Raw genomic sequence first — 115,343 nt, 5'->3', positions numbered from 1 at the left:
GGTCCCCGGTGTTCAAGCTCGGCACCGCCTGGGGCGGATACTCCTGGTACCTGCGGCTGCCGGGGGCCGGCGGCGCGCCGTGGGCCGGCATCGTGCGGGTGGAGTGCTCGGCGGAGCTGAGCGAGTCCGAGGCGATCGCACTGGCCGACCTGTCGCTGGTCACCCTCCCCCGGTTCGCGTCCACCCCGTACAAGGACCCGCGTGCCCCGCAGAACCTGATCCCGATCGCCGGCCTGGAGCGTCGCCTGCGGGCGCTGCTCGGCGACGCCCGCCTGCTGCAACGGGCGCTGACCGCCGCAGCCAGGGGCCGCAGGTGACGCGGCCCGCCGCCGGGGCCCGCCGCGCCGACGCGTCGACGCCCACGGGTGGTCACTGATGGGCCGCCGCCGGGGCACCGACCGGATCGTCGCGCGGGTGGACACCGGCGAGGCCGAGCTGGTCCCGGACGCAGACCGGCCGCGCTCATTCACGCTGCTGCTCGACGGCGCGCCGCAGTCACACGTGGACCTCGCCGACCCCACCCACCTGGAGTTCGAGTACGTCCGGCGGCTGGCCGCCGCCCTCGACCTGCTCGCCCCGGCCGGCGCGCCGCTTCGGGTGCTGCACCTGGGCGGTGGCGCGCTGACCCTGCCCCGGTACGTGCAGGCCACCCGACCCGGCTCCACCCAGCGGGTGGCCGAGGTGGACGCCGCCCTGGTCGACCTGGTCCGCCGGGAGCTGCCCTGGCCGGCCGACCCCCGGCTGAAGGTACGGGTCGGCGACGCCCGGGCCACCCTGAAGTCCACCCGGGACAGCAGCTACGACGTGGTGGTCGCGGATGTCTTCGCCGGCGCACGCACCCCGGCGCACCTGACCAGCGTGGAATACGCGGCCGAGGTGGCCCGGGTGCTGCACCCCGGCGGCTGGTACCTGGCCAACGTGGCCGACGGCCCGCCGCTGCGGCACGCCCGCGCCCAGGTCGCCACGGTCCGCACGGTGCTACCCCGGGTCTGCCTGGTCGGCGACACGGGGGTGCTGCGCGGTCGCCGCTACGGCAACCTGGTGCTGATGGCGGGCCGGGCCGAGCCACCGGTGCCGGAGCTGACCCGCCGGGCGGCCGGGGACTGGTTCCCGGGCCGGGTGCTGGCCGGCGACGAGCTGGACCGGTTCGCCGGTGGCGCCACGGTGGTACGGGACGCCGACGCCACCGACTCCACCCCACCGCCGCCCGGCATCTTCTCCGTCCGCCGCTGATCCGGTGGCCCGGTCAGCCCCGTACCACCGTGGGGGGTCCTCGGATGCCACGCAGGTCGTAGCCGTAGCGGCGGCCGGGTGGCCCGGCGACGCGGTGCCGGCGGGTGGGGCGGCTGACCGTCCGTGGCCGGGGTCCCACGCGTCGGCGGTGCCATCCGTTCCGGCGGGGCGCCGTGGCAGAGTGTCGGAGGTGACCGCACCGGCCGCCCACCGAACGCTGCGCCCAGCGGCCGGCTACCGGCTGGCAGCCTCGGTGCGTTCGCTCATTTTCAGCGCCTACGACCCGTGCGCCCGGATCGCCGCCGGCGCGTTCTGGTGGGCCGCCCGCACCCCCGTCGGCCCGGCCACCCTCGCGCTGCGCCCGGCCGGGGGCGGAGAGTTGCTCGCCGAGGGGTACGGCCCCGGCGCCGAATGGGTCTGCGAGCGGGCCGACGCGGTCGCCGGGCTCCGCGACGACCACCGCGGATTCGCCGAGTTGGCCGCCGCGCACCCGCTGGTGGCCCAACTGGCCGCCCGGCACTCCGGGCTACGGATGCCGGCCACCGGTCAGCTCTTCCCACGCGTGCTGCGGGCGATCCTGGAACAGAAGGTCACCGGCACGGAGGCCTACCGGGCGTACGCGGCGACCGTGCGACACTTCGGCGAGCCGGCGCCCGGGCCCCTGCAGCCGCTGCTGCTCCCGCCCGAGCCGGCGGCGGTGGCCGCCGCGCCCTACTGGGTGTTCCACCCGTTCGGCGTGGAGCAGAAGCGGGCCGACACGCTGCGCCGGGCCGCCGCCGAGGCCGATCGGTTGGAACGCTGTACGGACTCCGCCGAGGCCACCCGCCGGCTCACCGGAATCCGGGGGATCGGCCCGTGGACCGCCGCCGAGGTGGTGCGGATCGCGTACGGGGATCCCGACGCGGTCAGCATCGGCGACTACCACGTACCGAACACGGTGGCCTGGGCCCTGGCCGGCGAACCGCGCGGCGACGACGCCCGGATGCTCGCGCTGCTGGAGCCGTTCCGGGGCCACCGCGGCCGGGTCTGCCTGCTGCTGACCGCCGAGGGCGTACACGCCCCGCGATACGGGCCGCGGATGCCGATCCGCTCCTTCGCCCGGTACTGACCCGACCCGCCGACACCCGGCTGGCCCACGTCGGGCTGACTCACGCCCGGGGGCGGCGTGCGGGTCAGGGCCGGGCGCAGAGCCGACGCAGGGTGCGGCCGAGCCACCAGGCGTACCCGCGCTGGAAGGCCCGACCGGCCGGCCCGGCCACCCGCATGAACCAACGGTCCGGCCGGCTGAACGCCCGTACCTCGAACCAGACCGCGCCCGTGTCGTCACGGCTCACCACGAATGCCTCCTCACCCCGCGCCGGGTGGCCAGGGAGGGTGCCGTACCCGAATCCGGCCCGGCGGGCGTCGTCAGCGGCCCAGACCACCCGGCACGGCGCGGCCAGCCGCAGCGGGCCGATGCCCAGCCGAGAGACGACGGTGACCCCGGGCGCGGCCCGGGACACGTCGGCGTCGATCCGGATGCCAGCGGCCCGGTGCAGCCGCCAGCCGAGCACCGCCGCGCCGGCCGTGGGGAAAGAACCGTCGGGCAGCCGCACCCGGTGCTGGACATGCCGCCACCGGCTGGGCAGCTCGCCGGAGTCGGTGGCGCCGACGTGCGGGTAGGTCAGCTCGGGCACGATCGCCGCCCTTCCTGGTCCGCCCCCGAATGCGATCGGGAACACCGCCAGGGTACGACGCGGCCCACCCACCGCCGGGCGACGGCGATGTGGTGGGCTGATGGTCGTGACCACGCCACCACTGATCGCCCCGGCCACCCCGGCCGATGCCGGCGAGATCCTCACCGTGCAGCGGGCCGCCTACGTGACCGAGGCCCAGCACTACAGTGCCCCCTTCCTGCCGCCGCTGACCGAGACGCTCGACGAGATTCTGGCGGTCCTGGCCGGCCCGACCACGGTCCTGGTCGCCCGCGCCGGGCACCGGCTGGTCGGCTCGGCCCGGGCCCTGATCTCCGAGGGCACCGCCCACGTGGGCCGGCTGGCCGTGGCCCCCGACCAGCAGGGCCGGGGAATCGGCACCCTGCTGCTGACCGCGGTGGAGCAAGCCTGCGCCGACCGGGCGTCCCGCTTCGCCTTGTACACCGGGGCGGCCAGCCAGGGGAACCTGCGGCTGTACCGGCGACACGGGTACGAGATCGTCGGCAACCGGCCGGACGACAACGGCATCTCCCTCGCAATGCTGGAGAAACGGCTGGTCAGTCCCCCTCGCACCGACGCCTGAGGCCCTCGGCCTCCAACCGGAGGTACCGGCGGGTCAGGCCGCCGTAGAGCCAGCCCACGGGGGCGGCCAGCGGGCCCCGCTGCTCCAGCGTCAGCTCGACCCGGACGCGGCCGTCGGGCAGCGGGACGATCAGGTGGTCGCCACGGCTGCGTACGCCCGGGGCGTGGGACACCCAGGCGAATCGGTACGGGGCTTCGACCTCGACCACCCGCCATACGGCCGGAGGCAGCCGGGGCTGTTCCAGCAGCGCGGTCGAGCCGACCGTCAGCGGCCCGGGTTCCCGCCGCCGGGCCCGGCGCACCGAGACGGTCCACTCCGGCCAACGGTCGATGTCGGTCTGCACCTGCCACACCCGCTCGGCGTCGGCGGCGATCTCCATGACTGCTTCGAACCGCATGATCCCTCTCTCCTGTCGTCGCTCCTCCGTGACCGCACGCCACGCCCGACCGGCGCTCGGAAGTGAACCCTGGACACTTCCCGCTCCGCTCGAACGAGAAGTGTCCAGGCTCCGGGGTGGGATCGGGGCGAAGCCCGGGTGGGCCGGGGGCGTGGCCGGGGCCGGGGCCGGGGTGGGGCCGGGGCCGGGGCCGGGGTGGGGCCGGGGCCGGGGCCGGGGTGGGGCCGGGGTGGGGCCGGGGTGGGGCCGGGGTGGGGCCGGGGCCGGGGTGGGGCCGGGGCCGGGGTGGGGCCGGGGCCGGGGTGGGGCCGGGGCCGGGGTGGGGCCGGGGCCGGATGGGGTGGGAGCGGGCGGGGTGGGCGCCTCAGGCGGCGTCGGCCTCGTGGAGGTCGGCGAGGGTGAGGGGGGTGCGACGGCGCAGCAGGTCCGCCAGTTCGGCGACCGTGCCGACCTCGCCGAGCACGTCCTTGCCGCCGCCATGGCGGGCCGGGTAGCGGTGCGCGAGGCGGTACCGGTACCGGCCGCGGATCAGCTCGACGCTGACCCGCCAGCGCCCGCAGCATTCGCAGACCAACTCCCGCATTCGGCGAAGCTAGCTCTGAGCTGCGGAAACACCATCCGGTCGCGGGGGGACCAGCGGGACACACCGGGACAGGAAGCCCCGTTACCACCGGTGATCTGCCTCACGACTGTCGGTGGCGTCTGGTTGACTGTCGCCGTGGACCTGCCGATCAACCCACCGGTCGAGCCGATGCTGGCCAAGGCCGTGTCACGACTGCCCACCGATCCCGGCACGACCTACGAGCCGAAGTGGGACGGCTTCCGCTGCATCGTGTTCCGCGACGGCGACGAGGTGGAGCTGGCCAGCCGGGGCGGCAAGACGATGACCCGCTACTTCCCCGAGGTGGTCGAGCAGGCGCTGCGGCAGCTCCCCGAGCGCTGTGCCGTCGACGGCGAGCTGATCGTGATCCGCCGCGACGGCCCGGACGGCCAGCCCCGGCTCGACTTCGAGCTGCTCGCCCAGCGCATCCATCCCGCCGCGTCCAGGGTGCGGCTGCTGGCCGAGACCACCCCGGCCGACTTCGTCGCCTTCGACCTGCTCGCCCTCGACGACGAGCTGCTGACCGACCGCCCCTATCCGGAGCGCCGGGCCCGGCTGGAGCGGGCGCTGGCCGGGGTCCGCCCGCCGGTGCACGTCACCCAGGTCACCACCGACCCGGCCACGGCCCGCCGTTGGTTCGACGTGTTCGAGGGTGCCGGGCTCGACGGGCTCATCGTCAAGCCGGCCGACCTGCCGTACGAGCCGGGCAAGCGGCTGATGTTCAAGGTCAAGCACGCCCGTACGGCCGACGTGGTGGTGGCCGGCTTCCGCTGGCACAAGTCCGGGCCGGTGGTCGGCTCGCTGCTGCTCGGCCTCTACGACGACGCCGGAGTCCTGCACCACATCGGGGTCAGCTCCTCGTTCACGGCGGCCCGGCGCAGGGAGCTGCTGGACGAGCTGGAGCCGTATCGGGACGTCGGCGGTGAGCACCCCTGGGCGCACGGCGACCACGAGCGGGGTCAGCGCATCCCCGGCGGGGTGAGCCGGTGGACGGGGACGAAGAACCTGGAGTGGGAGCCGCTGCGCCCGGAGCTGGTGGCCGAGGTGGGCTACGACGCGATGGAGGGCGACCGGCTCCGGCACACCGCCCGGTTCGTCCGCTGGCGACCCGACCGCGACCCTCGTTCCTGCGGCTACGACCAGCTCGACCGCCCCATCCGGTACGACGTCGACCAGGTCCTGCGCGGCGATCCGGCGGCGATCGCCGAGGCCGCGCCGGGCCGGGCGTAGCCTGAGGCCTCGACACGATCATGAGAGGCGCATCGGTGACCCTCTTTTCCGACCGGATTCGCCGGGTCCGGCTGACCCTCGCCGGGCTCCTCTCGGCGGCGGTGGTCGCCGCCGGCTGCACGATGCCGGCGTTCGCGCCGCGCACCGACGCCGAGGGCAAGGCCGCGCCGCCGGGCACAGCGCCGACCTGGCGGGCCTGCCCGGAGGTGGCCGACGAGCTGGTGGGCCGGGGCGCGCCGGACATGCGGTACGAGTGCACGCGGATCGCCGTGCCCCGCAACTGGGGTTCCGGCACCGGTGCCACGGCCGGCCCGGGCGCCGGGGAGACCTTCGAGATCGCCCTGCTGCGAGCCCGCTCGACCAAGCAGCGGGATCGGATCGGCTCGCTGGTGATCAACCCGGGCGGCCCGGGCGGCTCCGGGGTGGACACCGCCGTCTACCTCTCCTTCGGTCCGGCGTTCGGGGGGCTGCCCTCGGCAGTCACCGAGCGGTTCGACATCCTCGGGTTCGACCCGCGCGGGGTGGCCCGATCCAGCCCGGTGAGGTGCATCCCCGACGCCGACCTGGACGCCAGCTTCGGCTACGACCCCGACCCGCAGTCCCAGGCGTCCTTCGACGGCTTCGTCGCCCTGAATCAGCGGATCGGGCGCGGCTGCGGCGACAAGTACGGCGACCAGCTCCCCCTCTACGGCACCGAGCAGGCCGCCCGCGACATGGACGCGATTCGCGCGGCGGTCGGCGACGAGAAGCTGACCTACCTCGGCTACTCCTACGGCACCCTGCTCGGCGCCACCTACGCCCAGCTCTACCCGTCTCGGGTCCGGGCCCTGGTGCTCGACGGCGCGGTGGACCCGACGCAGGACCTGGTGGCCGGTTCGGAGAGCCAGGCGAAGGGCTTCGAGCGGGCGTTCGACAGCTTCACCCGGTGGTGCGCGGCCAACGCCGGGCGCTGCCCGCTGGCCCCGGACGCTCGGGCTGCGGTGATCTCGGCGATCGACAAGGCCAAGGTCTCCCCCGTGAAGGCGGCGGACGGCCGGGAGGCCACCTCGGGCTGGATCTTCTACGCGGTCATCTCCTCGCTCTACACGGAGTCGGGCTGGCAGGAGCTGGCCAAGGCGATCGACCGGCTGGACGGAGGCCACCCGGGTGAGGTGTTCGAGCTGGCCGACGCGTACGCGGGCCGGGAGGACAACGGGCGATACTCGAACCTCTTCGACGCCAACCTCGCGATCAACTGCACCGACGAGACGGAGAAGCCGACCGTGCAACGGGTCCGTCAGCTCCAGTCGCAGTGGCGGTCGACGTACCCGCTGTTCGGCCCGGCGCTGGCAGTGGGCATGCTCGGCTGCGTCGAGTGGCCGGGCGGGCGGGACCCGTACCCGACGGGCAAGGCCGTCGGCGCGCCGCCGATCGTGGTCGTGGGCACCACCGGCGACCCGGCGACGCCCTACGAGCAGACCGCGAAGCTGGCCTCGATGCTGGGCGTTGGCCGGGTGCTGACCTGGGAGGGCGAGGGGCACACCGCGTACCCGCAGACAACCTGTGTGACAGACGCGGTCGACGCGTACCTGATCTCGCTGACCGTGCCGCGGGAGGGGCTGCGCTGCCCGGCCCGGTGACGGTTCACCTGCCTCGGCGGCGTCGGCGCTTCCCGGACGGCGGCGAGGCAGGTGGGGACGGCTCGACCGGCAGGACGATCCCCTGGCGGGTCGCCAACTCCTCCAGCAGTGCCCGCATCCGCCGCACGTCGGCCTTCAGCGCCTCCTGTTCCTCGTGCTCGAACGCGTCGTCGTCCACGATCAACTGGCTGGCGAAGTGCGCGGTGATCAGCGGGATGACCAGCAGCACCATGGTCGAGATGAGCAGCGCCGCGAGGGTGCGCCCGGCCGCCGTGGTCGGGGAGATGTCGCCGTAGCCGACGGTGGAGGCGGTCACCACCGCCCACCACACCGAGTCGGCGGCGCTCTTTCGCTCCACCTGGCTGTAGATGACCCCGGCCACCACGATCATCAACAGGTACGACGTGATCAGCGTCCGAGGGGAGTTGGCGAACCAGACCAGACCCCGGTAGATCCAGCGGAACGGCAGCAGCAGGACGTCCATGGCATCATGCTGCCCGGTGCCGGCAAGCCGCCGCCGGAACGTCGCCCTCGACGTCGCTGTGCCAGGCTGACCCCATGCGTACCGTGATCTTCCGGGAGGCGGTCCGGGCGGACCTGCCGGCCGTCATCGCCCTGCTGGCCGACGACGTGCTGGGCCGGGCCCGCGACTGCACCGAGGTCGACGAGGCGTACGAGAAGGCCTTCGCGGAGATCTCCGCCGACCCCCGCAACCACCTCGTGGTGGCCGACGAGGACGGGGTTGTCGTGGGCTGCATGCAGATCACCTACGTCCCGGGGCTCGGCCGGCACGGCGCCGAACGCTCGCTCATCGAGTCGGTGCGGGTGCGCTCGGACCGCCGCGGGCAGGGGCTCGGGCGGACGATGATGCGCTGGGCGATCGACGAGGCCGCGCGGCACGGCTGCGCCCTGGTGCAGCTCACCACGGACAAGACCCGCACGGACGCGCACCGCTTCTACCGCGACCTCGGCTTCACCGCGAGCCACGAGGCCATAAAACTAACCCTCTAACCCCACCCCACCCCACGCCCCCCACGCCCCGCGCCCCACGCCCCACGCCCCACGATCTTGCAGTAACGGCCCCGGCAAAAGTCGTGAAACGCCCATTCGAGGGGCCCCAAGTGCAAGATCGCGGGGGTGGGGCGGGGTGGGGCGGGGTGGGGTGGGGTGGGGTGGGGCGGGGGCGGGGTGGGGCGGGGGCGGGGTGGGGCGGGGTGGGGTGGGGCGGGAGCGGGCGGGCGGGGTGGGGCGGGGCGGGGCGGTGGTTAGGGGGAGGTGGGGGTAGGGGTGGGGGTGGGGGTGGGGGTTAGGTGGCCGTCGCGGAGGGTCAGGGTGCGGTCGGCCAGCTCGATCAGGGCCGGATCGTGAGTGGCGACCAGCGCGGTCATCCCGCGGGCGTGCACCACCGCCCGCAGCAAGTCCATGATCGACCGGCCGGTCTCCGAGTCGAGCTGGCCGGTGGGCTCGTCGGCGATGAGCAGGTCCGGCTCGTTGGCCAGGGCCCGGGCCAGGGCCACCCGCTGCTGCTGCCCGCCGGAGAGTTCGTACGGCCGCTGCGCGGCGTGCCCACCCAGCCCGACCAGCTCCAGCAGCATCGTCACCCGCTCCTCCCGCTCGGCGGCGGGCACCTTCGCCAGCCGCAGTGGCACCCCGACGTTCTCGGCGGCGGAGAGGATCGGGATCAGCCCGAAGGTCTGGAAGACGAACCCGACGGTCCCCCGGCGCAGCCGCAGCAGCTCCCGCTCGCCCGCCGCGACAAGGTCGTGCCCGGCCACCCGCACCTGCCCGGAGTCCGGCCGGTCCAGGCCGCCGACCAGGTTCAGCAGGGTGGTCTTGCCCGCGCCCGACCTCCCCCGTACGGTGACCAGCTCGCCCCGGCCGGCGGTGAACGAGACGTTCCGGACGGCGTGTACGGCGCGGTCGCCTCGGCCGAAGGTACGGCTCACCCCGTCCACCCGCACCACCTCGTCGAAGGCGGCGACAGCGGTGGCGGCGACAGCCGTGGCGGCGACAGCCGTCGGACGTGCGGGCTGCTGCTCGGTCATGCCTCACTCCGTTCGGCGTCGGGCCGGTCGCCCGACCGCACCTCGACGTGGTCGGGTTCCAGGTTGAGTCGGACCCGGTCGCGCAGGGCCAGCGCGTCCACGAAGGACGTCGGCAGCTGCATTCGGCCGGCGCGGTCGAGCACGGCGTACTCCTCGCTGACCAGTTCGGTGTTGCCGTCCGCGCCGATCCGGGCGGTGCGGTGTACCTCGGAGGCGGTCCGGCCGTCGCGGATCGCGACGGTCCGGCGGACCTGGGTGGCCACGGCCTGGTCGTGGGTGACCACCACGACGGTCACCCCCAGCTCCGCGTTGATCTGCCGCAGCGCGGCGAAGACCTCGGCACCGGTGGCCTCGTCCAGTTCGCCGGTCGGCTCGTCGGCGAAGAGCACCTCCGGGTCGTTGGCCACCGCCACCGCGATCGCGCAGCGCTGCTGCTCCCCGCCGCTGAGCTGCCCCGGCCGCCGATCGGCGAGATGGCCCACGCCGATCAGGCCGAGCAGTTCCCCGGCCCGGCTCCGGCGGGCCCGCCGCCCGCGCCGCCCGGCCAGCCGCATCGGCAGCTCGACGTTCTCCAGGGCGGTCAGGTACGGCAGCAGGTTGCGCCCGGTCTGCTGCCAGACGAAGCCGGCCATCTCCCGCCGGTAGCTGAGCCGGCGGCGGGCGGAGAGGGCGAGCAGGTCGTACTCGGCGACCCGGGCGATGCCGGCGGTGGGGGTGTCCAGGCCGGAGAGGATGTTCAGCAGGGTCGACTTGCCCGACCCGGACGCCCCGACGATCGCGACCATCTCGCCCCGGTCGATGACCAGGTCGAGGCCCTGCAACGCGACCACCTCGACCCCGTCGGTCTTGAAGATCCGCACCAGGCCGTCGCAGACGATGTGCCCACGCAGCCGGTCCTGCCCGCCGGCCCGCTCGGCCGCGCGCTGCGCGGCCCGCCGCTGAAGGGCGGCCAGGTCCGGTACGGCGGACGCCTCCACGGTGGCTGTCATCTCAGCTCTCCTCTCCAAGCCGGAGCACCTCACCGAGGCGCAGCCGGCGGTTGTTCAGCGTCTCCACGGTCACCGCGAGGGCCAGCGCCACCGCGCCCACCGCGATCACGGCCCCGACCAGCCCGGGCGAGAACGCGACCTGCACCGGCGTACCGCCGGTGAACGCGGCCAGCCCGAGCGCAGGGTTGAGCAGCAGGGGCAGCAGCGCGCCCGTCACCGCGCCGGTGAGCAGCGCGACGGCGACCAGGGGCGCCAGCTCGACCAGCAGCAGCCCGCGCCACTGGCGGCGGGACAGCCCGAGGGTGCGCAGCCGGGACAACACCTGCCCCCGGGCCCGCGCACCGGCGAGCACCGCGAAGGCGATCGCCAGCAAGCCGAGGGCGGCCCCGCCGGCCGCACCGGCAACGAAGCCGAAGACCAGCAGGCCGTTCGCGCCCCCGCCGCCAAGGGAGTCGCGGGCCCCCCGCCAGGTGGTCACCTCGGCCCCGCGTGAGCGTTCCCCCGCGACGATGCTGCCGCCGGTCTGATAGCGATGCTGACCCTCGATGCCCGCCTGCCGCAGCTCAGCCACGTCGAACCCGTCGCCGGAGACCAGGAAGGCCGTCGGGACCGGGCCGGTCGGTCCGGCGTCGGGCAGGGCCTGCCAGGGCAGCACCACGAACCGGTCGGTGGTCGGCGGGACGAGCGGGAAGCCGTCAGCCGTGCCGGCCACCCGGAACGCGTAGCCACGCCCCTGCACGGTCACCAGGGCAGACTCGTCGAGGCCCTTGCGTGCCAGGTCGGCGGCGAGCGCCGGGGAGACGAGCGCCGGCACCGGCCCGGGCACGGGGCCGCCCCGCAGCTGCGACGGCACGGAGACCGCCAGACCGGCGTCCTTGGCCGTCTCGGCGAGCCCCGGCCCGTCGACCAGCAGCACGGACACGGAGGAAATCCCGGCGTCGGCGCCGCGTGGGTGGGCGATCCGCAGCGCGGTGTCCCGCAGGATCGGGGTCGCCCGCCGGACGCCGGGCAGCCCCCGGAGGGCGGCGCCGGTCTCCGGGGCGAGCCGCTCGCCGTCGACCAGCGCGGACCCCGGCACGGCCGTGCTGGCCGTGCGGTCCCGACCGGTCTCGATGCCGGCGGCCACGACGGCGCAGAACGCCGCCGTCGCGATCGCCACCACCACCACGACGACCGGTCCGGTCGCCGCTGCCCGGCTCGCCCGGGCGGCGCCGAGGAACGTGACGCTGCCCCGCATCCGGGCTGCGACCCGGCCCAGCAGCCGCAGCGGCCACGGGTAGAGCCGCAGCGCGAGCACCGCCGCAGCGACGGCCAGTAGCACCGGGACCGACACCAGCAGCGGATCGACCGACCCCGGGCTCAGCCCTCGGCGGCGCAGCAGGACTGTGGCCAGCACCGCCAGCGCCACCACGAGAAGTTCGAGGGTCAGCCGACGGCCACCGGCGCGGACCCGCAGCAGGTCCCGCCGGCCGACCGGGACAGCGGAGACGGCCAGCGCGGCCGACGGCAGGGCCAGGGTCGCCAGCACCGCCGTGGCCAGGGCGAGCCAGTCCGTTCCGCCGCCGACGCCGGGCAGCAGCCGGCCGAGCAACCAGCCCAGCGCCGCCGCCGGCGGGACGACCAGCACCGACTCGGCGAGGCTGCGTTGCGCGGCGCTGGTCGCTGCGCCGCCACGGGCGACCAGCAGGCTGAACTCGCTCTCCCGGCGGCGGGCCGCGAGTCGGGCGGCGAGCCCCATCAGCCCGGCCAGAGTGGCGAACACCCCGGCGGCGATCACGGCAAGCAACGTCCGGGCGGCCGAGACCGCGTCGAGGAACTGCTGCAACGGGATGTCCACGGCCTGGGTCACGCTCAGGTTCCCCTGATGTTCGCGGACCAACAGCCGCAGGCCGTCGATGACCTGGCGCAGATCGGCGACCGCCATACCGTCGCCGGTCAGCCGGTACCGCCAGGAGAACCGGGCCAGCACGCCGGCTCCGACCGCCGCGTCCAGGCCGCCGTCGCTGGTCACCGCCACCATCTCGTACGGCTCGGCGTCGCCGACCGGCTCGGTCACCCGCAGGACCGGCGGCAGCGTGTCCCAGATCCCGTCCGTGGCCCGTGCCGGTTGGAAGACGCCGACCACGAGCACCGGCAGCCGTGTGGTCCCCCCACCGTCGGCCCAGTTCAGGCGGCTGCCGGCGCGCAGGTTCAGCTTCCGCGCCGAGTCGGCGGCCAACACGACCTCGATCGGCTGCCCCTTGGCGGTGGGCTTCACCGGCCAACGGCCCTCGATGAGGGTGGCCGCCTCCTTGATGCCGGACATCGCGCGCAGCCGGGAGACGACGAGGAGGTTCTTCGCGGCCAGGTCCGCCCCGGTCAGCCTGCCGAGCGCGGTGTCCGCAACGTACCACCGGCTCTCCACGGCGTCGCGGACCTTGGCGGGCATCCTCGCCTGGAGCACGTCGAGGTCGCGGGCCCGCGTCGTGGTGGCCGGGCCGCGGCTCTGGTCGACCAGCCCCTCGACGGTGTCGAAGGTCAGGTCCCGCTCGACGGCCGGCCGGCCGCCGACGTACTCCCGCAGCCCCTGCTGGGTGAGCCGGTCGGCGACGCGCGGGACCCCGGTCACCAGCAGCACGGCGACCAGGGCGAGCGCCCCGAGCAGCAGGAACTGCCCGCCGAAGGCCCGCACCCGACGGGCGGCCCCGGTCATCGCCCGCCCGCCCCGGGACGCACGGTCACTGCACCCACTGCTCTCCCCCGATCTGCGGCCGCGCCGCCGCTCGCTGTTCTCCACCGGCCCGCGCCCGCGCCCGCGCCGCCGCTCACTGGTCCCCGCCCATCCGCAGTTGGGCCGCCGCCGCCCGCTGCCGGATGCCGGTGGCGATCGCGGTGCTGAATGCGAGCGCCGCCAGTAACAGGCCGAGGGCGGTGCCGGCGACCGGCAACCAGGGCAGAGCGAAGGCCGCCTCCGGCACCGGCCGGTCCGCCGCGCGGGTGAGTACCACGAGTGGGGCCATGGTCGCGGCCACCACGGCACCGACCAGCAGCCCGACGCCGACGCCGATCCCGGCCAGGAAGGTCTGCTCGGCGAGCAGGGCACGGGCCAGCAGCCGTGGCGTGGCGCCGAGGGTGTGCAGCACGGCCAGCTCGCCGATCCGCCGGCGCGCGGTGGCCCAGACGTCCACGCCCAGCCCGACCAGGGCGAGCAGGACGGAGCCCACCGCCGCCGCGAGCAGGCCGGTGCGGGTGCCCAGCCAGTACGGGTCACGGTCAGCCTCCACCGCCGCCGCCCGCCGGTCCAGCACCGTCACCCCGGGCAGCTCCGCGACCGCCCGTGCCGCCGCGGTCGACCCGTCGGGGTCGGTACGCACCAACCACTGCGGGACCGGCCGGATCACCCCCTTGGCACGGACCAGCCAGTCGACCGCGGCTGGCAGGTCCAGCAGCATGCCGGCGGCCGACCCGGTGGCCGGCACCGCCTCAACCTCGCCCACCACCCGGACCGGCAGTGTCACTCCGGCGAGGCTGACGTCCAGCGTGTCGCCCGGGCCGACGCTCAGCGCCCGGGCCACCTGCGGGGTGATCAACGCCGGCACCGGCGGGTTGGCACCGGCCGGCACGACGGCGAAGCGGCTGGAGGGCTGCGACGCGAAGCTGCCACCCAGGACGATCCTGACCATTCGGCCCGCGCGGAGCCCGCCGTCGTCGTCGACTCGGGCCGGCTCCGCCTGCTCCGGGACCTCCGTCAGGGTCGCCCAGTCTCCGGTGAGCCGTACCGGGCTCGTCGTGCCGGCGGCGTCGACCGCGCGCAGTCCGGTCACCTCCAGCCGGTAGTCGAGGCCCGCGGCCCGGCCGCCGGTGGCCTCGAAGCCGGCCAGCCGGTAGGCCCGGTTACCGGTGTCGGGCAGGTCCACCGCAGCGGGGACCGCCCGACCGTCGCTGCCCCCGGTCGCCAACGGCAGCCTCCAGGCCCCGCCGTCGGCGGTGGTGAGCAGCACGAAGACCGTGATCGGATGCGGGCGCACCGGCTCGGTCACCGGGGTGCGGACGGTGCCGGTGAGCCGTCGGGTGCCGGCGGGCAGTTCGACGCCGGCGGGCGCGGCCCGACCGCGTACCTGGCGGTCGAAGAGGGCCCGGGCCGGCTCGTCGAGAAGACGGTCGTGGAGCCGGACCACGTCCGGCGCCGCCGCCGCGTCGATGCTCAGCACGTTCACCGGCAGGTCATCACGACCCACCCGGATGTCGTCGTGCCAGGCGGGCAGCGCCCGCTCGATCCCGGGCGTGGCGGCCAACCGGCCCGACCGGTCGGCCGGTGCCGCCCCGGAGCGCTCGACCAGCCGTAGGTCCGCGCCGACGAGGTGGTCGGCCTGGTCGACGTGTGACCGTTCCCCCGTGGTCACCAGCGACCAGGCCAGGGTGCTGCCGCCCACGGCGAGCGCGAGCAGCAGCACGGGGCCGGCGTGCGGGCGGCGGCCGGCCTGCCACATGCCCAACATGATGGCGTTCCAGGGCCTACGGTCGACGAACCGCTCGGCGAACCGGGTGGCCGGCGGGAGCAGGCGCAGCGCGACCACCGCGCCGGCGAGCACGCCCAGCGTCGGCGCCGCCACCAGCAGCGGGTCGATGCCCAACCGGCCGGCCGCGCCGACCAGCGGGGAGGAGTACTGCCTCAGCTGGGTCCAGGCGAGCACGGCCAGACCGACCAGGGCCAGGTCGGCGCCGGCCCGCTGGGCGGTGGCGGCCCGGCTCGGTCGGGACCGGGCGGCCAGGTCGGCCACGTACATGCCGGCCCGCCGCATCGCAGGCAGCACCATGGCCACCACACAGCCGGCCGCCGTGGCGGCGGCGACCGCCCAGGTGAGCGCGCCGCCGCCGGTCGACTGCTCGGCCCACCCCTGGCCGCGGCCGAGCTGACGCAGGGCCTCGGCGGCGAGCGGCGGCCCGAGCAGCGCCGCCGGGAGAGCCACCAGGGTCGCCTCCCGCGCCGCCAGGCCGGCGATCTGCCGCCGGGCCGCGCCTCGGGCGCGCAGCAGCGCCGTCTGCGCCCGGCGGTCCTCGTTGAGCAGCGCGGCCACCAGCACCAGCGCGTACCCGCCGAGGACCAGGATGAGCAGCAGCGGGGTGAACAGCGAGGAGCGCCCCACCAGGTCGGCGCGGCCGAGCCGGTCGACCAGCCGGTCCATCGTGGTGACGCTCTGCGCGGACGAGCCGAGCCCGGTGGCCTCGGGCAGCTCGGCGACCTCGGTGGCGAGCGCCCGCTTCACCGCGTCCAGCCGGCTCGGCTCGACGGCAGCCAGGTCCGGTTCGATCAGCCAGGAGGCCGACGTGGACCCGGGGAAGGTCCGGTCGAAGTCGGCGGGGTCGAGCAGGAACGGCCCGTACGACGTGGCGGAGTCGGCGGCGGTGGCACCCGGCGCGAGCCGCCAGTACGACCCGGCGGGGTCCCGGGGCCGGAAGAGCCCGACCACCTGCACCTGGCTGGTCCGTTCGCCGGCCCGGTCCCGCAGCGGCACCCGCTCGCCGACGGTCAGGCCGAGCAGGCCGGCGACCCGTTCCGGCAGGAGCACCTGCGCAGGTTCGGCGCCACGCTCGGGCTGCCGCCCGGTCACCAGGTCGGCGTGGCCGGGCAGGTCCTCCAGGGTGGCCAGCTCGGCGAAGACCGGCTCGTCGTCGGCCCGGGCGGGGCCGATGTCGCCGGTCAGCTCGCGCCCGGTGCCGTAGCGGGCCCCGCGCACCTGCACGGGTGCCCCGCCGAGCCCGTCGGCGAAGCGGTCCCGCACGGCCCGGTCCCGGTCGGCGAAGGCGGCCCGGTCGGCGCCACCGGAGCCGCTGACCAGCAGGCTGCGCTCCTGCGCGGGGGACGCGGCGAGCACCGCCGACTGCCCCGCGTCGACGGCCCGCCGGTTGTAGTCGGCCAGCCCGGTGACGAGGGCGATCGCCACCAGGGCCGCCACCACCGCGGCGAGCAGCAGCCCCCGGGCCTCCCGGGCCCGCCTCCACACCATCACCATTGCGCCGCCTCCCCCGGGCCCCACGGGCCGATGACGACAAGAGCGACTGCGGGTACGGAAAGGTTCGCGCCCGTTACCCGACCGTTATGCAATCCGGCCCGATCGGTGGCCGGCCGTCGCCGGCGGCGGGACTCCCCGGGCGGGCACCGACCTGCTTGGATGGCGGTCATGGAAATCGTCGTCACCGTATTGATGATCGCCGTGGTGCTACTGCTGGCCGCCCAGTCCTCGACCGGCCGGACGGGCCGGGGCACGGCGCACCGGCTGGCCGAGATCGAGCGTCGCCTTCAGCTCGTGATGAACCACCTCGGGGTGGTGGACGAGCGGCCGGCTGCGCCCGGGGTCCGCGAGCACCTGGCCCGGGGCGACAAGATCAAGGCGATCAAGGCGTACCGGCAGGCGACGGGCGTGGATCTGCGTACCGCCAAGGAGGCCGTGGAGGCGATGATGGGGCCCGGCCGCTGAACCGGGAACCGATCCTCGACACTGCCGACCGGAGCGACGACGAGGGCGACCGGGCGGCGTAACGACGAGGCGACCGGGCGGCGTGGCCGGCGGCCTGTCAGGGCGTCCACGCGGTCGCACGGTATGGACTCGGCGGGGGTCAGCGCGGGCGGTCTCGGTCCTTGGACGGCTGGACGCGCTTCGGCTCGCCCGGCATCTTGGGGTGGTCCGGCGGGTACGGCAGGTCGCCCGCGCCCGCGGCGGCGTCCCGGTCGGCCCACTCCAGCAGCGGGGTGATGTCCCACGGGGCGTCGTCGATGCCGGCGTGCGGATCACCCCGCTCGGCGAGCCGGGCCGGGACGCTGCCAAGGTGGAACTCGTCCGGGTCCACGTCGGGCAGCTCGTCCCAGGTGACCGGGGTGGAGACGGTGGCCCGCGCGTTGGCCCGCAGCGAGTACGCGCAGGCGATCGTGCGGTCCCGGGCCATCTGGTTGTAGTCGACGAAGACTCGCTCGCCCCGCTGCTCCTTCCACCAGGCGGTGGTCAGCAGGTCCGGGCGGCGGCGCTCCAGCTCCCGGGCCAGCGCGATGGTGGCCCGGCGCACCTCGGTGAACGTCCACCGGGGCGCGATGCGCAGATAGACGTGCACTCCCCGGCCACCGGAGGTCTTCGGCCAGCCGGTCGCGCCCAGCTCGTCGAGCAGGGCCCGCACCTCGGCGGCGGCGGCCGCCGCGTCGACGAAGTCGGTGCCCGGCTGCGGGTCGAGGTCGATCCGCAGCTCGTCGGGGTGGTCGAGGTGGTCGGCGCGGACCGGCCACGGGTGGAACACGACGGTGCCCATCTGGGCGGCCCAGGCGACGTGGGCGAGGTCGGCCGGGCAGAGCTCGTCGGCCGTCCGGCCGCTGGGGAAGCTGATCCGGGCGGTGCGCACCCACGGCGGCACGCCCCGGGAGGGCACCCGCTTCTGGAAGAACATCTCCCCCTCGATGCCGTCGGGGAAGCGTTGCAGGGTGGTGGGGCGGTCCCGCAGGGCGCGCAGGACGGCATCGCCCACGGCGAGGTAGTAGCCGAAAACGTGCGCCTTGGTGAAGCCCCGCTCCGGAAAGACCACCCGGTCCGGGCTGGTCAGTCGAACCGGGTGCCCGGCCACCTCGATCTCGGCGGCCGCTGCTTTCGTGGTGCCTGCCATCTCGAGACCATATGCCAGGGCACCGACACCCGACGTACGGTTGCGGGGTGAGTCTTGACGAGAATGAGCTGCCCCGAACCGAGGAAGAGTGGCGGGTCCGACTGAGCCCGGAGGAGTTCCGGGTGCTGCGGGAGGCCGGCACCGAGCGCCCGTGGACCGGCGAGTACGTGGACACGAAGACCCCCGGCGTCTACCACTGCCGCGCCTGCGGGGCGCAGCTCTATCCCAGCGGTACGAAGTTCGACTCGCACTGCGGCTGGCCGAGCTTCGACGACGCCATCCCGGGCGCGGTGAAGGAGATCGAGGACGACACCCTCGGCATGCGACGCACAGAGATCCGCTGCGCGCGCTGCGACAGCCACCTCGGTCACGTCTTCCGGGGCGAGCGATACACCCCGAAGGACACCCGACACTGCGTCAACTCGGTCTCCATCCGGCTGGAGCCGGAGCAAGGCTGACGACCCCGCACGCCGCCGGCGCCTCTCGGGGCAGGCAGAAGGTGACCCGGGGCTGGTTGCCGAAGAGCTTGCTGCGCTTGATCACGTCTCCTCCGGGTGGTGGGGTCTCCACCAGGCACAACGCCCGACACACCGGCCACGACACGCCGACGGTGGGGGGCGGATTCCGCCGTTCGGGGCGTCCGGGCCGGATCGCTGGCGCACGCTGGGCGGGACACCTGTCCTTTTTTATCGGGGGTTCGACCATGGCGGCGTGCGAGGTCTGCGGCAACGACTACTGGATGGCGTTCGAGGTGCGCACGGTCAGCGGTGACGTGCACACCTTCGACTGCTTCGAATGCGCGGCGCACAAGCTGGCGCCGATCTGCGAGCACTGCCAGGTCAAGATCATCGGTCACGGGGTCGAGGTCTCCGGGCGCTTCTTCTGCTGCGCCCACTGCGCCCGCGCGACGGAGGGCAACCGGGGCGCGGAAATCCGCGACGCCGTCGGTGCCCGCCCGCGTTGACGGGGCTCCTCCCCACCTCCGCGCCGGGCGACCTACCATCGGCGAATGCCGCAGCAGACCGTCGAGGCCCGGATCGCCTCGTTCGCCGAACTGGACGCTCGCACTTTCCACGACCTGCTGAGACTCCGGATCGACGTGTTCGTGGTGGAGCAGACGTGTCCGTACCCGGAACTGGACGGCCGGGACGTCGAGCCGGGCACCCGGCACCTCTGGCTGGCCCACGACGGCGCCGTCCTGGCGTACCTGCGGATCCTGGCCGACCCCGACGGCGTGGCCCGGATCGGCCGGGTTGTGGTGGCCCCGGCGGCCCGGGGCGGCGGGCACGCGGGCCGGCTGATTACCGAGGCCCTGGCCACGGTGGGCGACCGGCCGTGCGTGCTGGAGGCGCAGTCCCACCTGACCGGCTTCTACGCCCGGCACGGCTTCGCCGTCAGCGGCCCGGAGTACGTCGAGGACGGTATCCCGCACACCCCGATGCGCCGGGAAAGCGCTATCCATTGACGTAGGCGGATGGTTGTGGAAATCTCCGCAGTGGAGCCACCACGGGATCAGCACGAGCCGGCATGGGAGAGGCAACTCCCGCCGTCCGGGTGTCGTCGCAGTCCGACCTCGCCCCCGAGGAGGCTCCATGTCCACCCACGCCCGCAGACGATCCACCCCGCGCCCGGCAGCCTGGCTGCTCGCCGTCGGCGCGATCATCACGCTGCTGCTCACCACCGCCCTGGCGAACTCCGCGTCCGCCCACGGCTCCGTCGTCGACCCCGCGTCCCGCAACTACGGCTGCTGGCAGCGCTGGGGCTCCGACTTCCAGAACCCGAACATGGCCACCCAGGACCCGATGTGCTGGCAGGCCTGGCAGGCCGACCCGAACGCCATGTGGAACTGGAACGGCCTGTTCCGCGAGGGCGTCGCCGGCAACCACCAGGCCGCCATCCCGGACGGTCAACTGTGCAGCGCCGGCCACAGCTCCAGCGGCCGGTACAACGCGCTCGACACCGTCGGCGCGTGGAAGACCGCGCCGGCCACGAACAACTTCCGCATCAAGTTCTACGACCAGGCCAGCCACGGCGCCGACTACATCCGGGTGTACGTGACGAAGCAGGGCTTCAACGCGCTCACCAAGCCACTGGCCTGGAGCGACCTGGAACTGGCCGGCCAGATCGGCAACACCCCGGCATCGCAGTGGACGCCGGAGGCGCAGGGCGTGTCGATCCAGGTGCCGGCGAACGCGCCGGGCCGCAGCGGCCGGCACATCGTCTACACCATCTGGCAGGCCAGCCACCTGGACCAGTCGTACTACCTGTGCAGCGACGTGGACTTCGGCGGGAGCGGCCCGACCACCCCGCCGCCGACCACCCCGCCCCCCACCACGCCTCCCCCCACCACGCCTCCGCCAGCGACGGGTGGCTGCACGGCGACCTACCGGGTCACCTCCTCGTGGACCGGCGGGTTCCAGGGCGAGGTCGAGGTGACCGCCGGTTCCTCGACCATCAAGGGCTGGACGGTGACCTGGACCTACGCCAACGGCCAGCAGGTCAGCTCGTCGTGGAACGCCACCGTTACCAGCAGCGGGTCCACAGTGACCGCCCGCAACGTGGCCTACAACGGGGCGCTGGCCGCCGGGGGAAAGACGATGTTCGGCTTCCTCGGCTCCTCGAGCGGCACGAACACCGCGCCCACGCCGACCTGCACGGCGACGGCCTGACCACAGACGGCCCACACTGACCACCCGACCGACCGCATCACCCGACCGACAGAACCGCGCCGGCGCGATCGCACTCAAACACGGAAAGAGTGGCCTTCCCCGCTCAGAAGGCCACTCTTTCCGTGAATTAGCGCGGCCTTGGCGGGCTTGGCGGCCCGGCGGCTCCGGGCGGTCCTATGGCTGCGGGGTCCCGCGGGGCTGCGCGGGCCCGTGCAGCGCTACGGCACCGCGGCGCCGGGCCGTGCGGCGTTGCCCTGTGATTACGGTGCCCTGGGCGGGCCGCGTTGCCGCAGGTGCTCGCCTCGCCACCTTGGGGGCGGGAGCGCGCGCCACGGATGGGGCGGCGGCGGCTCCTACCGTCACACCAGGCAGGTCACGATGTCGGCGATCGGGCGGCGGCGACCGGTGTAGAACGGGATCTCCTCGCGGACGTGCCGGCGGGCCCCCGACGCCCGCAGGTCGCGCATCAGGTCCACGATGCGGTGCAGCTCGTCGGCCTCGAAGGCGAGCATCCACTCGTAGTCGCCCAGGGCGAACGAGGCGACCGTGTTGGCCCGCACGTCCGGGTACCCTCGGGCCATCTTGCCGTGCTCGGTCAGCAACTCGCGCCGCTCGGCGTCCGGCAGCAGGTACCACTCGTACGAGCGGACGAACGGGTAGACGCACAGGTACGCCCGGGCCTCCTCGCCGGTTAGGAACGCCGGGACGTGGCTCTTGTTGAACTCCGCGGGCCGGTGCAGCGCCAGCTGCGACCAGACCGGGGTCATCGCCCGCCCCAGCGTGGTCCGGCGGAACCGCAGGTACGCGTCCTGCAGCGCGTCACTGGACGACGAGTGCCACCAGATCATCAGGTCGGCGTCGGCGCGCAGGCCGGCCACGTCGTACGTGCCACGCACCGTCACGTCCTTGCCGGCCAGCTCCTCGAAGAGGGCCTCGACCTCACCGGTGACGTTCTCACGCAGCGACGGCAGCGGGCTGGTGGCCCGGTACACCGACCACATGGTGTAGCGAATGCTGTCGTTCAGCTCCCGCAGCCGCGCCGCGTTGGTCTGCTCGGTCATGCTGCCGATCCTCCCAGTGCTGTGATGATCTCTTCGGCGGCCGTCTCCCCGGAGCGGATGCAGACCGGGATGCCGACGCCGTCGTAGCCGGCACCGGCCAGAGCCAGAGCCGGGTGCGCGGTGCGCAGCGCCGCCCGGGCGTCGGCCACCCGGTCGAGGTGCCCCGGGGTGTACTGCGGCAGCGCGCCGCCCCACCGCTGCACGTGACTGGCCACCGGCGTCGGCAGCGGCGTGCGCAACACCGTCGACAGGTCCCGGCGCACGCTCTCCACCAGGTCGTCGTCGGTGACCTGAAGCGTGGCCTCCTCGCCGTACCGGCCGACCGAGGCGCGGACCAGGGCCAGGCCGTCCGGCCGGGCCAGGTGCCCCCACTTCGTGGTGAAGAACGTCGATGCCTTGATCACCAGCCCCTCGGTGGCCGGCACCAGGAACCCGGAGAGCGCCGGCAGCTCCGGGCGGGGCAGGGCCAGGGTGACCAGCGCGACGCTGGCGTAGTCCAGCCCGCCGACGGTGGCGGCGACCCCGGGGGCGAGGTCGGTGCGGCCGGCGACCCCGGCGAGCAGCCGGGCGGCCGGCCGGGCCGGCACGGCGAGGATCACGGCGTCCGCGTCGACCAGCTCCGGGGCGCGGGTCGGGCCGACGGTCAGCCGCCAGCCGGCCGTCGTCGGGGTCAGCTCCCGCACGGCGGCGTCCCGCCGGATCGTCGCCCCGCTGGCCGTGGCGGCGGCCTCGACCAGCCGGCTCAGCCCACCGGCCAGGGTGCCGAAGACGGGGGCGCCGGGGGCGCGCGGCGCGGCGGCCTGCGCCGCCCGGACCGCGCCGACCAGGGTGTGCTCCACGCGGGCCGCGCGGGCCAGCGCCGGCATGGTGGTGACCAGGGACAGGTCGTCGGCCCGACCGGCGTAGACCCCGCCGAGCATCGGGTCGACCAGCCGGTCGACCACCTGGTCGCCGAGCCGGGAGCGGACCAGCGCCCCGACGGAGACGTCCGTGCCGGGGGCCAGCAGCGGCCGGCCGCCGTCGCGGTCGGCGTCCGCGGTCGGCTCCGCCACCGCCGCCACCTTCGCCAGATCCCCGGGTACGCCCACCAGCGTCCCGCCCGGCACCGGGCGCAGCTCCCCGTCGACGGCGAGCGCGGCCTGCCCGACGGTCGGGTGCACGATCTCGTCGGCCAGCCCGAGCCGGCGGACCAGGGTCACCGCGGCCGACTCCCCGCCGGCCGGGTCCCGCATCAGGAACGACTCGGCGCCGAACTCCACCGGCCCACCGGCCAACTCACCGGTACGCAGCTTGCCGCCGAGCCTGCCGGACTGCTCGTACACGGTGATCTCGGTGCCGGCGGGCGCGCGGTCGGCCAGCCGGACGGCGGCGGCCAGCCCGGTGATCCCGCCCCCGACGATCGCCACCCGCCACGGCTGCCGCACGGTCACTCCCTCATTCCGCCGGACGCGCGGAAACCTCGCGCACCAGCGCGACCACCCGGGTCAGCACGTCCGGGTCGGTCTCCGGCAGGACGCCGTGGCCGAGGTTGAACACGTGACCGGGGGTGGCCCGGCCCTCGGCGAGGATCCGCCGCACCTCGGCCTCCACCACCGGCCACGGGGCCAGCAGCACGGCCGGATCGAGGTTGCCCTGCACCGCCTTGTCGGCGCCGATCCGGCGGGTCGCCACGTCCAGCGGGGTACGCCAGTCCACCCCGACCACCTCGGCCCCGGCCTCGCCCATCGCGCCGAGCAGTTCGGCGGTGCCCACCCCGAAGTGGATCCGGGGGATACCCGCGTCGGCCAGCCCGGCCAGCACCTTCGTCGAGTGCGGCAGCACGTACCTTCGGTAGTCGGACTCGGAGAGCGCGCCGGCCCACGAGTCGAACAGCTGCACCGCGGACGCCCCGGCCTCGGCCTGCACCCGCAGGAACGACACCGTCACCTCGACCAGCCGGGCGCAGAGCGCGTGCCACAGCTCCGGCTCGCCGTACATCAGGGCCTTGGTCTTCGCGTGGGTGCGCGACGGCCCCCCCTCGACCAGGTAGCTGGCCAGGGTGAACGGCGCACCGGCGAAGCCGATCAGCGGGGTGTCGCCGAGCTCGGCGACAAGCAGCCGGACCGCGGAGTCCACGTAGGAGACGTCCTCGCGGGTGATCGGCCGGATCCGCTCGACGTCGGCGGCGGTGCGCACCGGCTCGGCCACCACCGGCCCGGTGCCCGCGACGATGTCCAGGTCCACCCCGGCGGCGGCCACCGGGACCACGATGTCGCTGAACAGGATCGCCGCGTCCACCCCGTGCCGGCGCACCGGCTGGAGGGTGATCTCGGCAACCAGTTCGGGGCGGCGGCAGGACTCCAGCATCCCCACGTTCTTGCGGATCTCGCGGTACTCCGGCAGGGATCGGCCGGCCTGGCGCATGAACCAGACCGGGGTGTGCGGGCCGTCCTCGCGCCGGCAGGCCCGGACGAACGGTGAGTCGGCCGGCCCGCCGCGGCGGGGTTCTCCGTCTCGGGCGGCAGCGCCCGTGGTGTCGGTGGTCATCGCGGCAATCGTGCCACGCCCCGCCGTCCCTCCCCCACCCCCGCCGGTTTTTGTGACCCACCCCCATCTCGATCGTGCGGAAGGGCTTACCTGACGCCCGCGGTGCAGCGGGGTTCCCACCGACACCCGCGTGCACGGCGCCCGCAGGCCGTCGCGGGTCGCCGCGGGCCATTGCGGGTCGCCGCGGGTCGCCGCGGGCCATTGCGGGTCGCCGCGGGTCGCCGCGGGCCGTTGCAGGCCGCCGCGGGCCGTTGCGGGCAGTTGCAGGCCGCCGCGGGCCGTTGCGGGCAGTTGCAGGCCGCCGCGGGCCGTTGCGGGCAGTTGCAGGCCGCCGCGGGCCGTTGCGGCGGCAGAGCGAGCCGTCCGCGTAACCGCCCCAGCGGCAGGCGACCGTCGGCGTGCCGTTCCGGCGGCAGGGCGGCACCCGACATAGGCTGCCCGCATGGCCCCCCCGATCGCGCTCCCGGAGACCTTCGCCCGCGCGGTCGCCGGGCTGCGGTCGGCCGCGCCCCGGGCGGAGATCGTCCTGGAGGAGGTCGGCGCGCCGCAGCGCCTCGCGCCGTACACCTTCGCGCTCTCCGCGACGGTGCTGCGCGACGGCGACGAGGTCGCCGACGGGCGGTTGATCCTGCTGCACGACCCGGCCGGGCACGAGGCGTGGCAGGGCACCCTGCGGCTGGTCACCTACGTCACGGCGGAGCTGGAGATCGATCTGGCCGCCGACCCGCTGCTGCCCGGCGTGGGCTGGACGTGGCTGACCGACGCGTTGGATGTCCAGGAGGCTCGGCACCGGGCGATCGGTGGCACCGTCACGCAGACGATGTCGACCCGCTTCGGCGACCTGGCCGGGCAGCCGACCGCCGCCGACATCGAGATCCGGGCGTCCTGGACGCCGCTCGGCGAGGACCTGACCCCGCACCTGCTCGCCTGGTGCACACTGCTCGCCTCGACTGCGGGCCTACCGCCGCCCGGCGTGACCGCCCTGCCGGAACGCCGCCCCGCCGGCGCCGTCTAACCCCCTCCCCCTCCCCCGCCCGCCGGCGGGCCGGCGGGCGGGCGGGGAGATCTTGGAAGGAAGTGGCCCCTGGAGGGGCCGAAATCTTCCAAGATCCGAATCGCTGGGCAGCCCCGGGCGACGGCTGGCCGCACACTGCCTGATTCGGTGCCGTGCGCCCGGCGCCGGAGACGACTCGGGCCGCGCCGCCGGACGGGTGTCCGGTGCGCGGCCCGATGCGTGCGGCGTATCCGTCAGAGGTAGTTCTCGGCCTCGTCGCAGACCTTGTTCATTCCCTGGGTGGCCTTGTCGTACGCGGCCTTGTTGTTGGCCGCCGCCGCCGCCAGCGCGGTGGTCAACTTGTCCAGGCAGTTGGCGATGACCTTCTTCTGCCGGGCCTGCTCGTCGCGGTCGTTGCGGGTGCCGGTGAGGTCCTGCTCGGTGTTCGAGAGCTTGTCCCGAACGCCCTGCAGGTCCTTCTTGAGCTTCTCGATCTCGGCGCTGTTCGCCGTGATCGTCCCGTCCCGCTCGCTGACCTGGGCCGTCAGCCGACTTTTCGTCCGGTCCAGCTCGCTGCTCTTGGTCACGTAGAGGCCGGTCATCACGCCGCCCAACACGAAGAGCAGCCCGGCCACCAGGGCCAGGATCAGCACCTTCCGCCCGCCCTTACCAGCGGCGGGCGCCGGGGGGCCGTAGGGCGGGGCGACGGGCGGGCCGGACATCGACTGGCCGAAGGCCGGCCCGGAGACCGGGGGCACCGACATCGGCTGCGGGTAGCCGGGCCCGGAGACCGGCGGGGTGGAAACCGGCTGCCCGTACGGCGGGGCGGACTGGGACTGGGACTGCCCGTACGGCGGGGCGGACTGGGACTGCGACTGCCCGTACGGCGGGGCGGACTGGGGCTGCGACTGCGGCTGACCGAAGGCCGGCGCGGGCGGGGCGGACTGCGGGATGGCCGACTGGCCCGGCTGCGGCGAGCCGTACTGCCCGGGGTTGAACTGCCGAGTCGGCTCGGCCGGCTGACCGGTCGGGCCGTACTGGTGGGGGACGGGCTGGCCGGTGCCGGCGGGCGGCTGCGGCGAGCCGTACTGCTGGGTCGGCTCGGCGGGCGGCTGCGGCGAGCCGTACTGCTGGGTCGGCTCGGCGGGCGGCTGCGGCGAGCCGTACTGCCGGGTCGGCTCTCCCGGCGGCTGCGGTGAGCTGTACTGGCCGTACTGCTGCGTCGGCTCGGCCGGCGGCTGCGGCGAGCCGTACTGCCGGGTCGACTCTCCCGGCGGCTGCGGCGAGCTGTACTGGCCGAACTGCTGCGTCGGCTCGGCCGGCGGCTGACCGGTCGGGCCGTACTGGTGGGGGACGGGCTGGCCGGTGCCGGGCGGCGGGTAGGGCGGGTGGCCCCCCGACTCGGTCGGTGGCTGGGTCATTCTTCTCTTCCTCCAGGTGACTGGCCCACGGCCGGACGACGGCGACGGACCGGACGGGACGAGGGGAACGGCGGCCGGTTCAGCAGATCCGGAAGCCGTCGCAGGCGACGTTGATGGGCACGGCGAGGCCGATGCCCTCCGCGTCGCGGGCCTTGGCGGTGGCGATTCCGACCACCTGCTTCTGGCCGTTGATCACCGGGCCGCCGGAGTTGCCGGGGTTGATCGGGGCGTCGAACTGGATGACGGGGCCCGAGCCCTGCCGGGCTTCGCGGAAGGCGCTGACCACGCCGGTGGTGACGCTGTCCTGCAGGCCGAGCGGGGCGCCCACCACGACGATCTGCTGGCCGGACTTGACCGCAGCGGGCGCCGTCACCAGGCCGATGAACTTGCTGGTGGTACGCAGGTGGGCGATGTCGTTCTCCTCGTCGACCTTGACGATGGTGGCCGGGTAGCGCTGGTCGGTGCGCTCCAGGAAGACCTCCCGGCCGCCGCCCTCCCAGACAGACTCCACGACGTGGTAGTTGGTGAACAGGTTCGTCCCGCCGCCGGAGGCCGCCTTGCCGACCGCGAACGCGGTGCCGGTGAACTGCCCGGCCCTGACCCGGAACACGCTGGGCAGCACGGCGGCGGCCACCGCCTCGGGGTTGAACTGGGCCCCGGCCTGCTTCTCCAGAACCTGGGCACGCTGATCCAGGTCTTCGAGCCGGCTGCCGTCGCCGTCCTGCCCGGCGGCCAGCCGTCGGTCGGTGTCGGCGAGCTGGTCGGAGAGCCGGTGGATCTGGTACGCCTGCACGCCGGCCACCAGGGCCAGGACCACGGCCAGCCCGAGCGCGACCAGGGTGAGCGCGCGCCCCCGGGCGGGGGCGGGCGGTGCCGGTGCGGACCAGGCCGGTCCTCCGGCAGAGGCCGGCACCCCGGCGGAGGCCGGCACCCCGGCGGAGGCCGGCACGCCCTGCGGGTACGCCGGCCCGTAGCCCTGCGACGGCACGGCCGGGACGCCGGGCGGTGCCGGCTGCTGCCCGTAGGCCGGCGGGTACTGCCCGGCGGCGGGCGTCGACCCGCCCCACTGACCGGTGTTCGGCGGCGGGGCCCAGCCGCCCCGCTGCGTGGCCGGGTATCCGTCCGACGGTGCGGCCGGGGCAGCCCCGCCGCCGGCCACCGCCGCACTGCCCTGGCCGGGAACGGAGGCGTGACCGGGAACGGGTGCGTGACCGGGCACAGACGCCTGACCGGGAACGGATGGCGGCGGGTAGGGGGCGGCGGAGCCCCGGGGCGGAATGATTCGCGGCGGCAACGGCCCGGGCCGTGCGTCGGCATCCCCCGTCTCGCCGGCACCGGCCGGGGCGGGCCAGCCGCCGGGCGCACCGTCGCCGGGACCCTGCCCCGCGCCTGTCGGACCGTACCCAGCCGTCGTCATTGCCGTGTCCTCCCCGTGCCCGCCCCGGTGCCCGCGCCGACACGGGTCGGTATCCGCCCGGCGGCCCGGAGGACCGTACCTACACCAGCGCGCTTTGTCTCCCCTGATGTCCGACCCTGCCATGGCGCGTCAAGTCCCCGACGCCGACACTCGCCGCACCCGGCTGCGCGCGCCGGATCGCCGCGCGCACTAGGGTTGTCAGGTGACCGACGAACCACCCCTGCGCCGTCGGGCCGCCGAAAACCGCACCGGAGACGAGCCGCACCACCCGCCGTCGGCCGAGCCGGAGCCGGTGGTCGCGGGGCCCGAACCGACCGACGGCGGACCCGTGCCGCTGACCGCCCCCCGCGACGGCACCCCCCTGCCGGTGGCCTCCGAGGCCGAACTGGCCGAGGTCGTGGCACGTTTCGCCGCCGGCACCGGCCCGGTCGCCCTGGACGCCGAACGCGCGTCGGGTTACCGGTACAGCCAACGCGCGTACCTCGTCCAGTTGCGTCGTTCCGGCTCCGGCACGGCGCTGATCGACCCGCTACCGCTGCCCGACCTGGGCACCCTCGACGCAGCCATCGCCGACGCCGAGTGGGTGCTGCACGCCGCCAGCCAGGACCTTGCCTGCCTCGCCGAGGTGGGGCTGCGCCCGCGCCGGCTGTTCGACACGGAACTGGCCGCCCGACTGGCCGGATTCGAGCGGGTCGGCCTGGCTGCGCTGACCGAACAGCTACTCGGCTTCAGCCTGGAGAAGCACCACTCGGCGGCCGACTGGTCGAGCCGGCCGCTGCCGGAGTCGTGGCTCACCTACGCCGCGCTGGACGTGGAGATGCTGACCGACCTGCGCGACGCACTCGACGCCGAGCTGGCCCGGCAGGGCAAGTCCGCCTGGGCGGCGGAGGAGTTCGCCGCGCTGGTGCAGAGCGGGGCCCGCCCGCCCCGGGTCCGCGCGGAGCCCTGGCGGCGCACCTCCGGCATCCATCGGGTACGCGGTGCCCGAGCCCAGGCTCGGGTCCGCTCCCTCTGGTACGCCAGGGACCAGATCGCCGTCCGCCGGGACGCCGCTCCGGGGCGGGTGCTGCCGGACTCGGCGATCGTGGCCGCCGCCGAGCTGGACCCGCGTGACGAGAAGACCCTGCTCACCCTGCCCGGGTTCGGCGGCCGGTCGGTACGCCGGCTGGCCCGCACCTGGCTGGCGGCTTTGGACGACGCCCGGCAGTTGCCGGAGGACTCCCTGCCGGTCACCCCGGCGGTGGAGGGTCCTCCCCCGCCGCACCGCTGGGCGGAGCGGGACCCGGTGGCCGCCGGCCGGCTGGCCCGGTGCCGGGAGGCGGTGGTCCGGATCGCCGGGGCGCACACCCTGCCGCCGGAGAACCTGATCGCCCCGGACTCGATCCGCCGTCTCGCCTGGACCCCGCCGGAGGAGATCACCGGGGACACGGTCGCCGAGACGCTGCGCGGTTTCGGTGCCCGAGAGTGGCAGATCGGCCTCCTGACCAGCGACCTAACCCGCGCCCTAACACCTCCCACCCCCTAACCCCCCACCCCGGCTCCGGCTCCGGCTCTCGCGTCGATCATGGGGTTGGCAGCAGTGTTGATCTCCTCGACTGCCGATCAACCCCACGATCGACGTGGGGTTGATCGGCGTGGGGTAGCGGGGGCGGGGTGTGGGGTGGGACACAGTGGGGTGGGTGCCGGCCGTGGTTACTGGCGAGTAGCATCCGAGAGACCACGCCCGTGCCGGCGACCTTCATTCGTTCGTAGCGCCGCTCGTCGGCGCGGAGGCCGAATCATGGTCGAAAAGGAGGCTCAAGTGCCCCGTGAAGTCCGGGATGTCGTCTTTGTCGACGGCGTCCGCACCCCGTTCGGCAAGGCGGGTGGCATGTACGCCAACACCCGCGCCGATGACCTGGTGATCCGCTGCATCCGCGAGCTGCTGCGCCGCAACCCGCAGTTGCCGCCGGAGCGGGTCGAGGAGGTGGCCATCGCCGCCACCACCCAGATCGGCGACCAGGGCCTCACCATCGGCCGTACCGCAGCTCTGCTGGCCGGCCTGCCGAAAACGGTCCCCGGCTTCGCCATCGACCGGATGTGCGCCGGTGCGATGACCGCCGTCACCACCGTGGCCGGCGGCATCGCCATGGGGGCGTACGACATCGCGATCGCCGGCGGCGTCGAGCACATGGGCCACCACCCGATGGGCGAGGGTGTCGACCCCAACCCGCGGATCGTCGCGGAGAAGCTGGTCGACCCGTCCGCGCTGGTCATGGGTGCCACCGCGGAGAACCTGCACGACCGGGTCCCGCAGATCACCAAGGCGCGCACCGACGCGTTCGCGCTCGCCTCGCAGCAGAAGACCGCGAAGGCGTACGCCAACGGCAAGCTCCAGGGCGACCTGGTCCCGATGGCGATCCGCGACGACGAGGGCGGCTGGGGACTGGCAGCAGTCGACGAGGCGCCCCGCGACACCTCGTTGGAGAAGCTCGCCACCCTGAAGACCCCGTTCCGCCCGCACGGCAAGGTCACCGCGGGCAACGCGGCCGGCCTGAACGACGGTGCCACCGCAAGCCTGATTGCCGCCGAGTCCACCGCCCGTGAGCTGGGCCTGCCGGTGGCCATGCGGCTGGTGTCGTACGGCTTCGTCGGCGTCGAGCCCGAGGTGATGGGCGTCGGCCCGATCCCGTCGACCGAGAAGGCGCTGCGCATCGCCGGCCTGAGCATCGACGACATCGGCCTGTTCGAACTGAACGAGGCGTTCGCCGTGCAGGTACTCGCCTTTCTCGACCACTTCGGCATCGCCGACGACGACCCCCGGGTCAACCAGTGGGGTGGCGCGATCGCCATCGGCCACCCGCTCGCATCCTCGGGTGTGCGGCTGATGACCCAACTCGCCCGGCAGTTCGCCGAGCACCCCGAGGTCCGCTACGGCGTCACCGCCATGTGTATCGGCATCGGCATGGGCGGCACGGTCATCTGGGAGAACCCACAATGGACCGGTTCCGCCGTCCAGGCTGGACAGGAGGGCAACAAGTGAGCGCGCTCGCCGCACCGAACGAGGTGGTCACCCGGGCGCTGCTGCGCCAGGTGAACGTGCCGGGGCTGGACCGGCCGGCCGCCCTGATCACCCTGGACAACGGCTTCGACCACACCAAGCCGAACAGCTTCGGCCCCGGCGGCCTGACCAGCCTGGACGAGGCGATCACCGCCGCCCTGGCGGCGGACCCGGCGTTCGTCGCGGTCACCGGCAAGCCGTACATCTTCTGCGTGGGCGCGGACCTGACCAGCCTGCCGCAGCTCGCCGACCGCGAGCAGGCCCTGGAGATCGGCCGGCTCGGCCACCGGGTTTTCGCCCGGCTGAAGGAGAGCGCGGTCCCGACCTTCGCGTTCGTCAACGGCGCGGCGATGGGCGGCGGCCTGGAACTGGCCCTGCACTGCCACTACCGGACGCTCTCCGGTGGGGCATCCGCGCTCGCGCTGCCCGAGGTCTCCCTCGGGCTGGTTCCCGGCTGGGGTGGCACACAGCTGCTGCCGAACCTGATCGGCATCCCGGCCGCCACCCAGGTCATCCTGCAGAACCCGCTGATGCAGAACAAGATGCTCAGGCCGAAGCAGGCCGCCGAGCTGGGCATCGCCGACGTGCTGCTGGAGCCGGCGGACTTCCTGGAGCGGTCCCTGGAGTGGGCCGCCGGCGTGGTCCGCGGCGAGGTCACCGTGAACCGGCCCGAGGTCGACAAGGACATGTGGGCGGGCGTGCTCTACTTCGCCCGGCAGACCCTCGACCAGCGGCTGCACGGCGCGGTTCCGGCCGCGTACCGGGCGTTGGACCTGCTGGAGACGGCGAAGGACGCGGACTTCGCCACCGGCACCGCCGCCGAGGACGAGGCCCTGGCCGACCTGGTCTTCAGCGAGGAGCTGCGTAGCGGCCTGTACGCCTTCGACCTGGTGCAGCGGCGGGCCAAGCGGCCGGCCGGGGCACCGGACAGGGGCCTGGCCCGGCCGGTCACCAAGGTCGGCATCGTGGGAGCCGGCCTGATGGCCAGCCAGCTCGCCCTGCTGTTCGCCCGTCGCCTCCAGGTCCCGGTCGTCATGACCGACCTGGACCAGGCACGGGTCGACAAGGGCGTGGGCTACGTGCACACCCAGGTCGAGAAGGCCGTCAGCAAGGGCCGGATGGACAAGGGCACCGCCGCCAAGCTGTACGGCCTGGTCAGCGGCTCGGTCGACAAGGGTGCCCTGGGCGACGCCGATTTCGTCATCGAGGCGGTCTTCGAGGACCTGACCGTCAAGAAGCAGGTCTGGGCCGAGCTGGAGAAGATCGTCTCCCCGGAGGCGGTGCTGGCGACGAACACCTCCTCGCTGTCGATCACCGCGATGGCCGAGGAGCTGGAGCACCCGGAGCGGGTGGTCGGCTTCCACTTCTTCAACCCGGTCGCGGTGCTGCCGCTGCTGGAGATCGTCCGGGGCGAGCGGACCGACGACGCCTCCCTGGCCACCGCGTTCGCGGTCGGCAAGCAGCTCAAGAAGTCCTCGGTGCTGGTGAAAGACGCCCCGGCGTTCGTGGTGAACCGGCTGCTCACCCGCTTCCTGGGCACCGTCTTCGCCGCCGTCGACGCGGGCACCCCGCTGGAGGTGGCGAACGCGGCGCTGGACCCGCTGGGCCTGCCGATGCGCCCGCTCGCCCTGCTCCAGCTCGTCGGCCCGGCCGTGGCGCACCACGTGGGCGGCACCCTGCACGCCACGTTCCCGGACCGGTTCTCGGTCAGCGAGAACCTGAAGCGGATCGCCGACTCCGGTCAGCCGATCGTCGTCGACGACCGGATCAACGAGGACGTGGCGAAGCTGCTGGTGGTCGGCGACGCGCCGCTGACCGCCGAGCAGCTGCGGCAGAACGCGCTCGACGCGCTGGCGCAGGAGACCCGGCTGATGCTCGACGAGGGCGTCGTCGCCGAGGCGCAGGACATCGACCTGTGCATGCTCCTGGGCGCCGGCTGGCCGTTCCACCTGGGCGGCGTCACGCCGTACCTGGACCGGACCGGCACCAGCGAGCGGGTCACCGGCCGGCGGTTCCTGCCGCGCGGCGCGGCCAGCCTGCCCGCCTGATCCTCCCCGCTCCACCGCGATCGCGGTGGTCAGGCCGTCCCACATGGACGGTTCGGCCACCGCGATCGCCTTTGCCAGGAAGCCTTTGCGGTGGCGGGGCGGGGCAGCGGGTGCCGCACGAGCTGGCTACGATCACCGCTTCTGATCATCTAACGGGAGCTGATTCACATGTCCCAGCCGTCGGACAACCCCTATCCGCACCAGCCGCAGCAGCCGTACGGCGAGCAGCCCGTTTCCCAGCAGCCGGGCGGCGAACAGCCCCCCACGGCCGGCCAGTCGTGGGGCGATCCGGCCGCCGCGCCGGCGCCGCCCGCCCCGAAGAAGTCCAGGGCCGGCCGGATCGTGCTGATCGTCCTGGCCGTGGTGCTGGTGCTCTGCCTCGGCGGCGCGGTGATCACCTGGTTCGCCGTCAAGGACGAGGTCGGCGAGGTCGTCGACGCCACCAACACCCGGGTGGTCACCCCCACCACGCTCGCCGGCCGGCCGCAGGTCAACGACCCGGAGCTGAAGAAGCTGTCTGACGAGACGATCGCCGAGATGCGGTCGACGGTGCAGAACGAGACCGGCACCGTCGGGGCGTTCTACGGCGACCCGGCCAAGAAGGACCTGGTGATGGTCGTCGCGGCGTCCGGCGTAATGGCCGACCCGAAGAAGGAGCTGGACGACGCGCTCGCCGGCATCAAGACCCAGCTGGCCGTGACCGAGGTGACCACGGTCGAGCCGGGCCCGCTCGGTGGCGAGGCGCGCTGCGGCGGCGGCAACGTCGCCGGGACGGCGGTGGGCGCCTGCCTCTGGGCCGACCGGGGCAGCGTCGGCATGATCGTCATGTATTTCAAGACCGCCGCGCAGGCGCAGGCCGAGTTCGTCACCATGCGCGGCCAGATCGAGCAGCGCTCCTGAGCCACCCGTGACCGGGCCCCCTCCACCACCGGCGGAGGGGGCCCGTCGCGTTGACCGGGGTCAGGCCGTCGCGGCCCGCCCGGTCGGACCGGTTACGCCGTCGCGGCCCGCTCGGCGGCGCTGCGCAGCACGCAGAACTCGTTGCCCTCCGGGTCGGCGAGCACCACCCAGCCGGTGCCGTCCGGCTGCCGCCGGTCGTCGACCTGGGTGGCGCCGAGGTCGACCAGCCGCTCGACCTCGGCGTCCCGGGGCCGGTCGGCCGGCTCCAGGCAGAGGTGGACCCGGTTCTTCACCGTCTTGCCCTCCGGCACCTGGAGGAAGAGCACGGTCTCCCCGTCGGCGGTGAGCACCATGGCCTCCGGGTCGCCGGGCAGGTCGTCGGGCTGCCGCTCGGTGCCGAACACCTCCGCCCAGAAGCCGGCCAGGGCATAGGTGTCGTGGCAGTCGAAGCTGATGTTCCTGATCCGTGCGGACACGGTGTCCTCCATGGTGGAGTGGAGCGCCCCGCGTGATCGGACAGCGGTCAGCGGCGGGGGGGACGGGGCGCGGGACTGGTCGTGGACATCAACCGCACCTCCCTCCGGCCGTCGGGCTGACGGCGACGATGTTGCCAGCCGCCGGCAGCCCTGGCAACGCCTTTTTTGGCGTACGAGAAACGACCCGGCCCGGCCCGGCCCCGCGCGGACGCGGGACCGGGCCGGGATGCCCCGTGGTGCGGCGGGGTCTACGGGCCGACGAAGACGGCCTTGGCGCGCCAGTCCACCCCGTCGACGGCGGGGCCGCTGACGGTGGTGAACGCGCCGGTGGGCACGCCGCCGGCCCACGCGGTCGAGGCGAGCGCGCCGGTCGAGCGGCTGACCCGGTACAGGGTGCCGTCGGCGAGGAGGAGCGCTCCGGTGTCGGCGAAACCGGTCACCCCCGCGACGGTGAACTTGTCGGCGCCGACCGCGCCGCTGTCCGGGGTGAACCAGCGCCAGTACAACCCGTTCTGGCCGGACAGGGTGTAGTAGAGCCGGCCGGCGGCGTACAGCATGCCGGTGACGTTACCGATCTCCGGGTAGAAGTTGCTGGTCACGCCGGTGTACGTCTGGCCGGCCGGCCCGGAGTCGGTCTCCACGGTGTCCCAGTACGCGTGGTGGTACGGGTCGACCAGGCTCGGCGTGCCGAAGGTGGTCCCGTCGAAGGTGCGCCGCTGGAGCGCGCCGTTCATCCCGTAGAACAGGGTGCCGCCGACCCAGAACGCGCCCTTCGCCGTGGACCACGCGGTGCTGTCCGGGTTGGCCACCGGGGTGGCCGCGCCGACCGTGGTCGCGCCGTCGTACGTGCGGGCCTGCACCTCGTCGCCGGTGCCGGTGGGCGGTGGGCCGGTCTTGACGATCTCGATCGCGTCGACGAGCGGGTTCTCCACCACATGCCCGAAGTCGATGTCCACGGTGCCGTCGCTGACGACGGTGAACGATCGCATGGTGCCGACGTCGTGTCCGGGCGTGACGGACAGGTCCAGGTCGTCGAGGACCAGGGTGCCGTCCAGGCTCACGTCGAAGACCCGCTGGCCGGGGGCGGACGTGCCGGCGTACCGGTTGGCCAGGTAGAGCCGGACCTCGACCTCGGTGCCGACGGGCACCGGGAAGTCCCACTCCATCTCCGGTGCGCCGCCGGAGTCGTACCGCTCGTCGCTGTAGAGGGCGGCCGGGGTGCCGGCCGGGACGGTGCCGTCCAGGCTGCCCACGGGGGCGAAGCCCGCGGTGCTGCTGCCGGTGTTTTGGTACGGGCTGGGGTTGCCGGAGTCGTCGGCGCTCCAGTCCGGTCCACCCGCGACGGCCGCGACGGCAGGGCCACCGGCGTTGACCCGGTACAGGACGTTGGTCGGTGCCGGCACCCCGGCCTGGTACACGGTGCCGGGCAGGCCTGCGGTGGTGGTCGGGTGCGGGGCGGTGCCGCCGGTCAGCGGGAAGAACGCGATCCGCTCCCGACGGTAGGTGAAGTTGCCGATCCAGGACTGGTCCGAGCCGAGCCAGATGCCCTGCGGGGTGACCAGCAGCTCGGCCACGCCGTAGCCGCGCGGGTGCCGGCCCGGGTTCCAGGACAGCGGCAGGCCGTTACGCGGATCGAGGGCGGCGATGCTGGCCCGCCCGATCGCCCCGGCCTGCGCGTTGTCGCCGCCGAAGCTGTTGTTGAGCCAGCGCAGGTGCCCGCCGACGTAGACCGCCTGCTCGCTGATGCCGACCGAGAGGAAGGTGTCGCCGCCGGAGTAGTTCACCCAGGTGGGCTGCTGGGCGTCGCCGGTGGCGGCGGCCTCCCAGCGGGCGGCCGTGTCGCAGAGCGTCCCGCCGTACGCCCCGCCGGTGGTGACCACCACGAAGTAGCCGCCGTCCGGGGCGAAGGCCACATCCCGCATGTACGAGTCGAACGCGTTCCAGGTGCAGCGCGGGGTGTACCGGCTGGTGTTCCAGTCGGCGACGGTCGCCGCCGTGGCGCCGAGGTCCAGCTTCACGATCTGGTCGTGCAGCACCCCGTCGGCCTGCTTGAAGTTGCCGATCACCACGAGCTGGGTGCCGTCCGGGGAGAGCGCGAGCTTCTCCGCGCCGACACCGGCCCTGGCCCCGCTCACCCCGTCGTAGTTGTGGTTCTCCGTCAGCGTGGTGGTGAGGTAGCCGTCGAGCGCCCCGGTGGTGGCGTTCAGCGAGGCGAGCCCGCCGCGCGGGTTGGCGTTGCCTGCGGTGGTGAAGATTCCCCCGACCAACAGCCGGTTTCCGGCCACGGCGACGTCGTCGACCAGCCCGTTGAACGCCGGGCCGGCGAAGCTGGTGACGGTGGCGCCGGTGGCCACGTTGACCAGGGCCACCTTGCGCCGGGTCACCCCGTTGACCGTGTTGAACTTGCCCGCCAGGTAGACGGTGCCGGCGGTCGGGCCGTCCGCCACCGCGGACACCTCGTTGTCGACGGTCGGCGCGAACGCGGTGTCCACCGTCCCGGTGGCCTTGTCGAAGGCGAGCACGTAGTTGCGGGCGATGTCCACGTTTGAGTTGCGGTTCTGCACTCGGGTGAACGAGCCCGCCGCGATGATCTTCGTACCGGCGTCGTGGATGGCGACGACGGTGCCGTCCATGATGTCCGGGGACGCGGCGGACGGCACGGCGGAGACCACGGTGGTGTGCAGGGGCGCAGCACCCGCCACGCCGCCGACGGCGAGGCCGGCAACGGTCAGGGCGACAGCGGCGAGCGCCGCCAGGGTTCGGCGAACCAGGGCCGAGGGGTGGGTCACGGGCAACTCCCGGGGCACGTGCGGACGGGGAGGCGGCCGCGGGCACCGGCCGGCCATCAGGCGCGGCCGGTCCGAGGCGCGCACCGCGCGGAGCATGGTGCCACCACACCTTTGCTCACCAGAGGCCGCCCGTCCAGCAGGGCTGACGCTTTCTACCCGACCGCCCGACGGCTCCACCCAACCGCCGCCACCTCCCGCCCAACCGGCCGCCCACCCCACCCACCCCGAGCCAACCGGCCCGGACCCGGACCCGGGTCCGGGCCGGTGATCATGAGGTTAACGCCGGTCCGCCCCAGCGTGTCGTGCCGCTACCTCCATGATCACCCGGGCCGAGGGAGTGGGGTGGGTCGGTCAGCGGTGGCGGGGTGCCGGCGGTGGGCAGGGTCACCGTGACCTCCAGGCCGCCGCCGGGCTGGGCGACGACCCGCACGGTCCCGCCGTGGGCGTCACAGACCGCCCGGACGATGGACAGCCCCAGCCCGGAACCCCGGGCGCCGGTGCGTTCCTGCCCGCCCCGGCGAAACGGCTCGAACAGCCCCGGCACGTCGGCCTGGCTGACCTCGAAGCCCGTGTTCGCGACGACCAGCCAGGACGAATGGCCGTCCGTGCCGGTGCGGATCAGGATCCGACCGTGTAGGTGGTTGTAGCGGACCGCGTTCTCGATCAGGTTGCCGGCCAGCCGGTCCAGCAGCCCAGGGTCGCCGACGACCGGGGCGGGCTCCAGGGACGTCTGCACCCGCAACCCGATCCGCTCCACCTCCCGACGCACGGCCGAGAGCGCGTTGGCGGTGCCTGCGGCCAGGTCGCACCGGGTGCGCCGACCCAGCCGCCGGCCCGCCTGGGCCTCGCTGCGCGCGAGCACCAGCAGCGCGTCGACCAGCCCGTTGGCCCGCTCGGAGGCGTCCCGGACCACGGTGGCCATCCGGCGGTACTCGGCGGCGTCGGCCTCGTCGTCGCTGAGCGTCACGTCGATTTCGGTACGCATCACCGCCAGCGGCGTGCGCAGCTCGTGCGAGGCGTTGGCGACGAAACGCTTCTGCGCCTCGAACGCGGCGGCGATCCGGTCCAGCATCGCGTCGAACGTCTTGGCCAACTCGGCCACCTCGTCGTCCGCACCGGACCAGCCGATCCGCTGGTCGAGGGTGGCCTCGCCGAGCCGTTGAGCGGTCGCGGTGACCTGGTACAGCGGGCGCAGCGCCCGGCCGGCCACCAGGTACGCGCCGGCAACCCCGACCACGCTGATCGCCAGCAGCGCCCCCAGGCCTTTGACCAGCAGTTCTCGGGAGGCGGCGTCGACGAGTTGCTGCTGCCACTGCCCGGCGTCGAGGAGGCGGCCGTCGGCCAGCAGCACGGTGGTGCCGGGCACCAGTTCGTCGGTGGGACGCAGCGCGTCGCGGACCAGCAGCCAGGCGAGCAGCACCAGGATCGCCCCGGCGCCCACCAGCAGCACCCCGTTGAGCAGGGTGAGCCGCAGCCGCAGGGTGGGCCGGAGCCGGAAGGTCGGGCGACGCAGCGCCGGACGGGGCAGGGTACGGCGGCGGGTCGCCGGCCGGGGCGTGGCGGTCACGCCGACCCCTCGGCGGTGCGGTAGCCGGCCCCGACGACCGTCTCGATCAGCGGGGGGTCGCCCAGCTTCTTGCGCAGGGTCATCACGGTGACGCGGACGATGGTGGTGAACGGGTCGGTGTTGGCGTCCCAGACCCGTTCCAGCAGTTCCTCGCTGGAGACCACCGCCCCGCGCGCCTTCAGCAGCTCGGCCAGCACCCCGAACTCCTTGTTGGTCAGGTCGACCGGTATCCCGCCCCGGGTCACCACCCGGCGGGCCGGATCGAGCACCAGGTCGGCGACGGCGAGCACCGGCGGGGCGGCCGGGGTGGCCCGCCGGCCGAGCGCCTGCACCCGGGCCACCAGCTCGTCGAAGGCGAACGGCTTGGGCAGGTAGTCGTCCGCACCGAGCTGTAGCCCCTCGACCCGGTCGGCGACCGTACCGCTGGCGGTGAGCATGAGCACCCGGGTCAGGGTGCCGGAGGCGGCCAGCTCGGCGCAGATCTGGTCGCCGTGCATGCCGGGCAGATCTCGGTCCAGCACCACCACGTCGTACCGCGTGACAAAGGCCATCTCGTGCCCCGAGTCCCCGTCGTAGGCGACGTCGACCGCCATGCCGCGCTTACGCAACCCACGCACGATCGCGTCGGCAAGGTTGCGCTCGTCCTCGACCACCAGTACCCGCATGCCCGACCTCCTCGCCGGCTGACCTCCCGACAACCTAGTGCCGGCCACCAAACCAGCGTCGCACCGCCCGCGGCCAGGGCCCCACGCCCCGACGGCTTTGCAAAGAACCTTCAGGTACGGGATGCTTCCCGGCGCTGATGTGCGGCGGAGGGAGCAGTGATGACCGGATCGACTTCGGCCCTACGGCGGGACGTGGCCTTCCGCCGGTTCCGTCTCCCCGCCGATCTACCCACCGGCACCTGTGACGCGGTAAACCCCGACTCCGCCGACGCCTGCGACGCGGTGGGCCCCAGGGCCACCGGCGCCAGTGGCGGGGTGGGTCCCGGCGCCGACGGCGCGGTGCTCGCCGCCCCGACCGGCCGGCTCGGCCACCCCGACGACCCGACCCGCCGGTACGACGTGGCGAGCTGGACATCCCCGCCGGTCTCCACCGGGTTCGCCGTTGCCGAGGTCGTTCCCTCCTGGACCGCCGACACCCCCGACGGCTGCGGCCTCTGGATCGAGGCGCGCGGCTGGCACGCCGACGCCCCCGCCACCGGCTGGTACACCCTGGCCCGCTGGGCCACCGACGACGAGCCCTTCGGCCACACCTCGGTGCCCGGCCAGCAGGACGCCGACGCCCGGGTCGACGCGGACACCCTGGTCGTCACCGGCGCGACGGTCACCGGCTGGCAGGTCCGGGTGACTCTGCTTCGGCCGGCAGGCAGCGCCGCCACCCCGGTACTGCGCCAGATCGGCGCGGTCGCCTCCGGCCCGCAGCCGGACGGCCCGGTCGGCGCGCAGCCGGACGCCCCGGTCGGCACCCAACCGGGCACATCGGTCGGTGCGTACCGGGCCGCCGAGGGCGACCGGGCCGGCTGGGGCCGGGTGCTGGACGTGCCCCGGTACTCGCAGCGGCTGCACGGCGGGGACGAGCGACGCTGGGGCGGCGGCGGGGACTCCTGGTGCAGTCCGACCAGCGTCTCCATGGTGCTGGACTACTGGGGTGCCGGCCCGACCGCCGACCGGTACGCGTGGGTCGTGCCGGCCGGATCCCGGCCGGCGGTGGTGCACGCCGCCCGGCACTGCTACGACCCGGCCTACGGCGGGGCGGGAAACTGGGCGTTCAACACCGCGTACGCGGGCCGGCACGGGGTGGACGCGTTCGTCACCCGGCTGCGGTCGCTGGCCGAGGCCGGGGCGTTCGTGGCCGCCGGGGTGCCGCTGGTGCTCTCCGCCACGTTCCGCCGGGGCGAGGTGCCGGGGCTGGACTACGACACCCAGGGGCACCTGATGGTCCTGGTCGGGTTCACCGTCGACGGCGATCCGGTCCTCAACGACCCGTACGCCCCGGACGACGTGGGCGTGCGCCGGACCGTGGACCGGCACCGGTTCGAGGCCGCCTGGCAGGGCGGCAGCGGCGGGATCGTCTACGTCATCCACCCGCCCGACGTTGCGCTGCCCCCGCCGCCCGCCCAGCCCAACTGGTGACCCGGGCGCGCCGCTGGACCCGTCAGCCGGGCAGCCGCCACCAGCCCCACGTGCCGGACGCCCGGCGGCAGACCAGGTCACGGCCGGCGGAGCGGCAATCCACCGGGGCGTCCGGCAGCACCTCGAGCGACCGGGCCTCCGCCGCCACCGGGTCCAGTTCGGCGACGAGCAACGCGCCCTCCCGGGTGCGTCGGGTGGTGAACAACGGCCCGTCCGGGTCCCGGTTGTGCACCAGCTCCCGGCGCCCCAGCTCGGCGACCGTCCGCCCGGTGGTGGCGTCCAGCACGGCGAACTCCACGGCCCCCACCAGATCCTGGGCGGCCACCAGAAGTCGGTCGCCCCGGACGGCGGCAACCCACTGCGAGCGCGGGTTCGTCCACCTCGCCCGGCCCGTCGCCGGGTCGAGCAGCGAAACCCCGACATTGCGAGCGGCGACGCAGGGCACTTCCCCACACTGCGCCAGGTACCCGCCCGGCGGTAGGTCGAGTTGCCAGCGCCGGTCCAGCGCGTCCAGCCCGTACGCGGTGACCCGGCTGTCGCCCGCGACGTCGCCGGTGGTGCTGGTCACCAGCAGCAGGTCCCCGGCGACGTTCACGTCCTGAGGCCCCGGCGGCCCGCCGGGGGGCGGGTCGAGGGCGGCCAGGACCGCCCCGGACCGGGCGTCGCGCACCTCGATCCGCCCGGAACCGGGGATCAGCACGACCCGGTCGACCTCCGCACCCCGGTAGCGGTAGGTCAGCCGGCCCCGGGTCGCCGGCACCGACCACCGGACCCGCCCCGAGGGCAGGTCCACCGCCTGCAGGGTGTCCGTGGCCTGCTCGCCGGCACCGTCACCGAAACCGCCACCGAGGAGGAGTAGCCCGTCGCCGACGGTGGGGTCCGGGAAGCCGGGAAGGCGCCACCGCTGCCGCCCGGTCGCCGCGTCCACCACGAACGTCTCGAGCGCCCGCCCGTCCCGGCCACCGGTGAGGAGCACGAAGCCGTTGTGCTCCCGCACCCAGAACTGGCCGAATCCGCCGGGCGCGGGGGTGCGCCACAGCGGCCGCGGGGAGCCGCCCGCGGCGGCCGGCATCGTGTAGGCGACCACCTCCCGGCCACCGTCCGTGCCCAGGGACGGCGGCTCCGCCACGTACAGCCGGCCGCCGGCGAGGAGGACCTCGGCGCCGGTTCGGACGGCGAGGACCGCCGACGCCGGGCGCACGGACGGGGCGGACGCGGCCAGGGCGAACAGTGCGACGGCCCCGGCCAGCGCCGCCCGCAGCGGCCGGGCCGCCGCCCGGGGCGGGCGGGACGGCGGGTCCGGCTTCACGTCGCCGCGCAGCTCGCCGAGGTCGATGACGGTCACCGGTACTCCTCTCCGACCGGTCGACGGCCGGCGCTCCTCCTTGGCCGGTCGACGGCTCGACCGAGCGGGCGACGGCGGCAGCGCCCGGCCCGACCGGGGCCACCCGGCGCGCCTGTACGATGGCCCGTCGTGGCTGTGCCGGTGGTAGACCCCTCGCTGAACTCCGACTCCGCAACCGTCGCGGCGCAGGCCGCGCCGGCCGGACCCGATGGGGCGGGTGCAGGCACACCGCGGCGGCCCCGACGGCGACCGAACCACGCCGACGTCCTGGCCATCGGAGCCTATGTGCTCCTCGGCGTTCTCGTGTGCCTGAACTACTGGGGGGACGTCGAGCACCGGGTGTCGTCGCACCTGCCGACCGACCACAGCTGGTTCGAGTGGCTCTTCTCGCACGGCGCGTACTCGCTGCGCCACCTGGAGAACCCGCTGTTCTCGATGCGCCAGAACGCCCCGGACGGGGTGAACATGATGGCGAACACGTCGCTGCTCGGCGCCACCCTGCCGCTGGCACCGGTGACCTGGTTGCTCGGCCCGCAGGTGACGTACGCCCTCTACCTCGGCGGGGCGCTCGCGGCGACGGCCGCCACCTCGTACTGGATGCTGTCGCGGCACCTGGTCCGCTCGCGCGCGGCGGCGTTCGTGGGCGGGGCGTTCCTCGGCTTCGCGCCCGGCGTCGTGCACCACGCCAACGGGCAGCCGAACTTCGTCTCCAACTACCTGCTGCCGGTGATCGTGGCCCGGGTGCTGCGGCTCGGTGAGGCGGGGCGGAGTTGGCGGCGCGACGGGGTGGTGCTCGGCCTGCTGGTGGCGTACCAGATCTTCATCAACGAGGAGATGCTGCTGCTCACGGCGCTGGGCTGCCTGGTGGTCGTGGCCGCCTACGCGGTGCAACGGCCACGCGCGGCGCGGGCCCGGGCCGGCGGCTTCCTGGCCGCACTCGGCCTCGGCGGCGGGCTGACGCTGCTGCTCGCGGCGTACCCGATCTGGTTCCAGTTCAACGGCCCGCAGTCGTACCGGGGCCTGCAGGGCGGGGTGTTCCACAACTGGGGCGAGGACCTGATGGCCTTCGTGACGTTCGCCCGGGACACCGTCGCCGGTGACGAGGCGGTGGAGAAGACCATCGGGCTGACCGAGCAGAACAGCTGGTTCGGCTGGCCGTTGGTGCTGGTGGCATTGGTTGCCCTGGTGCTGCTGGTCCGTCGGTCGCTGGCCGCCCGGATCGTCGCCGTGCTGGTGGTGGTCTTCACCGTCGCCTCGATCGGCCCGGTGGTGCGCTTCGACGGCGCCGAGACCACGGTCGACGGGCCGTGGGCGTACATCTCGGACGACCTGCCGCTGGTGGAGATGATGATGCCCACCCGGCTGGCGCTGGTGGTGGCCGCCGCCGTCGGCGTGCTGCTCGCCCTGGCCTGGGACGCGCTGGCCCGCACCGCACCGACCGCCGGGGCGCGCGTGCCGGCCCCGCGCGTCGCCGCCGAGGCGTCCGGCCCGGAGGCGGCCCCGGCGGAGGCGGCCGGTCCCGCGCCGGCCCGGTCCCGTCGCTGGCTCCGCCCGGTCGGGTACGCCGCCGTCGCGCTCGCCGTGCTGCCGCTGGTCCCCCGGCCGCTGCCGGCCCAGCAGATCGACCCGCCGCCGCACTTCATCACGGCCGGCGGCTGGGAGCCGTTCGTCCCGGCAGGCCGGACCCTGGTGCCGGTGCCGATCCCCAGCAACGTGCACGGCCTGCCCACCCTGCGCTGGAGCGCGCTGACCGGGCACGCGTTCCCGATCCCCGGCGGCTACTTCATCGGGCCCAACCCCGATGGCGAGGGCGTCTTCGGCGCCCCGAACCGGCCGACCAGCACCCTCATCTACTCCACGATGGACTCCGGCACGCTGCCGCCGCTGACGCCGGAGAACCGCCGCCAGGCCGTAGCGGACCTGCGCTACTGGAAGGCGTCGGTGGTGGTCCTGGGCGCGCACCCCCGCGAGGCGGTGCTGCGCGACCTGATGACCGCCCTGCTCGGCGAGCCGCGCCGGGTCGACGACGTCTGGCTCTGGGACGTCCGCCCCCTGGTCGGCTGAGCGGAACCCGACCGCCCCGGCTGAGCGGAACAGAACGGCCCCGGCCGGGTCGTCAGCCCACCAGGGGGCGCACGACCCACACCCAGGCGCCGTCGATCTCGCGGCCGGGGCCGACGAGTTGGTCGACGGTGCGGCGGACCGGGTCGCTCCGGCGCAGGCCACCCTGGACCAGCACGGCGGCCCGCCAGTGGCGCAGGTCCACCGCCGCCTGCCGGCGGTCCCCGTCGGTCACCACCGGCACCTGGCCGGTCTCGGCCACCCGGCGTAGCAGCAGCGCGGTCGGGCGGTCGGGGGCGCCCCAGCGGGCGGTCGGGTCGTCGGCGGCGCGGGGTCCGATGAAGTAGCCGCCGGGCGCGGTGAACACCAGCCCGGCCCGGGCCGACCAGAACGTCGCCGGGCTGGCCCCGGCACCGGTCACCGGCGGCACGGGCACCAGCGTCCGGCCGGTCGGCACGTACTCCCGCCAGCCGCCGTCGGTCACGAAGGCCGGCACCGGCCACGCCGGCACGGTGCGGATCGGGGTGGGCGCGAGCGGGAGCAGCGCGGCGGCCACCGCGCCGCCCCAGAGCAGCCGCACCGGCGCCGGCCCGGCGTGGCCGGCCGTGGACCACGCGCGGCCCAGGGAGAGGGCGACCAGCACCCCCAACACCGGCACGCAGATCAGCGCGAACCGGGCCGGCACCACCAGGTCGAGCAACGGCACCCCGGCGACGAGCCGGTACGGCCCGGGCAGCCCGGTCGACGCCCCGTCCACCCGGACGACCGGGCCGAGGGAGAAGAGAGCGGCCACGGTCCCGACCACCGCCATCGCCCGGACCAGCGGGCTACGCCACAACCAGACCACGATCACCACGGCGAGCACCAGCAGGCCCGGTCCGAAGAACGAGTTCTCCTCGGTCGGGTTCGGGGCCAGCAGGCCGGGCAGGTGGTCGTCACCGAGCACCGTCTGCCGGGCCGAGGCGGTGAACGAGGCGGCGTCGAGCCGGAACCCTGGCGCGTCGAAGGGCATCCCCCGATAGTGGCCCGGCCCGCGGAACTGGAACCACAACGGGTACGCCAGCAGCGCCCCCGCCACCAGCGCCCCCACGCCGATCCGGCCGAGGAACGCGGGCGCCAGCCGGCGGGCCATCGCCCGGTCTGCCAGGGCGTACCCGACGGTCAGCACGCCGGCAGCGAGCGCCACGAAGACCAGCACCTCCTCGCCGAGGAAAACCTGGTACGCCACCAGCAACCCGAGTGCCGCCCCGCGTCGGCGGACCCGGTCGGTGTCCGGCCGGAACACCAGCGCCAGAATCGGCGGCACCAGGAACTGCGCGGCGATGTGCAGGTGCGCCCCGGCCTGGGCGACCATGCCGGGGGCGAAGCCGCAGACCAGGCCGCCGACGGCGGCGGCGACGCGGCAGCCGACGAGCCGGCGGAGCAGCAGGACGTACCAGGCGGTGGCGGTGCCGGCGAGGCAGGCGACCACCGCCACCAGGAAGGCCGGCTGGGTGCCGAACAGCAGCGTCACCGGGGTCAGCGGCACACCCAGTCCGAGCACCGAGGTGTTGGCCATCAGGTTGACCCCGTCCGGCGCGTTCAGGGCCGTGCTGTACAGCGGGTTCTCCGCTCCGGTGACCGCGCGGGCCGCCCGGGCCAGCATCCACTCGAAGAGCATCTGGTCGTTGTCCTGGTGGAACAGCCGCTCGGGTCGCACCCACTGCCCGCTGGTGAGCAGCACCGCCAGGCCCACGTAGCCGGCGATCACGGCGACGTCGAGGCCCCGCACCCGGCGGAGGCTGCGGGCAGCCGACGCGCCGGCGGGGACCGGCTCCCCGACCGGTGCGGGATCACCGGCCGGCTCCGCGCCCCGGGCCGGCTCCGGTTCGCGGGCGGCGGGCTCGACCGGGGCGGCCATCAGGCCGTCGGGGCGGTCAGCGTCCGGACGTCCCAGACCCACACGTCCAGCTCACGGCGCCCGGGGCCGACCAGCTCCTCGACGGTACGCCGCAGCGGCTCCGCGTTGTGCTGGCCCACCGGGAGCACCAGAACGGCGGCCCGCCAGTGCCGCAGCTCGTCCAGGGACCGGCGGCGCTGCCGGTCGTCCAGCTTCGGCGTCCGGCCGGTGGTGGCCACCTCCTCCAGCAGCCTGCCGATTCCGCTGGGCCGGCCGCCGAACCGCCCCGGGTCGCCGGTGTTGCCGTTGCGCGGGGCGAGGAAGTAGCCGCCGGGGATCTTGAAGTCGAGGTTGGTGGACGCGGCCCACCGCATCCCGTGCGTGCTGCCCATGCTGGGCACCGGGATCGGCACCAGGGTCTGGTCCGCACCGACGTACTCGCGCCACCGGTCGGCGGTGATGAACTTCGGCACCGGCGGGCGCGAGGTGACCTTCAGCGGCAGCGGCGCGATCGGCAACAGCGCCAGCGCCAGCGCCCCGACGCCGAGGCGACGCGCGGTGCGGGGCTGCGCCGGCCGCAGCGACCAGAGCCGCTCGACGGCGAGCGCCAGCAGCACACCGATCACCACCGTGGTGATCATTCCGAACCGGGTCGGCACCACCGCGTCGAGCAGCGGCACCCGTACCAGCAGCTCCCACGGGCCGGTGAACAACTCCCGGTCCCACCAGGAGATCCGCTCGCCGAGGGAGAGCACCGCGAAGAACCCCCCGGTCGCGGCGAGCGCCCGGACCACCGGCTCGCGGCGCAGCCAGAGCACGATGCCGACGGCCATCAGCGCGAGACTCCAGCCGAAGAAGGCGTTCTCCTCGGAGTAGTTCGGGGCCAGGTTGACGTTGGCCCGCTCGTTGCCCCCGAGGGTGGGCGAGCCCGGGGCGAAGAAGGCGGCGATGTCGTTGCCGTAGTCGCGGACCGCGTCGCTGAGGCCGTGGTACGCCATCGGCCCGGCGAACTGGACATAGAGCGGGTACGCCAGCAGCGCCCCGGCGAGCACGGCGCAGACCGCCACCGCGACGCCCAGCGGCCGCCACGCCGCCGACCACAGCCCGGGCCGCTGCACCAGCATGGCGATCAGGAAGACGCCGCAGGCCAGGGCCGTGAAGAGCAGGATCTCCTCGTTGATGAACGCCTGCACGGTCACCAGCAGGGCGAGCAGCGCGCCGTCGACGACCGGCCGCCGCGACCGGGTGATCACCAGCACCCGCCAGACGATGAACGGCAGCAGGAACTGGCTGATGATGTTCGGATGCCAACTGGCGTGCGAGAGCATCGCCGGGGAGAACCCGCAGAACCAGCCGCCCACGGCGGCGGCGGTCCGGTTGCGCACCACGTGCCGGGAGAGCACCCGGTACCAGGCGGCGGCGGTGCCGGCGAGCCCGAGGGTGACCAGCACCACGAAGGAGACGGCCGGCCCGAAGAGCAGGGTCACCGGCACCATCGGGATGCCGAGCGCCAGGATGGCCGTGTTGGCCATCAGGTTGACCCCGTCGGGGTAGTTGAACTGGTCGGTGTAGAACGGGAACTCGCCATGCAGCACCACCCGCACGCTGTGGGCGAGGAAGAACTGCACCTGCGCCGGGTCGCTGCTGTAGAACGACGCGACCCGGCCAGCCGGGTCGACCCAGATCCGGCCGGTCACCCAGAGCGCGGCGAGCAGGAAGAGGCCGTACGCGGCGAGGTCCCGCCGCCGGTTCGTCCATCGCCACCGCCACCGGTCGCGGGCCCCCACCCCGTCAGCGGGCGGGGCCACGGCGGGCGGGGCCTCCACGGCGGGCGGCGCCTCGGCCTGCGGTGGCTCGGCGGTCGCCACCGACCCGGCCCGGGGCGTGGGGTCGGCGGAGCTCCGGGGAGCGTCGGGAACCGGCGGGGAATCCCCTCGGGGCTCGGCAGGAGTCACAGTCGGCGGAGTCTACCGGAGCCGGGGCGCGGCCCGACAATCACCGGGGGTCCTATGTGGCCGGTCGCGCCGCAGCTCGTGGGCCGGGAAGAGGTGCCGCTCCGCGCTGCCCGGGCCATCTCGTACCATGTGGGACGCGAACACGACCGGGCGACGCGATCGGGGGCGTACAGGTGGCTTCAGTCCGCCGGCGCGGCATGACGGCCACCGCACTGCTCACCCTGCTGCTGAGCGGCACGGCCTGTGGGCCGGTCGCCGACCGGAAGCCGGATGTCCTCCCCACCGGCTACGACAGCCTGGACGGGACGCTGCGGGTGTGGCCCGCGCGGGGCCGGCTGGCCGGCGACGCGAACGCGACGGCGGCGGTCACCGAGGCGGTCCGGTCCTGGCGGTCGCCGGCCGACGATCGCGCGCACCTGCCCTCGTCGGGGCTCCTCTGGTCCGGTGAGGCGGACGGCGTCCCGCTGGCCCTGGTGGCCGCCGACGTCCCCGGGGAGAGCGCCTCCTGGCTGCTCCAGCTGACCCGCGACGGCGACCGGTACGTGGTCGACCGGGCCAGCGAGTACACCGATCCCGGCTACCTCGCCTACTCCGACGTGCTGCCCGTGCAGACCACCTCCGGGCGCCGTTACCTGCTCTCCGGCCGGGTGGAGCGGCTGCTCGGCCCCAAGGGCCGGGCGCTGCCCAGCCGGGACGGGCTGACCGACCCGGTGGACGTGCCGGCCTGCCGCGCGGTGCCGCTGACCGCGACGCTGAGGGTCACCCGGTCGCTGCCCCGCGGTCGGGCCGCCGACCGCCTGCTCGACCTCGGCACGGCCACCACGGACCCGCGCTACCCGCTGGTCCGGGACGAGACCGGCTCGGGCCGGCGAGCACTGGACGACCTGGACACCTGCGTGCTCGCCGGCGAGCAGGGCCCGTTCGGCAGTGTCCCCAGCCGGATCGGGGACCGGGACGCGTCCCGGTCGGTGCCGGAGTCCTGGCCGATGGCGAAGCTGAGCGTGCGTGCCCTGGGCGAGGTGGCGCTGGGCGGCGGCGACCCCGCCGATCTGGAGCAGCTGAGCTGGGAGACCGAGGCGGGCACCATGACCGCGGTGGTCTACCGGCCGGCCGACGGCGGCAAGGCGTTGGTCTCCCCGGCCGACCGGGCCAACACCCTGCAGGCGTACGTGCTACCGGTGCCGGGCCAGCCGCTGGTGGTGCTGAGCTGGCGGTCAACCCGGTACACCTCGCTGTCGGTGCCGCCGGGCACCCCCCGGCTGGTCGACCGTCCCGGGCTGGTGGTGGTGCCGCAGCCGACGAGCAAGGCCACGTTCAGCCTGGCCGGCGCGGAGAAGACCTACTACCGCTCCGTCGGCGGCCGCTGACGTCGGCCCGTTTTGCGCCGGCCGTCGGCCTGATCGACTCGGTGTGCGGCCCATCGGGGCTCCCGGCACCGGGAACGCAACATGCCGCACACCGAGTCGATCAACCGAACCGGCTCAGTTCTGCGCGCTCCCGCCGGCCGGCAGGCTCACCGGCTCGACCGGCTCCGCGTCCAGGCGGGAGATCCACCCGGTGACGTCCCGGGCCACGTCCTGGGCGGTGAGGCCCAGGTCGGCCAGGATCTGCGCGCGGGTGCCGTGCGGGTGCCAGTCGGCCGGCACGCCCAGGTCCCGCAGCGGCACCCGGACATCGGCGTCCCGCATCGCCTGGGCGAGCGCGTCGCCGACCCCGCCGACGCGCACGCCGTCCTCGACGGTGACGACGAGGCGGTGACCGGCGGCCAGCTCGAGCAGCTCGGCCGGGACGGGCCGGACCCAGCGCGGGTCGACCACGGTCACCCCGTAGCCCTGCTCGGCGACCCGGGCGGCGACCTCCATGCCGAGGTGGCCGAAGGAGCCGACCGCGACCAGCAGGACGTCGGTGCGGGGCGACTCGGCCAGCACGTCGACCGGGCCGACCCGGCGCAGGGCCGGCAGGTCCGCGGCGACGGTGCCGGTCGGGAACCGGACGATGGTCGGACCGTCGTCCACGGCCACGGCCTCGCGCAGCTCCTCGCGTAGCGTCGCGGCGTCCCGGGGGGCGGCGATGCGCAGCCCCGGCACCACCCCGAAGACGGCCATGTCCCAGATGCCGTAGTGGCTCGGCCCGTCCGGGCCGGTGATGCCGGCCCGGTCCAGCACGAACGTCACCGGCAGCTTGTGCATCGCCACGTCCAGCAGGACCTGGTCGAACGCCCGGTTGAGGAAGGTCGCGTAGACCGCCACCACCGGGTGCAGCCCGCCGAGGGCCAGCCCGGCGGCCGAGGTGGCGGCGTGCTGCTCGGCGATGCCGACGTCGTACACCCGCCCGGGGTGCTTGCGGGCCAGCTTGGCGATGCCGGTGGGCTCGGCCATCGCGGCGGTGATGCCCACCACGTCGGGCCGCTCATCGGCGATCGCGACGAGCTCGTCGGCGAAGACGTGGGTCCACTTCACCGAGGGGGCGGCGACCAGCTTGCCGGTCTCCACGTCGAACGCGCCACCGGGGCCGTGCAGGCAGTCCGCCTCGTCCTCCTCGGCGGGGCGGTAGCCGTAGCCCTTGCGGGTCACCGCGTGCACGATCACCGGGCCGCCGAAGTTCTTCGCCGCCCGCAGCGCCGACTCGACCGCCTCGAGGTCATGGCCGTCGACCGGGCCGACGTACTTGATGCCGAGGTCCTCGAACATCGCCTGTGGGGCGACCGCGTCCTTGATGCCCTTCTTGACCGCGTGCAGCACCTCGTACATCGGCCGGCCGACCAACGGGGTCGAGCCGAGGGCGTCCTTGACGGTGTCGAGGACCTTCTCGTAGCCGGGGTTGAGCCGCAGCGAGGAGAGGTGGTCGGCGAGGCCGCCGATGGTCGGCGAGTAGGAGCGGCCGTTGTCGTTGACCACGATCACCAGCGAGTTGCCGGCGGTGGCGATGTTGTTCAGCGCCTCCCAGCACATGCCGCCGGTCAACGCGCCGTCGCCGACGACGGCGACCACGCTGCGCTGCTCGCCGCGCAGCGCGTACGCCTTGGCCAGCCCGTCGGCGTAGGAGAGGGCGGTGGAGGCGTGCGAGTTCTCCACCAGGTCGTGCTCGCTCTCGGCCTGGCTCGGGTAGCCGGAGAGGCCGCCGCGCTGGCGCAGCCGGTCGAAGCCGTCCTGCCGGCCGGTGAGGATCTTGTGCACGTACGCCTGGTGGCCGGTGTCGAACAGGAGCCGATCGCGGGGGGAGTCGAAGACCCGGTGCATCGCCAGGGTCAGCTCCACCACACCCAGGTTGGGGCCGACGTGCCCGCCGGTGCGGGAGACCTTGGCGATCAGAAAGTCACGGATCTCGGCGGCGAGGATGTCCAGCTGCTCGGCGGACATCCGCTTCACGTCCTGCGGACCGCGCACCGTGCCCAGCAGTCGGCCGTGGTTGGCCGTGTCCTCATCAACACTCATGACCGGAGAGTCTATCGGCCGTCCGGTAGTCCGCAGTCCGACCGTGTGACCACCCGCTGACCGAGAGGACAGTCAAACCGTGATCACCAGCCGCCGGGGCGGGGCGGCCGGGGCCGCGCACCGGGCCGGCCCGGACGGCGTCCAGGAGCCCAGCACGGTGGCCTCGCGTGCCCCGGTCACCGAGGGCATCGCCCCTGGCAGGCCATTCCAGGAGAGCCAGCCGAGCAGGGCGAACGCGTACGCCTCCTTGGCCTGCGCCGGCACCCCCAGCTCGTCGCTGGTCCGCAGCCGCCACCGCCGGCCCCCCAGCGCGGCCAGCCGGCCCCGGAGTGTGGGATTGCGCACCCCGCCCCCGGCGGCGATGACCTCGGTCACCCGGTGCCGGTCACACTCGGCGGCGACCGTCCGGGCGGTCAGCTCGGTCAGGGTGGCCAGCACGTCGTCGGCGTCGATCGGCTCGCCGATCGCGACGAGCCGATCGTCGAGGTACCCGGCGTGGAAGAGCTCCTTACCGGTGGACTTGGGCGGCGGCGCGGCATAGTACGGCTCGGCGAGCAGCAGCTCCAGCAGTCCGGGGTGCACCCGGCCGGCTGCCGCGCCGGCCCCGTCGACGTCGCAGGGGCGGCCGAGGAGGCGCCGGGCCGCCGCGTCGAGCAGCGCGTTGGCCGGGCCCACGTCGTACCCGAGGACCGGGGTGCCCGGGGCGACCACGGTGAGGTTGGCGATCCCGCCCAGGTTCAGCGCCGCCCGTGGCGGCCCGGCCCCGCCGCCGAGCAGCAGCGCGTCGAACGCCGGCACCAGGGGCGCGCCCTGCCCGCCGGCCGCGACGTCCGCCGACCGCAGGTCCGACAGCACCGGTACGCCCACCCGCGCCGCCACCCGGGCCGGCGCGCCGAGCTGGAGGGTGCCCCGCACCCGGCCACCGTCGACCCAGTGGAACACCGTCTGCCCGGGCGAGACGACCGCGTCGACCCGCCCGCCGGCCAGCTCCACCCCGAGCGCCGCCGCCTCGGCGAAGACCTCCCCAAGGCAGTTGTCCAGCCGGCAGACCGCCTCGATCGTGGTCGGGTTCGGCGGCAGCATCGCCCCGATCTCCGCCCGCAGCCCGTCGTCGTGGTCCAGAGCGGCGAAGCCGAGCGGGCGCAGCCGCAGGGTCTCCCCGTCGAGCGTGAACTCCGCCGCGGCCACGTCCACCCCGTCGTACGACGTCCCCGACATCAACCCCACGATTCGCATGAAAGGACGGGCCCCCTGTTAACGCATTCGGTATAGGAAGGGGCCCCTGCAATCACCCGGGCCCGGTGGTCGGCTCAGCGCGGCCCGTCCGGCGGCAGCAGCAGCCCGACCAGCTCGACGTGCTGGGTCATCGGGAACAGGTCGAAGCCGCGCAGCTGGTCCAGCCGCCACCCGGCCTCGGCGAACGTCCGCACGTCCCGGGCGAAGGCCGCCGGGTCGCAGGCCACGTACGCCACCGCGCGCGGGCCGGCGGCAATCACGTCCAGCACCACCTTCGCGCCGGCTCCGGTGCGGGGCGGGTCCAGGACCACCAGGTCCACCGGGCCGGTGATCCGGCGGCGGGCCAGCGCGTTCTCCACCCGGGCGGCCACCACCTCGACGCCGGACAGGTCACTCAGGTTGTTCCGGGCGGCTGCGACACCCGCGTCGGCGGACTCCACGACGGTGACCCGGGCGGTCGGGCCGACCCGGGTGGCCAGCGCGGCCGCGAAGAGGCCCGCACCGCCGTAGAGGTCCCAGGCCGACTCCCCCGGCCTCGGGTCGAGCAGGTCGAGCACGACGGCGACCAGGGTGTCCGCCGCCGCCGGGTGTACCTGCCAGAAGCCGGATGCGGGCAGCGTCCACTCCCGGCCGGCGGCCACCTCGCGGACCACCGCTCGGGCCGGACGCCGACCGCTGTCTCGCCCCGACGGGCCGGCGGCCGGGGCGTCGACCGGCGCGGTGTCGTCGACCGGCACGGGCGCCCCGTCGACCAGGGCGGTGACGGTGACGTCCCCGCCGGTCGAGGCGACGGTCTCCACCGCGTCCGCCGCCGGCCAGAGCTCACCGAGCACCGGCAGCTCCTGGATCGCCGGGTGGGCGATCAGGCAACGATCGATCGGCACCACCTCGTGCGAGCGGTGCTTGAGCAGCCCCGCCCGGCCGGCGGCGTCGACCGCGTACCGGACCCGGGAGCGCCAACCGAGCGGCCCGCCGGGCAGCGCCGCGACCCGCACGCCGAGCCGGTCGATCTCGGCGTCGGTGAGGCCGCCGAGGCGGTCGAGCTGCCCGCGCACCACGGCCGACTTCCAGTCGAGCTGGGCCGCGGGCGCGACGTGCTGAAGATCGCAGCCGCCACAGCGGCCCGGTTTCGCGTACGGGCAGGGCGGCTCGACCCGCTCCGGGGCGGCGACCAGCACGGTCACCGCGTCGGCCCGGACGAACCCCTTGTGCACCTCGGTGACCTCGGCGATCACCCGCTCGCCGGGCAGCGCGTGCCGGACGAAGACCACCTGGCCGTCGACCCGGGCCACGCAGTGCCCACCGGGGGCGACCGCGTCGACGGTCAACTCGACCCGCTCGGCCTCCTCCAACCCGCGCCGCTGCACGCCCTCCAACCCGGGGCTCGTCGGCCCGGGGCGGTCGCCATCGTCGGTGTCCATGTCTGCCTCGATCATCGTCGGTCTCCCCCGGTCTGGTCGGTCTCGCCGGGCGGTACGGAAGCGGCCGGCGTCACCGGCGGCGGCAGGGTGCTGCGCGGCGCGACCCGGGGGCCGCGGGCGGGGCTTCGGCTCAGCGTCGCGTCCAGCCGGTCGAGGTCCTTGCCTGCGGTCGAGGCGAGCTGCCACGGCACGCTGGTCACCATCACGCCCGGCTCGAACAGCAGCCGCCCCTTCAGGCGCAGCGCGCTCTGGTTGTGCAGCAGGTGCTCCCACCAGCGCCCCACGACGTACTCGGGGATGAAGACCGTGACCACGTCGCGCGGCGACTCCCGGCGGGTGCCGGCGACGAAGTCGAGAATCGGCCGGGTGATCTCCCGGTACGGCGAGTCGATCACCGTGAGCGGCACCGGGACCTCCCGTCGCTCCCAGTCGGCCTGCAGGTCCCGGGTGTCCTTCTCGTCGACGTTCACCGTCACCGCGGTCAGCGTGTCCGGCCGGGTGGCCCGGGCGTACGCGACGGCCCGCAGGGTCGGCTGGTGCAGCTTGCTGACCAGCACGATGGCGTGGTTGCGGGCGGGCAGCACGCCCCGGGCCTCGGTCGGCTCCAGTTCGGCGGCGACCCGGTCGTAGTGCCGGCGGATGGCCAGCATCAGCAGGTAGATCAGCGCCATGGCGACGATGGCGATCCACGCGCCGAGCAGGAACTTGGTGATCAGCACGATGACCAGCACCGTGCCGGTCAGCACCATGCCGAAGGTGTTGATCGCCCGGGACCGCATCATCCGACGGCGGGCCTGGACGTCCCGCTCGGTGCGCAGGTGCCGGTTCCAGTGCCGGATCATGCCGGCCTGGGAGAGCGTGAACGAGACGAAGACGCCGACGATGTAGAGCTGGATCAGCCTCGTCACCTCGGCCTGGAAGCCGACGATCAGCACCACCGCGAAGACGGCCAGGAAGACGATGCCGTTGGAGAACGCCAGCCGGTCGCCCCGGGTGTGCAGCTGCCGGGGCAGGTAGCGGTCCTGGGCGAGGATCGAGCCGAGCACCGGGAAGCCGTTGAACGCGGTGTTCGCGGCCAGGAAGAGGATCAGCGCGGTCATCCCGGCGACCACGTACAGCAGGATCGACCCGGAGCCGAACACCGTCTCGCCGAGCTGGGTGGTGACGGTCTTCTGCACGTACCCGTCGGGGCCGGAGAGGATCTGCCGGCCCGGGTCCTCGACGAACTGCAGGCCGGTCATCCGGGCCAGCCAGATGATGCCGACCAGCATGCTCACCGAGATGGTGCCGAGCAGCAGCAGGGTCGTGGCGGCGTTGCGGCTCTTCGGCGCCTTGAACGCCGGCACCCCGTTGGAGATCGCCTCCACGCCGGTGAGCGCGGCGCAGCCGGAGGAGAAGGTGCGCAGCAGCAGGAAGATCAGCGCGAGCCCGGTCACGCTGTGCTCGGCCTGGATCTCCAGTCCGGCGCTCGGGGCGCGCAGGTCGTGGCCGAGGACGAAGACCCGGATCAGGCCGGTGAGGATCATCCCGCCGATCACGATCACGAAGCCGTACGTCGGGATGGCGAACGCGGTGCCGGACTCGCGCAGGCCGCGCAGGTTCATCGCGGTGAGCACCGCCACCGCGGTGACCGCGATGAGCACCTTGTGGCTGGCCACGAACGGCACCACCGAGCCCAGGTTGGCCACCCCGGAGGAGACCGACACGGCGACGGTGAGCACGTAGTCGACCAGCAGGGCGCTGGCCACCGCGACGCCGGCCCGGGGCCCGAGGTTGACCGTGGCCACCTCGTAGTCGCCGCCGCCGGAGGGGTAGGCGTGCACGTTCTGCCGGTAGCTGGCCACCACCGTCAGCATCACCACGACCACCGCGAGGGCGATCCACGGCGAGAAGATGAACGCCGACGCGCCCGCGATGGAGAGCGTCAGCAGGATCTCGTCCGGGGCGTACGCGACGCTGGAGAGCGCGTCGGAGGCGAAGACGGGCAGCGCGATGCGCTTCGACAGGAGGGTGTGTTGAAGCCGGTCGGACCGGAACGGTCGACCGACGAGCAGCCGCTTCAGCAGCGAGGTGGGACTGGCCACAAGGGCTAAGGGTACGACCACCGTTGTCCGGCCACTCGGGGGTGGCTGATCGCGGGTGCGCTACCGGGCGCGGTACCGTCGTCCCCCGCCGACATCCGGGACGTGGCAGGCTCGCAGACGACAGGTCACCGGCGAGGCCGGCGGGTGCGCGCACCTTGGGAGGGACACCGTGCATGTCGTGATCATGGGCTGCGGCCGGGTCGGGTCGACCCTGGCCCAGAGCCTGGAGTCCCGGGGGCACTCGGTGGCGGTGATCGATCAGGACGCCGACGCGTTCCGCCGGCTCAACCCGGACTTCGCCGGCGTCACCGTCACCGGCGTCGGCTTCGACGGCGAGGTGCTCCGGGAGGCCGGCATCGAGCGGGCGGACGCCTTCGCGGCGGTCTCCAGCGGCGACAACTCCAACATCATCTCCGCCCGGCTGGCCCGCGAGACCTTCGGCGTCTCCCGGGTGGCCGCCCGGATCTACGACCAGCGCCGGGCCCAGGTCTACGAGCGTCTGGGCATCCCCACCGTGGCCACCGTCCGTTGGACGGCCGAACGGATGCTGCGACACCTGGTCCCCGAGGGCAACGTCGAGATCTTCCGGGACCCGACCAGCACCGTCTCGATCGTCGAGGTACCGGTGCACAAGGACTGGATCGGCCGGCCGCTGCGGGCCCTGGAGGAGGCGGCCGGCACGCGGGTCGCGTACCTGAGCCGCTTCGGTATCGGCACGCTCCCCACCGGGTCCACCGCCGTGCAGGAGGGCGACCAGGTCTTCATGCTGGTCACCGACGACATCGTGGCCTCGGCCACGTCGGTGGCGGGCAGCCCGCCGGAAGGAGCGCACTGAAGATGCGGATCGCCATCGCCGGCGCCGGCAACGTGGGCCGCTCGATCGCCCAGGAGTTGATCGACAACGGCCACCAGGTGATGCTGATCGAGCGTCAGCCCCGGATGCTGCGGCCGAACCGGGTGCCCGCCGCCGACTGGGTGCTCGCCGACGCGTGCGAGCTGGCCAGCCTGGAGGAGGCCAACATCGCCGGCTGCGACGTGGTGGTCGCGGCGACCGGGGACGACAAGGTCAACCTGGTGGTCTCGCTGCTGGCGAAGACCGAGTTCGCCGTGCCCCGGGTGGTGGCCCGGGTCAACCGGGCCGAGAACGAGTGGCTCTTCACCGAGCAGTGGGGCGTCGACGTCTCGGTGAGCAAGCCGCGGGTGATGGCAGCCCTGGTCGAGGAGGCCGTCACCGTCGGCGACCTGGTGCGGCTGATGACGTTCCGCCAGGGCGAGGCGAACCTGGTGGAGATCACCCTGCCGCCGACCGCCCCATATCTGGGGCAGCCGATCCACGCGGTGCCGGTCCCCCGGGATGCCGCCCTGGTGGCGATCCTGCGCGGCAAGCGGGTGCTGGTGCCCAGCCCGGACGATTCGATCGAGGCCGGTGACGAGCTGATCTTCGTCTGCACCGCCGAGGTGGAGGACGCGGTCCGCGCGGTGATCCTGGGCCCGGACAGCGTCGAGCGGACCCGGGGCGCGAGCTGAGCGGGGCGGGCCCGGCCGGTGTCGAGCGGGGCCCGGGGGCGGGCTGAGCGGGGCGCCGGCCCGGGTGACTCAGGCCCCGGGCAGCGGCTCCGGGCCCGTCGTCTCGCGGGTCACCCGGCGCACCGTCCAGACCGTGATCAGCAGCAGCAACGCGTACGGCGGGTAGCCCAGGGTCAGCCGGGCGACGCCGAGCGCGGTGTCCTGGTGGGCGAGGTAGAGCCCGGCCTGCACGCCGACCTTGGCCAGCCACACCACGCCCCAGAGCACGGTGAGCTGGGTGAAGGTGCGCACCAGGCGCGGGTCGTCCCGCCACTCGGCGCGCCCCTTGGCCACCAGCACCGACCAGATCCAGCCCACCAGGGGCTGTCGGATCGCCGCCGAGACCAGCAGTGCCAGCCCGTACCCGATGCCGTAGAGGATGCCCGGCAGGTAGAAGTCGCGCTCGTCGCCGGTACGCCAGGCGATGGCCGCGCCGATGCCGACGCCGAAGAGACCGTTCAGCGCGTGCCGCACCGGCCGGCGCTGGACCAGCCGCAGGCCGGCGATGAGCAGGGCAATGGTCACGGAGGCGATGACCGCCGGGCGCAGTTCCCCGACGATGTTGGCGATCACGAAGACGACCACCGGGATGCTGGACTCGACCAGCCCGCGCCAACCGCCGAGCTGGTCGGCCATCTGCTCGGCGAGGCTCGGCAGCGGCTCGGAGTCCTCCGGGCCGCTCCCCGGCTCCGTCGTCCGGTGCTGTCCCGTGGTCATCGTGTCTCTCCCGTCCACGTCGTCACTTCGGCGACTCCAGCTCGTAGTACGGGTTGTAGATGACCTTGCGCTCGTCCCGCACCGCCACCCGCCCCCGGGCGGTGAGGTGCCGCCCCGGCTCGATGCCGGCGATGTGCCGACGACCGAGCCAGACCAGCGTCACCACGTCGCTGCCGTCGTAGAGGTCGGCCTCCAGGGTGGGGAGGTTGATCCGAGGAGTGTAGACCACGGTGCGCAGCCGGCCGGTCACCGAGACCAGCTGACCGCGCATGCACTGCCCGGCCGGCGTGCCGCCGGACTCCGCGCTCTCCCGGCGCAGCTCCTGCGCCTCGATCTCGGCCTCGCTCGCGGTGAACCGGTGCAGAAGCCGCCGCAGCGAGACCCTACTGCCCTCGTCGGTCGTCATGACCTCCGCGTCACCCTCTCCCGGGGCCTGGCCGCCCGGGCCGGCACGGCGCCGCCCGGCGCGCGTGTCCGGCCCGTCCCGCCAGCGTACGCCGGGCGGCGACAGGACAGGACCGCCCGCCGTCCCGGCCGGCGACCCGCCGGCGGGGACGGGCAGAACGCTCAGGCCTCGACCGGGCGGTCGCCCTCGCCAGCCTGGTCGGTGACCTCGCGGGGCAGCCGCAGCGGCAGCGGCTCCCGCACCGGCTTCGCCTCCTGCCCGCGGTCGACGACCAGTCCGTCCAGGCACTCGCGCAGCACGCCGACGGCGGCCGGGGCGGTGGCGGCGACGCCCTGATAGACGCCGCGGACCATCCAGCGCGGGCCGTCGATCCCGACGAACCGCAGGTCGGTCAGGCCGTCCGGGGTGCGTACCTGGGCATGCAGCTCGGGGCCGTACTCCCCCTGCGCCTCCTCGACGGTCGCACCGTCGTTGACCAGGGAGTGGCGGATCTCCTCGCGCACCTCGTCCCAGATGCCCTCGGAGCGGGGCGCGGCGAAGACGCCGAGCTGCAGGGCACTCTCCCCGTGCACCAGGACGACCTGCTGGATCACGCCCTGCGGATCGGCCTGTACGCGCACCTCGACGTCGGCCACCGCCGGGATGTGCAGACTGCCGAGGTCGAGCCGCTCCACCCCGTCGGGGGCCTCGGAGACGTCGTACGGACCACGCTCCGGCACCGCCTCCTCGGCGTCCCGCCCATCCAAGACCTCGGTGGCCCGCTTGTCACGGCCGCGCCGACCGTCACCGGCCTGCTTTCGGGAGAAGATCACTGCGCCCACCCTCCGCTGTTCGCGCTCACCCTGTCACCTCTTCCGACTGTCCGCCGGCCCGGTCCGCCGGCGGCGGGACGAGCCCGACGTGACCGCCGGTCGAGCCGTGCCCACCGGCGCCCCGCCGGGACGGCGGCAGCTCGGTCACCGACCGGAAATCGACCCGTGCCACCCGCTGGACAACGAGCTGCGCGATCCGATCGCCACGGGAGATCTTCGCCGATGCCTCCCGATCATGATTGATCAGGTTGACGAGGATCTCACCCCGGTAGCCGGCGTCGACCGTACCGGGCGCGTTGAGCACCGTCACGCCGAGCCTGGCCGCCAGGCCGGACCGCGGGTGCACCAGACCGACGTACCCCTGTGGGAGGGCGATCGCCACGCCGGTGGGGACCAGCGCGCGCCCGCCGGGGGGCAGTTCCACGTCCGTGGCGGCCAGCAGGTCGGCCCCGGCGTCGCCGGGATGGGCGTACGCCGGCAGCGGCAACTCCGGGTCGAGCCGCCGCACGGGCACGGGCACGTCTTCGGTCACGGTCTTCCTCTTCCGTCCGGTTCGCGGGGTGACCCTGCCATCCTGCCCGGTCGGCCACCCGTCGTGCGCCGTACCCTTCGAGGAGTGAGCCGATCGCCCTCCACACCGCCCGCCACCGCCCCGACCACCGCCTACGCGGAGCGGCTCGGCCTGCCGTGGTGGCTCTGGCTGGCCGGCCTGACCCTCGGCGGGTTCCTCGCCCTGGAGCTCTGGATGGGGGCGGAGGGCGCCCGCGCCTGGCTGCCGTTCGTGGTGCTGCTGCCGGCTACGGTGGCGGCCCTGTGGTGGCTGGGGCGGATCCGCGTCGCAGTGGCCGACGGGGAGCTGCGGGTCGATGACGCCCGGCTGCCGTTGCGGTTCGTGGCCGACGCGATCCCGCTCGACGCGGCGGGCCGCCGGGAGGTGTTGGGCGTCGGGGCCGACCCGCTCGCCTTCGTGATCCAGCGCCCGTGGATCGCCGGTGCGGTGCAGGTGGTGCTCGACGACCCCGCCGACCCCACCCCGTTCTGGGTGGTCAGCACCCGCGACCCGGTACGCCTCGCCGCAACGCTCCTAACCACCCGCCCCCCAACCTGACCCCATCCCCATCCCCATCCCGCGCAGATTCACGGAAAGCGTGGCCTCCGGACGCCGAATGGGCCACGCTTTCCGTGAATCTGCGACTGCGGGAGATCGTGTGTGGGGTGGGGGTTATGGGGCGGTGGGGGGTGGGGCGGGTAGTTCGCGGTGCTGCCGGCGCAGGTCGGCGCGGAGTTGGTCGGCGAGGGCTCGGGTGGCCCGCCGGTTGAGATAGCTGGCCACCGCCGCCCCGGTCAGGAACGGGCCGAGCGTGGTCAGGTTGCGACCGAACCGCTTGAGCAGGGTGTCCCGCAGTTCCTTGCGGGCCGCCGTGCCGAGCACCGCGCCGACGCCCACCCCGGGCACCATCGGGTTGACCCCCCGCTGGCCGGCCCAGGACTGCACCACGGCGACCGTTCGCTGGGTGCCGCCGGTGGGCAGCGGGGCGCCGTACACCTCGTGCAGCTCGCCGATCAGCTTCAGCTCGGTAGCCACCACAGCGACCGTCTCGGCGGCCAGCAGCACCGGCGCGGAGAGCAGGGTCGGGGCGACCACCCACTCGACGGCCGCGACTCCGCCGCCGGCCGCGCCGATCCCGGCGGTCGTCCGGGCGGCGTTGCGAACCAGCCGGTCCGCCAGCGCCTCGTCGTCCAGACCGGGGAAGTGCCGGCGGAGGGTGGCCAGGTCGCGGACCGGCACGTGTGGGGCTACCTCGGCGACGGCGTCGGTCATCCATCGGACGGCGGCCCGCGGCTTGAACAGGTCGGCGAGCCCTCGGACACGGACCTGGCCGACCATCCGGGTCAGCAGCTGCCGCCGGCGGGCCGGCTCGATGTCGTCGGCGGTCAGCGCGGCCACAGTGGCACCGAGCTCGTCCCGGCCGTCCTCCGGCCCGTCACGATCAGTCCCGTCACGATCGGTCCCGGCACGATCGGTCCCGGCACGATCGGTCCCGTCACGATCGGTCCCGTGACAGTCGGTCCCGTCTTGCTGGTCGGTGCCGGGCACCGTCCCGCCGGACCGTCCCGCGCCATGCCCGGCCGCGCCATGCCCGGTCCCGCCTCGCTCACCGGCTTCGGACATCGTGGGGCCGCCGGTTACCGGGTGCCCGTCCGTGCCGTCGTCGCTGTGTTCACCCATGCGTCGACCTCCCCGGTTCGTCGGCGTGGAATCTGCTGTGACGAGTCAAACAGTTCCGGGCCAACGGCGCACGACGGCGCCGCTGGTCGCGAGGGAACGCCGGCGCCGGCGGACGGGTGTGAAGTGCCGGTTCCCGAAGCGGCGGCCTCGTCTAGGAGGCCGCCGCCGGTGTCCGGTGTCAGGGTCAGACGCACTCGCGGCAGATCAACTCACCGTTGCGCTCGACCGCCAGTTGGCTGCGGTGGTGTACCAGGAAGCAGCGAGCACATCGGAACTCGTCCTGCTGCATCGGTAGCACCTTGACCGTGAGCTCCTCGTCGGCCAGGTCGGCCCCGGGTAGCTCGAAAGTCTCGGCGACCTCGGCCTCGTCGACGTCCACGGCGCCCGACTGTGAGTCGACGCGCCGGGCCTTGAGCTCTTCCAGGCTGTCCTCGCCGAGGTCGACCTCGTCGCGACGCGGGGCGTCGTAGTCGGTGGCCATCGGTTTCACTCTCCAATATCGATATGGTCGCTTCCGGTTGTAACGCCGGACGACGCTGTCTCGGTTCCGCTGGCCGGCCACCAATTTGTGTCGGTCACCCGACCCGACGGCCGGGCCGGGTCGAAGCCGCCAGAGAAGCACCCCAGCGAGCGCGGTACCTTACCCCCCTCTGGCGAGGCATGTATACCGCCCTCGTGGCTCAGATGTACGCCTCAGCCGTCGAAGTTGGTCCCAATGTGACTCAGGCGACACGAAGATAGGGGTAGTACTACCCGCTTCCCAGTTGGCGCGCCGGCATGTCGGGCTGTTTCCACGCGACCGCCGGACAACCGTTAACCTCAGCGGCGTACTCGACGGCCGGCGGGGCGGCCTGACCGCCGACCGCCGCCGCCACCCACCCATTGTCCGGGGAGCGCCCAGATGAGTTTTGCGCGAGTGCGAGCACTCGTTGTCGTCGGTCTGCTGGCGGTCGTTGCCCTGGTGTTCGTCGTCGTCGCGCTGGTCCGCGACACCCAGGGCGAGGCAGGCCTCGCCGGAGGCTGTCCCGAGGGCTGGCCGCTGGCCGACGTGACCCTGCGCGAGCGCAAGGACGTGAAGATCAACGTGCTCAACGCCACGGACCGGGCCGGCCTCGCCGGGGACGTCGCCGACGAGTTCAGCAACCGACAGTTCCAGGTCAAGAAAACCGCCACCGAGAAGAAACAGATCGAGGGCATCGCGGTGCTGCGGTACGGCCCGAAGGGGGTGGGTTCCGCCCATCTGCTCAGCGCCTACTTCCTCAGAAGCGCCCAGCTCGCGTACGACCCCAAGCGCAAGGACGACGCCGTCGACGTGGTGCTGGGCAACGACTTCCAGCAGTTGGCCACCACCACCGAGGTCAACCAGGCCCTCGGCGACCTGGGTGCCCCCCAGCCGCCGGCCGGCACCTGCCCGATGCCGGTCAAGAAGTAGCCGGGCGATCGGATTCCCCCTTCCGCCGTCGACCGGGCGGTGTCCCCGGCCACGGGCCCTGCCCGTGGCCGTCTGCGCCGGACGCGCCGCTTGGTCACCGGGGTCGCCCACGACCGCAGCGAGGCGAGGAGCCCTCGCCCTTCGTCGTCGGCGCCAAACGCACCGGCACGGCCCGCTCCAGCCGCCGGAGCGGGCCGCGGAGTGTCGCCGGTGTGCGGAACCGGTCGGCGGCACGACCGAGCCCGCCAGCGCCGGTTGCGGTCGAGGAATGGCCGCACAGGGGCCCGGCCGGTAAGGGGCGGACCGCAGCGGCCCGGTCGGTCAGGGGCCGCCGGCGGCGTCCAGGTCGGCGAGTCGGTCGTGCAGTGGCGCGAAGAGCGCCTCCGGCGCGGCGATCACCAGATCCGGGCCGGCTGGCAGCCCGCCCAGCCCTGCCACCCGCAGCCCCGCCTCGCTCGCGATGAGGCCACCGGCAGCCTGGTCCCAGGCGGCCAGCCCCTTCTCGAAGTAGGCGTCCACCCGCCCCTCGGCGGCCAGGCACAGGTCCAGCGCGGCGGCGCCGAGCCGGCGGATGTCCCGCACCTGCGGGATCAACTCGGCGACCACCCGGGCCTGGTGCGATCGGCGCGCCGGGTCGTAGCCGAAGCCGGTGGCGATCAAAGCCTGCCCGAGGTCGGTTTCGGTCGAGCAGCGCAGCCGCTTGCCCGCGCGCCAGGCACCGCCGTCGACGGTGGCCGTCCATTCCTCGCCGGTGAACAGGTTCCGCACCACCCCGGCGACCACCTCGCCGTCGACCTCAGCGGCCAGCGAGACCGCGCAGTGCGGCAGCCCGTACAGGTAGTTGACCGTGCCGTCGATCGGGTCGACGATCCACCGCACCCCGCTGCCCGACGCGCCGGCCGCGCTCCCGCCGTACTCCTCGCCGAGCACCGAGTCGTCGGGGCGGAGCGTGGCCAGCGCGTCGAGGACCTGCCGCTCGACCGCCCGGTCGGCGGCGGTGACCACGTCGGTGACGGTGCTCTTGGTCGCGGCGACGGAGACCCCCTCGGCGCGCATCCGGTACGCGGTGTCCGCCGCGTCCCGAGCCACCTCGATCGCGATCTTGAGAAGCTCCTGCGGCATCGGTGCCGAGCTGGTCATGTTTCGCTCCCTTACCGCACGCCGGGTCCGGGTGGGTGGATGAAGTCCGGGCAGGCCCTCGAGGATCAATGGTCGTCAACGCGATGCGACGCCCTGGCGGAAGCTGCCCGCCGCCTCATCATTGCCTACCCGCGTCGTGTGTCGAAACGCCGGTCGGGCGGGCGGTCGCAGAACAGCGCCGCCCCTGCGCGGGCTCGGCCGGCCCGGCCCCACCACCGGGGAGGCGAGCTTGGGCATTGACACATTCTCATGCAACTGTGGTCTTGATCATCCCTGGTGGTCGGCGCGGGCATCATCGGGAAACGGGTGCGGTGACGGACGCCACCACACCCTCTGCACCTTAAGGACAGAATTCGACCGGCAAGTCCGGTTGCAGTTGGTAATATCTGCTAAGTGCCTATTTCTCCGTCCGCGGCGTCGACGCTCGCCTCCGCCACCGCGCTCCGCGGAGCCGCTGCCGCCGAGCGGCCCCGGGCCCGCTCCCTCGCACCGGCAAATTCGGCGCCTCGCCCACCTGATCGACGTGCCCGGCGGGCCGGCCACGCGATCCACGCCGCACCCCTCGCATACCCGGCTCCACTCGCACCGCCGACGTACCGGATCGGGCCGGTGGCGCCCGGGGGCCCTCGCCGCCCGCCTCGCCGCCCCGGCACCCGCCGCTCAACCGGCATTTCGGGGGCCCGCTCGCCACCGACCTCGGCAGGTGGAATCCCCGCATCGCCCGCCGGTACCATCATTCGTAAGTCCACATCTGCGCCGAAACTGCGGTCCCGGCCGCCGGTACGCCGTGCGGCGCAGGATGATCGTGGCGGACGGCGTTACAATTCACCCCTGCCCACGTGCCACGGGCCGCCAACGACAGGCGGGCCCGGGACATGGGGGTCCCTCAACCACATCGTCTGGCACCGTGCCCCACGCTGTGCCGGGCAACCCGGCCGTGCTCGCTCTTCGCCTCCGGAAGGTCATTCGTGACAGAACCCCGCCAGACCGGCGCCGACGTTCGCTCGCTCACCGACACCCTGATCGCCCACGCGCAGAGCGCGGGCGGGCAGCTCACGTCGGCCCAGCTCGCGCGCACCGTCGAGTCCGCCGAGGTGACTCCGGCCCAGGCCAAGAAGATCCTGCGCGCGCTCGCGGAAGCAGGAGTGACCGTGGTCGTGGACGGCTCGGTCGGCACCCGCCGCCGGGTCGCCGCCGCCCGGTCCGCCACCCCGGCGTCGCGGGCCACCACCGCCAAGACCACCAAGAAGGCCGCCGCGCCGGCCCCGAAGCAGGCAGCAGGGGCCGACGACGCCTCCGCACCGGCGCCCCGCAAGGCCGCCGCGCGCAAGGCCACGACGGATACGGTGGCCAAGGCTGCCGTGCCGGCGAAGGTCGCGAAAGCCACCCGGGCCACCAAGGCAACCGTCGCCGGGGCCAACGGCAAGCCCGCCAAGGCCGAGGGTGACATCGATCCGGAGGCGCTCGCCGCCGAGGTCGAGGACGTGGTGGTCGAGGAGCCGGCCGAGTTGGCCCGGGCCGCCGCAGCCGACGCCGCGAGCTCGGCCACCGACAACGACTTCGAGTGGGACGACGAGGAGTCCGAGGCGCTCAAGCAGGCTCGTCGCGATGCCGAGCTGACCGCCTCCGCCGACTCCGTCCGGGCCTACCTGAAGCAGATCGGCAAGGTGCCCCTGCTCAACGCCGAGCAGGAGGTGGAGCTCGCCAAGCGGATCGAGGCCGGCCTCTACGCCGCCGAGCAGCTGCGCGCCGCCGACGAGGTCGGGGAGAAGCTCACCCGCGAGATGTTCCGCGACCTGGGCTGGATCTCCCGCGACGGCGAGCGGGCGAAGAACCACCTGTTGGAGGCCAACCTCCGCCTGGTGGTGTCGCTGGCCAAGCGCTACACGGGCCGCGGGATGGCATTCCTGGACCTGATCCAGGAGGGCAACCTCGGCCTGATCCGGGCCGTCGAGAAGTTCGACTACACCAAGGGCTACAAGTTCTCCACGTACGCCACCTGGTGGATCCGGCAGGCGATCACCCGGGCCATGGCCGACCAGGCCCGCACCATCCGCATCCCGGTGCACATGGTCGAGGTCATCAACAAGCTCGGCCGCATCCAGCGTGAGTTGCTCCAGGACCTGGGCCGCGAGCCCACCCCGGAGGAACTGGCCAAAGAGATGGACATCACACCCGAAAAGGTGCTGGAGATCCAGCAGTACGCTCGGGAGCCCATCTCGCTCGATCAGACCATCGGCGACGAGGGCGACAGCCAGCTCGGCGACTTCATCGAGGACTCGGAGGCAGTCGTCGCGGTCGACGCCGTCTCCTTCTCGCTGCTGCAGGACCAGCTCCAGCAGGTGCTGCAGACGCTCTCCGAGCGCGAGGCGGGCGTCGTCCGGCTCCGCTTCGGTCTGACCGACGGCCAGCCGCGCACGCTGGACGAGATCGGCCAGGTCTACGGGGTGACCCGGGAGCGAATCCGGCAGATCGAGTCGAAGACGATGTCCAAGCTGCGTCACCCGTCCCGTTCACAGGTTCTCCGTGACTACCTGGACTGAGGGATTTCGTCAACAAGTAGTGTCGGTTTGATCACCAGACGTACAACACCCGATGGTGATCGACCGGTTGCACGATTGTGATCGTTGACGTGGCACCCTTGGTGCACGGCACACTGTTGCTTCCATGTGTGACCCTGGTCCCCCGCGGGCACTCAGGGAAGGCAAGACCCGAGCTGGGTGTTGCACGATAGGTGAGCAACGACCGAAGAGAGTGTTCATCGGTGACGACCAGAGGAGGAAGGCGATGACCCCGACCCTCACGCCGCCGCCCGAGACGGTGGCTCCCCCAGCCGCCGATGAACGGTGCGACCGCTGCAACGCTGCCGGCAAGCTCCGTATCACTCTGGCGGGCGGGAGTGAGCTGGTGTTCTGTGGGCACCACGCGAACAAGTACGCGGAGGATCTAGTAAAGATCACCGTCCGGTTCGCGACGGACCCCGAGTTCAGCTGGCGTGGTGCCGAACTGATGGCGAACTGAACCCGCAGGACCCAGATCGACATAGCCGGCCGGACAGCCCCCATGGGGCCGTCCGGCCGGCTTTTCGGTACTTCCGGCCACGATTCCGGACGCCACGCCTACGGGCCACCACGGCACGCAGGTACAAAGTGCGGGCGGCGGGGTGCGGGGCTGGCCGGACGAGCCGGACCCGCCTGAGCGCGCCCGGCGGAGGCGATGACCAGGACCCGGCCAGCGCGCCTTCCGATCCGGCCGCCGCCGCCCTGATCGCCCTGGGCCGGATAGCCGCCGGCGGAGTGGTCGGGGGCGGCGTGGTCATACCGACGACGCGCCCACCGGTACGGGTCAGAGGGTCTGGACCGTGGCGATGCGTTCCTCGAGCTGCTCGATGGTGGCCTGGGCGCTCGGGGGACCGCCGCAAAGACGGCGCAGCTCGGCGTGGATCTTGCCGTGCGGCAGCCCGGTGCGGTGGTGCCGGGCTGCCACGAGGGCGTTCAGCTGCCGCCGGAGCGCCACCCGCCGCTGCGCGGTGCTCATCGGTGGCGGAGGCGCTGCCGGGACCGTAGCGGCCGGCTCAGCGACCCGCTCGGCGACGCGACGGCGCTGGGCCGCCAACTGCTCGGCCTGCCGCTTGGTGAGCAGCAGGGAGACCTGGTCGGCAGTGAGCAGGCCCGGCAGGCCCAGGTACTCCTCCTCCTCCGGCGTGCCGGCCTGCGCGGCGGTGCCGAAGGACGCGCCCTCGAAGATCACCTGGTCCAGCTCGGCCGTGGCGGAGAGGGCCAAGAACCGCTTCTCCAACTCCCCGCTGGCCTGGTCGTCGCGCTGGGCGCGCTCCAGCAGCTCGTCGTCGAAGCCCTCGCGGTCCTTCGGCTTGCCGAGCACGTGGTCCCGCTCGGCCTCCATCTCACTGGCCAGCCCGAGCAGGTGCGGCACGCTGGGCAGAAAGACCGACGCGGTCTCCCCGGTGCGGCGGGCCCGGACGAACCGGCCGATGGCCTGGGCGAAGTAGAGCGGCGTGCTGGCGCTGGTGGCGTAGACGCCGACCGCGAGCCGGGGGATGTCGACGCCCTCGGAGACCATCCGGACGGCGACCAGCCACCGCTGCTCGGACGCCCCGAACGTCGCAATCCGGGCGGAGGCGCCCTGGTCGTCGGAGAGCACCACCGTCGCCCGCTCGCCGGTCAGCTGCTCGATCAGCTTCGCGTACGAGCGGGCGGTCTGCTGATCGCTGGCGATGATCAACCCACCGGCGTCGGCCATCCCGGCGTTGCGAAGCACGGTCAGTCGGGCGTCGGCGGCCCGCAGTACCTGCGGCATCCAGTCACCGGCCGGGTCCAGCGCGGTACGCCAGGCCTGGGCGACGAGGTCCTGGGTCATCGGCTCGCCCAGCCGGGCGGCCAGCTCCTCGCCGGCGTTCGTCCGCCACCGGGTCTCCCCCGAGTACGCCAGGAAGAGCACCGGCCGGACCACGCCGTCGCGCAGCGCCTCGGCGTAGCCGTACACGGAGTCGGCGCGGGAACGGAGCAGTCCGTCACCGCCCCGCTCGTAGGTGACGAACGGGATCGGATTGTCGTCGGAGCGGAACGGGGTGCCGGTGAGCATCAGCCGGCGTACGGCGGGTTCGAATGCCGATTTCACCCCATCGCCCCAGGTACGGGAGTCGCCGGCGTGGTGGATCTCATCGAGGATGACCAGGGTGCGCCGGGTCATGGTGCGCCGTCGGTGCACCTGGGGCGCCATCCCGACCTGGGCGTAGGTGACCACGGCCCCGTGGAAGTCGGCCGAGGAATGCAGATCGGCGTTGCGGAACGCCGAGTCGAGCTGGATGCCGACCCGGGCCGCCGCCTCGGACCACTGGGTCTTCAGGTGCTCGGTGGGAGCGACCACGGTGACCGCCTCGACGGTCCCGTCAGCGAGCAGCTCGGCGGCGATCCGTAGGGCGAAGGTGGTCTTGCCGGCCCCCGGGGTGGCGACCGCGGTGAAGTCCTCGGTGCGTCGTCGCAGGTACTCCACCAGCGCCTTGCGCTGCCAGGAACGCAGGGATGGAAACGTCGCGAGTACCGGCGTCCGGGCTGCCACGCGTCAGGCTCCTCTCCGACCGCACGACGGCGACCCCGGCTGAGGGCCACGGGTTCCGCCGCCCACGAAAAGGCCCTCGCGCATCGGATGCTGCGAAGGCCGAATCAGCATAACCAGCTCGGGCCGGGCGGCCCAGGCGACGCCACGCTGAGCGCCTCGGGCACCCCCGAGTGCCGTCACGAACGGCTGCCCCCTCCTCACCGTGGGCGAGGGGCTGGGCCACGCGTGCCGGTGCGGGGCGGACGCATCGTGGCCACCGGGGCGGACCAGCGTCGCCGCAGCGACACCAGGCGCAGCGCGAAGACACCGACGGCGACGACGGTCAGCCCGGCCGCGTCGGCGTGGCCGAACGCGTCGAGTGCCGCCACCCCGATCGAGCCGACGAGCGCGGCCACCGCGTAGATCTCCCGGCGCAGCACCACGGGGATCTCGCCGGTCAGCAGGTCCCGGCCGAGCCCACCGCCGATGGCGGTGAGCATGCCGATGAGGCAGGCCCCGACCGGCGGCACCTGGGCGTCGAGCGCCTTGAGCGTGCCGGTCACGGTGAACAGCGCGAGGCCGGCGGCGTCCAGCACCAGCACGGTGGTACGCAGCCGGACGAGTTGGGGATGCAGCCAGAACACGGCGGCGGCGGCCACCGCGGCGACGGCGGCGTACCGCCAGTCGGCGAAGGCCAGCGGGGGTACCTCGTCGATGACCAGATCGCGGAAGATCCCACCGCCGAGCGCGGCGACAAAACCGACAAAGGCGACACCAAACAGGTCGAGCCGTTTGGCCACCGCCGCGGAAGCCCCGGAGGCGGCGAAGACCGCCACGCCGGTCAGATCCGCGAGGAGCAGGGCGGTCGAGGTGGTCACCGCAGAAGGTTACGTGGACGGCAGGGAGGACCGCCCACGCTCACCCGCCCCAGGAGTCGAAAATCTCCTTGCACTTGGGGCAGACCGGGGAGCCCGGCTTGGCCGCTTTGGTCACCGGGAACTTCTCGCCGCAGAGCGCGATCACGAATGTGCCCATCACGGCACTTTCGGCGATCTTGTCCTTGCGGACGTAGTGGAACATCTCGGGACCGGTGTCGGCGTCCTTCAGCTCCGGACGTTCGAGAACCTCAGTGCTCACTTCTACACCTCCGACTTTCCAGTTTGGCAGGTCCCTCGGACCGGGTCCACCGCAGGCCACCCAGGGACGGCCCGTACCGTGACGGATGTGAACAGCTTCCGCATTTGCCTCGGCGCCGAGGTGGCCGACGCCCTGCGCGACCGTCGTCCGGTTGTCGCCCTGGAAAGCACCATCGTCTCCCACGGTCTTCCCAGGCCGGACAACCTGCGGGTGGCCCGCGAGATCGAGCAGGCGGTCCGCGACGCCGGGGCGGTCCCGGCGACCATCGGCATGATCGCCGGCCGGCTCGTGGTGGGACTCGACGACGCGGAGCTGACCCGGCTCGCCACCGTCGACGGAGTGAGCAAGCTCTCCGTGCGCGACCTCGCGGTGGCCGCTGCGACCGGGGCGGACGGCGCCACCACGGTCGCCGCCACCAGCGCGGTGGCCGCCGCGACCGGGATCGGGGTCTTCGCCACCGGCGGGCTGGGCGGGGTGCACCGGGAGGCCACGCAGACCTTCGACGAGTCCGCCGACCTGGTCACCCTGGCCCGTACCCCGATCGCGGTGGTCTGCGCCGGGGTCAAGTCGATCCTCGACGTCGGGGCCACCCTGGAGCGGATGGAGACCCTCGGCATCACCGTGGTCGGCTACCGCACCCGACGGTTCCCCGGCTTCTACCTCAACGACTCCGGCTTCGACCTGGACTGGTCGGTCGACTCCCCCGAGCAGGTCGCCGACGTGCTGGCCGCCCGGGCCGGCCACGACGTGCACGGCGGGGGCCTGATCGTGGCCAACCCGCTCCCGGTCGACGAGCAGCTCGAGCCGGCCCTGCACGACCGGACGCTGGCCGAGGGGCTGGCCCTGCTGGAACGCGACGGAATCACCGGCAAGGCCGTGACCCCCTACCTGCTGTCCCACTTCCACTCCGCCACCTCCGGGGCCAGCCTCGCGGTGAACGTGCGGATCATCCTGCGCAACGCCGACCTCGCCGCCCGGATCGCGGTGGCCGCGGCGGACCTCAGCGCCTCCGCCGCATGACCGGTCCGGCTCGGATCGTCGTCGTCGGCGACCTGATCACCGACGTCGTCGCGGTGCTCGGCGGACCCCTCGCCACCGGCTCGGACTCCCCGGCCACCATCCGGGTCAGCGGCGGCGGCCAAGCGGCCAACACCGCCGCCTGGCTCGCCGCCCAGGGCGTCCCGGTGACCATGATCGGCGCGGTCGGGGACGATGACGCGGGGCGCGACCGGATCGCCGAACTCCAGCGGGCCGGCGTCGACTGCGCGATCGATCGGCAGGCCGGTTCCGCCACCGGCACGGTCATCGTGCTCGCCGGCGACGGGGAACGCACGATGATCACTGAGCGGGGGGCGAACCTGCGGCTGACCGCCGGGCACGTGGAGGAGGCCCTGGTCGGGGCGGCCGACGCGCGGCACCTGCATCTGTCCGCGTACTGCCTGCTCGACGCCGAGTCGCGGGGGGCCGGGCTGCGCGCGCTGGCCGTGGCGCGCGAACGGGGGCTCACCACCAGCGTCGACGCGGCGTCCGCGGCGCCGCTGCGGCGGGTCGGCGCGGCGGCCTTCCTGTCCTGGGTACGCGACATCGACCTGCTCCTGGTCAATGCCGACGAGGCGGCCGTGCTGGCCGGTGGGCTGGACCCGGCGGCGCAGGCCCGGGCGCTGTCGGCGACGGCCCGCCGGGTGGTGGTCAAGCGGGGCGCGGCCGGGGCGGTCTGGGCAGACCGGACGGCGACGGTGAGCGTCGCCCCGTCGCGGCGGGTGGTCGTGGCCGACGTCACCGGAGCCGGGGACGCCTTCGCGGCCGGGCTGCTGTCGGCCTGGCTGGCCGGGGCCGACCCCCGCTCGGCGCTGGACCGCGCCGGCGACCTCGGCGCACTGGCCGTCTCCGCAATCGGCGCCCGCCCAACAACCTGATCCCCACCCCGCCCGGCCAGGGTGGGGTGGGTTTGCGGGGGTGGGGGCCGGGCCCGATGGGGCGGGGACGGCCTCCGGTGATCGGGGGGTCGGTCAGGGCTCGACGTCGATGACCCTGTGGGGCCGCTCTTCGGCGGCCAGGCTCATCGGCGGGGCCTCGTCCCGGTGTCGGGAGTGGAACCGGTTGGCCAGCCGATGCTCTTCCTTCGGCGGCCGGTCGTTGGCCAGCAGCACCGCCAGCCACGGGATGAGCACCATCCCGACGCCGCACAGCGACAGCCAGAGCCAGAGCAGAGGCGGCTGCGCGCCGACCAGGATCGCGCCGACGATCACGCAGGCCACCCGGACGCCCATCATCACGACGTAGCGCCGCTGCCGGCTGTTCAGCTGATCGCCCTGGCTGCGGGCCGCGTCGGTGATCAGGATCGGTTGGTACGCCTGACGCTTCACCACGCACCTCCAAGAGGGATTGGGCTCATCCTGTCACTCCCTGCCGCTGATCGGCGAAAATCGACTCATTCCTGCTCGTGTTACGTGCGTGGTACGCTCCGCCGGTGGGTAGCCGGTTCAGCTTCACCGACGAGGCGTTGGCCAACCTGCGCGTCTACGACGTCACCCCCGGCGAGGTCTGGGAGGCCCTGCACAGCCCGAGACGGGTCATCCGGCACCTCGGCGACGACGTGATGGTGGTCTACGCCACGGCCCGGCGCGGCCGGCGGCTGGCCGTGCTGCTCGCCGAGGCTGACGGCGCCGACAACGACTGGGACGTCCTGTCCGCCCGGGAACTGAGCGACGTCGAGGCGAAGCGCTACGACGAGGCCGTCCGGGGATCCCGCCGATGAGGAGGCGTGGCGATGAACCGCAACGACGCGACCAAGCAGTTCCACAGCGGCGACGACCGGCTCGCGGAGCTGATCGACTCCAGCCATCCGGTGGAACTGCCCACGCCCGACACCGACGTGCCGATGGTCAGCCGCTCCGTACGGCTGCCGCTGGAGACGTACGAACGGGTGCGGGCGGCCGCCGACGCCCGCGGCATCGGGGTGACCACCCTGATGCGGCAGTGGATCGACGCCGGCCTGGCCGAGCTGGACGACTCGGCGACGGTCTCGCTGGCCGACGTCCGACGCGCCCTCGCCGCGCTCTCCCGCCCCACTGCCGCCTGAGCCCGCCCGCCGTCGCCTGAGCCCCGCCCCGGCCTAGGCCGCCCCGCACGTCCTCCGCCGTCGCCCACCCGTCGTTGTCGTCGCCTGACCGGCTCGACGAACCCGCCGGCACCGGATCAGGGCCAGCGGGCTACGCCTCAGCAACCGGTTGGCCTCGGGGTCGATGGGCAGCGAGAGGGTCATGCCCGTCCATCCTGCCTGCCGGCACCACGGCCCGTCGCGACGCCGAAACTCCGGGAGTGCCGTGCCCCGTACGCCACGCGAACAGCCGGGTGGTGACAGGCGCCCTCGGGGCGGGAGGCAGGATGGCAACGTGGACGAACACGACATGCTGCTCTCCCCTGCCGGCGTCGAGGCGCTCCGGACGGCGCTGGCCCGCGCCGCGTACACCTCGAACGGGATCGCCGCCCGGCTCGGCTCGCAGGCCACCGGCGGGATGGCCCGCAACGACTTCCGGGCCGCGCTGCGCGCCACCGAGGACCGGGATGCGCTCGGCACGCTGATCCGGGTGTTCATCTGCGACCAGACCGAGCCGGAAGCCACGGTGGCCGCCGCGCTCGCCCCGCTGACCGTCGCCGAGGCGCTGGCCGGGGGCCTGATCGAGCGACACGGCGACGGCCTGCGCGCCGGGGTGGACCTGGAGCCGTACGAGGACGACTGGTGGGTCCTCGCCGACCTTCCGGCCAGCTCCCGGCCGGGCCGGCCGCTGCACTCCGAGCATGTGCTCGGCATCGGCGGGGCGACCCAGACGCTGATCGGGGCGGCCGTCCGCCGGCCGGTGGATACCGCGCTGGACCTGGGCACCGGCTCCGGGGTGCAGGCGCTGCACCTGTCGACCCATGCCCGCCGGGTCACCGCCACCGACGTTTCCGAGCGGGCGCTGCGCTTCGCCGCCACCACCGCCGCGCTCAACGGCCAGGACTGGGAACTGCTGCGCGGCGACATGGTCGCCCCGGTCGCCGGCCGCCGGTTCGACCTGGTGGTCAGCAATCCGCCGTTCGTGGTCGGCCCCGGCACCACCACCCACGTCTACCGGGACTCGGGCCGGGTCGGTGACGCGATCGGCGCCGAGCTGGCCGCCGCTGCCCCGGGCCTGCTCACCGAGGGCGGCACCATGCAGTACCTGGCGAACTGGGTGCACGTCGCCGGCGAGGACTGGGGCGAGCGGGTGGCCGGTTGGTTCGCCGGCACCGGCCTGGACGCCTGGGTCATCCAACGCGAGGTCGCCGACCCGATGGCGTACGTCAACCTGTGGCTGACCGACGTGGGCGAGGCCGCCGACCCGCACCGGATGGCTGCCTGGCTGGACTGGTTCGACGCCCACAAGGTGGAGGCGATCGGCTTCGGCATCGTCTCGTTGCGCCGTACCGGCCACGCCGACCCGGTGGTCCGGGTGGAGGACCTGCGGCAACGGGTGCAGCCGCCGATGGGCGACCAGGTCGCCGCCTGGTTCGACCGCCAGGACTGGCTGCGGGTACGCGACACCGAGGGCCTGCTCGCCGAGCGCTACCGGGCCGCCGAGGGGCTCCAGCTGCGGCAGGAGGCCACCATGGGCGAGGAGGGCTGGGCTGTGGACCGGCAGGTCCTCGCCATGCCGCACGGGCTGCGCTGGACCGAGGAGATCGACCCGCTGGTGCTGGCCCTGGTCGGCGGGGCGGACGGCCGGCTGCCGCTGCGTGACCAGCTCGCCCTGCTCGCCATCGCCCACGACGTGGCGCCGGAGGAGCTGGCCGAGGCGGCCGGCCCGATCGTGGGGCACCTGGTGGAGCGCGGGATCATCGAGCCCGTGACCGCCTGATGCGGGCGGTGGTGCAGACGGTCGGTCGGGCCAGCGTCACGGTCGACGGGGAGGTTGTCGGGGCGATCACCGACGGGCTGCTGGTGCTGCTCGGGGTCACCCACACCGACACGCCCCAGGTCGCGCAGACCATGGCCCGCAAGCTCCACGAGCTGCGCATCCTCGACGACGAGCGGAGCGCCGCGGACACCGGTACCCCGCTCCTGGTGGTCAGCCAGTTCACTCTCTACGGCGACGCCCGCAAGGGCCGACGCCCGAGCTGGACCGCGGCGGCTCCGGCCGAGATCGCGGAGCCCCTGATAACGGCGGTCGTGGAGGCCCTGCAAGCCCGGGGAGCGACGGTCTCCACGGGCCGATTCCGCGCCCACATGCACGTCGAAAGCGTCAACATCGGCCCCCGCACCCTCCTCCTGGACCTCTGACCCGCCCCACTCCGACCCCGGTTGATCATGGAGTTAGCGGTGCCCGTGGAGATCCACGCTGCCGCCAACTCCTTGATCAACCGGGGTGGGGGTGGTTAGAAGAAGAGGCCGCGGCGTTGGACGGACTGGCGCAGCCAGGCATCCAGTTGGGCAGCCCAGTCCGTGTTCTGCGCCGTGGCGTGGGGGACGGTGAAGCGGCCGAACGCGTCCCGACCCTCGGTGAACACGCCGCCCCGCTTGTCGAGCTCCAGCACCACCTGCACCTGCTGCGGGTCGGTGATGAAGGTGACCTCAAGCTGGTTGATCGCCCCGGCGTACTGGGGCGCCGGGTAGAACTCGATCTCCTGGTAGAACGGCAGGGTCTGCCGTGCCCCGTAGATGTGGCCGCGCTCGTTGTCGGCGCGGGCGAACCGGAAGCCCAGCCGCAGCAGCGCCTCCAGCAGCGCCTCCTGGGCCGGCAGCGGGTGCACCGCCACCGCATCCAGGTCGCCCTTGTCCACCGCGCGGGCCACCTCCAGCTCGGTGCGCAGCCCCATCGTCATGCCGTGCAGGTGCTGCCCGTACAGCTCGGTGAGCGGCGTCTCCCACGGCACGTCGAAGCGGAACGGCACGTCGTACCGCTGCCCTGCCTCCAGCCGGAACGCCCCCGTCACCTGGCGGCGGTGGAACTCCTGGGTGGTCTCGTAGTCGCTATCACCGCTCTCCACCTCGACCCGGGTCACCAGGCCCAGCGCGACGTACTCGACGTCCACCGGGTGTTCGCCGCCGGCCACGTGGACGGTGCCCTCCAACTGCCCGCCCGGGCGGCAGTTCGGATTCGCCAGGACCGTCTCCACCGACGGGCCGCCCACGCCCATCGCCTGCATGAGCCGCTTGAAGACCACGATGCCCTCCACCCTCTCCGGGGTCGACCGCAGCAGCGACCGACCAGGCGGCCGGCCCAGGCGGCCGACCGTGGGGCACGGTAGCCTGGGCCGGCAAGCGGCAGGGGCAATCCCCTATCCACTGTCGGTTCCCCGATCGCCTCACTCCCGCCTCACGCCCCGGTTGCCAGAGTATGGGTCACCGGCACCACTGGGCCGGCGACGCGGCACCGACGTGGACACGGGGAGAGACAGAGATGGTCCTGCAGATGATCGAGAACCAGATCGGCCCGGCCCTCACCATCGATGCCGAACTCGGCACCGACGCCCTGACCGACCTCGACGCCACCGACGAGCGCGGCGTCTCCACGGACCTGGTCCGGGCCTACCTCAACGGCATCGGTCGCACCAAGCTGCTCACCGCCGCCCAGGAGGTGGAGCTGTCCCGCCGGATCGAGGCCGGGCTCTTCGCCGAGGAGAAGCTGGCGACCTGCACGCCGGTCTCCGCAGATCTGCGGGCCGATCTGAAGCTGATCGTCGCCGAGGGCCGCGCGGCCAAGGACCACCTGCTCGAGGCGAACCTCCGCCTCGTCGTCAGCATCGCCAAGCGGTACACCGGCCGCGGGATGGCATTCCTGGACCTGATCCAGGAGGGCAACCTCGGCCTGATCCGGGCCGTCGAGAAGTTCGACTACACCAAGGGCTTCAAGTTCTCGACGTACGCCACCTGGTGGATCCGGCAGGCGATCACCCGGGCCATGGCCGACCAGGCCCGCACCATCCGCATCCCGGTGCACATGGTCGAGCAGGTCAACCGGATGGTCCGGGCCCGCCGCGAACTGGCCGTCACGCTGGGCCGCGAGCCCATCGTCGCCGAGGTCGCCAGGGCCATGGGCGTCCCCGAGTTCCAGATCATCGAACTGATCTCGTACGACCGGGAGCCGGTCAGCCTCGACCAGGCCGTCGGCGAGGACGGCGACAGCGCCCTCGGTGACTTCGTCGCCGCCGTGGACCCGGCCGTCACGCCGGGCGAGACCGCCGCCGACGGGGAGCTGCGCAAGGAGGTGCGCATCGTGCTGGCCACCCTGTCCCAGCGGGAGCAGGCGGTGATCCGGCTCCGCTTCGGCCTCGACGACGGCCGCCAGCGCACCCTGGACGAGGTGGGCAAGGAGTTCGGCCTGTCCCGGGAGCGGATCCGGCAGATCGAGAAGGTGACGCTGCTCAAGCTGCGTGACCCGGAGCGGGCGCAGCGGCTGGAGGCGTACGCCTGCTGAGCGGGCGCGGATGAGGGAGGGCCCCGGCGGTTCGCCGGGGCCCTCCGCCGTGTGCGAGGCCGGGCTTCGTGCTGTTAAGAAGGTGCCCTTCCTATGCCGCAGGCGTTAACAAGGGGCCCTTCCTTACAAGCGGCGGGGGCCGGTGTCGGGGCGGGCGTTGGCCGCACCGGTACGGACGGTGGCGTGTAGCACGGAGACGCCGTCCGGGCGGGCCAGCACCGGGTTGAGGGTGAGCGAGCGGACCCGGGGCTGCTCGTCGGCGAGCCGCCCCACCCGCAGCAGCAGCTCGGCCAGGGCCGCCCGGTCCACCGGGGCGGCCCCCCGGTGCCCGCGCAGCAGCGGCGCGGCCCGGGGCTCGTCGACCAGCTCGGCGGCGTCCGAGTCGGTCAGCGGCACCGCCCGCCAGGCTCGGTCGCCGAGCAGTTCGGTGGCGACGCCGCCGAGGCCGAAGCCGACCACCGGCCCGAACGCCGGGTCCTCCACCAGCTCCACCACGCAGGACACGCCGGGCGGGACCATCGCCTGCACCAGGACGTCCGCGCCGAAGGCCGGCGTCATCTCCGCGTACGCCCGGCGGACCGCTGCGGAGTCGGCGAGGTCGAGGCGGACCGCACCGAGGTCGAGGCGGTGCCGCAGCCCCGGGGCGGCGGCCTTCAGCGTCACCGGGTACCCGAGCGCCCCGGCGGCGGCCACCGCCTCGTCGGCGGAGCGCGCCGGCGCGGAGGGCGCCACGTCGATCCCGTACGCGCCGAGCAGCCGCCCCGGGTCGGCCCCGTCGGAGCGCAGCGCGACCTGCGCAGTGGCCGGGTCGATCCGGGGCAGCTCGGGCAGCGCGCCGGGCGGGCGGCGCAGCCAGTCGGCGTACGTGGCGACCCGGCCCAGGGCCCGCACCGCCTCCTCCACGCTCGGGTACGCCGGCACCCCGGCCGGGGTCCGGCCGGCGAGGAACGTCGCCACCACCGGCTTGCCGGCACCGAGCGCCCCGGGAAGGGCGGCGGTGAAGTCGGCCTCGGCGTCGGTGAGCTGCCCGGGCAACGGCGGAGCGAAGACCGCGATCAGGGCGTCCACGCCGTTGTCGGCGGCGGTCGCGGCGAGGGCGGCGGCGAACTCGGCCGCCCCGGCGCGGGGGCCGACGTCGGACGGGTAGCCGGCGGCCACGGCGAGCCCCTGGGCGGCGCAGGCGGTGGCGGCCAGCCCGGTCAGCGCCGAGGAGTTGCCCACCACGCCGACCCGCCGGCCGGCCGGCAGCGGCTGGTTGGCCAGCAGCACGCCGACGTCGAGCAGCTCGGCGACGGTGTCCACCCGGATCACGCCGGACTGGGCGAACAGGGCGCTGACGGCGCCCGCGTCCGGGCCGGGGGCATCGGCGTTCAGCCCGGGCGGGCGGGCCGGCGAGGCGAGCGCCACGACGGGCTTGTCCCGGCCGATCCGCCGGGCCAGCCGGGCGAACTTGCGCGGGTTGCCGAAGGTTTCCAGGTACAACATGATCACGTCGGTACCGGGGTCGTCCTGCCAGTACTGGAGCAGGTCGTTGCCGGAGACGTCGGCCCGGTTGCCGGCCGAGACGAAGCTGGACAGGCCCAGGCCGCGCCGGTGCGCCTCGGCGAGCAGCGCCACCCCGAACGCACCGGACTGACTGAAGATCCCGACCCGGCCGGGGGCGGGCAGCGCCGGGGCGAGGGTGGCGTTGAGGCGTACCTGCTCGTGGGTGTTGGCCACGCCGAGGCAGTTCGGGCCGACCACCCGCATTCCGGCGGCGTGCGCCGCGCGGACCAGGGCCCGCTGGGCCGCCGCGCCCGACGCGCCGGCCTCGGCGAAGCCGGCCGAGATCACCACCAGGCCGTGCGCGCCCGCCGCCGCCGCGTCGGCCACCACCTCGGCGACCGCCTCCGGGGCCACCACGACCACCGCCAGGTCGATCGCGGCGTCGGCGTCGACGGCCGACGGGTACGCGGGCAGCCCCGCCACCGTCGTCGCGCTCGGATGCACCGGCACGACCGCGCCGGTGAACCCGCCGTCGCGCAGGTGCCCGAGAACGGCCGCGCCGACACCCTGCCCGGTGGCGCTGGCGCCGTAGACGGCGACCCCTCGGGGGGCCAGCAGCCGGGCGATGGAGCGGGCCTCGGTGCGGTGCTCCCGGCCGCGCTGCACCTCCAACGTCGCCTCGGTGGGGGCGATCGGGAAACTGAGGTGCACCACGCCGTCGGCGTACTGGCGCTGGACCTGGTAACCGAAGTCGGCGAAGACCCGCAGCATCGCCCCGTTGGCCGGGAGCACCTCTGCGACGAAGTGCACGATCCCGGTCCGACGGGCGGCGTCGGCCAGGTGCTCCAGCAACACCGAGCCGATCCCCCGCCCCTGGTAGGCGTCCTCCACCACGAATGCCACCTCGGCCTCGGGGGCCTCGGGGCCGAGCCGCTCGTATCGGCCGACGGCGACGATCCGGTCGGCGGCCAGCACCACGAACGCCTCCCGATCCCGGTGGTCTACCACCACGAACCGGCGCAGGTCCCGCTCCGGAATCCGCGGGTACGGCGAGAAGTAGCGCAGATAGCGGGTGCGCTCGGAGAAGCGGGCGTGCATCGCCACGATCCCCGGCGCGTCGTCCGGGCGGATCGGCCGCAGCGCGACGGTCGTGCCGTCGCTGAGCAGCACGTCCACCGGCTGGTCGGCAGTGGTCACCGCCTCGCTCCCCTCACTGGGTGCGCCGGCTCAGTCGCGCGGGTCGTGCGGGTCGAGCCCCAGCAGGGGGAACACCGCCTTGCGACTGGCCGCGATCGCCCGGTCCACCGAGTTCGGCTCGCCGGTCGGCTGCCAGGGCCGGTACGTCGGGTCGACGCCGTCGGTCATCCGCAGCGGCACCTCCCGGCCGGGGCGACGCTCGGCGGCGAGGCGACGCCAGCCCGGCGGGGTCAGCGTCGCCGGGTCGATCGCATCGCCGGTGGCCACCGCCAGCAGGTGGGTCCAGGCGCGGGGCACCACCTCCACGAGGGCGTACCCGCCGCCGCCGGTGGCCACCCAGCGGCCCTCGCAGAGCTCGTCGGCGAGCGCCCGCAGGGCGAGGTAGGTGGCCCGCTGCCCGTCCACCGAGAGGTGCAGGTCGGCGAGGGGGTCGTCGCGGTGCCCGTCGGCCCCGCACTGGGTGACGAGAATCTGCGGCCGGAACGCGCGCAGCACCGACGGCACGATCGCGTAGAACGCCCGCTGCCAGCCCGCGTCGTCGACGCCCGGCGGCAGCGGGACGTTGACGGCGCTGCCCGCCGCGCCGGGGCCGCCGGTCTCGTCGGGGAACCCGGTGCCGGGGAAGAGCGCGAGCGGGGTCTCGTGCAGGCTGACCGTGAGCACCCGGGGGTCGCGGTAGAAGATCTCCTGCACGCCGTCGCCGTGGTGCACGTCCACGTCGACGTACGCGACGCGCTGCGCGCCGAGGTCGAGCAGCCGGGCGATGGCCACGGCGGGGTCGTTGTACACGCAGAAGCCCGAGGCCCGGCCCGGCATCGCGTGGTGTAGCCCCCCGGCCACGTTGACCGCGCGCCGGGCCTCGCCCCGCCAGACCGCCTCGGCGGCGGCCACGGTGGCACCGGCGATCAGCGCGCTGGACTCGTGCATCCCCTCGAAGACCGGGTTGTCCGAGGTGCCCATGCCGAAGCCGGCGAAGAGCGGGTCGCGGGGGGCGGCCCGCACCGCGGCCAGGAAGCGCGGATCGTGGACCCGGGTGAGCAGGGCGTCGTCGGCCGGCCCCGGCGTGATCACGCGCACCCCGGGGCGGTCGAGGACGCCCAGTTCGCGAGCGAGCGCGACGGTCAGTTCCACCCGGACCGGGTCGAGCGGATGGTCACCCATGTCGTAGGCGAGCAGAGCCTCGTCCCACACCACCACCGTGTCCTCGGACATGGGCTCATCGTCGCACGAGCGCGGCTGGGCGGCCGGTCAGCCGCCGGTGGAGACGGGCCGGGACGGGTCGGCGACCCAGTTGCTCCACGACCCGACGTAGAGCGCGGCGTCCGGCCGGCCGGCCAAATGCAGGGCGAGCACGGCCTGCGCGGCGGTCACCCCGGAGCCGCAGTACGCCCCGACCGGCGCGTCGTCGTCGGCCCCGGCGGCGGCGAACCGGGCCCGCAGCGCGGCCGGGGCCGGGAAGCGCCCGTCCGGGCCGACGTACTCCCCGGCGGGCACGTTCACCGCGCCCGGCACGTGCCCGGCGACGGGGTCGACCGGCTCGGCCTCGCCCCGGTAGCGCGCCGAGGCCCGCACATCGAGCAGCACCCCGGGGCCGGCGGCGGCGAGCGCGGCAGCGGCGCCGGGGTCGAGCACCGGCAGTTCCCCCGGCCGGACCGTCACGTCGCCGGGCACCGGGGTGGGCACCTCGGTGGTGACGGGCAGGCCGGCGGCCACCCAGGCCGGGAAGCCGCCGTGCAGCAGCCGAACCGGCCGGTGGCCTGCCCAGCGCAGCGTCCACCAGGCGCGGGCGGCGGCCGGGCTGTCGCCGCCGTCGTACACGACGACGGGATGACCGGCGCGGACCCCGGCGGCCCGCAGCACGGCTTGGAGGGCTGCGGGGTCGGGCAGCGGGTGTCGGCCGGCGGCGCCGGGCGGACCGCACAGGGCGGTGTCCAGGTCGACGAAGACCGCGCCGGGGAGGTGGCCGGCGGTGTAGTCGTCGCGGCCGGGCAGGCCGGTGAGCCGCCAGCGGACGTCGAGCAGGGTGGGCGGATCGGCGCGTTCGAACTCGGCGGCGAGCCGATCGGCCTCGACCAACGGTTCCTCGTAACCGGACATGCCGTCCAGTCAACACCATCGGCACGGTCACCTCGCGTTGCTCGCCGGGCGATGTCCGGGGGCCGGGGTACCATCGGCTTCCGGGAGGTCGGTGACGTGAATGGCGAGGTCGCTGACGTGAATGGCGAGGTCGACGATCATTCGATTCCCACCGGAGAAAGGTGGCAAGTCGGATGAAGCACGATCTGGTAGACACGACTGAGATGTACCTGCGCACCATCCTCGAACTGGAGGAGGAGGGGGTGCCGCCGCTGCGTGCCCGCATCGCCGAGCGCCTGCGGCAGAGCGGCCCCACGGTCAGCCAGACCGTGGCCCGGATGGAACGCGACGGGCTGCTCACCGTCGAGGGCGACCGGCACCTGACGCTCACCACGCTGGGGCGCAGCGCCGCCGTGTCGGTGATGCGCAAGCACCGGCTCGCCGAGCTGTTGCTGGTCAACGTCATCGGGATGCCCTACGAGGAGGCCCACGAGGAGGCCTGCCGGTGGGAGCACGTGATGAGCGACGCGGTGGAGAAGCGGGTCTACGACCTGCTCAACCGCCCGACCCGCTCCCCGTACGGCAACCCGATCCCGGGGCTCGAGGAACTGGGCAGCCCCGACCAGCCGGCCGACGGCAGCGACGGTGAGCGCAACCTGGCCTTCCCCGGGCTCTCCGGCTCCGTGGTGGTGCGACGCATCTGCGAGAGCGTGCAGACCGACGCGGGCGTGCTGCGCCAACTGCACGCCGCCGGGGTCGACCCGGGTGCCACGGTCACCGTGGCCCAGGAGCGCGACGGCGTCTTCATCGACCGATCCGGCGACCGGATCCGGCTGCCGCGCGAGATCGCGTCCCGGGTGTTCGTCGCCGCCCACTGACGTTCCAGACCCGCCCGGTGTCCGACGGACACCGGGCGGGTCTGTCCCCGCCAACGGAATTCCTCAGTCGGTCACATACGGGCAGTGTCGGCAGCCGCGCCCGCAGCAGGTGCCCCGGCGGGCCAGGAAACCGGCAGTGAGCACGAACAGACCGGTGTCCGGGTCCGGGTAGCCGGCCTCGCCCGCGGCCAGGGCGGCGGCGTGGACGGCCAGGATCAGCTCCCGGCGCGGGTGCTCCGGCGACAGCCGGGACGGGTGCGGCTCGGTCAACGGCCGGGGCGCCAACGGCAGCCGTTCTCCACTCACCGCCGCAGTGTAAGGAAGGGCAGCTTATTAACGCATTTTGCATAGGAAGGGCCCCTTCCTAACCGACACCGACACCGACGCCGACACCGCCGACACCGCGACCGCCGACGTGTACGCCTACGCGGCGGAAGCGCGCGGCACGTCAGCCGTGCCGGGCGAACGCGGCGGCGATCTCCGCCCGGTCCGCGCCCGCCCCGAGTAGCAGCCGGAGCAGCACCTTTGCCTTGTATGGGTCGAGCAGCCCGCCGTTGACGAGCCCGCGCCGCCGCAGGTCGGCCTCCGACCCCACCGCCCCGTACGTGCGGCGCAGCACCGACCCGGCCCCGGTGCGCGAGGTGAGCACCACCGGCACCCGCTCCGCCAGCTCCCCGAGCACCGGGGCGAGCGCGGACGGGACGTGCCCGACGCCGAACCCGGCGACGACCAGCCCGTCCCTGCCCGGGAACAGGCCGGCGAGCTGGTCGGCGTCCTCGTCGAGGGTGACCGTGTGCAGGGCCACCCGCGCCGCGTCGAGCCGGTCGGGGTCCACCCCGGTCACCGGGGGCGGCCGCTGCGGCCGGGTCAGCACCCGCACCTCACCCTCCACCACGTGCCCGAGCGGGCCGGCGTTCGGCGAGACGAAGGCGGCGGTGCTGGTGCTGTGCGTCTTACGGACCCACCGGGCGGCGTGCACCTCATCGTGGAACGCGACCAGCGCGCCCAGGCCGCGGGCGGCCGGCGCGGTGGCAACCCGGGCCGCCGCGAGAAGGTTCGCCGGGCCGTCCGCGCCGGCCAGGGTGGGATTGCGCATCGCGCCGGTGAAGACCAGCGGCTCCGGGTGCGGCCAGACCAGGTCGGCCAGGTACGCGGTCTCCTCCAGCGTGTCCGTGCCCTGGGTCGCCACCACGCCGACCGCCCCGCCGTTCACCGCCGCCGACGCCGCGTCCACCAGGCCGAGGATCTGCCGGTACGTGAGGTTCGCGCTGGGCACCGGCGGCGCGTCGCGTACGTCGAGGGGGTGGCCGAGGTCGGCGAGGCCGGGCACGGCCGCGATCAGGTCGGCCCCGGCGAGCCGGGCGACCACCCCACCCCCGACGGACCCGGCCATCGCGATGGTCCCACCGAGGGTGAACAGGACGACGGTCACCGCCCGGCCTCCCCGCTGGGCCGGCGGGCCAGCAGGTACGCCTGCGGGCTGCGCTCGTACCCCTCGGGCTCACGGAGCAGACGGGCGTGCACGGCGAACCCGGCCTCGGCGAGCAGCGCGGCGACCCGGTCCGGCGGCAGCCGGTGCACGTCGTAGGAGACGGTGTGGCCGTACGCCTGCTCGAGGCGGATCCGCTCGTCGCCGGCCTTGAACGCGAGCAGCAGCTCACCACCCGGGGCGAGCACCCGGTGGAACCCGGCGAAGACCCCGGGGAGCCGCTCCGGCGGCAGGTGGATGATCGAGTACCAGGCGACCAGGCCGGCGAGGCAGCCGTCGGGCAGCGGCAGGTCCGTCATCGAGCCGACGGCGAAGCGCAGCCCCGGCCAGCTGTCCTGGGCCACCGCGACCATCCCCCGGGAGAGGTCGAGCCCCGTCACGTCCAGCCCCAGGTCACGCAGGTGCGCGGTGATCCGGCCGGTGCCGCAGCCGACCTCGACGACCGACCCGGAGCCGCCGACCAGCTCGGCGAAGGTGGCCAACACCGCCCGCTCCAGCGGCTTGCCCGCAAGCTCGCCGTGGATCAGTCGGGCGTAGTCGACCGCCACGGTGTCGTACGCGGCACGGGTCTCCCGCAGCCACTCCGGTTCCCCCATGAACGGTCACCCTAGCCGCCGCCGGGACGCCCTGGGGGCACCGGTGCGCGGGTCAGTCGGTCAGCACCAGCCATTTTCGGCCGTCGATCAGCTCCCGGACGGCGTCGAGGTGCCCGGCGTGGCAGGCGGTCTCGGTGATCACGTGCAGGACCGTCCGGCGTAGTGCGTGCGGCGGCAGACCCGGGAAAATTCCCTCCGGCCACCAGGCAGGGGCGGCGTCCAGGCCGGTGCCGGCAATCACCGCGTCGGCCAGCTCCGCCTCCCGCCGGTACAGGTCGAACACCGCCCCGGCCGGCGTCTCCGCGTCGACCTGCCAGGCGTCGGCCCCGGACTTCAGGTCGACGCGCTCGCCAGCGACGACGGCCCGGAACCAGAACCGCTCGACGTCGAGGGCGAGGTGACGGACCAGCCCCAGACAGGACCAGCCGGACGGCAGCACCGGTCGGCGCAGGGCCTCCTCGGGCAGCCCGTCCAGGGCGCCGAGAACGTGGTGACGCTGAGCGGTCAGCGCCGCGAGCAGCGTCGCGCGCTCCTCATCGTGGGACACCCGGGGCCTCCAAATCGATGTGTACGCGTCGGCGGCGGCACCCGTCGTGCTCTCCCGCGCCGCCCGCACGAGGGTAGAAGAACTCGGCACCGCACCGGGCCCCGGGCGACCGGGGCGGGCGCTCAGCGCGACCCCGGCGTCACCAGACCGGTCTCGTACGCCCTGATGACCAACCTCCTGACCCGGTTCCTCAAGCTCGGGCGCTCCAGGCGCCTCGTTCGCGACCCCACGCCCGGACGGGGCGTCACCCGAACCAGGCAAGCTCCTGCCCGTGGGGGCGGGTCCAGGCCAGCGGAGCGCCGTCCAACGCGAGCACGTTGTGGAGCGCGCCGTCCGGCGGGTCGGGCAATCCGTCGTGCCGCAGCACGCTCGGGGCCTCGTTCGCGATCCAGTGCCCGGGTAGGCCGCGTACCGTCTCGGCGAACGCGGCCCGGCGCGGCGGCGGCACCAGATAGAGCACGGCGGTGTGGAACACCACCAGCGTCGCCCCGGCCGGCGCCCGCGCGGCCAGGGCTGGCAGGTCGTCCACCAGATCGCCGCGGACCAGCAGCGGCGGATCGGCCGCCGCGACGGACGCGGCGGCCCGCAGCCGGGCGCGGCGGTGAGCGTGCTCGGGCCAGATGAGGGCGTCCAGCCAGGCGACGTCGGCCGGGTCGGTGACGTCGAGCGGGTTCAGGTCCAGGCCGGCCCGCCACACCACCTCGGGTCGGCGGTCGGGCGGCGCCGTCCCGGTGAGCGTGCAGTCGAGGACCGGCTCGCCCGCGCCGAGCAGGTCCTCGCCGTAGCGGTAGGCGTACCGGTCGGGGTAGAGGCAGAGGCCGGCGGACGCGCCGACCTCCAGCAGGGCAAGCGGCTGCGGCAGCGCGGCGAGCACCGGCAGCAGTACGGCGCACCGCCCGGGCTCGTTGGTCTGGGTGGCTCGCGTGCGCAGCTCCGCCTCGACCGTCGGCCAGCGCGTGGTAGCGAAGTCACGGAACGCGGCCGGGTCCTCGACCGGACCGCCGAGGAACCGCACGACGCCGAAGAGCAGGTTGGGCTGCCGCGCGGCCGGCGGGAGCGTGCCGAGCAGCGCGAGCAGCGCGGCGTCGCGGGCGACCGCCAGGGCCAGGCGCTCGTACGCGGGCGACACGCCGCGCGCCTCACGGACGGCGAACTCGGCGTAGCCGACCGCGGTCGTCGCGCTCTCCCCGGTCATCGGAACAGGGTAGTCGAACCTCGGGGTGAGAAGGGTTCCCTTCTCTACCGCAGGCGTTAAGAAGGTGCCCTTCCCTTCCCGCCGGGGGGGGGGGGGCGGGGGGGGGCCGGCGGCCGGCGGCCGCCCCCCCCCCCCGCCCCCCCCCCGGGGGGCGGCCCCCCCCGCCCCCCCCCCCGCCGCAGCTCAGCTGCAGCCGCTGGTGGAGCCGCAGCCCTCGCAGACGTAGCAGCTGCCGGCCGGGCGCATCTTCGTGCCGCAGGTGAAGCAGAGCGGCGCGTCGGCGGCCTTGCCGATCACGGCCTCCAGCAGCTCCGTGCTGGAGCCGACCGCCGGGGCCGGCTTGGCGGCGGCCACGTCAGCCATCTCCTGCGCCGGCTGGGCGACCGGGCCGGTCTTCGGCTCCGGCACGGCCCTGGTCTCCGGTGCCTCGACAGGAGCGGAGGAGGCCATCGCGGTCAGCTCCGCACCGATGATCGACGCGCTCTCCGCCTCCGCCTCGGCCCGCAACTGCGCGGCGCGCTCCTTGGCGGTGAAGATGCCCAGCTCGGCGCGGCCCTCGTACGGCAGGAAGTCCAGGGCCAGCCGCCGGAAGATGTAGTCCATCACCGAGGCGGCCATCCGCACGTCCGGGTCGTCGGTCATACCGGCCGGCTCGAAGCGCATGTTGGTGAACTTGCTGACGTACGTCTCCAGCGGGACGCCGTACTGAAGACCGATGGAGATGGCCACCGAGAAGGCGTCCATCACGCCGGCCAGGGTCGAGCCCTGCTTCGACATCTTGAGGAAGACCTCGCCGAGGCCGTCGTCGGGGTACGAAGAGGCGGTGAGGTACCCCTCGGCACCGCCGACGGAGAAGCTGACCGTCTGGGACGGGCGCTTCTTCGGCAGCCGCTTGCGCACCGGGCGGTACTCGACGACCTTCTCGACGACCTTCGCCACCTCGGCCGGGGCCTCGACGGACGCGACCGTCTTGTTCGGCTTGGCCACGGAGAGCGGCTGGCCGACCTTGCAGTTGTCCCGGTAGATGGCCAGCGCCTTGAGGCCGAGCTTCCAGCCCTCGAAGTAGATCTTCTCGACGTCGGCGACGGTGGCCTGCTCGGGCATGTTGACCGTCTTGGAGATCGCCCCGGAGATGAACGGCTGGACGGCCGCCATCATCCGCACGTGCCCCATCGGGGCGATGGTGCGTTCGCCCATGGCGCAGTCGAAGACCGGGTAGTGCTCCGGCTTGAGGCCGGGGGCGTCCACCACGTGGCCGTGGTCGGCGATGTGCTCGACGACCGCCTCGACCTGCTCCTCGGGGTAGCCGAGGCTGCGCAGGGCGCGCGGAACGGTCTGGTTGACGATCTGCATGGAGCCGCCGCCGACCAGCTTCTTGAACTTGACCAGTGCCAGATCGGGCTCAACGCCCGTAGTGTCGCAATCCATCATCAAGCCGATGGTTCCGGTCGGAGCCAACACTGCGGCCTGCGAGTTGCGCCAGCCGAACTTGTCACCGATCTTGTTGCCCTGGGTCCACTGCTTGGTCGCCTCGCGGACGATCGCGGTGGCCACCGTGCTGGTGGGCTTGATCTCGTCGTTGGCGGCGGCGTGCTTGCGCATGACCCGCTTGTGCGGGTCGGCGTTGCGGGCGTAGCCGTCGTACGCGCCGACGATGCCGGCGAGCTCGGCGGAGCGGCGGTACGCGGTGCCGGTCATCAGCGAGGTGATCGCGGCGGCGACCGAGCGACCCTGCTCCGAGTCGTACGGCTGGCCGGAGGCCATCAGCAGCGCGCCGAGGTTGGCGTACCCGATGCCGAGCTGCCGGTAGGCGCGGGTGGTCTCGCCGATCTTCTCGGTCGGGAAGTCGGCGAAGCAGATCGAGATGTCCATCGCGGTGATGACGAACTCGACGGACCTGACGAACTTCTCCACCTCGAAGCCACCGTCGGCGCGGAGGAACTTCATCAGGTTCAGCGAGGCCAGGTTGCACGAGGAGTTGTCCAGGTGCAAGTACTCCGAGCACGGATTCGACGCGGTGATCCGGCCGGTCTCCGGGCAGGTGTGCCAGTCGTTGATGGTGTCGTCGTACTGCAGGCCGGGGTCGGCGCACTCCCAGGCCGCCTGGGAGATGGTGCGGAACAGCTTCTTGGCATCGACGGTCTCGATGGTCTGCCCGTCGAGCCGGCCGCGCAGGTCGAAGCCGCCGCCGTTCTCCACCGCCGTCATGAACTCGTCGGAGACCCGGACCGAGTTGTTGGCGTTCTGGTACTGCACGCTGACGATGTCGTTGCCGCCGAGGTCCATGTCGAAGCCGGCGTCCCGCAGCGCGCGGATCTTGTCCTCCTCGCGCGCCTTGGTGATCACGAACTCCTCGATGTCGGGGTGGTCGACGTCGAGGATGACCATCTTGGCCGCGCGCCGGGTGGCGCCGCCGGACTTTATGGTCCCCGCGCTCGCGTCCGCGCCGCGCATGAAGCTGACCGGGCCGGAGGCGGTGCCGCCGGAGGAGAGCAGTTCCCGGGAGGAACGGATCCGGGAGAGGTTGACCCCGGAGCCGGAGCCGCCCTTGAAGATCAGCCCCTCCTCCTTGTACCAGTCGAGGATCGAGTCCATCGAGTCGTCCACCGAGAGGATGAAACACGCAGAGACCTGCTGGGGCGATGGCGTGCCCACGTTGAACCAGACCGGCGAGTTGAAGCTGAACACCTGGTGCAGCAGCATCCAGGTCAACTCGTTGGCGAACACCTCGGCGTCGGCGCCGGTGGCGAAGTAGCCGTGCTCCTCGCCCGCCGCGCGGTAGGTGCTGACCACCCGGTCGATGAGCTGCCGCAGCGACCACTCCCGCTCCGGGGTGCCCACCGCCCCCCGGAAGTACTTGGTGGTCACGATGTTGGCCGCGTTGACGCTCCAGGACTCGGGGAACTCCACCCCGCGCTGCTCGAAGTTGATCGAGCCGTCCCGCCAGTTCGTCATCACGACGTCACGACGCTCCCACGCCACCTCGTCGTACGGGTGGACCCCATCGGTCGTCCACACCCGCTCGATCTTCAGACCGGCCCCGGCCTTCGTCCGCGCCCGGCTGACTGTCACGCCTTCCCCCGCCATCTCATCCGCCCCCTCGTCTGCGCGGTCACCCGCCGCGCGTCGTACTGTCAGAAACCAGAAAAAATCAGTTGGTACGGCCGGCGGCCCCCGCCGCCGCCCCGGCGTCACCGTCCGCCTCGGCGCCCTCCCGGGCGCGGGCGGCGGCCCGCAACGTCTCGATCTCGCGCTCGAAGTCGGCCAGCGAGTCGAACGAGCGGTAGACGCTGGCGAAGCGGAGGTACGCCACCTCGTCCAGGTCCCGCAGTGGGCCGAGGATCGCCAGGCCCACGTCGTGACTGGGGATCTCGGCGGCTCCCTTGGCCCGGATGGTCTCCTCGACCTTCTGGGCGAGCAGGGCGATCGAGTCCTCGTCGACCGGCCGCCCCTGGCACGCCTTGCGCACCCCGCCGATGATCTTGATGCGGCTGAACGGCTCGGTCACCCCGCTGCGCTTGACCACCGCGAGCACCGCCTCCTCGACGGTGGTGAACCGCTTGCCGCACTCGGTGCAGGAACGCCGCCGGCGGATCAACTGGCCGTCGTCGGCCTCCCGCGAGTCGACGACCCGGGAGTCGGCGTGTCGGCAGTACGGGCACCGCATCGCCTGACCTCCTTCGTAACGGCGGGCACACCGCGCACCCCCGGACACGCGAAACCACGACGCCGACCCCGTCCGGGGCCGCCGCCGGGAGCGGTTGCGGGAAGTGCGGTAGGTAGTTGAACCCAACCTGTAGGCGACTGACGCCCATGTGACTACTACATCTAGGGGTCGACGGTATGCGCCCGGCGAACCGAGGTCAAGTTGGTCGGCGTCTGGCGGCGAGTCGCCAGGATCACGTCCCGCACCCCCGTTTCCGGGGCCACCGAAAGCCCAACGCGGCATCGCTTCCCCCGGTCACGGGAGGAAGCCGAGACGGAAGCGGGACGGCGGAAATCGAACTGATGTTCGATAGCCGGGTACCATTTACCAGAACCGGCGACCGGACTTCCCGCTTTCCCGCCCCGCCACGCCGGCAAAGGTCGAACAGATGTTTGAAAATGACCGATCTCACCTATACGGTCAAGAACAACCGGGGCGCGGCGGTTTCCGCCGGACCCGGCCGCGACACCCCCGCACGCACCACGAGCCGCCGAGGCACCCCAGCGCCGACCAGGGAGGACGGACGTGACCGAGGACCGGGCCAGCCGGCCGAAGAACCCGCAGCAGATCGCCGAGGCGGGTCCGCCAGCCACTCGGCGCCCCCGCGCCGCCCGCAGCCGGGCCGGCCAGCCGGCCGTGCGCCCGGTCACCCCGGTGGTCAGCAGCTTCCCCGACCCGGCCACCATCGACCTCACCGCCCGCCAGCGCCGCATCCTGGAGTTCATCCGCACCTGGGTCGAGCGACACGGCTACCCGCCGAGCGTGCGGGAGATCGGCGAGGCCGTCGGCCTGGTCTCCCCGTCCAGCGTCGCCTACCAGCTCAAGGAGCTGGAGAAGAAGGGCTTCCTGCGCCGCGACCCGAACCGGCCGCGCGCGGTGGACGTCCGGGCCCCCAGCGACATGATCGACGACGAGGCCTCCCGCTCGCAGCGGCCCACCCCGGCATACGTGCCGATGCTGGGCCGGATCGCCGCCGGTGGGCCGATCCTCGCCGAGCAGGCGGTGGAGGACATCTTCCCCCTCCCCCGCGAGTTGGTGGGCGAGGGCGAGGTCTTCATGCTCCAGGTCAAGGGCGACTCGATGCTCGACGCCGCGATCTGCGACGGGGACTGGGTGGTGGTCCGGCAGCAGCCGACCGCCGACTCCGGCGAGATCGTCGCGGCGATGCTCGACGGCGAGGCGACCGTGAAGACCTACCGGCACCGGGACGGGCACGTCTGGCTGATGCCGCAGAACCCGGCCTTCGACCCGATCCCGGGCGACGACGCCACCATCATGGGCCGGGTCGTCGCCGTTCTGCGTCGGATCTGATCCTCCGCGGGTCGCCCAGCAGTCCGCCCGCCCCGGTGCCGCGACCGGCCCGGGGTGAGCGGCGCCCTACTCAGTAGCGGTCGCCCCGGTACTCTCGACCGCCGCCGGGCGGCTGGCCGTGACCGCCCTGTCCCTGGTCGGGCCCGCCGTCGCCACGCCGGCCCGCGCGCGGGTGACGGGGGGCCTGCCCCCTTCGGGGCGGCTCGGCCCGTCCGCCGCCGTAGCCCCCGCCGCGCCCCGGCTGGTCATCGCGGCCCGGCTGACCCCCGCCCGGGGGCGGGCCGCCGGCGGGCTGGCCGCCGTACACTCCGCCACCGGCGGGACGGCCACCGCCGCCGTACACTCCGCCGCTCTGGGGACGGCCACCGCCGCCGTCGCCACCGGGGGGACGGCCAGCACCGCCGGCGGGCGGTCGGCCACCGCCGTACACCCCGCCGGAGGACGCCCGAGCCGGGGCGGCTGCCGGTTCGCCGCCGTAGACGCCACCGCGCGGACGGTCCCCGCCGGACGGGCCGTCGGTGGGGCGGCCACGACCGGGCTCGCCGTACGACGGGAACTCGTCCCGCTCCGGCGCGTCCGGCCCGCCCCTCGGTGCGCCGACCGGCCCGGGGCGCTTCCGCGCCCGCACGATGCCGAAGATGCCCGCACCGACCATCAACGCGCCGAGCACGCCGACCGCCGCGATCAGGTACGTGATCTCGTCGAGGCTCAGCCCCTCCATCCAGGACTGCCCGGCCGCCTTCTTCGGTGCGTCGCCCCCACCGGCGAGTGGCTTCGCACCCTCCGTCGAGGGCGTGTAGCTCAGGATCTCGATCGGCTCGCCCTCCTCCATGTACCCGCCATCGGAGACCGTGAGGAAGGACTTCCCGTCCGGGGTGTAGGCAATCGCCTCGCCGAACGGGTCTGCCAGCGGAGTAACCCGGGGCGTGCCGGCAGTCAGCGCGGCCAGCACGTCACCGTTCGGCACGTCGAACTCGAAGGCGTCGGCGTACGTGCGCAGCACCACCCGGGCACCGTCGGGCGACCGGGCGGCCCCGGTGATCGCGGTCCGGCCGAGGACGCCCAATCGGGTCTCGGTATCAGTCTTGGGCAGCCCGATCTCGCCGACCTTCTCCATCGGCACCGGGCTGGTGTCGCCGCTCTTGAGGGCCCCCACCGGGCGGAAGATCTCCGCCTTCCCCGAGGCCACCTTGGTGATGATCAACGGCTTGCCGTCGTTGCCGATCAGCAGCGCCTCGGCGTCGTGCGGCTTACCCTCGGGGTAGGAGAGGCGGTGCAGCACCGGCCGCTTGGTGCCGGCGATCGGCATGCTCCACAGCGCCACCCGCTCGCGACGCTCCCGGCTGGTGACGTTGTCGCCAGTGTCGGCGATCCACAGGGTCTTGCCGTCCGGCGAAAGCGCCAGATCCTCGGTGTCGAACGGCCCGCTGCCCGAGTAACGGACGGGTTCCTTCGTCACCTCGCACTTGGTGTCGAGGAAGAAGACTCGCTTGCGGCTCTCCACCTCGGTGCCGTCGTTAATCACGATGTAGTTGCTCTTCGTGGCCACCAGACCGGAGATCTCGCGCAGCCGCTCGTCGGCCACCGTGCAGCGCTTCTTGCCGGGGGTCGACTGGGGTGCGGCAGCCCCGGGAGCGGGTGCGGCGAGGGCGGCTCCGGAGAGCGCCACGGTCACCCCGAGCAGTCCGAGGGCAACCGTGACCGAGGAAACAGCGCGGCGCATCTGGTCAGTGTTGCATGCCCGGATGGATACCAGGGGCACCTAGGGGACGGGACGCCGACGTTGAATCGTCACTCACCGACCGCGGGTGCCGGGGCCGGCACGGCGAGCGGGACGTCGCCCCGCTGGTGGACGCCGCAATCCCTGGGCCGACACCTCGGGGTGTCGGCCCAGGGGTGTCGGCCCAGGGGTGTCGCTCAGTGGGCGTGGGCGGCGGCGGGCGCCTCGGCCGCGGCGTACGGGCCGAGCTCGGCGGCGAGCGCCTCACCGACCCGCACATGCAGCAGCGTGCCCTCCGGCAGGTGGGCGGTGCTGAGCACCTCGCCCTGCCGGTGTGCCCGGGCCACCAGGTCACCCCGGTCGTACGGGAGCACCGCGCGGACCTCCAGCGCCGGGCTGGGCAGCCGCTCCTCGATGGCCGCCCGCACCTCGTCGATGCCCCGCCCCGAACGGGCCGACGCGAAGACGGCGTCGGGCCAGAGCCGCTTGAGCCGCAGCAGGGTCTCCTCGTCCGCCGCGTCGCTCTTGTTGACCACCAACAGCTCGGACAGCCGGTCGGCGCCCACCTCTGCGAGCACCTCGCGGACCGCCCGGACCTGCCCCTCCGGGTCCGGGTGGGCGCCGTCGACGACGTGCACCACCAGGTCGGACTCGGCGACCTCCTCCAGGGTCGAGCGGAACGCCTCGACGATCTGGTGCGGCAGGTGCCGGACGAAACCGACGGTGTCGGAGAGGGTGTAGATCCGACCGTCGGGGGCGGTGGCCTTGCGGGTGGTCGGGTCCAGGGTGGCGAAGAGCGCGTTCTCCACCAGCACCCCGGCCCCGGTGAGCCGGTTGAGCAGGCTCGACTTGCCAGCGTTGGTGTAGCCGGCGATCGCCACGGCCGGTACGGCGTTGCGGGCGCGGCGGGCGCGCTTGGTCTGGCGTACCGTCTTCATGCCCTTGATTTCCCGGCGCAGCCGGGAGATGCGGATGCGGATGCGCCGCCGGTCGGTCTCCAGCTTGGTCTCACCGGGGCCACGCAGGCCCACGCCGCCACCCGCGCCACCGCCGCGACCGGAGCCACCGGTCTGCCGGGACAGCGTCTCGCCCCAACCACGCAGCCGGGGCAGCAGATATTCGAGCTGGGCCAGCTCGACCTGCGCCTTACCCTCCTTGCTCTTGGCATGCTGGGCGAAGATGTCGAGGATCAGCGCGGTGCGGTCGACCACCTTGACCTTGGTGCGTTGCTCCAGGTTGCGCAGTTGCGACGGGGAGAGCTCACCGTCGCAGATCACCGTGTCGGCGCCGGTGGAGAGCACCATCGACCCGAGGTCGTCGACCTTGCCCCGGCCGATGTAGGTGGCCGGGTCGGGACGGTTGCGCCGCTGGATCAGCCCCTCGAGCACCTCCGAGCCGGCCGTCTCGGCCAGCGCCGCCAGCTCGGTGAGGGAGTTCTCGGCGTCGGTCTGGCTGCCTTCGGTCCAGACCCCGACCAGGACGACCCGCTCCAGCCGGAGCTGGCGATACTCGACCTCGGTGACGTCGGTGAGCTCGGTAGAGAGGCCAGGAACCCGCCGCAGCGCCTGTCGCTCCGACAGCTCGAACTCGCCGGTGGTGGCGTCGTGCTCGTCGTCTGAGATAGGTACGAAGGTCTCCTGGTCGCGCAAGCTGCGCCTCCCTGTCCGTAATGTTCGCAAAGCGACGACTTTCTGTCGCGTACGAACAATCCTGACATGTGACAACGCCGGACGCACCCGCTATATGCCCGTAGCGCGGACCACCAAAAGTGGGGGCGAATGCGACGCCACCCGGGGAGGCGAGTAGAAATGCGGGGCGACAACCGACCGCCAGCGTTGACGGAGGCAATATCCCGTGGCCATCACCCGACTTCCGAGTGCCGGGTTCTCGATCACCATCCGGATCGCCGTGCCCGCGGACGCCTCCTCGATCGGCCGGCTCACCACCTCCGTCGGCGAGGCCGGGGCGATCGTCACCGCGCTGGACGTGGTCGACTCCGACCCCACCAGCGTGCTGGTCGACCTGACCTGCGACACCGCCGACTCCGGCCACGCCGACCAGGTGGTCGACGCGCTCACCGCGCTGGACGGGGTGGACGTCCGCAAGGTCTCCGACCGCACCTTCCTGCTGCACCTCGGCGGCAAGATCGAGGTCACCTCGAAGGTGGCGTTGCGCAACCGCGACGAGCTGTCCCGCGCGTACACCCCGGGGGTGGCCCGGGTCTGCATGGCGATCGCCGAGAACCCGGCCGACGCCCGGCGGCTGACCATCAAGCGCAACACGGTCGCGGTGGTAAGCGACGGCTCGGCCGTGCTCGGCCTGGGCAACCTGGGGCCGGCCGCGGCGCTGCCGGTGATGGAGGGCAAGGCTGCGCTGTTCAAGCGCTTCGGTGGGGTGGACGCCTGGCCGGTGGTGCTGGACACCCAGGACACCGATGAGATCGTGGCGATCGTCAAGGCGATCGCGCCCGCGTACGGCGGGATCAACCTGGAGGACATCGCCGCGCCGCGCTGCTTCGAGATCGAGGCCCGGCTGCGCGAGCTGCTCGACATCCCGGTCTTCCACGACGACCAGCACGGCACCGCGATCTGCGTGCTGGCCGCGCTGACCAACGCGCTGCGGGTGGTGGGCAAACAGCTCGCGGACGTCCGGGTGGTCGTCTCCGGGGCCGGCGCGGCCGGTACCGCGATCATGAAGCTGCTGCTGCGCCAGGGCGTCGGCGACATCGTCGCGTGCGACCGGCAGGGCGCCCTGCACCGCGGCCTGACCGGGCTCAACCCGGCCTGGCAGTGGCTGGCGGAGAACACCAACAAGCAGAACTACTCCGGCGACCTGGCCGGGGCGGTGCGCGGCGCGGACGTCTTCATCGGGGTGAGCGCGCCGAACCTGCTCACCGGCGACGACATCGCGGCCATGGCGCCGGACTCGATCGTCTTCGCGCTGGCCAACCCCGACCCGGAGGTCGACCCCCGGGAGGCCCGCAAGTACGCGGCCGTCGTCGCCACCGGCCGCTCGGACCAACCGAACCAGATCAACAACGTGCTCGCCTTCCCCGGCGTGTTCCGGGGCATGCTCGACGCGCACGCCGAGGAGTTCACCGAGGAGATGGCGCTCGCCGCCGCCCGGGCGATCGCGGACGTGGTCGGCGAGGAGAAAATCAACCCGACGGTCATCGTGCCCAGCGTCTTCGACTCCCGGGTCGCCCCGGCGGTCGCCGCCGCCGTCCGCGCCGCCGCCCAGTCCCCGGCCCCACCCCCCGCCGCCGACCCGGGCCCGGCCGACCTGCCGGAGATCGCCGCCGCCGCCAGCGCCAACCCCTGACCCCGCCACCCCCTGACCCCGCCGCCCCGGCGATCAGGAGGCTGTGTCGGGATCGACGTGCCCGGCAGGGTCAGCGGGTGAGCGCAGCCGGGTCGAGGATGCCGGCGGCGATCAGGACGGCGGGGCCGGCCAGCCAGCAGGAGTCCTCGGTGACGGTCACCGTGAGGCGGCCGCCGGGGACGTCCACGGTCACCGTGCCGGTATCCCGGCCGGCGTCGCGCAGGACCACTGCGGCGACCGCGCAGGCGCCGGTGCCGCAGGAGAGGGTCTCCGCCGACCCACGCTCGTAGACCCGCATCAGCACGTGCCCGTCGGTCCCGTCCACCGGCGCACCCGGCGCGGTGAACTCGACGTTCGCGCCGGCCGGGAAGATCGCGGAGTCGAACTCCGGCGCCCGGGTCAGGTCCAGGCCGCTCAGGTTCAGGCCGCCGGGGAGCGCGCAGACCAGGTGCGGGTTGCCGACGTCCACCGCCACGCCGGGAAGGGTCAGCCCGCCCAGGGTGGCGGTCGCCATCCCGTACAGCCGGGGGCGGCGCATCTCGACATCGATGACGTCGCCGGAGACCCGGGCCCGCACGAGGCCGGAGCGGGTGGCCACCGGCAGCGCCCCGCCGGTCGGCGTGGCCAGCCCGGTCTCCACCAGGTAGCGGACGAAGACCCGGGCGCCGTTGCCGCACATCTCGGCGAACGACCCGTCGGAGTTCCAGTAGTCCATGAACCATTCGGCGTCACCGGCCTGCCCGGCGCCCTCCGGGTGCTTGGCGGCCCGCACCACCCGCAGGACGCCGTCCGCACCGAGACCCCGCCGTCGGTCGCAGAGCGCGGCGACCAGCTCCGGTGTCAGCTCGAGCGCGCCGTCCGGGTCGGGAAGGATGACGAAGTCGTTGCCGGTGCCGTGCCCCTTGGTGAACTCCACGCCCCCATCATCGCGCAGCGGCGGGGACGAGTCGCAGGGCGTCGGCGATCAGGTCCGGGGCGGCCGCATCCAGCCAGTGGATCCGCGGGTCGCGCCGGAACCAGGAGCGCTGCCGGCGGACGAAGCGCCGGGTGGCCCGAACCGTCTCGTCGCGCGCCTCGGCCTCGGTCAACTCGCCGGCGACAAGGCGCAGCACCTGCTGGTAGCCGAGCGCCCGGCTGGCCGTGCGCCCCTCGGGCAGGCCGCGCCCGACCAGCTCCCGGGTCTCGGCGACCAGGCCGTCGGCCCACATCCGGTCCACCCGCAGCGCGATCCGCTCGTCCAGCGCGGCGGTGTCCAGGTCGACGCCGAGCTGCACCGACGGGTAGTACGGGGTGGGTTCGGGCAGGGACGCGGTGAACGGTGCCCCGGTCAGCTCGATCACCTCCAGGGCGCGGACGATCCGCCGGCCGTTGCCGGGCAGGATGCCGTCGGCGGCGACCGGGTCCGCGGCGCGCAGCCGCGCGTACAGGGGGGCCGGGCCGGTCTCGGCCAGCTCCGCCTCCAGCCGCCCGCGCACCGCCGGGTCGGTGCCGGGGAACTCGAACCGCTCCAGCACCGCCCGCACGTACAGCCCGGAGCCGCCGACCAACAGCGGCACCCGCCCCCGGGCCAGGATGTCGTCGACCGCCGCGCGGGCCAGCCGCTGGTACTCGGCGACACTGGCCGGCTCGGTGACCTCCCAGATGTCGAGCAGGTGGTGTGGTACGTCGTTCCGCTCGGCCGGGGTGAGCTTCGCGGTGCCGATGTCCAGGCCCCGGTAGAGCTGCATCGAGTCGGCGTTGACCACCTCGCCGCCGAGTGCCTGGGCGAGGGCGAGGCTCAGCGCCGACTTTCCGGCGGCGGTCGGCCCGACGACCGCCACGACCGTGCCGCGCCCGGCGGCGCCCGCGTCCGGCACGTTCACGCCAGCTCCCAGTTCGCCACGAGGTAGGCGACGCCGTAGGGCGCCTCGTGGTGGCCCAGCTCCCCGCGCCAGGTGCCGCCGGCGGCGGCCGCGCCGGCCAGCACCTGCCAGGGCGCGCGTCCGGCGACCCTCAGCTCCGCCGAGAGCGTCGGGTCCAGGCCGAGCAGGGCCTCGGCGTCCGCGTCGGCCAGGGCCCGGGCCACCCCCTCGTCGTACGCCGGCGCGCGTGGGTCGTCGTATCCGGGCGCCTGCCGGCCCCGGCACGCCGACCCGTCCCCCAACACCAGCAGCGCCACCCGGTGCTCGGCGGCCTCGACCAGTTCGGCGCCGAGCCGGGCGCACTGCGCCGGGGAGGCGTCGGCGGCCACCGCGTGCGCGAACCGGGGCAGATCGGTGCCGGAGCGGCCGACGAGCCAGGCGCCGATCGTCAGGCTCAGCGGGAGGCGCTCGCTTCCGGCGCAGTTGACCTTCCACAGCCGCACATCCCGGTCCACCCCGTACGCCCGCAGCGAGCCGTGGTCGGCGGACCGGAAGGAGACGGTCTCCGGCCCCCCTCCCACCAGCAGGATCAGCTCCGGCCCGGCGGCGAGCAGCCGGGCCAGCGCCGCGTCGCAGGCGGCACGGAGGTCGTCCAGCTCCCGGGCGGCGGCACCGGCCACTTCCGGCACGAGCAGGGGCGGGTGGGGGCAGACTGCGGCGGCGACCAGAGGCACCCGTTCACCGTAGCCGGACCCGCCGATACGTCCCCGCGCCGATCCGGTCATCCGGGGCCTAGGACACCGTATGGTCACGGTCGACGACAGGCGGTCGACGCGGACGGGGTCGGACCTGTGACAATGCCGTGAGTAACTTGGCTGCGCCGTGGCGGCGGTCGCGGGTTCGTCCCGTCGACGCCGGGAGATCGAGGATGGGCACATGAGCGACTGGACGGCCTTCGGACGGGTGGATGCGGACGGCACCGTGTACGTCAAGACCGCCGAGGGCGAGCGGGTGGTCGGATCCTGGCAGGCGGGCGCACCGGAGGAGGGGCTGGCCCACTTCGCACGCCGCTTCGCAGACCTGGTCACGGAGGTGGACCTGACCGAGGCACGGCTCAAGTCCGGCGCGGCGGACGCCGGCCACTCGTTGACGACGGTTCGCCGGATCCGCGCCTCCCTGGCCGAGGCGCATGTGGTCGGCGACATCGACACACTGTCGGCACGGCTGGACAAGCTTGCCGTGGTGGCCGAGGAGAAGGCCGGGGAGGCCCGCGCCGCCAAGGAAGCGGCCCGGGTCGAGGCCCTGGCCCGCAAGACCGCCCTGGTGGAGGAGGCGGAGCAGTTGGCCGCCGAGTCGACCGGCTGGAAGACCGCCGGGGACCGGCTCAAGGAGATCCTCGACGAGTGGAAGGCCATTCGCGGGGTCGACAAGAAGGCCGACGGTGAGCTGTGGAAGCGCTTCGCCGCCGCGCGGGACGGCTTCACCCGCCGCCGGGGCGCCCACTTCGCCTCGCTGGACTCGCAGCGCAAGCAGGCCCAGCAGGTCAAGGAGGATCTGGTCGCCGAGGCGGAGAAGCTGAAGGACTCCGGCGAGTGGGCGGACACCGCCAACCAGCTCAGGGACCTGATGACCCAGTGGAAGTCCGCCCCGCGCGCCTCGAAGGAGGCCGAGCAGAAGCTCTGGGAACGGTTCCGCGCAGCCCAGGACGCCTTCTTCACCCGGCGCAGCGAGGTCTTCTCGGCCCGGGACAACGAGCAGCGGGCCAGCCTGGAGCGCAAGCAGGCGCTGCTCGCCGAGGCGGAGGCGCTCGACGTCAACGCCGACCCGAAGGGCGCCCAGGCCAAGCTCCGGGAGATCCAGGCGCAGTGGCACGAGGCCGGCCGGGTGCCGCGGGAGGCCGCGGCCGGGTTGGAGCGGCGGCTGCGGGGAATCGACGACAAGGTCCGCGAGGTGATGGACTCCGCGTGGCGGCGGACCACCAAGGAGGACAACCCGCTGCTGGCCCAGATGCGGTCGCAGGTGGCCGAGGCCGAGGAGCGGCTGGCCCGGGCCCGGGCCGCCGGGGACGCCCGGCGGATCAAGGACGCCGAGCAGGCGCTCGCCTCGAAGCGCCAGTTCCTCCAGTTGGCCGAGCGAGCCGGCTGAGCTGAGCCGTTCCGGGAGCCCCCGGTCCCGCACGGGACCGGGGGCTCCCGTCGTACCCACCTCCGCCTCCGCTTCGGTGATCATGGAGTTAGTGTCGCGACACGCCGGACGCACCCACGCCAACTTCATGATCACCGGGCCTGGGGGCCTGGGGGCCTGGTGTGCGGGGGTGGGTGCGGGTGGGGGCAGGGCTTTACATCGATGGCGGTCTGTGTTTTTATCAGGAAAGCGCTTACCTGACTCCGTCGGTAACGCCGTTCGGGAGCCGCTTCTCGCTTCAACACAGTCCACACCGGCAGGGACACGGGCCACCGTCCCCGGCCGACTCCCGGCGCCGCCGGGCACGGCGCCAGGCGCTCGGCCGACGGTCCGCGAACCCCGCAACCACCGAAGGGAAGCACCATGCGCATCGCATCACGACGTCGTACGACCCTGCTCGCCGCGGCGGCGACCGCCTCCGTGCTCGTCGCCGGGGCCCTCACCGCCGCCACCGGGCCCGCGTCGGCCGGGCCGACCGACCTGGTCGGCTGGGCCACCCAGAACGGCGGCACCACCGGCGGCGGCAGCGCCCCGACCACCACGGTCACCAGCGCCTCCGCGCTGACCAGCGCGGTCGGCTCCAGCAGCGCGGCGGTCATCCGGGTCTCCGGCACCATCACCTGCTCCGGCATGCTGCGGGTCAGGTCGAACAAGACCATCCTCGGCAACCCGGGCGCGACCATCTCCGGCTGCGGACTCAACATCAACGGCGACCGCAACGTCATCATCCGGAACATCACCTTCAAGAACTGGAACGACGACGCGATCAACGTGCAGGAGTCCGCCACCAACCTCTGGATCGACCACAACACCTTCACCAACGGCTACGACGGTGCCGTCGACATCAAGCGGGGCTCGGACTTCATCACCGTGTCGTGGAACCGGGTGTACAGCCACGACAAGTCGATGCTGCTCGGCCACAGCGACGACAACGCCAGCCAGGACACCGGGCACCTGCGGGTGACCTACCACCACAACTGGTTCGACGCGAGCACCCAGCGCCACCCCCGGGTCCGCTTCGGCAACCCGGTGCACGTCTACAACAACTACTACTACAAGAACAGCGGCTACGGCGTGGCCTCCACCGAGGGTGCCGGCGTGCTCGTCGAGGGCAACTACTTCGACGGCGTCAAGGACCCGTACCACCTGGGTGAGGGCGACTCCGGGCCCGGCACCCTGGTCGCCCGGAACAACCACCTCGTCGGCTCCGGTGGCGGCCAGACCGGCGGCAGCGTGAAGAGCATCCCGTACTCGTACACCCTCGACAGCGCCAGCAGCGTCAAGTCGATCGTGACGGGCGGGGCGGGCGCCGGCCGGATCACGGTCTGACCGTCGCCAAGCTGGTCGGGGCCCGCCGCGCCGGCGGGCCCCGATCGACGTCAGTGGGCGGCGCAGCCCGTCGTCGGCGCAGCCGCCGCGGCCGGCGCACCGATCGTGGGCAGCCCGAGCAACACCCCGGGGGTACGCGGAGAGCGTCCCGCCTCGGCCGCGTCGCCGGCCCGGGTCCGCCGGTGCGCCAGCGGCTCACCGTCGGCGTTGAGGTGGTGCGGGGCGGCGTACGTGACGGTGGTGTGCACGATGTCCCCGGGACGGATCTGCCCCGCGAGGGAGCCCGCGTCGAAGTGCGCCAGGCGGCCGTCGCGGGCCCGGCCGGACAACCGGCCGGTGCGCACGTCCTTGCGGCCCTCGCCGACGGCGACCAGCACCTCGACGGTCTCGCCGACCAGCTTCTTGTTCTCTGCCCAGGAGATCTCCTCCACGCAGGCGATCAGCCGCTCGTAGCGCTCCTGGACCACCTGCTTGGGGATCTGGCCGTCCATCGTCGCGGCCGGGGTGCCGGGGCGCTTCGAGTACTGGAAGGTGAACGCCGAGGAGAACCGGGCCGCCCGGACCACGTCCAGGGTGCGCTGGAAGTCCGCCTCGGTCTCGCCGGGAAAGCCGACGATGATGTCGGTGGTGATCGCCGCGTCCGGCATCGCCGCCCGCACCTTCTCGATGATTCCCAGGTAACGGTCGGACCGGTACGAGCGACGCATCGCCCTCAGCACGTCGTCGGAGCCGGACTGCAACGGCATGTGCAGCGAGTGGCAGACGTTCGGGGTCTCGGCCATCGCGGCGATCACGTCGTCGGTGAAGTCCTTCGGGTGCGGGCTGGTGAACCGGACCCGCTCCAGCCCGTCGATGTCCCCGCAGGCGCGCAGCAGCTCGGCGAAGGCCGACCGGCCGCCACCGCGCTTCCAGTTCGGCTCGCCGGCGTCGCCGAAATCCACCCCGTAGGAGTTGACGTTCTGCCCGAGCAGGGTCACCTCCAGCACACCGGAGTCGACCAGGGTGCGGACCTCGGAGAGGATGTCGCCGGGACGGCGGTCCTTCTCCTTGCCGCGCAGGGCGGGCACGATGCAGAACGTGCAGGTGTTGTTGCAGCCCACCGAGATCGACACCCAGCCGGCGTACGTCGACTCGCGTCGGGTCGGCAACGTCGAGGGGAAGACGTCGAGGGATTCGAGGATCTCCACCTCGGCGGCGGCGTTGTGCCGGGCGCGCTCCAGCAGCACCGGCAACGAGCCGATGTTGTGCGTGCCGAAGACCACGTCCACCCAGGGAGCCTTGCGGACGATGTCGCCGCGGTCCTTCTGGGCGAGGCAGCCGCCGACGGCGATCTGCATCCCCGGATGCTTGTCCTTCACGGGGCGCAGATGACCCAGGTTGCCGTAGAGCCGGTTGTCGGCGTTCTCCCGGACGGCGCAGGTGTTGAACACCACCACGTCCGGGTTGCCTGCGGTGTCGGCGGCGCGCACGTAGCCAGCCTGTTCCATCAGGCCGGAGATGCGCTCGGAGTCGTGCACGTTCATCTGGCAGCCGTACGTGCGCACCTCGTAGGTGCGCGGGCTGCCCGCGGCTGCGGTAGTCATGACCCGGACAGCGTATCCGTATCGAGCCGATCAACCCGAACGAGGAGGAGCCGTGTGCCGAAGCATCAAGACGTTGCGTGAGCCGTACGTGCCGGAGGTGTCCCAGGCCGACATCGAGGCGGCGGCGTTGCAGTACGTCCGAAAGATCTCCGGATTCCGCGCACCGGCCGCCTACAACGCGGCGGCGTTCGACGCGGCGGTGGCCGCCGTCGCCGAGGCCACCGCCACCCTGCTGGACCAGTTGGTGGTCCGCGGCGGGGGCCAGCAGCCGGCCGCCCAGGGCTGAGCCGGACGGCCCCGCCCCGCCCCGCCCCGGCCGGGCTGTGCCGGGCAGGGCCGTCCGCCCGCCCGGGCCGCACAACGCCATCGCTCCCGCCCGGGCCGCAACGTCGCGGGCCGGGACCGGCCGCAACGCCGGGGCCCGGCCGGTCAGGCGGCGGCCCGGGCCGGGAGGACCGAGTCCGGAGCCCACCGGGAGCGGTGGCACCGGGACCAGCCCCGGCAGCCAGGGTGCTCCAGGGTGCAGAGGCGCTGGTTGCTCAGCACCTCGCCGTCGTCGGTCTCGGCGACGTCGAAGTGCACCGGACGGATCGTGCCGTCCGGCGCGACCAGCAGGTGCCGGCCGGCGTCGAGAGTGTCGTCGCGCAGCAGGCAGTTGCGGCCCAGCAGCCGGGCCAACGCGGCGATGCCGGGCAACTCGGACAGACTCTCGGGCACCCCGTAACAGTCCACGATCGTGCCGAACTCCCCCGGCGACTGCCAGACGTCGCAGATCACCGCGTACGCGGGCAGCCGCGCGGGGTCGGCCACCGCGAGCGGCATCACCACCCGACCCAGGGCCTCGGCCAGCGCCGGGTAGACCTCCACCGGGGGTACCCCGTCGATTCTCCAGTTCCACAGCTCGGTCATGCCGCCTCCTCGCTGCGTTCGTCCCACCGGCCTCCGGATCGGGCCTTAATGACGATGGTGGAGGGCATTTGACACCAGCCGGGCGCAAGTTACCGGTCTGTGACCATTCCGTGCCAAATTTCCTAACCCGCCCCTGCGCAGAGTGGCGGGAAGATGACAGTTTATCGGGTACGGTGGCCGGGGCGCAGGCCCCCACGCCTCAGCGCACGACCACCAGGTGCTCGCCACGCGGCAGCAGCTCCCCGATCACCGTGGCCCCCGGCAGCTCACCGGCGACGAGCAACCCGCCCGAGGTCTGCGCGTCGGCCAGCAGCAGCCGCTCTGCCGCGCCGGCCGCGCCGAAGTCCGTCCACGGGGTGACCCAGTCCAGGTTGCGGCGGGTGCCGCCGCTGACATACCCGTCGCGCACGGCCTCCCGCGCGCCCGGCAGGTACGGCACCCGGGCGGCGTCGATGGCCACCGTGAGCCGGCTGGCCCGGGCCAGCTTCGAGGCGTGCCCGAGCAGCCCGAAGCCGGTCACGTCGGTGCCGCAGCGGACCCCGGCGGCGACCGCCGCGCAGGCGGCGTCCCGGTTCAGCGCCACCATCGAGGCGACCGCCTCGGCGAACCGCTCCCCGGTCGCCTTGTGCCGGGTGTTGAGCACCCCCACGCCGAGCGGCTTGGTCAGCGACAGCGGCAGCCCGGCCCGGCCGGCGTCCAACGTGATCAGCTCCTCGGGCCGGACCACGCCGGTGACCGCGAGGCCGTACTTCGGGCCGTCGTCGTCGACGCTGTGCCCGCCGGCCAGGTGGCAGCCGGCCTCCCGGGCCACGTCCTGGCCGCCGCGCAACACCTCCCCGGCCAGCTCGATCGGCAGCCGCTCCCGGGGCCAGCAGAGCAGGTTGATCGCGACGAGCGGGGTGCCACCCATGGCGTACACGTCGGAGAGCGCGTTCGCGGCGGCGATCCGCCCCCAGTCGTACGCGTCGTCGACGACCGGGGTGAAGAAGTCGGCGGTGGTGACCAGGCCGGTTCGCTCGTCGAGGCGGACCACTGCGGCGTCGTCGCCGTGCTCGAGGCCGACCAGCAGCTCGGCGGTGCCGCTGGCGGGGCCAAGGCCGGCGACCATCGTCTCCAACTCACCGGGAGGAATCTTGCAGGCACACCCGCCACCGCGGGCGTAATCGGTCAGACGCACCGGTTCGGTCATCTCCCCATCGTCTCCGCGTAACGCGCCCGACGCCATCGGACGGGCCGGATCGGGACGGAATTCGGACTCCCGGCGCGGATCGTTACCGGTGTTACCGCACCGTGACCAGATGAGTTGCGTTACGCCATGTCAGCCCGCCTACAGTGGCCCAACCGGGGGTCATCCGACCCGCTGGCGCGCGCGACGACAGGGACGGTGAACGACGTGACGACGGGCGAACCGCTCATCGTGCTGGACTCGGTCAACAAGTGGTTCGGTCCCCTGCACGTGCTGGACAACGTCTCGCTCTCCGTCGACAAGGGCGAGGTGGTCGTGGTGATCGGCCCGTCCGGCTCCGGAAAGTCGACGTTGTGCCGGGCGATCAACCGCCTGGAGCCGATCAGCTCCGGCACCATCACCTTCGACGGCCAGCCGCTGCCGGCCGAGGGCAAGGCCCTGGCGAAGCTGCGCAGCGAGGTCGGCATGGTGTTCCAGTCGTTCAACCTCTTCGCGCACAAGACCATCCTGGAGAACGTCACCCTCGGCCCGATCAAGGTCCGCAAGGAGAAGGCGGCGAGCGCGCGCGAGCGCGGCCTGGCCCTGCTGGACCGGGTGGGCATCGCCAACCAGGCAGACAAGTTCCCGGCCCAGCTCTCCGGCGGCCAGCAGCAGCGGGTGGCGATCGCCCGCGCGCTGGCCATGCAGCCCAAGGCGATGCTCTTCGACGAGCCGACCAGCGCGCTGGACCCGGAGATGGTGGGCGAGGTGCTGGACGTGATGACCTCGCTGGCCCGTGAGGGCATGACCATGGTGGTGGTCACCCACGAGATGGGCTTCGCCCGGCACGCGGCGAAGCGGGTCATCTTCATGGCCGACGGCCAGCTCGTCGAGGACGCTCCCCCGGCTGAGTTCTTCGCCAACCCGCGCAGTGAGCGCGCCAGGGACTTCCTGTCGAAGATCCTGACGCACTAGGCGTCCGTCCGTGGAGCGCGTCGTCCCCCGGCGGGCTCCGTCGAATTAGGAGAAAAGTATGCGTTTCACGCGCGTCGCGGCGCTCGCCGCAGTCGCCGCCCTGTCCCTCGGAGTCACCGCCTGCGGTGACGACGCCGAGGAGGGCACCGGAGCGGACGGCAAGTCCTTCGCCGCCGGCAGCACGATGGAACGGCTCAACAAGGCTCAGAAGATCAAGATCGGCACGAAGTTCGACCAGCCCGGCTTCGGCCAGAAGGGCCTGTCTGGCAAGCCGGAGGGCTTCGACGTCGAGGTCGCGAAGATCATCGTCAAGGCGCTGGGCATCCCCGCGGACAAGATCGAGTGGAGCGAGGCCCCCTCGAAGGTTCGCGAAGACGTGATCGTGAACGGCACGGTCGACCTGGTCGCCGCGACCTACACCATCAACGACAAGCGCAAGGAGCGCATCGCGTTCGCCGGGCCGTACTACGAGGCCGGGCAGAACATCATGGTGAAGAAGGACGACGCCGCGATCACCGGCCCGGACTCCTTCAAGGACGGCACCAAGAAGGTCTGCTCGGTCACCGGCTCCACCCCGGCCGAGGAGATCAAGAAGCACGTCAAGGACGTCGCCGCCCAGCTGGTGCTCTTCGACACCTACGACAAGTGCCGCGACGCCCTCAAGGGCGGGCAGGTCGACGCCGTCACCACCGACAACGTGATCCTGCTCGGCTACATCGCCAAGGACGAGGCCTCGTTCAAGCTCGCCGGCGAGAACTTCACCAAGGAGCCGTACGGCCTCGGGGTGAAGAAGGACGACACCGCCTTCCGCAACTTCATCAACGACACGCTGGACAAGGCGTTCGCGGACGGCAGCTGGAAGAAGGCCTGGGACGACACCGCCGGCAAGTTCGGCGCCGAGCTGGGCGCCGCGCCGACCGTCAACCGCTACTGAGCTGACCCGCTGATCTGGAGGGTGGAGAGGAAAACCGGCCCGTGAGTGTGCTCATCGACAAGTTCGACGTCTTCGCGGGTGGTTTTTGGCTCACCCTCCAGATCTGCGTGCTCGCCGCGATCGGTGCCCTGATCCTGGGTGCCGTCGTGGCGGTGCTGCGGATCTCCCCGGTGCCGCCGCTGCGGGCGCTCGGCACCGGCTACGTCAACGTTTTCCGGAACATGCCGCTGACCGTGGTGATGTTCTTCGCCGCGTTCGGCCTGCCGGCGCTCGGCTCCAACGCGGACTTCCTCCGCATCCCCGGCCTGGACGCCGTGTTCAGCCGGCTCGACACGGATCTGCCGTACTTTCGCTTCGCGCTGATCGCGCTGGTGCTCTACACCGCCGCGTTCGTCTGCGAGGCGTTGCGCTCCGGGGTGAACGCCGTCCCCGCCGGCCAGGCGGAGGCGGCCCGGTCGCTGGGCCTCACCTTCGGCCAGAACCTGCGGTTCGTGGTGCTGCCCCAGTCCTGGAAAGCCTCGGTGGTGCCGCTCGGCTCGGTGATCATCGCGATGATCAAGAACTCGGCCCTGGTCGGCTTCTTCGGCGTCGTCGGTGATCTGTCCCAGACGGCCGACCAGCTGACCTCGGCCGAGGGCTACGCCTTCATCCCGGTCGCCATCGGCATCTCGATCGGATACCTGATCATGACTGTTCCGCTCGGCGCGCTCCTCGACCGGATCGAGAAGCGGCAGGCGGTGGCCCGATGAGCCAGCAGAGCGTGCTCTACGACGTCCCCGGCCCCCGGCAGCGCCGGATCACCCTGATCGGCAGCCTGCTGGCAACAGTGGTGCTGCTCGTGGGCGCGTACTTCCTGGTATACCGCCCGCTGGACACCAAGGGCCAGTTCACGATGGAACTCTGGGGTCCGCTGATCGACCCCTCCAACGAGAACTTCTCGCTGGTCTGGGACCGGATCGGCGTCGGCTTCAAGAACACCCTGACCGCCGCCGTCCTGGCGATCGCCGGCTCGCTTGTGGTCGGCACGCTGCTCGCGCTGCTACGGATCCAGCTCAAGAGCCTGACCCGCCGCCGGTTCACCGGGGTCGCCACCCCGCTGGGGTACCTGCTGCGTGGGCTGAGCGTGCTGCTGTCGGCGGTCACCCGGGTCTTCGTCGAGGTGTTCCGGGGCCTGCCCGTGGTCATCACGATCTTCTTCGTGGCCCGCGGCTTCCCCGAGTTCGGCATCTCGCTCGACAGGCTGTGGTACCTGGTCATCGGCCTGACCATCTACAACTCAGTGGTGATCGCCGAGATCCTCCGCTCCGGCATGGAGGGCCTGCCCGGCGGGCAGGGAGAGGCGGCGGCCGCGATCGGGCTCTCCCCGATGCAGACCACCCGGATGATCCTGCTGCCGCAGGCGTTCCGGATCATGCTGCCGGCGCTGATCAGCCAGCTCGTCGTGGTGCTCAAGGACACCTCGCTGGGCTTCATCATCAGCTACGAGGAGACCCTGACCATCGGCAAGCAGATCATCGGCGTGCTGGACAACCCGATCCAGGTCTACGTCGTGATCGCGGTGCTGTTCATCCTGGTGAACTACTCGCTGTCGAAGCTGGCCCAGTACGTCCAGCGGCGACTCGCCCGCGGTCGCAAGACCGCCGGCACCCCGGCCCAGAACCCGCCCCCGGCGGCGCTCGCCTCACAGGCCGAGGGCACCGGCGGAGCCTGATCTCACCTGACGACGAAAGGGCCGGCCCGACGAGATCGGGCCGGCCCTTTCGCGTTGCGTCCGTCAGCGGGCGATCTCGGTGACCCGGGACTCGCGCACCACCGTGACCCGGATCTGACCCGGATAGGTCAGCTCCTCCTCGATCTGCTTGGCCACGTCCCGCGCGAGGACCGCCGCGCCGATGTCGTCGATGTCGTCGGGCTTGACCATCACCCGGATCTCCCGGCCCGCCTGCATGGCGAAGACCTTCTCCACACCGATCTTCCCGGCCGCGATCTCCTCGATCCGTTCCAGCCGCTTGACGTACGCCTCCAGGCTCTCCCGCCGCGCCCCCGGCCGCCCGCCGGAGCAGGCGTCGGAGGCCTGGGTGAGGACGGCCTCGACGGTCTGCGGCGGCACCTCGTTGTGGTGCGCCTCGATGGCGTGGACGACGTCCTCGCTCTCGCCGTACTTGCGGGCCAGATCGGCGCCGATGATGGCGTGGCTGCCCTCCACCTCGTGGGTGAGCGCCTTGCCGATGTCGTGCAGGAACGCCGAACGCTTGACCGTCGGCACGTCCAGCCGCAGCTCGGCGGCCATGATCCCGGCGATGTGTGCGGTCTCCACCAGGTGCTTGAGCACGTTCTGCCCGTAGGAGGTGCGATAGCGCAGCCGACCGAGCAGGGTGACCAGCTCGGGATGGATCTCGGTGATGCCGACCTCGACGAGGGCGTCCTCGGCGGCCCGGTGGCAGAGCTGCTCCACCTCCTGCCGGGCCAGGTCGTAGACCTCCTCGATCCGGTGCGGGTGAATCCGGCCGTCGAGCACCAGCTTCTCGAGGGTGAGCCGGCCGACCTCCCGGCGGACCGGGTCGAAGCAGGAGAGCAGCACCGCCTCGGGGGTGTCGTCGATGATCAGGTTGACCCCGGTGACCGACTCGAAGGCGCGGATGTTGCGCCCCTCCCGGCCGATGATCCGCCCCTTCATCTCGTCCCCGGGCAGGTGCAGGACGCTGACCACGCTCTCTGCGGTCTGCTCGCTGGCCACCCGCTGGATGGCGTCCACCACGATGTGCCGGGCGCGCTGCTCGGCGGTGCCGCGGGCCTCGGCCTCGATGTCCCGAACCAGCAGCGCAGCCTCCCGCTTGGCCTGGGTCTCGATCACCTCGATCAACTCGGTGCGGGCGGCATCGGCGGTCAGCCCTGCGATGCGCTCCAACTCCCGTCGACGCTGCTCCTCCGCCTCGGTCACCGCCCGCTCCCGCTCAGCCAGGGCGGAGTCGCGGGCGGCCAGCGCGGCGCTGGCGGCGGTGAGCTGCCGCTCCCGGGCGGCCAGCCGCTCCACCTCCTCGGTGTGCATCCGCTCCCGCTCGTCCATCCGGGCGGCCCGCCGTTCAACCTCGGCGGCCTGCTCCCGGGTGGTCGCGGCGAGCACCGCCACCTCGCGTTCGCCGCTGCGCCGGGCCGTCGTGCGTAGCTGCTCGGCGTCCGCCTCGGCCTGCCGGTGGGCCCGCTCCAGCACGGTGTCCGCCTCGCCGCGGGCGTCGTCGAGCACGCGGCGGGCCTCGGCCCGGGCGGCCTTCGCCTCGGCCTTGGCGGCGGCGGCTTCGGCGCGGGCCGCAGAGGCGGCGGACTTGGCCACGTCGATGGTGCTGTTCGCCTCGTCGGCGGCGGTGCGCAGGGCGGCGAGGGACTGCTCCTGGCGGTCCTTCTCGGCGATGAAGGCCGGATCCTCGGGCCGAGGCGCGGCGCCGATCCGGCGCATCGTCCGCAGCCCCACCAGCACCGCCCCAACGACGACCAGGACCAGGACCAGGACCACCGTGAGGAGGACGACGTCGAAGGCGTTCACGGCCGGGCCGCCACTTCGATGCGGGCCGGCACGAGCCGCCGGGCCGGGTCCGGCCGACGGACCCCGAAGCGGGTGCCCCCGGCTCGGGAGCCCCTCACCTGGCCGGGCCGGAAGTCGGTGCGTGCGGCGGCGCCGCCGATCTCGCCGCCGGCCGGTGTGCCGCGACCGACGGTCGCCCTGTCGGGACCACCGGTGAACCTGTGCCGCCCCGCCATGGCCGCCTCCCCTGAACGTCGACGCCGCAGCGACCGTGCCGGTGGGCACGTACGCTGCGACTCTGAGACGCCCGACCTGAGCGGCTGGCCGTGGGGTAGCTCTGTCCGCCGGCGGTGCCCGTGGCACCGTCGGCGGCCGGGTGCAGTTGTCGCATCAGCTCCGGACCGGCCTGGCTGGAGCTGACACCGCAGCCGGCGAGCCGGCCAAAAGTGATGCTGTTCTGTTACGCGATCTATGTTGTGCGCTTAGCCTGCGCTGGTCGGGCAATGTGAGCCTGTATGGCGAGGCTAGGTCTCCAGAGGGCGTCTGGTCAAGGACTCATGATCAAACCCCCCGAACGGAGCGAAGCAGCGGGGTCACCGAATGCTGATCCAGCAGCGGACAGCACCGGACAAAGGTGGCGGGGCGGGCCGGCCGTCAGGGGCGTCGGCGCTGCTCAGTGGGCACCCCGCGCCACGGCCGCAGCGACCAGCGCGGCGTTGCCTGCGGCCGGGGCGCCATCCGGCAGCAGGAGGGTGTCCTCCAGCCCGATCCTGGTGTCGAGCCCGCGACCGACCGCCTCCGCAAGCACCGACCACACGGCCGGCCCTTCGGCGTGCAGCAGCACCGGCGGGCTTTCGGGAGGCAGGGCGGCGAGGATCCGGGCCACGTCGGCCAGCGCGTCGGCCGACGCCGGGGCCATGCACTCGACCAGGACCCGCAGGACCGGCACCCGCCAGCCCCGGTACGCCCGGAGGGCGTCGAGAGTCCAGACGCCGGCCTCGACGGCAACGCCCCGCTCGACCAACGCCGCCGCCACCTGCTCCGCGCCGGCCTCGTGCGCGTTGACCGAGGCGAAGTCGGGCAGCACCCGCCAGGCCCGCACCGCCTCCACCCGGGCGGCCGGGTCCGGCTCGACCCACGCGCCGGTGCTCACGCCGACCGGCAGCCCGGGACAGGCGGCGCGCAGCGCCGCGACCGCCGCGGCGACCGTCGCCGGGGCGAGCGACTCCGCGCCGGTGGCGTCACGCGGGTGCACGTGCACCGCTGCGACCCCGAGCGCGGCGCAGTGGGCCGCGTCGGCGACCAGCTCGGCCGGCGTGAGGGGCACCGCGGGATGCTCCGCCCTGCTCCGCCCGCCGTTGAGACACGCCTTCAGCATCGACTCGCCTTCCGCTCGTACGCCTCGGGCAGCGGAATCGGGGATCGCCGTCGCCGGGGCAGGCACGCATCCCCGATCGTTCAGTCGAGAGGACGCTCACCCCGGTCGATGTCGCCCTCCGCGTCGGCGAGCGCGTCGGCGTCGATCCGGTCGGCGAACTCGGCCGCCTCAGCGCTCTGCGCGGCGAGCGCGTCCTTCACCGCCCGGATCGCCACACCGGGCGGGTATCCCTTACGGGCGAGCATGCCGACAAGCCGGCGGAACACCGCGTCGGGCTCCCCCCGGGCCGTGCGCAGCTTCCGCTCGACCAGCGCCCGGGCCGTCTCGGCCTCGGTCTCCTCGTCGATCTCGCCGAGCGCCTCGCTGGCCACCTCACCGTCCACGCCTCGCTGGCGCAGCTCGTTGGCGAGCGCCCGGCGGGCCAGGCCCCGGCCGGAGTGCCGGCTGGACACCCAGGCCCGGGCGAAGGCGGCGTCGTCGATGATGCCGACCTCGTCGTACCGGTCGAGCACCTGCGCGGAGACCTCCTCGGAGATCTCCCGCTTGGCCAGCGCCCCGGCCAGCTCGGCGCGGGTACGCGGGCGCACGGCGAGCTGGCGCAGGCAGATCTCCCTTGCCACCTCGGCCTCGTCCCGGGGCGGGGCCTGCCCGCCGGCCTCCGGGTCGGTCGCCGGATCGGCGCGGTCGCGTCGGCCCCGTCGGGGCTGGGGCGCAGTCGTGTCGGTGTCACCCGCCCGGGGCGGGCTGGCATCCCAGCCCCGCCCCGTCCGGGCGCGTCTTCCTGCCACTGGTCAGCGACCGATCAGAAGTCGACCGGCGGCAACTCCGGGCCACCGGCGGCGTCGCCCGCCGCGCCGCTCCCGACGCCGAGCTTCTCCAGGATCTTCTTCTCGATCTCGGCCGCCACGTCCGGGTTTTCCTTGAGGAACTCCCGGGCCTTCTCCTTGCCCTGGCCGAGCTGGTCGCCGTCGTAGGTGTACCAGGCGCCGGACTTGCGGATGATCGCCTGCTCCACGCCGACGTCGATCAGCGAGCCCTCACGCGAGATGCCCTTGCCGTACATGATGTCGAACTCGGCCTGCTTGAACGGCGCCGCGACCTTGTTCTTCACGACCTTGACCCGGGTGCGGTTACCGACCACGTCGGTGCCGTCCTTGAGGCTCTCGATGCGCCGCACGTCGAGGCGGACCGAGGCGTAGAACTTCAGCGCCCGACCACCGGTGGTGGTCTCCGGGCTGCCGAACATCACGCCGATCTTCTCCCGGAGCTGGTTGATGAAGATCGCCGTGGTGCCCGTGTTGCTGAGCACACCGGTGATCTTCCGCAGCGCCTGGCTCATCAGCCGGGCCTGGAGACCCACGTGGCTGTCGCCCATCTCGCCCTCGATCTCGGCGCGCGGCACCAGGGCCGCCACCGAGTCGATCACGATGATGTCGATCGCGCCGGAGCGGATCAGCATGTCCGCGATCTCCAGCGCCTGCTCGCCGGTGTCCGGCTGGGACACCAGCATCGCATCGGTGTCGACCCCGAGGGCCTTCGCGTATTCCGGGTCGAGCGCGTGCTCGGCATCGATGAAGGCCGCGATGCCGCCG

General features: G+C 73.5%; 102 protein-coding genes (2 of these 102 only partly in view). 43 read left to right on the top strand and 59 right to left on the bottom strand.

Annotation, left to right across the window (positions count from 1 at the left end):
* The 3 genes from SNR22_RS02450 to SNR22_RS02440 form a co-directional block, all read left to right on the top strand.
* Positions 1 to 317, top strand: the final stretch of a protein-coding gene (locus tag SNR22_RS02450; protein ID WP_320064720.1) for a hypothetical protein. Its footprint begins 700 nt before the window's first position; the window shows 317 of its 1,017 coding nt (coding positions 701–1,017); the start codon falls outside the window, past its left edge; it ends in the stop codon at positions 315 to 317.
* 58 nt (positions 318 to 375) lie between these two features.
* On the top strand, positions 376 to 1,233 hold the full coding sequence (locus SNR22_RS02445; protein ID WP_320064718.1) for a fused MFS/spermidine synthase: 858 nt from the start codon (positions 376 to 378) through the stop codon (positions 1,231 to 1,233).
* Between the two features lie 190 nt (positions 1,234 to 1,423).
* The gene (locus tag SNR22_RS02440) at positions 1,424 to 2,341 is read left to right on the top strand and encodes a DNA-3-methyladenine glycosylase 2 family protein (RefSeq protein WP_320064716.1); all 918 of its coding nucleotides are present in this window, start codon (positions 1,424 to 1,426) and stop codon (positions 2,339 to 2,341) included.
* 64 nt (positions 2,342 to 2,405) lie between these two features.
* On the opposite strand, the gene SNR22_RS02435 is transcribed toward SNR22_RS02440, so the two are convergent.
* Positions 2,406 to 2,954, bottom strand: a complete 549-nt coding sequence (locus SNR22_RS02435) for a DUF1990 domain-containing protein (RefSeq protein WP_320064715.1) — start codon at positions 2,952 to 2,954, stop codon at positions 2,406 to 2,408.
* Between the two features lie 61 nt (positions 2,955 to 3,015).
* On the opposite strand from SNR22_RS02435, the gene SNR22_RS02430 reads away from it, so the two are divergent.
* Positions 3,016 to 3,510: a GNAT family N-acetyltransferase gene (locus SNR22_RS02430; protein WP_320064713.1), complete on the top strand. Its 495-nt coding sequence runs from the start codon at positions 3,016 to 3,018 to the stop codon at positions 3,508 to 3,510.
* On the opposite strand, the gene SNR22_RS02425 is transcribed toward SNR22_RS02430, so the two are convergent.
* Both SNR22_RS02425 and SNR22_RS02420 read right to left on the bottom strand, forming a co-directional pair.
* Entirely contained in the window at positions 3,485 to 3,907 is a 423-nt protein-coding gene (locus SNR22_RS02425; protein ID WP_320064711.1) for an SRPBCC family protein, read from the bottom strand. The genes SNR22_RS02430 and SNR22_RS02425 overlap by 26 nt on opposite strands.
* A 364-nt stretch (positions 3,908 to 4,271) precedes the next feature.
* Complete coding sequence (locus tag SNR22_RS02420; protein WP_320064709.1) at positions 4,272 to 4,490, bottom strand: hypothetical protein; 219 nt, start codon at positions 4,488 to 4,490, stop codon at positions 4,272 to 4,274.
* A 135-nt stretch (positions 4,491 to 4,625) separates the two neighbouring features.
* On the opposite strand from SNR22_RS02420, the gene SNR22_RS02415 reads away from it, so the two are divergent.
* Both SNR22_RS02415 and SNR22_RS02410 read left to right on the top strand, forming a co-directional pair.
* Positions 4,626 to 5,738 (top strand): ATP-dependent DNA ligase, encoded by a 1,113-nt coding sequence (locus SNR22_RS02415; RefSeq protein WP_320064708.1) that lies wholly within the window; start codon positions 4,626 to 4,628, stop codon positions 5,736 to 5,738.
* Positions 5,739 to 5,794: 56 nt separating this feature from the next.
* Complete coding sequence (locus SNR22_RS02410) at positions 5,795 to 7,357, top strand: alpha/beta hydrolase (RefSeq protein WP_413775582.1); 1,563 nt, start codon at positions 5,795 to 5,797, stop codon at positions 7,355 to 7,357.
* A 4-nt stretch (positions 7,358 to 7,361) separates the two neighbouring features.
* Here SNR22_RS02410 and SNR22_RS02405 read toward each other — a convergent pair whose 3' ends face one another.
* A complete protein-coding gene (locus SNR22_RS02405) occupies positions 7,362 to 7,841 on the bottom strand; it encodes a potassium channel family protein (protein WP_320064704.1) in 480 nt (159 codons plus the stop codon).
* Between the two features lie 74 nt (positions 7,842 to 7,915).
* Between SNR22_RS02405 and SNR22_RS02400 the strand changes: the two genes are divergently transcribed.
* A complete protein-coding gene (locus tag SNR22_RS02400; RefSeq protein WP_320064703.1) occupies positions 7,916 to 8,368 on the top strand; it encodes a GNAT family N-acetyltransferase in 453 nt (150 codons plus the stop codon).
* A gap of 254 nt (positions 8,369 to 8,622) precedes the next feature.
* Here the strand turns inward: SNR22_RS02400 and SNR22_RS02395 are convergent, their stop codons facing one another.
* From SNR22_RS02395 to SNR22_RS02380, 4 genes are all read right to left on the bottom strand, one after another.
* Positions 8,623 to 9,402, bottom strand: a complete 780-nt coding sequence (locus SNR22_RS02395) for an ABC transporter ATP-binding protein (protein WP_320064702.1) — start codon at positions 9,400 to 9,402, stop codon at positions 8,623 to 8,625.
* A complete protein-coding gene (locus SNR22_RS02390; RefSeq protein WP_320064700.1) occupies positions 9,399 to 10,391 on the bottom strand; it encodes an ABC transporter ATP-binding protein in 993 nt (330 codons plus the stop codon). The genes SNR22_RS02395 and SNR22_RS02390 overlap by 4 nt, the downstream gene beginning before the upstream one ends.
* 1 nt (position 10,392) lies before the next feature.
* Positions 10,393 to 13,083 (bottom strand): FtsX-like permease family protein, encoded by a 2,691-nt coding sequence (locus SNR22_RS02385; RefSeq protein WP_320064698.1) that lies wholly within the window; start codon positions 13,081 to 13,083, stop codon positions 10,393 to 10,395.
* A gap of 112 nt (positions 13,084 to 13,195) precedes the next feature.
* Positions 13,196 to 16,384, bottom strand: coding sequence for an FtsX-like permease family protein (locus tag SNR22_RS02380; RefSeq protein ID WP_320064696.1), 3,189 nt, complete (start codon positions 16,382 to 16,384; stop codon positions 13,196 to 13,198).
* A 159-nt stretch (positions 16,385 to 16,543) separates the two neighbouring features.
* On the opposite strand from SNR22_RS02380, the gene SNR22_RS02375 reads away from it, so the two are divergent.
* A complete protein-coding gene (locus SNR22_RS02375; RefSeq protein ID WP_320064694.1) occupies positions 16,544 to 16,849 on the top strand; it encodes a DUF6793 family protein in 306 nt (101 codons plus the stop codon).
* A 139-nt stretch (positions 16,850 to 16,988) separates the two neighbouring features.
* Here the strand turns inward: SNR22_RS02375 and ligD are convergent, their stop codons facing one another.
* On the bottom strand, positions 16,989 to 18,017 hold the full coding sequence (gene ligD, locus SNR22_RS02370; RefSeq protein WP_320064692.1) for a non-homologous end-joining DNA ligase: 1,029 nt from the start codon (positions 18,015 to 18,017) through the stop codon (positions 16,989 to 16,991).
* 47 nt (positions 18,018 to 18,064) lie between these two features.
* Here ligD and msrB point away from each other — a divergent pair, with 47 nt between their 5' ends.
* The 4 genes from msrB (at position 18,065) to SNR22_RS02345 (ending at position 20,686) form a co-directional block, all read left to right on the top strand.
* Entirely contained in the window at positions 18,065 to 18,475 is a 411-nt protein-coding gene (gene msrB, locus SNR22_RS02365; RefSeq protein WP_320064690.1) for a peptide-methionine (R)-S-oxide reductase MsrB, read from the top strand.
* Between the two features lie 245 nt (positions 18,476 to 18,720).
* Entirely contained in the window at positions 18,721 to 18,981 is a 261-nt protein-coding gene (locus SNR22_RS02355) for a Prokaryotic metallothionein (protein WP_320064689.1), read from the top strand.
* A 45-nt stretch (positions 18,982 to 19,026) separates the two neighbouring features.
* On the top strand, positions 19,027 to 19,482 hold the full coding sequence (locus SNR22_RS02350; RefSeq protein ID WP_320064688.1) for a GNAT family N-acetyltransferase: 456 nt from the start codon (positions 19,027 to 19,029) through the stop codon (positions 19,480 to 19,482).
* Positions 19,483 to 19,609: 127 nt separating this feature from the next.
* Positions 19,610 to 20,686 carry a lytic polysaccharide monooxygenase gene (locus SNR22_RS02345; protein WP_320064686.1) on the top strand — a complete coding sequence of 359 codons (1,077 nt, stop codon included), beginning with the start codon at positions 19,610 to 19,612 and terminating at the stop codon, positions 20,684 to 20,686.
* Positions 20,687 to 21,045: 359 nt separating this feature from the next.
* Here the strand turns inward: SNR22_RS02345 and hemQ are convergent, their stop codons facing one another.
* From hemQ to hemE, 3 genes are read right to left on the bottom strand one after another with little or no spacing between them, the layout of a single operon-like run.
* Complete coding sequence (gene hemQ / locus SNR22_RS02340; RefSeq protein WP_320064684.1) at positions 21,046 to 21,747, bottom strand: hydrogen peroxide-dependent heme synthase; 702 nt, start codon at positions 21,745 to 21,747, stop codon at positions 21,046 to 21,048.
* Positions 21,744 to 23,171, bottom strand: coding sequence for a protoporphyrinogen oxidase (hemG, locus tag SNR22_RS02335; RefSeq protein WP_320064682.1), 1,428 nt, complete (start codon positions 23,169 to 23,171; stop codon positions 21,744 to 21,746). Before hemG ends, hemQ begins: the two co-directional genes overlap by 4 nt.
* A gap of 10 nt (positions 23,172 to 23,181) precedes the next feature.
* Positions 23,182 to 24,273 (bottom strand): uroporphyrinogen decarboxylase, encoded by a 1,092-nt coding sequence (hemE, locus tag SNR22_RS02330; protein WP_320064680.1) that lies wholly within the window; start codon positions 24,271 to 24,273, stop codon positions 23,182 to 23,184.
* Between the two features lie 442 nt (positions 24,274 to 24,715).
* Here hemE and SNR22_RS02325 point away from each other — a divergent pair, with 442 nt between their 5' ends.
* Positions 24,716 to 25,288: a DUF3000 domain-containing protein gene (locus SNR22_RS02325; protein ID WP_320064679.1), complete on the top strand. Its 573-nt coding sequence runs from the start codon at positions 24,716 to 24,718 to the stop codon at positions 25,286 to 25,288.
* Between the two features lie 233 nt (positions 25,289 to 25,521).
* On the opposite strand, the gene SNR22_RS02320 is transcribed toward SNR22_RS02325, so the two are convergent.
* A complete protein-coding gene (locus tag SNR22_RS02320) occupies positions 25,522 to 26,688 on the bottom strand; it encodes a hypothetical protein (protein WP_320064678.1) in 1,167 nt (388 codons plus the stop codon).
* Between the two features lie 79 nt (positions 26,689 to 26,767).
* Complete coding sequence (locus tag SNR22_RS02315; RefSeq protein WP_320064946.1) at positions 26,768 to 27,982, bottom strand: S1C family serine protease; 1,215 nt, start codon at positions 27,980 to 27,982, stop codon at positions 26,768 to 26,770.
* A gap of 325 nt (positions 27,983 to 28,307) precedes the next feature.
* Between SNR22_RS02315 and SNR22_RS02310 the strand changes: the two genes are divergently transcribed.
* From SNR22_RS02310 to SNR22_RS02295, 4 genes are all read left to right on the top strand, one after another.
* Positions 28,308 to 29,630 (top strand): ribonuclease D, encoded by a 1,323-nt coding sequence (locus tag SNR22_RS02310; protein WP_320064677.1) that lies wholly within the window; start codon positions 28,308 to 28,310, stop codon positions 29,628 to 29,630.
* Between the two features lie 276 nt (positions 29,631 to 29,906).
* A complete protein-coding gene (locus tag SNR22_RS02305) occupies positions 29,907 to 31,127 on the top strand; it encodes a thiolase family protein (RefSeq protein ID WP_320064675.1) in 1,221 nt (406 codons plus the stop codon).
* Complete coding sequence (locus SNR22_RS02300) at positions 31,124 to 33,193, top strand: 3-hydroxyacyl-CoA dehydrogenase NAD-binding domain-containing protein (protein ID WP_320064673.1); 2,070 nt, start codon at positions 31,124 to 31,126, stop codon at positions 33,191 to 33,193. Before SNR22_RS02305 ends, SNR22_RS02300 begins: the two co-directional genes overlap by 4 nt.
* A gap of 168 nt (positions 33,194 to 33,361) precedes the next feature.
* The gene (locus SNR22_RS02295) at positions 33,362 to 34,093 is read left to right on the top strand and encodes a hypothetical protein (RefSeq protein ID WP_320064672.1); all 732 of its coding nucleotides are present in this window, start codon (positions 33,362 to 33,364) and stop codon (positions 34,091 to 34,093) included.
* Positions 34,094 to 34,185: 92 nt separating this feature from the next.
* On the opposite strand, the gene SNR22_RS02290 is transcribed toward SNR22_RS02295, so the two are convergent.
* From SNR22_RS02290 to SNR22_RS02275, 4 genes are all read right to left on the bottom strand, one after another.
* Positions 34,186 to 34,569 carry a VOC family protein gene (locus SNR22_RS02290; protein ID WP_320064669.1) on the bottom strand — a complete coding sequence of 128 codons (384 nt, stop codon included), beginning with the start codon at positions 34,567 to 34,569 and terminating at the stop codon, positions 34,186 to 34,188.
* A gap of 248 nt (positions 34,570 to 34,817) precedes the next feature.
* On the bottom strand, positions 34,818 to 37,358 hold the full coding sequence (locus SNR22_RS02285; protein ID WP_320064668.1) for a malectin domain-containing carbohydrate-binding protein: 2,541 nt from the start codon (positions 37,356 to 37,358) through the stop codon (positions 34,818 to 34,820).
* A 268-nt stretch (positions 37,359 to 37,626) separates the two neighbouring features.
* Positions 37,627 to 38,871 (bottom strand): HAMP domain-containing sensor histidine kinase, encoded by a 1,245-nt coding sequence (locus SNR22_RS02280; RefSeq protein WP_320064945.1) that lies wholly within the window; start codon positions 38,869 to 38,871, stop codon positions 37,627 to 37,629.
* A 50-nt stretch (positions 38,872 to 38,921) separates the two neighbouring features.
* Positions 38,922 to 39,590 (bottom strand): response regulator transcription factor, encoded by a 669-nt coding sequence (locus SNR22_RS02275; RefSeq protein WP_320064667.1) that lies wholly within the window; start codon positions 39,588 to 39,590, stop codon positions 38,922 to 38,924.
* Positions 39,591 to 39,749: 159 nt separating this feature from the next.
* Here SNR22_RS02275 and SNR22_RS02270 point away from each other — a divergent pair, with 159 nt between their 5' ends.
* Positions 39,750 to 41,060 carry a C39 family peptidase gene (locus tag SNR22_RS02270; protein ID WP_320064666.1) on the top strand — a complete coding sequence of 437 codons (1,311 nt, stop codon included), beginning with the start codon at positions 39,750 to 39,752 and terminating at the stop codon, positions 41,058 to 41,060.
* Between the two features lie 22 nt (positions 41,061 to 41,082).
* Here SNR22_RS02270 and SNR22_RS02265 read toward each other — a convergent pair whose 3' ends face one another.
* Positions 41,083 to 42,405: a PQQ-binding-like beta-propeller repeat protein gene (locus SNR22_RS02265; RefSeq protein WP_320064665.1), complete on the bottom strand. Its 1,323-nt coding sequence runs from the start codon at positions 42,403 to 42,405 to the stop codon at positions 41,083 to 41,085.
* Positions 42,406 to 42,534: 129 nt separating this feature from the next.
* Between SNR22_RS02265 and SNR22_RS02260 the strand changes: the two genes are divergently transcribed.
* Positions 42,535 to 44,469: a hypothetical protein gene (locus tag SNR22_RS02260; protein WP_320064663.1), complete on the top strand. Its 1,935-nt coding sequence runs from the start codon at positions 42,535 to 42,537 to the stop codon at positions 44,467 to 44,469.
* A 52-nt stretch (positions 44,470 to 44,521) separates the two neighbouring features.
* Here SNR22_RS02260 and SNR22_RS02255 read toward each other — a convergent pair whose 3' ends face one another.
* Both SNR22_RS02255 and SNR22_RS02250 read right to left on the bottom strand, forming a co-directional pair.
* The gene (locus SNR22_RS02255) at positions 44,522 to 46,408 is read right to left on the bottom strand and encodes a hypothetical protein (protein ID WP_320064662.1); all 1,887 of its coding nucleotides are present in this window, start codon (positions 46,406 to 46,408) and stop codon (positions 44,522 to 44,524) included.
* A complete protein-coding gene (locus SNR22_RS02250; RefSeq protein ID WP_413775572.1) occupies positions 46,366 to 48,300 on the bottom strand; it encodes a hypothetical protein in 1,935 nt (644 codons plus the stop codon). The genes SNR22_RS02255 and SNR22_RS02250 overlap by 43 nt, the downstream gene beginning before the upstream one ends.
* Positions 48,301 to 48,473: 173 nt before the next feature.
* Between SNR22_RS02250 and SNR22_RS02245 the strand changes: the two genes are divergently transcribed.
* Positions 48,474 to 49,667: a hypothetical protein gene (locus SNR22_RS02245; protein WP_320064660.1), complete on the top strand. Its 1,194-nt coding sequence runs from the start codon at positions 48,474 to 48,476 to the stop codon at positions 49,665 to 49,667.
* Between the two features lie 114 nt (positions 49,668 to 49,781).
* Here the strand turns inward: SNR22_RS02245 and dxs are convergent, their stop codons facing one another.
* The 4 genes from dxs to SNR22_RS02225 all read right to left on the bottom strand — a co-directional run bounded on the left by dxs (position 49,782) and on the right by SNR22_RS02225 (position 56,475).
* On the bottom strand, positions 49,782 to 51,734 hold the full coding sequence (gene dxs, locus SNR22_RS02240; protein ID WP_320064658.1) for a 1-deoxy-D-xylulose-5-phosphate synthase: 1,953 nt from the start codon (positions 51,732 to 51,734) through the stop codon (positions 49,782 to 49,784).
* A 72-nt stretch (positions 51,735 to 51,806) separates the two neighbouring features.
* Entirely contained in the window at positions 51,807 to 52,970 is a 1,164-nt protein-coding gene (locus SNR22_RS02235; protein ID WP_320064657.1) for an anhydro-N-acetylmuramic acid kinase, read from the bottom strand.
* Positions 52,971 to 53,044: 74 nt separating this feature from the next.
* Positions 53,045 to 54,406, bottom strand: coding sequence for a class I SAM-dependent RNA methyltransferase (locus SNR22_RS02230; protein ID WP_320064656.1), 1,362 nt, complete (start codon positions 54,404 to 54,406; stop codon positions 53,045 to 53,047).
* Positions 54,403 to 56,475, bottom strand: coding sequence for an APC family permease (locus SNR22_RS02225; protein WP_320064655.1), 2,073 nt, complete (start codon positions 56,473 to 56,475; stop codon positions 54,403 to 54,405). The genes SNR22_RS02230 and SNR22_RS02225 overlap by 4 nt, the downstream gene beginning before the upstream one ends.
* A gap of 169 nt (positions 56,476 to 56,644) precedes the next feature.
* Here SNR22_RS02225 and SNR22_RS02220 point away from each other — a divergent pair, with 169 nt between their 5' ends.
* On the top strand, positions 56,645 to 57,310 hold the full coding sequence (locus tag SNR22_RS02220; RefSeq protein ID WP_320064653.1) for a TrkA family potassium uptake protein: 666 nt from the start codon (positions 56,645 to 56,647) through the stop codon (positions 57,308 to 57,310).
* A gap of 2 nt (positions 57,311 to 57,312) precedes the next feature.
* On the top strand, positions 57,313 to 58,002 hold the full coding sequence (locus SNR22_RS02215) for a TrkA family potassium uptake protein (protein WP_320064651.1): 690 nt from the start codon (positions 57,313 to 57,315) through the stop codon (positions 58,000 to 58,002).
* 69 nt (positions 58,003 to 58,071) lie between these two features.
* Here the strand turns inward: SNR22_RS02215 and SNR22_RS02210 are convergent, their stop codons facing one another.
* The 4 genes from SNR22_RS02210 to dut form a co-directional block, all read right to left on the bottom strand.
* Positions 58,072 to 58,758: a DUF3159 domain-containing protein gene (locus SNR22_RS02210; RefSeq protein ID WP_320064649.1), complete on the bottom strand. Its 687-nt coding sequence runs from the start codon at positions 58,756 to 58,758 to the stop codon at positions 58,072 to 58,074.
* 22 nt (positions 58,759 to 58,780) lie between these two features.
* On the bottom strand, positions 58,781 to 59,164 hold the full coding sequence (locus tag SNR22_RS02205) for an OB-fold nucleic acid binding domain-containing protein (protein WP_320064647.1): 384 nt from the start codon (positions 59,162 to 59,164) through the stop codon (positions 58,781 to 58,783).
* A 161-nt stretch (positions 59,165 to 59,325) separates the two neighbouring features.
* The gene (locus SNR22_RS02200) at positions 59,326 to 59,976 is read right to left on the bottom strand and encodes a DUF3710 domain-containing protein (protein WP_320064645.1); all 651 of its coding nucleotides are present in this window, start codon (positions 59,974 to 59,976) and stop codon (positions 59,326 to 59,328) included.
* Between the two features lie 25 nt (positions 59,977 to 60,001).
* Positions 60,002 to 60,508 (bottom strand): dUTP diphosphatase, encoded by a 507-nt coding sequence (gene dut / locus SNR22_RS02195; protein WP_320064643.1) that lies wholly within the window; start codon positions 60,506 to 60,508, stop codon positions 60,002 to 60,004.
* An 84-nt stretch (positions 60,509 to 60,592) separates the two neighbouring features.
* On the opposite strand from dut, the gene SNR22_RS02190 reads away from it, so the two are divergent.
* On the top strand, positions 60,593 to 61,084 hold the full coding sequence (locus SNR22_RS02190; protein WP_320064642.1) for a DUF3093 domain-containing protein: 492 nt from the start codon (positions 60,593 to 60,595) through the stop codon (positions 61,082 to 61,084).
* 114 nt (positions 61,085 to 61,198) lie between these two features.
* On the opposite strand, the gene SNR22_RS02185 is transcribed toward SNR22_RS02190, so the two are convergent.
* Positions 61,199 to 61,924 (bottom strand): hypothetical protein, encoded by a 726-nt coding sequence (locus SNR22_RS02185; RefSeq protein ID WP_320064640.1) that lies wholly within the window; start codon positions 61,922 to 61,924, stop codon positions 61,199 to 61,201.
* A gap of 466 nt (positions 61,925 to 62,390) precedes the next feature.
* Entirely contained in the window at positions 62,391 to 62,687 is a 297-nt protein-coding gene (locus SNR22_RS02180) for a DUF4193 domain-containing protein (protein ID WP_229401240.1), read from the bottom strand.
* A gap of 435 nt (positions 62,688 to 63,122) precedes the next feature.
* On the opposite strand from SNR22_RS02180, the gene SNR22_RS02175 reads away from it, so the two are divergent.
* Complete coding sequence (locus tag SNR22_RS02175; protein ID WP_320064943.1) at positions 63,123 to 63,638, top strand: LytR C-terminal domain-containing protein; 516 nt, start codon at positions 63,123 to 63,125, stop codon at positions 63,636 to 63,638.
* 321 nt (positions 63,639 to 63,959) lie between these two features.
* Here the strand turns inward: SNR22_RS02175 and SNR22_RS02170 are convergent, their stop codons facing one another.
* Positions 63,960 to 64,778 (bottom strand): inositol monophosphatase family protein, encoded by an 819-nt coding sequence (locus SNR22_RS02170; protein WP_320064637.1) that lies wholly within the window; start codon positions 64,776 to 64,778, stop codon positions 63,960 to 63,962.
* A 968-nt stretch (positions 64,779 to 65,746) separates the two neighbouring features.
* On the opposite strand from SNR22_RS02170, the gene SNR22_RS02165 reads away from it, so the two are divergent.
* Together SNR22_RS02165 and SNR22_RS02160 are read left to right on the top strand one after the other, a co-directional pair.
* Positions 65,747 to 67,321, top strand: coding sequence for an RNA polymerase sigma factor (locus tag SNR22_RS02165; RefSeq protein WP_320064635.1), 1,575 nt, complete (start codon positions 65,747 to 65,749; stop codon positions 67,319 to 67,321).
* 244 nt (positions 67,322 to 67,565) lie between these two features.
* A complete protein-coding gene (locus SNR22_RS02160; RefSeq protein WP_320064942.1) occupies positions 67,566 to 67,799 on the top strand; it encodes a hypothetical protein in 234 nt (77 codons plus the stop codon).
* Between the two features lie 324 nt (positions 67,800 to 68,123).
* On the opposite strand, the gene SNR22_RS02155 is transcribed toward SNR22_RS02160, so the two are convergent.
* From SNR22_RS02155 to SNR22_RS02145, 3 genes are all read right to left on the bottom strand, one after another.
* The gene (locus SNR22_RS02155; protein WP_320064634.1) at positions 68,124 to 69,857 is read right to left on the bottom strand and encodes a DEAD/DEAH box helicase; all 1,734 of its coding nucleotides are present in this window, start codon (positions 69,855 to 69,857) and stop codon (positions 68,124 to 68,126) included.
* A gap of 197 nt (positions 69,858 to 70,054) precedes the next feature.
* Positions 70,055 to 70,714 (bottom strand): trimeric intracellular cation channel family protein, encoded by a 660-nt coding sequence (locus tag SNR22_RS02150; protein ID WP_320064632.1) that lies wholly within the window; start codon positions 70,712 to 70,714, stop codon positions 70,055 to 70,057.
* Between the two features lie 40 nt (positions 70,715 to 70,754).
* A complete protein-coding gene (locus SNR22_RS02145; protein ID WP_320064630.1) occupies positions 70,755 to 70,973 on the bottom strand; it encodes a DUF3039 domain-containing protein in 219 nt (72 codons plus the stop codon).
* A gap of 87 nt (positions 70,974 to 71,060) precedes the next feature.
* On the opposite strand from SNR22_RS02145, the gene SNR22_RS02140 reads away from it, so the two are divergent.
* Entirely contained in the window at positions 71,061 to 71,993 is a 933-nt protein-coding gene (locus SNR22_RS02140) for a pseudouridine-5'-phosphate glycosidase (protein ID WP_320064628.1), read from the top strand.
* The gene (locus SNR22_RS02135; RefSeq protein ID WP_320064626.1) at positions 71,990 to 72,889 is read left to right on the top strand and encodes a carbohydrate kinase family protein; all 900 of its coding nucleotides are present in this window, start codon (positions 71,990 to 71,992) and stop codon (positions 72,887 to 72,889) included. Before SNR22_RS02140 ends, SNR22_RS02135 begins: the two co-directional genes overlap by 4 nt.
* Positions 72,890 to 72,982: 93 nt before the next feature.
* Here SNR22_RS02135 and SNR22_RS02130 read toward each other — a convergent pair whose 3' ends face one another.
* Entirely contained in the window at positions 72,983 to 73,339 is a 357-nt protein-coding gene (locus tag SNR22_RS02130; protein WP_320064941.1) for a DUF3099 domain-containing protein, read from the bottom strand.
* A 104-nt stretch (positions 73,340 to 73,443) separates the two neighbouring features.
* On the opposite strand from SNR22_RS02130, the gene SNR22_RS02125 reads away from it, so the two are divergent.
* The 4 genes from SNR22_RS02125 (at position 73,444) to dtd (ending at position 76,275) form a co-directional block, all read left to right on the top strand.
* The gene (locus SNR22_RS02125; protein WP_320064624.1) at positions 73,444 to 73,731 is read left to right on the top strand and encodes a hypothetical protein; all 288 of its coding nucleotides are present in this window, start codon (positions 73,444 to 73,446) and stop codon (positions 73,729 to 73,731) included.
* A gap of 12 nt (positions 73,732 to 73,743) precedes the next feature.
* Positions 73,744 to 74,055, top strand: coding sequence for a hypothetical protein (locus SNR22_RS02120; protein WP_320064623.1), 312 nt, complete (start codon positions 73,744 to 73,746; stop codon positions 74,053 to 74,055).
* Between the two features lie 313 nt (positions 74,056 to 74,368).
* Positions 74,369 to 75,853 carry a methyltransferase gene (locus SNR22_RS02115; protein WP_320064621.1) on the top strand — a complete coding sequence of 495 codons (1,485 nt, stop codon included), beginning with the start codon at positions 74,369 to 74,371 and terminating at the stop codon, positions 75,851 to 75,853.
* On the top strand, positions 75,853 to 76,275 hold the full coding sequence (gene dtd, locus SNR22_RS02110) for a D-aminoacyl-tRNA deacylase (RefSeq protein WP_320064619.1): 423 nt from the start codon (positions 75,853 to 75,855) through the stop codon (positions 76,273 to 76,275). Before SNR22_RS02115 ends, dtd begins: the two co-directional genes overlap by 1 nt.
* Positions 76,276 to 76,370: 95 nt before the next feature.
* Here dtd and SNR22_RS02105 read toward each other — a convergent pair whose 3' ends face one another.
* Positions 76,371 to 77,159, bottom strand: coding sequence for a sporulation protein (locus SNR22_RS02105; RefSeq protein ID WP_320064617.1), 789 nt, complete (start codon positions 77,157 to 77,159; stop codon positions 76,371 to 76,373).
* A 236-nt stretch (positions 77,160 to 77,395) separates the two neighbouring features.
* Between SNR22_RS02105 and sigB the strand changes: the two genes are divergently transcribed.
* Entirely contained in the window at positions 77,396 to 78,412 is a 1,017-nt protein-coding gene (sigB, locus tag SNR22_RS02100; RefSeq protein ID WP_413775571.1) for an RNA polymerase sigma factor SigB, read from the top strand.
* 123 nt (positions 78,413 to 78,535) lie between these two features.
* Here sigB and SNR22_RS02095 read toward each other — a convergent pair whose 3' ends face one another.
* Genes SNR22_RS02095 through SNR22_RS02085 form a run of 3 tightly spaced genes read right to left on the bottom strand, consistent with a single transcriptional unit; the run spans position 78,536 to position 83,191 of the window.
* The gene (locus tag SNR22_RS02095; protein WP_320064616.1) at positions 78,536 to 81,094 is read right to left on the bottom strand and encodes a GNAT family N-acetyltransferase; all 2,559 of its coding nucleotides are present in this window, start codon (positions 81,092 to 81,094) and stop codon (positions 78,536 to 78,538) included.
* A gap of 30 nt (positions 81,095 to 81,124) precedes the next feature.
* Positions 81,125 to 82,306, bottom strand: coding sequence for an acetoin utilization protein AcuC (locus SNR22_RS02090; protein ID WP_320064614.1), 1,182 nt, complete (start codon positions 82,304 to 82,306; stop codon positions 81,125 to 81,127).
* Between the two features lie 36 nt (positions 82,307 to 82,342).
* Positions 82,343 to 83,191 (bottom strand): sulfurtransferase, encoded by an 849-nt coding sequence (locus tag SNR22_RS02085; RefSeq protein ID WP_320064612.1) that lies wholly within the window; start codon positions 83,189 to 83,191, stop codon positions 82,343 to 82,345.
* A gap of 173 nt (positions 83,192 to 83,364) precedes the next feature.
* Between SNR22_RS02085 and SNR22_RS02080 the strand changes: the two genes are divergently transcribed.
* The gene (locus tag SNR22_RS02080; protein ID WP_320064610.1) at positions 83,365 to 84,048 is read left to right on the top strand and encodes a metal-dependent transcriptional regulator; all 684 of its coding nucleotides are present in this window, start codon (positions 83,365 to 83,367) and stop codon (positions 84,046 to 84,048) included.
* Positions 84,049 to 84,111: 63 nt separating this feature from the next.
* Here the strand turns inward: SNR22_RS02080 and SNR22_RS02075 are convergent, their stop codons facing one another.
* From SNR22_RS02075 to nrdR, 7 genes are all read right to left on the bottom strand, one after another.
* A complete protein-coding gene (locus SNR22_RS02075) occupies positions 84,112 to 84,354 on the bottom strand; it encodes a DUF5522 domain-containing protein (protein ID WP_320064608.1) in 243 nt (80 codons plus the stop codon).
* 142 nt (positions 84,355 to 84,496) lie between these two features.
* Positions 84,497 to 85,480 carry an asparaginase gene (locus SNR22_RS02070; RefSeq protein WP_320064607.1) on the bottom strand — a complete coding sequence of 328 codons (984 nt, stop codon included), beginning with the start codon at positions 85,478 to 85,480 and terminating at the stop codon, positions 84,497 to 84,499.
* On the bottom strand, positions 85,477 to 86,133 hold the full coding sequence (locus SNR22_RS02065; protein WP_320064605.1) for a class I SAM-dependent DNA methyltransferase: 657 nt from the start codon (positions 86,131 to 86,133) through the stop codon (positions 85,477 to 85,479). Before SNR22_RS02065 ends, SNR22_RS02070 begins: the two co-directional genes overlap by 4 nt.
* A 52-nt stretch (positions 86,134 to 86,185) precedes the next feature.
* Entirely contained in the window at positions 86,186 to 86,680 is a 495-nt protein-coding gene (locus tag SNR22_RS02060) for a DinB family protein (RefSeq protein WP_320064604.1), read from the bottom strand.
* A 244-nt stretch (positions 86,681 to 86,924) separates the two neighbouring features.
* A complete protein-coding gene (locus tag SNR22_RS02055; RefSeq protein ID WP_320064603.1) occupies positions 86,925 to 87,875 on the bottom strand; it encodes a DUF2332 domain-containing protein in 951 nt (316 codons plus the stop codon).
* 183 nt (positions 87,876 to 88,058) lie between these two features.
* Positions 88,059 to 90,962, bottom strand: a complete 2,904-nt coding sequence (locus SNR22_RS02050) for a vitamin B12-dependent ribonucleotide reductase (protein WP_320064602.1) — start codon at positions 90,960 to 90,962, stop codon at positions 88,059 to 88,061.
* Positions 90,963 to 91,026: 64 nt separating this feature from the next.
* A complete protein-coding gene (nrdR, locus tag SNR22_RS02045) occupies positions 91,027 to 91,542 on the bottom strand; it encodes a transcriptional regulator NrdR (RefSeq protein ID WP_320064600.1) in 516 nt (171 codons plus the stop codon).
* A 564-nt stretch (positions 91,543 to 92,106) separates the two neighbouring features.
* Between nrdR and lexA the strand changes: the two genes are divergently transcribed.
* Positions 92,107 to 92,892, top strand: coding sequence for a transcriptional repressor LexA (gene lexA / locus SNR22_RS02040; protein ID WP_320064598.1), 786 nt, complete (start codon positions 92,107 to 92,109; stop codon positions 92,890 to 92,892).
* Positions 92,893 to 92,962: 70 nt separating this feature from the next.
* Here the strand turns inward: lexA and SNR22_RS02035 are convergent, their stop codons facing one another.
* Positions 92,963 to 94,615: a hypothetical protein gene (locus tag SNR22_RS02035; protein ID WP_320064597.1), complete on the bottom strand. Its 1,653-nt coding sequence runs from the start codon at positions 94,613 to 94,615 to the stop codon at positions 92,963 to 92,965.
* A 194-nt stretch (positions 94,616 to 94,809) separates the two neighbouring features.
* The gene (gene hflX, locus SNR22_RS02030; protein ID WP_320064595.1) at positions 94,810 to 96,261 is read right to left on the bottom strand and encodes a GTPase HflX; all 1,452 of its coding nucleotides are present in this window, start codon (positions 96,259 to 96,261) and stop codon (positions 94,810 to 94,812) included.
* 205 nt (positions 96,262 to 96,466) lie between these two features.
* Here hflX and SNR22_RS02025 point away from each other — a divergent pair, with 205 nt between their 5' ends.
* Positions 96,467 to 97,933, top strand: a complete 1,467-nt coding sequence (locus SNR22_RS02025; protein WP_320064593.1) for an NAD-dependent malic enzyme — start codon at positions 96,467 to 96,469, stop codon at positions 97,931 to 97,933.
* 70 nt (positions 97,934 to 98,003) lie between these two features.
* On the opposite strand, the gene dapF is transcribed toward SNR22_RS02025, so the two are convergent.
* The 3 genes from dapF to SNR22_RS02010 are packed head-to-tail and all read right to left on the bottom strand — an operon-like array spanning position 98,004 to position 100,559.
* Positions 98,004 to 98,849, bottom strand: coding sequence for a diaminopimelate epimerase (dapF, locus tag SNR22_RS02020; RefSeq protein WP_320064591.1), 846 nt, complete (start codon positions 98,847 to 98,849; stop codon positions 98,004 to 98,006).
* 7 nt (positions 98,850 to 98,856) lie between these two features.
* Positions 98,857 to 99,807, bottom strand: a complete 951-nt coding sequence (gene miaA / locus SNR22_RS02015; protein WP_413775581.1) for a tRNA (adenosine(37)-N6)-dimethylallyltransferase MiaA — start codon at positions 99,805 to 99,807, stop codon at positions 98,857 to 98,859.
* A complete protein-coding gene (locus SNR22_RS02010) occupies positions 99,792 to 100,559 on the bottom strand; it encodes a hypothetical protein (protein ID WP_320064589.1) in 768 nt (255 codons plus the stop codon). The genes miaA and SNR22_RS02010 overlap by 16 nt, the downstream gene beginning before the upstream one ends.
* 151 nt (positions 100,560 to 100,710) lie before the next feature.
* Between SNR22_RS02010 and SNR22_RS02005 the strand changes: the two genes are divergently transcribed.
* Positions 100,711 to 101,919 carry a DUF349 domain-containing protein gene (locus tag SNR22_RS02005; RefSeq protein ID WP_320064588.1) on the top strand — a complete coding sequence of 403 codons (1,209 nt, stop codon included), beginning with the start codon at positions 100,711 to 100,713 and terminating at the stop codon, positions 101,917 to 101,919.
* A gap of 402 nt (positions 101,920 to 102,321) precedes the next feature.
* Entirely contained in the window at positions 102,322 to 103,287 is a 966-nt protein-coding gene (locus SNR22_RS02000) for a polysaccharide lyase family 1 protein (RefSeq protein ID WP_320064587.1), read from the top strand.
* Positions 103,288 to 103,337: 50 nt separating this feature from the next.
* Here the strand turns inward: SNR22_RS02000 and miaB are convergent, their stop codons facing one another.
* A complete protein-coding gene (miaB, locus tag SNR22_RS01995) occupies positions 103,338 to 104,870 on the bottom strand; it encodes a tRNA (N6-isopentenyl adenosine(37)-C2)-methylthiotransferase MiaB (RefSeq protein WP_320064585.1) in 1,533 nt (510 codons plus the stop codon).
* Between the two features lie 52 nt (positions 104,871 to 104,922).
* Here miaB and SNR22_RS01990 point away from each other — a divergent pair, with 52 nt between their 5' ends.
* Complete coding sequence (locus SNR22_RS01990) at positions 104,923 to 105,156, top strand: DUF2277 family protein (protein WP_320064583.1); 234 nt, start codon at positions 104,923 to 104,925, stop codon at positions 105,154 to 105,156.
* Positions 105,157 to 105,299: 143 nt separating this feature from the next.
* On the opposite strand, the gene SNR22_RS01985 is transcribed toward SNR22_RS01990, so the two are convergent.
* Complete coding sequence (locus tag SNR22_RS01985) at positions 105,300 to 105,779, bottom strand: hypothetical protein (RefSeq protein ID WP_320064582.1); 480 nt, start codon at positions 105,777 to 105,779, stop codon at positions 105,300 to 105,302.
* 199 nt (positions 105,780 to 105,978) lie between these two features.
* A complete protein-coding gene (gene selD, locus SNR22_RS01980) occupies positions 105,979 to 106,968 on the bottom strand; it encodes a selenide, water dikinase SelD (protein ID WP_320064580.1) in 990 nt (329 codons plus the stop codon).
* A gap of 195 nt (positions 106,969 to 107,163) precedes the next feature.
* Here selD and SNR22_RS01975 point away from each other — a divergent pair, with 195 nt between their 5' ends.
* The 4 genes from SNR22_RS01975 to SNR22_RS01960 are packed head-to-tail and all read left to right on the top strand — an operon-like array spanning position 107,164 to position 110,564.
* Complete coding sequence (locus SNR22_RS01975) at positions 107,164 to 107,919, top strand: amino acid ABC transporter ATP-binding protein (RefSeq protein ID WP_320064578.1); 756 nt, start codon at positions 107,164 to 107,166, stop codon at positions 107,917 to 107,919.
* 58 nt (positions 107,920 to 107,977) lie between these two features.
* A complete protein-coding gene (locus SNR22_RS01970) occupies positions 107,978 to 108,853 on the top strand; it encodes a glutamate ABC transporter substrate-binding protein (RefSeq protein ID WP_320064577.1) in 876 nt (291 codons plus the stop codon).
* A gap of 41 nt (positions 108,854 to 108,894) precedes the next feature.
* Positions 108,895 to 109,602 (top strand): amino acid ABC transporter permease, encoded by a 708-nt coding sequence (locus SNR22_RS01965; protein WP_320064575.1) that lies wholly within the window; start codon positions 108,895 to 108,897, stop codon positions 109,600 to 109,602.
* Positions 109,599 to 110,564: an amino acid ABC transporter permease gene (locus tag SNR22_RS01960; protein WP_320064573.1), complete on the top strand. Its 966-nt coding sequence runs from the start codon at positions 109,599 to 109,601 to the stop codon at positions 110,562 to 110,564. The genes SNR22_RS01965 and SNR22_RS01960 overlap by 4 nt, the downstream gene beginning before the upstream one ends.
* A gap of 63 nt (positions 110,565 to 110,627) precedes the next feature.
* Here SNR22_RS01960 and rny read toward each other — a convergent pair whose 3' ends face one another.
* From rny to recA, 4 genes are all read right to left on the bottom strand, one after another.
* Positions 110,628 to 112,394 (bottom strand): ribonuclease Y, encoded by a 1,767-nt coding sequence (gene rny, locus SNR22_RS01955; protein WP_320064572.1) that lies wholly within the window; start codon positions 112,392 to 112,394, stop codon positions 110,628 to 110,630.
* 652 nt (positions 112,395 to 113,046) lie between these two features.
* Entirely contained in the window at positions 113,047 to 113,751 is a 705-nt protein-coding gene (locus SNR22_RS01950; RefSeq protein ID WP_320064571.1) for a 3-keto-5-aminohexanoate cleavage protein, read from the bottom strand.
* A gap of 80 nt (positions 113,752 to 113,831) precedes the next feature.
* On the bottom strand, positions 113,832 to 114,539 hold the full coding sequence (locus SNR22_RS01945; RefSeq protein ID WP_320064570.1) for a regulatory protein RecX: 708 nt from the start codon (positions 114,537 to 114,539) through the stop codon (positions 113,832 to 113,834).
* A 14-nt stretch (positions 114,540 to 114,553) separates the two neighbouring features.
* Positions 114,554 to 115,343 carry the 3' portion of a recombinase RecA gene (gene recA / locus SNR22_RS01940; RefSeq protein WP_320064568.1) on the bottom strand. The gene runs 260 nt beyond the window's last position, so the window shows 790 of its 1,050 coding nt (coding positions 261–1,050); the start codon falls outside the window, past its right edge; the stop codon is at positions 114,554 to 114,556.

The sequence above is a fragment of the Micromonospora sp. RTGN7 genome (assembly GCF_033804645.1).
Taxonomy (GTDB): domain Bacteria; phylum Actinomycetota; class Actinomycetes; order Mycobacteriales; family Micromonosporaceae; genus Micromonospora.
The sequence above is the reverse complement of the archived record's forward strand: the minus strand, read 5'-3'. Positions and strand labels throughout refer to the sequence as shown.

Bases quoted from the DNA above. Each gene is read 5' to 3' on its own strand.
- SNR22_RS02445 (WP_320064718.1), top strand. From the start codon at position 376: ATGGGCCGCCGCCGGGGCACCGACCGGATCGTCGCGCGGGTGGACACC.
- SNR22_RS02425 (WP_320064711.1), bottom strand. From the start codon at position 3,907: ATGCGGTTCGAAGCAGTCATGGAGATCGCCGCCGACGCCGAGCGGGTG.
- SNR22_RS02420 (WP_320064709.1), bottom strand. From the start codon at position 4,490: ATGCGGGAGTTGGTCTGCGAATGCTGCGGGCGCTGGCGGGTCAGCGTC.
- SNR22_RS02405 (WP_320064704.1), bottom strand. From the start codon at position 7,841: ATGGACGTCCTGCTGCTGCCGTTCCGCTGGATCTACCGGGGTCTGGTC.
- SNR22_RS02400 (WP_320064703.1), top strand. From the start codon at position 7,916: ATGCGTACCGTGATCTTCCGGGAGGCGGTCCGGGCGGACCTGCCGGCC.
- SNR22_RS02395 (WP_320064702.1), bottom strand. From the start codon at position 9,402: ATGACCGAGCAGCAGCCCGCACGTCCGACGGCTGTCGCCGCCACGGCT.
- SNR22_RS02390 (WP_320064700.1), bottom strand. From the start codon at position 10,391: ATGACAGCCACCGTGGAGGCGTCCGCCGTACCGGACCTGGCCGCCCTT.
- SNR22_RS02385 (WP_320064698.1), bottom strand. From the start codon at position 13,083: ATGACCGGGGCCGCCCGTCGGGTGCGGGCCTTCGGCGGGCAGTTCCTG.
- SNR22_RS02380 (WP_320064696.1), bottom strand. From the start codon at position 16,384: ATGGTGATGGTGTGGAGGCGGGCCCGGGAGGCCCGGGGGCTGCTGCTC.
- SNR22_RS02375 (WP_320064694.1), top strand. From the start codon at position 16,544: ATGGCGGTCATGGAAATCGTCGTCACCGTATTGATGATCGCCGTGGTG.
- ligD (WP_320064692.1), bottom strand. From the start codon at position 18,017: ATGGCAGGCACCACGAAAGCAGCGGCCGCCGAGATCGAGGTGGCCGGG.
- SNR22_RS02355 (WP_320064689.1), top strand. From the start codon at position 18,721: ATGGCGGCGTGCGAGGTCTGCGGCAACGACTACTGGATGGCGTTCGAG.
- SNR22_RS02350 (WP_320064688.1), top strand. From the start codon at position 19,027: ATGCCGCAGCAGACCGTCGAGGCCCGGATCGCCTCGTTCGCCGAACTG.
- SNR22_RS02345 (WP_320064686.1), top strand. From the start codon at position 19,610: ATGTCCACCCACGCCCGCAGACGATCCACCCCGCGCCCGGCAGCCTGG.
- hemQ (WP_320064684.1), bottom strand. From the start codon at position 21,747: ATGACCGAGCAGACCAACGCGGCGCGGCTGCGGGAGCTGAACGACAGC.
- hemE (WP_320064680.1), bottom strand. From the start codon at position 24,273: ATGACCACCGACACCACGGGCGCTGCCGCCCGAGACGGAGAACCCCGC.
- SNR22_RS02325 (WP_320064679.1), top strand. From the start codon at position 24,716: ATGGCCCCCCCGATCGCGCTCCCGGAGACCTTCGCCCGCGCGGTCGCC.
- SNR22_RS02320 (WP_320064678.1), bottom strand. From the start codon at position 26,688: ATGACCCAGCCACCGACCGAGTCGGGGGGCCACCCGCCCTACCCGCCG.
- SNR22_RS02295 (WP_320064672.1), top strand. From the start codon at position 33,362: ATGTCCCAGCCGTCGGACAACCCCTATCCGCACCAGCCGCAGCAGCCG.
- SNR22_RS02275 (WP_320064667.1), bottom strand. From the start codon at position 39,590: ATGCGGGTACTGGTGGTCGAGGACGAGCGCAACCTTGCCGACGCGATC.
- SNR22_RS02270 (WP_320064666.1), top strand. From the start codon at position 39,750: ATGACCGGATCGACTTCGGCCCTACGGCGGGACGTGGCCTTCCGCCGG.
- dxs (WP_320064658.1), bottom strand. From the start codon at position 51,734: ATGAGTGTTGATGAGGACACGGCCAACCACGGCCGACTGCTGGGCACG.
- SNR22_RS02235 (WP_320064657.1), bottom strand. From the start codon at position 52,970: ATGCGAATCGTGGGGTTGATGTCGGGGACGTCGTACGACGGGGTGGAC.
- SNR22_RS02230 (WP_320064656.1), bottom strand. From the start codon at position 54,406: ATGATCGAGGCAGACATGGACACCGACGATGGCGACCGCCCCGGGCCG.
- SNR22_RS02215 (WP_320064651.1), top strand. From the start codon at position 57,313: ATGCGGATCGCCATCGCCGGCGCCGGCAACGTGGGCCGCTCGATCGCC.
- SNR22_RS02210 (WP_320064649.1), bottom strand. From the start codon at position 58,758: ATGACCACGGGACAGCACCGGACGACGGAGCCGGGGAGCGGCCCGGAG.
- SNR22_RS02205 (WP_320064647.1), bottom strand. From the start codon at position 59,164: ATGACGACCGACGAGGGCAGTAGGGTCTCGCTGCGGCGGCTTCTGCAC.
- SNR22_RS02180 (WP_229401240.1), bottom strand. From the start codon at position 62,687: ATGGCCACCGACTACGACGCCCCGCGTCGCGACGAGGTCGACCTCGGC.
- SNR22_RS02170 (WP_320064637.1), bottom strand. From the start codon at position 64,778: ATGACCAGCTCGGCACCGATGCCGCAGGAGCTTCTCAAGATCGCGATC.
- SNR22_RS02160 (WP_320064942.1), top strand. From the start codon at position 67,566: ATGACCCCGACCCTCACGCCGCCGCCCGAGACGGTGGCTCCCCCAGCC.
- SNR22_RS02135 (WP_320064626.1), top strand. From the start codon at position 71,990: ATGACCGGTCCGGCTCGGATCGTCGTCGTCGGCGACCTGATCACCGAC.
- SNR22_RS02120 (WP_320064623.1), top strand. From the start codon at position 73,744: ATGAACCGCAACGACGCGACCAAGCAGTTCCACAGCGGCGACGACCGG.
- dtd (WP_320064619.1), top strand. From the start codon at position 75,853: ATGCGGGCGGTGGTGCAGACGGTCGGTCGGGCCAGCGTCACGGTCGAC.
- sigB (WP_413775571.1), top strand. From the start codon at position 77,396: ATGGTCCTGCAGATGATCGAGAACCAGATCGGCCCGGCCCTCACCATC.
- SNR22_RS02090 (WP_320064614.1), bottom strand. From the start codon at position 82,306: ATGTCCGAGGACACGGTGGTGGTGTGGGACGAGGCTCTGCTCGCCTAC.
- SNR22_RS02085 (WP_320064612.1), bottom strand. From the start codon at position 83,191: ATGTCCGGTTACGAGGAACCGTTGGTCGAGGCCGATCGGCTCGCCGCC.
- SNR22_RS02080 (WP_320064610.1), top strand. From the start codon at position 83,365: ATGAAGCACGATCTGGTAGACACGACTGAGATGTACCTGCGCACCATC.
- SNR22_RS02065 (WP_320064605.1), bottom strand. From the start codon at position 86,133: ATGGGGGAACCGGAGTGGCTGCGGGAGACCCGTGCCGCGTACGACACC.
- SNR22_RS02055 (WP_320064603.1), bottom strand. From the start codon at position 87,875: ATGACCGGGGAGAGCGCGACGACCGCGGTCGGCTACGCCGAGTTCGCC.
- SNR22_RS02050 (WP_320064602.1), bottom strand. From the start codon at position 90,962: ATGGCGGGGGAAGGCGTGACAGTCAGCCGGGCGCGGACGAAGGCCGGG.
- nrdR (WP_320064600.1), bottom strand. From the start codon at position 91,542: ATGCGGTGCCCGTACTGCCGACACGCCGACTCCCGGGTCGTCGACTCG.
- SNR22_RS02035 (WP_320064597.1), bottom strand. From the start codon at position 94,615: ATGCGCCGCGCTGTTTCCTCGGTCACGGTTGCCCTCGGACTGCTCGGG.
- SNR22_RS02010 (WP_320064589.1), bottom strand. From the start codon at position 100,559: ATGACCGGATCGGCGCGGGGACGTATCGGCGGGTCCGGCTACGGTGAA.
- SNR22_RS02005 (WP_320064588.1), top strand. From the start codon at position 100,711: ATGAGCGACTGGACGGCCTTCGGACGGGTGGATGCGGACGGCACCGTG.
- SNR22_RS02000 (WP_320064587.1), top strand. From the start codon at position 102,322: ATGCGCATCGCATCACGACGTCGTACGACCCTGCTCGCCGCGGCGGCG.
- miaB (WP_320064585.1), bottom strand. From the start codon at position 104,870: ATGACTACCGCAGCCGCGGGCAGCCCGCGCACCTACGAGGTGCGCACG.
- SNR22_RS01985 (WP_320064582.1), bottom strand. From the start codon at position 105,779: ATGACCGAGCTGTGGAACTGGAGAATCGACGGGGTACCCCCGGTGGAG.
- selD (WP_320064580.1), bottom strand. From the start codon at position 106,968: ATGACCGAACCGGTGCGTCTGACCGATTACGCCCGCGGTGGCGGGTGT.
- SNR22_RS01970 (WP_320064577.1), top strand. From the start codon at position 107,978: ATGCGTTTCACGCGCGTCGCGGCGCTCGCCGCAGTCGCCGCCCTGTCC.
- SNR22_RS01960 (WP_320064573.1), top strand. From the start codon at position 109,599: ATGAGCCAGCAGAGCGTGCTCTACGACGTCCCCGGCCCCCGGCAGCGC.
- SNR22_RS01950 (WP_320064571.1), bottom strand. From the start codon at position 113,751: ATGCTGAAGGCGTGTCTCAACGGCGGGCGGAGCAGGGCGGAGCATCCC.